Source organism: Paenibacillus sp. M-152, from assembly GCF_003856555.1.
GTDB classification, from domain to species: domain Bacteria; phylum Bacillota; class Bacilli; order Paenibacillales; family Paenibacillaceae; genus Paenibacillus; species Paenibacillus polymyxa_C.
Genome location: NZ_CP034141.1, coordinates 670,515 through 785,857 on the forward strand (window position 1 = coordinate 670,515; position 115,343 = coordinate 785,857).

106 protein-coding genes, 1 rRNA gene and 2 pseudogenes (1 of these 109 only partly in view) are annotated in these 115,343 nt (G+C 45.8%); 74 read left to right on the forward strand and 35 right to left on the reverse strand.

All coding sequences use genetic code 11. The features are described 5' to 3' along the window. Both EGM68_RS03055 and EGM68_RS03060 read left to right on the forward strand, forming a co-directional pair. Positions 1 to 110, forward strand: partial view of a homocysteine synthase gene (locus EGM68_RS03055; RefSeq protein WP_129548625.1) — the 3' end only. It extends 1,183 nt beyond the left edge of the window; the window shows 110 of its 1,293 coding nt (coding positions 1,184–1,293); its start codon lies off the left edge, out of view; it ends in the stop codon at positions 108 to 110. A gap of 196 nt (positions 111 to 306) precedes the next feature. Next, positions 307 to 1,971: a CoA-disulfide reductase gene (locus tag EGM68_RS03060; protein ID WP_129548626.1), complete on the forward strand. Its 1,665-nt coding sequence runs from the start codon at positions 307 to 309 to the stop codon at positions 1,969 to 1,971. Here the strand turns inward: EGM68_RS03060 and EGM68_RS03065 are convergent. Then, positions 1,956 to 2,324 carry a VOC family protein gene (locus EGM68_RS03065; RefSeq protein WP_025676223.1) on the reverse strand — a complete coding sequence of 123 codons (369 nt, stop codon included), beginning with the start codon at positions 2,322 to 2,324 and terminating at the stop codon, positions 1,956 to 1,958. The genes EGM68_RS03060 and EGM68_RS03065 overlap by 16 nt on opposite strands. A 142-nt stretch (positions 2,325 to 2,466) precedes the next feature. Here EGM68_RS03065 and EGM68_RS03070 point away from each other — a divergent pair, with 142 nt between their 5' ends. From EGM68_RS03070 to EGM68_RS03100, 8 genes are all read left to right on the forward strand, one after another. Further along, the gene (locus EGM68_RS03070; RefSeq protein WP_013369166.1) at positions 2,467 to 2,799 is read left to right on the forward strand and encodes a hypothetical protein; all 333 of its coding nucleotides are present in this window, start codon (positions 2,467 to 2,469) and stop codon (positions 2,797 to 2,799) included. Between the two features lie 339 nt (positions 2,800 to 3,138). Beyond that, complete coding sequence (locus EGM68_RS26355) at positions 3,139 to 3,261, forward strand: hypothetical protein (protein WP_255305280.1); 123 nt, start codon at positions 3,139 to 3,141, stop codon at positions 3,259 to 3,261. Between the two features lie 99 nt (positions 3,262 to 3,360). Further along, a complete protein-coding gene (locus EGM68_RS03075) occupies positions 3,361 to 3,669 on the forward strand; it encodes a LexA family transcriptional regulator (protein ID WP_013369168.1) in 309 nt (102 codons plus the stop codon). A gap of 720 nt (positions 3,670 to 4,389) precedes the next feature. Continuing rightward, positions 4,390 to 4,845, forward strand: a complete 456-nt coding sequence (locus EGM68_RS03080; protein ID WP_129548627.1) for a MarR family winged helix-turn-helix transcriptional regulator — start codon at positions 4,390 to 4,392, stop codon at positions 4,843 to 4,845. A 153-nt stretch (positions 4,846 to 4,998) separates the two neighbouring features. Further along, entirely contained in the window at positions 4,999 to 5,877 is an 879-nt protein-coding gene (locus EGM68_RS03085) for a (Fe-S)-binding protein (RefSeq protein WP_025676221.1), read from the forward strand. Between the two features lie 121 nt (positions 5,878 to 5,998). Beyond that, entirely contained in the window at positions 5,999 to 7,501 is a 1,503-nt protein-coding gene (locus tag EGM68_RS03090) for an HD-GYP domain-containing protein (RefSeq protein WP_025676220.1), read from the forward strand. Between the two features lie 174 nt (positions 7,502 to 7,675). After that, positions 7,676 to 9,121: an ATP-binding protein gene (locus tag EGM68_RS03095; protein WP_129548628.1), complete on the forward strand. Its 1,446-nt coding sequence runs from the start codon at positions 7,676 to 7,678 to the stop codon at positions 9,119 to 9,121. A 37-nt stretch (positions 9,122 to 9,158) separates the two neighbouring features. Continuing rightward, on the forward strand, positions 9,159 to 9,878 hold the full coding sequence (locus EGM68_RS03100; protein WP_129548629.1) for an NAD(P)H-binding protein: 720 nt from the start codon (positions 9,159 to 9,161) through the stop codon (positions 9,876 to 9,878). Between the two features lie 78 nt (positions 9,879 to 9,956). Here EGM68_RS03100 and EGM68_RS03105 read toward each other — a convergent pair whose 3' ends face one another. Continuing rightward, a complete protein-coding gene (locus tag EGM68_RS03105; RefSeq protein ID WP_129548630.1) occupies positions 9,957 to 11,222 on the reverse strand; it encodes a DUF4179 domain-containing protein in 1,266 nt (421 codons plus the stop codon). Next, positions 11,219 to 11,746, reverse strand: a complete 528-nt coding sequence (locus EGM68_RS03110; protein WP_129548631.1) for an RNA polymerase sigma factor — start codon at positions 11,744 to 11,746, stop codon at positions 11,219 to 11,221. Before EGM68_RS03110 ends, EGM68_RS03105 begins: the two co-directional genes overlap by 4 nt. 240 nt (positions 11,747 to 11,986) lie before the next feature. Here EGM68_RS03110 and EGM68_RS03115 point away from each other — a divergent pair, with 240 nt between their 5' ends. Further along, on the forward strand, positions 11,987 to 12,367 hold the full coding sequence (locus EGM68_RS03115) for a RidA family protein (RefSeq protein ID WP_013308546.1): 381 nt from the start codon (positions 11,987 to 11,989) through the stop codon (positions 12,365 to 12,367). 243 nt (positions 12,368 to 12,610) lie between these two features. Here EGM68_RS03115 and EGM68_RS03120 read toward each other — a convergent pair whose 3' ends face one another. After that, positions 12,611 to 13,366 carry a TspO-related membrane protein gene (locus EGM68_RS03120; protein ID WP_129548632.1) on the reverse strand — a complete coding sequence of 252 codons (756 nt, stop codon included), beginning with the start codon at positions 13,364 to 13,366 and terminating at the stop codon, positions 12,611 to 12,613. A 297-nt stretch (positions 13,367 to 13,663) separates the two neighbouring features. Here EGM68_RS03120 and EGM68_RS03125 point away from each other — a divergent pair, with 297 nt between their 5' ends. The 3 genes from EGM68_RS03125 (at position 13,664) to EGM68_RS03135 (ending at position 16,691) form a co-directional block, all read left to right on the forward strand. After that, positions 13,664 to 14,614, forward strand: a complete 951-nt coding sequence (locus EGM68_RS03125; protein ID WP_013369180.1) for a bile acid:sodium symporter family protein — start codon at positions 13,664 to 13,666, stop codon at positions 14,612 to 14,614. Between the two features lie 255 nt (positions 14,615 to 14,869). Next, positions 14,870 to 15,994 (forward strand): NADH-dependent flavin oxidoreductase, encoded by a 1,125-nt coding sequence (locus EGM68_RS03130; RefSeq protein ID WP_129548633.1) that lies wholly within the window; start codon positions 14,870 to 14,872, stop codon positions 15,992 to 15,994. Positions 15,995 to 16,103: 109 nt separating this feature from the next. Next, the gene (locus EGM68_RS03135; RefSeq protein ID WP_129548634.1) at positions 16,104 to 16,691 is read left to right on the forward strand and encodes a GNAT family N-acetyltransferase; all 588 of its coding nucleotides are present in this window, start codon (positions 16,104 to 16,106) and stop codon (positions 16,689 to 16,691) included. Here the strand turns inward: EGM68_RS03135 and EGM68_RS03140 are convergent. Both EGM68_RS03140 and EGM68_RS03145 read right to left on the reverse strand, forming a co-directional pair. Further along, positions 16,621 to 18,273, reverse strand: a complete 1,653-nt coding sequence (locus tag EGM68_RS03140; RefSeq protein WP_129548635.1) for a response regulator — start codon at positions 18,271 to 18,273, stop codon at positions 16,621 to 16,623. The two genes, EGM68_RS03135 and EGM68_RS03140, sit on opposite strands and share 71 nt — an antisense overlap. Before the next feature lie 7 nt (positions 18,274 to 18,280). After that, the gene (locus EGM68_RS03145; protein WP_129548636.1) at positions 18,281 to 20,095 is read right to left on the reverse strand and encodes a sensor histidine kinase; all 1,815 of its coding nucleotides are present in this window, start codon (positions 20,093 to 20,095) and stop codon (positions 18,281 to 18,283) included. Between the two features lie 207 nt (positions 20,096 to 20,302). Here EGM68_RS03145 and EGM68_RS03150 point away from each other — a divergent pair, with 207 nt between their 5' ends. The 3 genes from EGM68_RS03150 (at position 20,303) to EGM68_RS03160 (ending at position 23,404) form a co-directional block, all read left to right on the forward strand. After that, a complete protein-coding gene (locus EGM68_RS03150; RefSeq protein ID WP_013369185.1) occupies positions 20,303 to 21,184 on the forward strand; it encodes a carbohydrate ABC transporter permease in 882 nt (293 codons plus the stop codon). Next, on the forward strand, positions 21,185 to 22,021 hold the full coding sequence (locus EGM68_RS03155; protein WP_013369186.1) for a carbohydrate ABC transporter permease: 837 nt from the start codon (positions 21,185 to 21,187) through the stop codon (positions 22,019 to 22,021). 87 nt (positions 22,022 to 22,108) lie between these two features. Continuing rightward, a complete protein-coding gene (locus tag EGM68_RS03160) occupies positions 22,109 to 23,404 on the forward strand; it encodes an ABC transporter substrate-binding protein (protein ID WP_129548637.1) in 1,296 nt (431 codons plus the stop codon). An 83-nt stretch (positions 23,405 to 23,487) separates the two neighbouring features. Here EGM68_RS03160 and EGM68_RS03165 read toward each other — a convergent pair whose 3' ends face one another. Beyond that, the gene (locus tag EGM68_RS03165) at positions 23,488 to 24,027 is read right to left on the reverse strand and encodes a dihydrofolate reductase family protein (protein WP_129548638.1); all 540 of its coding nucleotides are present in this window, start codon (positions 24,025 to 24,027) and stop codon (positions 23,488 to 23,490) included. Between the two features lie 103 nt (positions 24,028 to 24,130). On the opposite strand from EGM68_RS03165, the gene EGM68_RS03170 reads away from it, so the two are divergent. From EGM68_RS03170 to EGM68_RS03210, 9 genes are all read left to right on the forward strand, one after another. Beyond that, positions 24,131 to 25,063: a helix-turn-helix transcriptional regulator gene (locus tag EGM68_RS03170; RefSeq protein WP_129548639.1), complete on the forward strand. Its 933-nt coding sequence runs from the start codon at positions 24,131 to 24,133 to the stop codon at positions 25,061 to 25,063. A gap of 145 nt (positions 25,064 to 25,208) precedes the next feature. Next, positions 25,209 to 28,334 carry a DEAD/DEAH box helicase gene (locus EGM68_RS03175; RefSeq protein ID WP_129548640.1) on the forward strand — a complete coding sequence of 1,042 codons (3,126 nt, stop codon included), beginning with the start codon at positions 25,209 to 25,211 and terminating at the stop codon, positions 28,332 to 28,334. Between the two features lie 20 nt (positions 28,335 to 28,354). After that, positions 28,355 to 29,080, forward strand: a complete 726-nt coding sequence (locus EGM68_RS03180) for a phosphoribosylglycinamide synthetase (RefSeq protein WP_129548641.1) — start codon at positions 28,355 to 28,357, stop codon at positions 29,078 to 29,080. Positions 29,081 to 29,231: 151 nt separating this feature from the next. Further along, positions 29,232 to 30,137, forward strand: coding sequence for a M15 family metallopeptidase (locus tag EGM68_RS03185; protein WP_013369192.1), 906 nt, complete (start codon positions 29,232 to 29,234; stop codon positions 30,135 to 30,137). Between the two features lie 352 nt (positions 30,138 to 30,489). Further along, a complete protein-coding gene (locus EGM68_RS03190; RefSeq protein WP_235329958.1) occupies positions 30,490 to 30,783 on the forward strand; it encodes a hypothetical protein in 294 nt (97 codons plus the stop codon). Further along, positions 30,783 to 31,121, forward strand: coding sequence for a hypothetical protein (locus EGM68_RS03195; RefSeq protein WP_013369194.1), 339 nt, complete (start codon positions 30,783 to 30,785; stop codon positions 31,119 to 31,121). Before EGM68_RS03190 ends, EGM68_RS03195 begins: the two co-directional genes overlap by 1 nt. Before the next feature lies 1 nt (position 31,122). Then, complete coding sequence (locus EGM68_RS03200) at positions 31,123 to 32,556, forward strand: glutathionylspermidine synthase family protein (RefSeq protein WP_129548642.1); 1,434 nt, start codon at positions 31,123 to 31,125, stop codon at positions 32,554 to 32,556. Between the two features lie 71 nt (positions 32,557 to 32,627). Further along, on the forward strand, positions 32,628 to 33,041 hold the full coding sequence (locus EGM68_RS03205) for a DUF350 domain-containing protein (RefSeq protein WP_016819503.1): 414 nt from the start codon (positions 32,628 to 32,630) through the stop codon (positions 33,039 to 33,041). Between the two features lie 237 nt (positions 33,042 to 33,278). After that, on the forward strand, positions 33,279 to 34,355 hold the full coding sequence (locus tag EGM68_RS03210) for a Gfo/Idh/MocA family protein (protein WP_064964291.1): 1,077 nt from the start codon (positions 33,279 to 33,281) through the stop codon (positions 34,353 to 34,355). Between the two features lie 49 nt (positions 34,356 to 34,404). Here EGM68_RS03210 and EGM68_RS03215 read toward each other — a convergent pair whose 3' ends face one another. Next, positions 34,405 to 35,874, reverse strand: a complete 1,470-nt coding sequence (locus tag EGM68_RS03215; RefSeq protein ID WP_129550283.1) for an MFS transporter — start codon at positions 35,872 to 35,874, stop codon at positions 34,405 to 34,407. Between the two features lie 164 nt (positions 35,875 to 36,038). On the opposite strand from EGM68_RS03215, the gene EGM68_RS03220 reads away from it, so the two are divergent. Beyond that, the gene (locus EGM68_RS03220) at positions 36,039 to 36,461 is read left to right on the forward strand and encodes a MarR family winged helix-turn-helix transcriptional regulator (protein WP_013369200.1); all 423 of its coding nucleotides are present in this window, start codon (positions 36,039 to 36,041) and stop codon (positions 36,459 to 36,461) included. A 119-nt stretch (positions 36,462 to 36,580) separates the two neighbouring features. Here the strand turns inward: EGM68_RS03220 and EGM68_RS03225 are convergent, their stop codons facing one another. Continuing rightward, positions 36,581 to 37,159, reverse strand: a complete 579-nt coding sequence (locus EGM68_RS03225; RefSeq protein ID WP_129548643.1) for a TetR/AcrR family transcriptional regulator — start codon at positions 37,157 to 37,159, stop codon at positions 36,581 to 36,583. A gap of 188 nt (positions 37,160 to 37,347) precedes the next feature. On the opposite strand from EGM68_RS03225, the gene EGM68_RS03230 reads away from it, so the two are divergent. Next, entirely contained in the window at positions 37,348 to 38,571 is a 1,224-nt protein-coding gene (locus tag EGM68_RS03230) for an MFS transporter (RefSeq protein ID WP_129548644.1), read from the forward strand. A gap of 14 nt (positions 38,572 to 38,585) precedes the next feature. Here the strand turns inward: EGM68_RS03230 and EGM68_RS03235 are convergent, their stop codons facing one another. Next, the gene (locus EGM68_RS03235) at positions 38,586 to 39,014 is read right to left on the reverse strand and encodes a DUF3995 domain-containing protein (RefSeq protein WP_013369203.1); all 429 of its coding nucleotides are present in this window, start codon (positions 39,012 to 39,014) and stop codon (positions 38,586 to 38,588) included. Between the two features lie 12 nt (positions 39,015 to 39,026). After that, positions 39,027 to 39,581: a TetR/AcrR family transcriptional regulator gene (locus tag EGM68_RS03240; protein WP_129548645.1), complete on the reverse strand. Its 555-nt coding sequence runs from the start codon at positions 39,579 to 39,581 to the stop codon at positions 39,027 to 39,029. Positions 39,582 to 40,127: 546 nt separating this feature from the next. Here EGM68_RS03240 and thrS point away from each other — a divergent pair. After that, positions 40,128 to 42,041 (forward strand): threonine--tRNA ligase, encoded by a 1,914-nt coding sequence (gene thrS, locus EGM68_RS03245; protein ID WP_025675680.1) that lies wholly within the window; start codon positions 40,128 to 40,130, stop codon positions 42,039 to 42,041. 159 nt (positions 42,042 to 42,200) lie between these two features. Here thrS and EGM68_RS03250 read toward each other — a convergent pair whose 3' ends face one another. Beyond that, positions 42,201 to 43,001, reverse strand: a complete 801-nt coding sequence (locus EGM68_RS03250) for a GTP pyrophosphokinase (RefSeq protein WP_102163370.1) — start codon at positions 42,999 to 43,001, stop codon at positions 42,201 to 42,203. Positions 43,002 to 43,278: 277 nt separating this feature from the next. Between EGM68_RS03250 and EGM68_RS03255 the strand changes: the two genes are divergently transcribed. From EGM68_RS03255 to EGM68_RS03265, 3 genes are read left to right on the forward strand one after another with little or no spacing between them, the layout of a single operon-like run. Next, a complete protein-coding gene (locus tag EGM68_RS03255; protein WP_013369209.1) occupies positions 43,279 to 43,740 on the forward strand; it encodes an S-ribosylhomocysteine lyase in 462 nt (153 codons plus the stop codon). 5 nt (positions 43,741 to 43,745) lie between these two features. Beyond that, positions 43,746 to 44,516: an SDR family NAD(P)-dependent oxidoreductase gene (locus EGM68_RS03260; protein ID WP_013369210.1), complete on the forward strand. Its 771-nt coding sequence runs from the start codon at positions 43,746 to 43,748 to the stop codon at positions 44,514 to 44,516. 29 nt (positions 44,517 to 44,545) lie between these two features. Beyond that, entirely contained in the window at positions 44,546 to 45,427 is an 882-nt protein-coding gene (locus EGM68_RS03265; RefSeq protein WP_013369211.1) for a MetQ/NlpA family ABC transporter substrate-binding protein, read from the forward strand. A 65-nt stretch (positions 45,428 to 45,492) separates the two neighbouring features. On the opposite strand, the gene EGM68_RS03270 is transcribed toward EGM68_RS03265, so the two are convergent. Beyond that, positions 45,493 to 46,332, reverse strand: a complete 840-nt coding sequence (locus EGM68_RS03270; protein ID WP_129548646.1) for an AraC family transcriptional regulator — start codon at positions 46,330 to 46,332, stop codon at positions 45,493 to 45,495. Between the two features lie 240 nt (positions 46,333 to 46,572). On the opposite strand from EGM68_RS03270, the gene EGM68_RS03275 reads away from it, so the two are divergent. The 6 genes from EGM68_RS03275 (at position 46,573) to EGM68_RS03300 (ending at position 55,926) form a co-directional block, all read left to right on the forward strand. Then, positions 46,573 to 48,756: an alpha-galactosidase gene (locus EGM68_RS03275; protein WP_129548647.1), complete on the forward strand. Its 2,184-nt coding sequence runs from the start codon at positions 46,573 to 46,575 to the stop codon at positions 48,754 to 48,756. A gap of 128 nt (positions 48,757 to 48,884) precedes the next feature. After that, entirely contained in the window at positions 48,885 to 50,666 is a 1,782-nt protein-coding gene (locus EGM68_RS03280; RefSeq protein WP_129548648.1) for a sensor histidine kinase, read from the forward strand. Beyond that, entirely contained in the window at positions 50,663 to 52,213 is a 1,551-nt protein-coding gene (locus EGM68_RS03285; protein WP_129548649.1) for a response regulator transcription factor, read from the forward strand. The genes EGM68_RS03280 and EGM68_RS03285 overlap by 4 nt, the downstream gene beginning before the upstream one ends. An 85-nt stretch (positions 52,214 to 52,298) precedes the next feature. Further along, the gene (locus EGM68_RS03290; RefSeq protein ID WP_040102229.1) at positions 52,299 to 53,255 is read left to right on the forward strand and encodes an ABC transporter permease; all 957 of its coding nucleotides are present in this window, start codon (positions 52,299 to 52,301) and stop codon (positions 53,253 to 53,255) included. Between the two features lie 14 nt (positions 53,256 to 53,269). Further along, on the forward strand, positions 53,270 to 54,208 hold the full coding sequence (locus EGM68_RS03295; RefSeq protein ID WP_013369217.1) for a carbohydrate ABC transporter permease: 939 nt from the start codon (positions 53,270 to 53,272) through the stop codon (positions 54,206 to 54,208). A gap of 38 nt (positions 54,209 to 54,246) precedes the next feature. Then, the gene (locus tag EGM68_RS03300; RefSeq protein WP_129548650.1) at positions 54,247 to 55,926 is read left to right on the forward strand and encodes an ABC transporter substrate-binding protein; all 1,680 of its coding nucleotides are present in this window, start codon (positions 54,247 to 54,249) and stop codon (positions 55,924 to 55,926) included. A gap of 219 nt (positions 55,927 to 56,145) precedes the next feature. Here EGM68_RS03300 and EGM68_RS03305 read toward each other — a convergent pair whose 3' ends face one another. Continuing rightward, positions 56,146 to 58,116, reverse strand: coding sequence for a glycosyl hydrolase (locus EGM68_RS03305; RefSeq protein ID WP_129548651.1), 1,971 nt, complete (start codon positions 58,114 to 58,116; stop codon positions 56,146 to 56,148). 435 nt (positions 58,117 to 58,551) lie between these two features. Between EGM68_RS03305 and EGM68_RS03310 the strand changes: the two genes are divergently transcribed. The 3 genes from EGM68_RS03310 to EGM68_RS03320 all read left to right on the forward strand — a co-directional run bounded on the left by EGM68_RS03310 (position 58,552) and on the right by EGM68_RS03320 (position 61,101). Next, positions 58,552 to 59,346, forward strand: coding sequence for a GNAT family N-acetyltransferase (locus EGM68_RS03310; protein ID WP_129548652.1), 795 nt, complete (start codon positions 58,552 to 58,554; stop codon positions 59,344 to 59,346). Between the two features lie 21 nt (positions 59,347 to 59,367). Beyond that, the gene (locus EGM68_RS03315; protein ID WP_129548653.1) at positions 59,368 to 59,634 is read left to right on the forward strand and encodes a hypothetical protein; all 267 of its coding nucleotides are present in this window, start codon (positions 59,368 to 59,370) and stop codon (positions 59,632 to 59,634) included. 132 nt (positions 59,635 to 59,766) lie between these two features. Continuing rightward, positions 59,767 to 61,101 carry an SMI1/KNR4 family protein gene (locus tag EGM68_RS03320; RefSeq protein WP_129548654.1) on the forward strand — a complete coding sequence of 445 codons (1,335 nt, stop codon included), beginning with the start codon at positions 59,767 to 59,769 and terminating at the stop codon, positions 61,099 to 61,101. A gap of 112 nt (positions 61,102 to 61,213) precedes the next feature. Here the strand turns inward: EGM68_RS03320 and EGM68_RS03325 are convergent, their stop codons facing one another. Both EGM68_RS03325 and EGM68_RS03330 read right to left on the reverse strand, forming a co-directional pair. Beyond that, positions 61,214 to 61,975: an SDR family oxidoreductase gene (locus tag EGM68_RS03325; protein ID WP_064964304.1), complete on the reverse strand. Its 762-nt coding sequence runs from the start codon at positions 61,973 to 61,975 to the stop codon at positions 61,214 to 61,216. A gap of 288 nt (positions 61,976 to 62,263) precedes the next feature. Beyond that, positions 62,264 to 64,699, reverse strand: a complete 2,436-nt coding sequence (locus EGM68_RS03330) for a UvrD-helicase domain-containing protein (protein ID WP_129548655.1) — start codon at positions 64,697 to 64,699, stop codon at positions 62,264 to 62,266. Between the two features lie 310 nt (positions 64,700 to 65,009). Between EGM68_RS03330 and EGM68_RS03335 the strand changes: the two genes are divergently transcribed. Further along, positions 65,010 to 65,855, forward strand: coding sequence for a zinc ribbon domain-containing protein (locus EGM68_RS03335; protein WP_019686039.1), 846 nt, complete (start codon positions 65,010 to 65,012; stop codon positions 65,853 to 65,855). Positions 65,856 to 65,920: 65 nt separating this feature from the next. Continuing rightward, entirely contained in the window at positions 65,921 to 66,709 is a 789-nt protein-coding gene (locus EGM68_RS03340) for a TrmB family transcriptional regulator (protein ID WP_040103795.1), read from the forward strand. A gap of 8 nt (positions 66,710 to 66,717) precedes the next feature. Here EGM68_RS03340 and EGM68_RS03345 read toward each other — a convergent pair whose 3' ends face one another. Further along, positions 66,718 to 67,350: an NUDIX hydrolase gene (locus tag EGM68_RS03345; RefSeq protein ID WP_025677106.1), complete on the reverse strand. Its 633-nt coding sequence runs from the start codon at positions 67,348 to 67,350 to the stop codon at positions 66,718 to 66,720. A 172-nt stretch (positions 67,351 to 67,522) separates the two neighbouring features. On the opposite strand from EGM68_RS03345, the gene EGM68_RS03350 reads away from it, so the two are divergent. Beyond that, a complete protein-coding gene (locus EGM68_RS03350) occupies positions 67,523 to 67,816 on the forward strand; it encodes a hypothetical protein (RefSeq protein ID WP_013308601.1) in 294 nt (97 codons plus the stop codon). 72 nt (positions 67,817 to 67,888) lie between these two features. Then, on the forward strand, positions 67,889 to 68,590 hold the full coding sequence (locus EGM68_RS03355; protein WP_013369230.1) for a histidine phosphatase family protein: 702 nt from the start codon (positions 67,889 to 67,891) through the stop codon (positions 68,588 to 68,590). 84 nt (positions 68,591 to 68,674) lie between these two features. Here EGM68_RS03355 and mscL read toward each other — a convergent pair whose 3' ends face one another. Beyond that, entirely contained in the window at positions 68,675 to 69,169 is a 495-nt protein-coding gene (gene mscL, locus EGM68_RS03360) for a large conductance mechanosensitive channel protein MscL (RefSeq protein ID WP_013369231.1), read from the reverse strand. Positions 69,170 to 69,320: 151 nt separating this feature from the next. On the opposite strand from mscL, the gene EGM68_RS03365 reads away from it, so the two are divergent. Both EGM68_RS03365 and EGM68_RS03370 read left to right on the forward strand, forming a co-directional pair. Beyond that, a complete protein-coding gene (locus EGM68_RS03365) occupies positions 69,321 to 69,764 on the forward strand; it encodes a carboxymuconolactone decarboxylase family protein (RefSeq protein WP_129548656.1) in 444 nt (147 codons plus the stop codon). 18 nt (positions 69,765 to 69,782) lie between these two features. Continuing rightward, positions 69,783 to 70,746, forward strand: a pseudogene (locus tag EGM68_RS03370) (sigma-70 family RNA polymerase sigma factor). Between the two features lie 58 nt (positions 70,747 to 70,804). Here the strand turns inward: EGM68_RS03370 and EGM68_RS03375 are convergent. From EGM68_RS03375 to EGM68_RS03395, 5 genes are all read right to left on the reverse strand, one after another. Continuing rightward, a complete protein-coding gene (locus tag EGM68_RS03375) occupies positions 70,805 to 71,143 on the reverse strand; it encodes a DUF4870 domain-containing protein (protein ID WP_040102217.1) in 339 nt (112 codons plus the stop codon). A gap of 143 nt (positions 71,144 to 71,286) precedes the next feature. Further along, entirely contained in the window at positions 71,287 to 71,970 is a 684-nt protein-coding gene (locus EGM68_RS03380) for an MOSC domain-containing protein (protein ID WP_043886083.1), read from the reverse strand. 459 nt (positions 71,971 to 72,429) lie between these two features. Continuing rightward, positions 72,430 to 72,711, reverse strand: coding sequence for a hypothetical protein (locus EGM68_RS03385; RefSeq protein WP_013369236.1), 282 nt, complete (start codon positions 72,709 to 72,711; stop codon positions 72,430 to 72,432). 30 nt (positions 72,712 to 72,741) lie between these two features. Then, positions 72,742 to 73,893, reverse strand: a complete 1,152-nt coding sequence (locus tag EGM68_RS03390) for an MGDG synthase family glycosyltransferase (protein WP_129548657.1) — start codon at positions 73,891 to 73,893, stop codon at positions 72,742 to 72,744. Positions 73,894 to 73,936: 43 nt separating this feature from the next. Beyond that, on the reverse strand, positions 73,937 to 74,974 hold the full coding sequence (locus tag EGM68_RS03395; protein WP_058710949.1) for a serine hydrolase domain-containing protein: 1,038 nt from the start codon (positions 74,972 to 74,974) through the stop codon (positions 73,937 to 73,939). 363 nt (positions 74,975 to 75,337) lie between these two features. On the opposite strand from EGM68_RS03395, the gene EGM68_RS03400 reads away from it, so the two are divergent. The 3 genes from EGM68_RS03400 (at position 75,338) to EGM68_RS03410 (ending at position 77,106) form a co-directional block, all read left to right on the forward strand. Continuing rightward, positions 75,338 to 75,526 (forward strand): hypothetical protein, encoded by a 189-nt coding sequence (locus tag EGM68_RS03400; protein ID WP_007428354.1) that lies wholly within the window; start codon positions 75,338 to 75,340, stop codon positions 75,524 to 75,526. A 101-nt stretch (positions 75,527 to 75,627) separates the two neighbouring features. Beyond that, complete coding sequence (gene map / locus EGM68_RS03405; protein WP_013369239.1) at positions 75,628 to 76,410, forward strand: type I methionyl aminopeptidase; 783 nt, start codon at positions 75,628 to 75,630, stop codon at positions 76,408 to 76,410. A 183-nt stretch (positions 76,411 to 76,593) separates the two neighbouring features. Beyond that, on the forward strand, positions 76,594 to 77,106 hold the full coding sequence (locus EGM68_RS03410) for a GNAT family N-acetyltransferase (protein ID WP_129548658.1): 513 nt from the start codon (positions 76,594 to 76,596) through the stop codon (positions 77,104 to 77,106). Here EGM68_RS03410 and EGM68_RS03415 read toward each other — a convergent pair. Beyond that, positions 77,095 to 78,354 carry a DUF438 domain-containing protein gene (locus tag EGM68_RS03415; RefSeq protein ID WP_058710947.1) on the reverse strand — a complete coding sequence of 420 codons (1,260 nt, stop codon included), beginning with the start codon at positions 78,352 to 78,354 and terminating at the stop codon, positions 77,095 to 77,097. The genes EGM68_RS03410 and EGM68_RS03415 overlap by 12 nt on opposite strands. Positions 78,355 to 78,368: 14 nt before the next feature. Further along, a complete protein-coding gene (locus EGM68_RS03420) occupies positions 78,369 to 78,596 on the reverse strand; it encodes a DUF1858 domain-containing protein (RefSeq protein WP_025675801.1) in 228 nt (75 codons plus the stop codon). A gap of 237 nt (positions 78,597 to 78,833) precedes the next feature. On the opposite strand from EGM68_RS03420, the gene EGM68_RS03425 reads away from it, so the two are divergent. Genes EGM68_RS03425 through EGM68_RS03445 form a run of 5 tightly spaced genes read left to right on the forward strand, consistent with a single transcriptional unit; the run spans position 78,834 to position 83,178 of the window. Continuing rightward, positions 78,834 to 79,553: a hypothetical protein gene (locus EGM68_RS03425; protein WP_025675800.1), complete on the forward strand. Its 720-nt coding sequence runs from the start codon at positions 78,834 to 78,836 to the stop codon at positions 79,551 to 79,553. A 41-nt stretch (positions 79,554 to 79,594) separates the two neighbouring features. After that, positions 79,595 to 79,996 (forward strand): GntR family transcriptional regulator, encoded by a 402-nt coding sequence (locus EGM68_RS03430; protein WP_013369244.1) that lies wholly within the window; start codon positions 79,595 to 79,597, stop codon positions 79,994 to 79,996. Positions 79,997 to 80,001: 5 nt separating this feature from the next. Then, positions 80,002 to 80,967 (forward strand): ABC transporter ATP-binding protein, encoded by a 966-nt coding sequence (locus EGM68_RS03435; RefSeq protein ID WP_013369245.1) that lies wholly within the window; start codon positions 80,002 to 80,004, stop codon positions 80,965 to 80,967. Next, positions 80,964 to 81,866 carry an ABC transporter ATP-binding protein gene (locus tag EGM68_RS03440; protein ID WP_025675799.1) on the forward strand — a complete coding sequence of 301 codons (903 nt, stop codon included), beginning with the start codon at positions 80,964 to 80,966 and terminating at the stop codon, positions 81,864 to 81,866. The genes EGM68_RS03435 and EGM68_RS03440 overlap by 4 nt, the downstream gene beginning before the upstream one ends. After that, positions 81,859 to 83,178 carry an ABC transporter permease gene (locus EGM68_RS03445; protein ID WP_129548659.1) on the forward strand — a complete coding sequence of 440 codons (1,320 nt, stop codon included), beginning with the start codon at positions 81,859 to 81,861 and terminating at the stop codon, positions 83,176 to 83,178. The genes EGM68_RS03440 and EGM68_RS03445 overlap by 8 nt, the downstream gene beginning before the upstream one ends. A 171-nt stretch (positions 83,179 to 83,349) precedes the next feature. Here the strand turns inward: EGM68_RS03445 and EGM68_RS03450 are convergent, their stop codons facing one another. From EGM68_RS03450 to EGM68_RS25960, 3 genes are all read right to left on the reverse strand, one after another. Next, positions 83,350 to 83,931, reverse strand: a complete 582-nt coding sequence (locus tag EGM68_RS03450; protein ID WP_013369248.1) for a TetR/AcrR family transcriptional regulator — start codon at positions 83,929 to 83,931, stop codon at positions 83,350 to 83,352. Positions 83,932 to 84,024: 93 nt separating this feature from the next. After that, the gene (locus tag EGM68_RS25955; protein ID WP_346427889.1) at positions 84,025 to 84,612 is read right to left on the reverse strand and encodes a fumarylacetoacetate hydrolase family protein; all 588 of its coding nucleotides are present in this window, start codon (positions 84,610 to 84,612) and stop codon (positions 84,025 to 84,027) included. 27 nt (positions 84,613 to 84,639) lie between these two features. After that, complete coding sequence (locus tag EGM68_RS25960) at positions 84,640 to 85,035, reverse strand: hypothetical protein (protein WP_240664121.1); 396 nt, start codon at positions 85,033 to 85,035, stop codon at positions 84,640 to 84,642. A gap of 165 nt (positions 85,036 to 85,200) precedes the next feature. On the opposite strand from EGM68_RS25960, the gene EGM68_RS03460 reads away from it, so the two are divergent. From EGM68_RS03460 to EGM68_RS25970, 3 genes are all read left to right on the forward strand, one after another. Further along, the gene (locus tag EGM68_RS03460) at positions 85,201 to 86,223 is read left to right on the forward strand and encodes an MBL fold metallo-hydrolase (protein WP_013369250.1); all 1,023 of its coding nucleotides are present in this window, start codon (positions 85,201 to 85,203) and stop codon (positions 86,221 to 86,223) included. Positions 86,224 to 86,943: 720 nt separating this feature from the next. Continuing rightward, the gene (locus tag EGM68_RS03465; protein WP_129548660.1) at positions 86,944 to 87,189 is read left to right on the forward strand and encodes a hypothetical protein; all 246 of its coding nucleotides are present in this window, start codon (positions 86,944 to 86,946) and stop codon (positions 87,187 to 87,189) included. 263 nt (positions 87,190 to 87,452) lie between these two features. Next, positions 87,453 to 87,710, forward strand: a complete 258-nt coding sequence (locus EGM68_RS25970; protein WP_014599442.1) for a hypothetical protein — start codon at positions 87,453 to 87,455, stop codon at positions 87,708 to 87,710. Positions 87,711 to 88,189: 479 nt separating this feature from the next. Here EGM68_RS25970 and EGM68_RS03480 read toward each other — a convergent pair. From EGM68_RS03480 to EGM68_RS03490, 3 genes and pseudogenes are all read right to left on the reverse strand, one after another. Continuing rightward, positions 88,190 to 88,473 (reverse strand): annotated as a pseudogene (locus tag EGM68_RS03480) (Tn3 family transposase); the annotation flags it as partial. A 137-nt stretch (positions 88,474 to 88,610) separates the two neighbouring features. Next, entirely contained in the window at positions 88,611 to 89,462 is an 852-nt protein-coding gene (locus EGM68_RS03485; protein ID WP_013369255.1) for an SPL family radical SAM protein, read from the reverse strand. 120 nt (positions 89,463 to 89,582) lie between these two features. After that, on the reverse strand, positions 89,583 to 90,023 hold the full coding sequence (locus EGM68_RS03490) for a YybH family protein (RefSeq protein WP_013369256.1): 441 nt from the start codon (positions 90,021 to 90,023) through the stop codon (positions 89,583 to 89,585). Positions 90,024 to 90,161: 138 nt separating this feature from the next. On the opposite strand from EGM68_RS03490, the gene EGM68_RS03495 reads away from it, so the two are divergent. From EGM68_RS03495 to EGM68_RS03510, 4 genes are all read left to right on the forward strand, one after another. Then, positions 90,162 to 91,055: a helix-turn-helix domain-containing protein gene (locus EGM68_RS03495; protein WP_013369257.1), complete on the forward strand. Its 894-nt coding sequence runs from the start codon at positions 90,162 to 90,164 to the stop codon at positions 91,053 to 91,055. A gap of 123 nt (positions 91,056 to 91,178) precedes the next feature. Then, positions 91,179 to 92,507: a replication-associated recombination protein A gene (locus EGM68_RS03500; RefSeq protein WP_013369258.1), complete on the forward strand. Its 1,329-nt coding sequence runs from the start codon at positions 91,179 to 91,181 to the stop codon at positions 92,505 to 92,507. Between the two features lie 47 nt (positions 92,508 to 92,554). Beyond that, positions 92,555 to 92,902 carry an MmcQ/YjbR family DNA-binding protein gene (locus tag EGM68_RS03505; protein WP_129548661.1) on the forward strand — a complete coding sequence of 116 codons (348 nt, stop codon included), beginning with the start codon at positions 92,555 to 92,557 and terminating at the stop codon, positions 92,900 to 92,902. A gap of 74 nt (positions 92,903 to 92,976) precedes the next feature. Continuing rightward, positions 92,977 to 93,402 (forward strand): MaoC family dehydratase, encoded by a 426-nt coding sequence (locus tag EGM68_RS03510; RefSeq protein WP_129548662.1) that lies wholly within the window; start codon positions 92,977 to 92,979, stop codon positions 93,400 to 93,402. A gap of 385 nt (positions 93,403 to 93,787) precedes the next feature. Here EGM68_RS03510 and EGM68_RS03515 read toward each other — a convergent pair. Then, a protein-coding gene (locus EGM68_RS03515; protein WP_206099025.1) for an IS5 family transposase occupies positions 93,788 to 94,551 on the reverse strand; the annotation gives its coding sequence in 2 pieces (ribosomal slippage) (positions 93,788 to 94,215 and positions 94,215 to 94,551; 765 coding nt in all). 449 nt (positions 94,552 to 95,000) lie between these two features. On the opposite strand from EGM68_RS03515, the gene EGM68_RS03520 reads away from it, so the two are divergent. From EGM68_RS03520 to EGM68_RS03535, 4 genes are all read left to right on the forward strand, one after another. Next, positions 95,001 to 95,219, forward strand: a complete 219-nt coding sequence (locus EGM68_RS03520) for a hypothetical protein (RefSeq protein ID WP_129548663.1) — start codon at positions 95,001 to 95,003, stop codon at positions 95,217 to 95,219. 8 nt (positions 95,220 to 95,227) lie between these two features. Further along, complete coding sequence (locus EGM68_RS03525; protein WP_129548664.1) at positions 95,228 to 95,737, forward strand: hypothetical protein; 510 nt, start codon at positions 95,228 to 95,230, stop codon at positions 95,735 to 95,737. Between the two features lie 492 nt (positions 95,738 to 96,229). Beyond that, entirely contained in the window at positions 96,230 to 97,192 is a 963-nt protein-coding gene (locus tag EGM68_RS03530; protein WP_129548665.1) for an ABC transporter substrate-binding protein, read from the forward strand. A gap of 159 nt (positions 97,193 to 97,351) precedes the next feature. After that, positions 97,352 to 99,019 (forward strand): AraC family transcriptional regulator, encoded by a 1,668-nt coding sequence (locus EGM68_RS03535; protein WP_129548666.1) that lies wholly within the window; start codon positions 97,352 to 97,354, stop codon positions 99,017 to 99,019. 288 nt (positions 99,020 to 99,307) lie between these two features. Here the strand turns inward: EGM68_RS03535 and EGM68_RS03540 are convergent, their stop codons facing one another. After that, positions 99,308 to 100,282: a bile acid:sodium symporter family protein gene (locus tag EGM68_RS03540; protein WP_129548667.1), complete on the reverse strand. Its 975-nt coding sequence runs from the start codon at positions 100,280 to 100,282 to the stop codon at positions 99,308 to 99,310. An 84-nt stretch (positions 100,283 to 100,366) separates the two neighbouring features. Beyond that, complete coding sequence (locus EGM68_RS03545; RefSeq protein WP_025675582.1) at positions 100,367 to 101,248, reverse strand: AraC family transcriptional regulator; 882 nt, start codon at positions 101,246 to 101,248, stop codon at positions 100,367 to 100,369. Between the two features lie 250 nt (positions 101,249 to 101,498). Between EGM68_RS03545 and EGM68_RS03550 the strand changes: the two genes are divergently transcribed. After that, entirely contained in the window at positions 101,499 to 102,785 is a 1,287-nt protein-coding gene (locus tag EGM68_RS03550; protein ID WP_129548668.1) for a cellulase-like family protein, read from the forward strand. A gap of 78 nt (positions 102,786 to 102,863) precedes the next feature. Then, complete coding sequence (locus EGM68_RS03555) at positions 102,864 to 105,221, forward strand: beta-galactosidase (protein ID WP_129548669.1); 2,358 nt, start codon at positions 102,864 to 102,866, stop codon at positions 105,219 to 105,221. Between the two features lie 111 nt (positions 105,222 to 105,332). Here EGM68_RS03555 and EGM68_RS03560 read toward each other — a convergent pair whose 3' ends face one another. Further along, positions 105,333 to 106,316 carry a glycoside hydrolase family 5 protein gene (locus EGM68_RS03560; protein WP_129548670.1) on the reverse strand — a complete coding sequence of 328 codons (984 nt, stop codon included), beginning with the start codon at positions 106,314 to 106,316 and terminating at the stop codon, positions 105,333 to 105,335. A 494-nt stretch (positions 106,317 to 106,810) separates the two neighbouring features. Here EGM68_RS03560 and EGM68_RS03565 point away from each other — a divergent pair, with 494 nt between their 5' ends. The 6 genes from EGM68_RS03565 to EGM68_RS03590 all read left to right on the forward strand — a co-directional run bounded on the left by EGM68_RS03565 (position 106,811) and on the right by EGM68_RS03590 (position 115,053). Continuing rightward, on the forward strand, positions 106,811 to 107,374 hold the full coding sequence (locus tag EGM68_RS03565; RefSeq protein ID WP_129550284.1) for a 5' nucleotidase, NT5C type: 564 nt from the start codon (positions 106,811 to 106,813) through the stop codon (positions 107,372 to 107,374). A gap of 127 nt (positions 107,375 to 107,501) precedes the next feature. Further along, positions 107,502 to 108,296, forward strand: a complete 795-nt coding sequence (locus EGM68_RS03570) for a Nif3-like dinuclear metal center hexameric protein (RefSeq protein ID WP_040102195.1) — start codon at positions 107,502 to 107,504, stop codon at positions 108,294 to 108,296. 78 nt (positions 108,297 to 108,374) lie between these two features. Next, positions 108,375 to 110,717 (forward strand): glycoside hydrolase family 2 TIM barrel-domain containing protein, encoded by a 2,343-nt coding sequence (locus EGM68_RS03575; RefSeq protein ID WP_129548671.1) that lies wholly within the window; start codon positions 108,375 to 108,377, stop codon positions 110,715 to 110,717. Positions 110,718 to 110,867: 150 nt separating this feature from the next. Continuing rightward, the gene (locus EGM68_RS03580) at positions 110,868 to 111,533 is read left to right on the forward strand and encodes an ArsR/SmtB family transcription factor (protein WP_013369284.1); all 666 of its coding nucleotides are present in this window, start codon (positions 110,868 to 110,870) and stop codon (positions 111,531 to 111,533) included. Between the two features lie 77 nt (positions 111,534 to 111,610). Then, positions 111,611 to 112,894, forward strand: a complete 1,284-nt coding sequence (locus tag EGM68_RS03585) for an MFS transporter (protein WP_129548672.1) — start codon at positions 111,611 to 111,613, stop codon at positions 112,892 to 112,894. 605 nt (positions 112,895 to 113,499) lie between these two features. Beyond that, positions 113,500 to 115,053 (forward strand): 16S ribosomal RNA (locus EGM68_RS03590). Positions 115,054 to 115,343 lie beyond the last annotated feature (290 nt).

Here is a 115,343-nt window from a genome sequence, read left to right on the forward strand (position 1 = left end):
AGGTGGCTGCCGGAGTCAAACCGGAGCTGTTACGTTTATCTGTTGGGACCGAAGCGATAGACGATATTTTGTATGATCTGGAGCAGGCAATCACGGCCAGTCAACAATAACAAACAGTAGTTGGCGTCTTGTTAGGCCCAGTGAGATAGGGAAGTTTTGTAGCATTCGCAAGTGATTTTTGATTCCGATCGGTTTTCATTCAGAGTTTGATCAGGCGGGGGGCAACCTTCGCCTTTTTTGTATGTTGACAACATACCCCCATAGGTATATATTATACCCCATATGGTATATAAGGAGGGGAAGAAATTGGGAAGGAAAATAATTATTATTGGCGGGGTAGCAGGTGGAGCTTCTGCTGCGGCAAGATTGCGTAGATGGAGTGAGGAAGACGAGATTATTCTATTTGAACGCGGTGAGCATGTTTCTTTTGCAAACTGTGGCCTTCCCTACTATATTGGGGGGACAATCCAGGCGCGGGAGAAGCTGTTTCTCCAGACGCCTCAAGGCATTAGAGACCGTTTTAATATAGATGTACGGGTACAAAAAGAAGTAATACAAATAGACCGCGAGCATAAGCTTGTCCATTACCGCGATATGATCACAGGAGAGACGGATGAGCAGCCATACGATATTGTGGTATTATCGCCGGGAGCCAAACCGATGATACCGGATATTCCCGGATTATATGAAGCTACAAATGTATTTACGTTAAGAAACATTCATGACACCGACCTTATTAAGGCATATGTAGATGAAAGGCATCCCAAGCATGCCACGGTAATCGGGGCCGGATTTGTTGGGCTGGAGATGGCTGAAAATTTGCGGGAGCGTGGACTTGCAGTAACCATCATGGATAAGGGACAACAATTGTTGAATCCGCTTGACCCCGAAATGGCTAAACTGGTGGAACAGCATGTGAAGCTGAACGGGGTGGAGGTGCGTTTAGAGGAAGGAGTCGCAGCTCTTGAAGAACAGGGTACACAGCTCCGTTTGACTTCCGGGGAGATGCTTCAGACGGACCTGGTTATTCTGGCGATTGGTGTTGTGCCTGAAAATGAGCTGGCCAAGCAATGCGGATTGGAACTAGGTTTTCGCGGTGCCATTCAGGTGAATGCTCAGCTGCAAACCAGTGATCCGTCCATTTATGCGGTAGGGGATGCCATCCAGGTCAAAGACCGCTATCATGGGTTTGCAACGATGGTATCGCTGGCCTGGGGAGCCAATCGGCAGGGGCGTTTGGCCGCAGATCATATTAATGGTCAGGCGATTTCCTATGATGGTGCGCTCGGAACATCCGTAATTAAGACCTTTGCATTGACCGCAGCTTCTACAGGCAACAATGAAAAAACATTGCAGCGACTGGCTGTTCCTTATCAGGCTATTCATATTCATCCCGGTTCACATGCCGGTTATTATCCTGGCGCGTCACCCATTTCGATGAAGCTGCTCTTTCATCCGGAGACTGGGATGATCTACGGGGCGCAGGCTGTTGGGGCTGATGGCGCGGACAAAAGGATTGATGTTATTGCGACGGCGATTCGCGGTCATTTGAATGTCCGTGAATTGGCAGATATCGAACTTGCTTATGCACCTCCTTATTCTTCAGCTAAAGATCCTGTGAATATGGCGGGTTACGTGGCTTCGAATATCATGGATGGACTGGTCCAGACGATACAATGGCATGAAGTTGACGATTTCCACCGCAATGGTGGTCTTGTAATTGATGTCCGGGATGCGGTGGAGCTACAGGGAGGAACCGTTCCAGGTTCCATGCATATTCCTCTGGCCGAGATCAGAGAGCGGATGTCGGAAATTCCTCGTGATCTGGAGATCGCGGTATCCTGCCAAGTCGGGCTGCGTGGCTATCTAGCGGCCAGAATTCTGACCCAATCGGGCTATCGGGTAAGGAACGTTGATGGTGGCTACAAAACGTATTCAGTTATGGCTCAACGTGATCATCTTTTAAAATAGTTCATCACCCATCCAATCTGATTAAGATGATCCGTTACTTCGCCGTGCAGCGCACCAAAGAAGGTATCTTGTAACTCTACGGTGATGGTACCTTTTTCTGATAGTGAATAGTAAGCCTGTTTAAGCTCATCCTCACTCTCACAGTCGAGAATGATTTGGACATGCTGTGCTTTCAGCGGTTTACCGTAGGAATCGGAAAAATGGATATGACTGCTACCTAGGTGCAGTTCGGCATGTAAAAGCTTGCCTTCTTGCTTGTTCAGTACTTTGATTTTCCCGCCTAAAACAGATTGGTAGTAGTCAACCGATTGCTGCACATCGTTTACAATGACAAAAGGACTTGCACTTCTCATGGGATCCAATCCTCTCATTTCTTCTATGTAGGGCTGTCTGCTAACATACATTATTTACATTGTCGGCAGGGTTTACCCCTTTTCTGATTAAATTTATGGCTTGGTTCACTGTGTGACGTCTGTTACAATAGAAGAGGCATATATGATGGATAGAAAAGAGGTCGAACAGGTGGGCACTTCAGCGATTTGGGAAGCAGTTATCTATTGGGTGATCTTGGTGATTTCTGCTCTGTGTGTGATTGCAGTATCTGGTAGTCGTAAGACCGCAAGCACGATTATTTTGGCACCTATTGTTTTGTTCTGTACCATATTTATGATGCAGGGCTCGGTGTTTACTGCTATGAAGCACCCGACCATGGGGGCTAATGTCGGTCTGGGTATGGCGTTTCTGACCACATGGGTAGTCAGCGGAATATTGTTTGCTGTAGCGCTTGTGATTGCTTTTATTAAATATAGCAAAAGGAACAAGGCGTAGTTCAGCCTTAACCTCAGATGAACAAAGGCTTTCGGTGATGTACCGAAAGCCCTTTTTGTATTCTTAGTTAACGATACAGGATGTTTTCGTTCATCTACGTCTTCTCATGAGCAAAACAACGATTAGCACAATGATGATCACGATCAATAGAAACTTCATATTCGATAACCTCCTTGATCTGTCTCCTATTTGATATTAACCATTTTTAATAAGTGTGCACCGATGCATCCCAAGCAAGTATGTATTGTCAAATGTTTGGCGAAAATGTGATTGTGAAGTCAAAAAGAGGTTTACAGGCTTAGCTGGAAAGTGTATACATAAAGTGAGGAGGCGATTGCCATGAGTGATCGTGCATTTCATTTGTTTTATATTATTTTCTTGACGGTTCTGGCACTTGGAAGTGTTGGAGGAATCTCTTGGTGGTTGCGCTCTATCGGTCGTCAGGAGAAGGAAAAAAACTAAATTCAGCATGGGCATACAAGCCCGTATGCATCTTCCAGTAGGAGGGTGCATTTTTATATGTTATAATGGGAACATATGTTCTTTACAGGAGGGATAATGATGTTGCCGGATTTGGAACGGAAGCTACTGCGTATTTTGTATAATTATTTTGCCCAGCATCGCCACATGCCTACAATGGCTGAATTGTCAGCAAAAACGGGTAGGCGAGATTCTGAAATTACAGCCGCATTGCGGCATATGGAACAAGAGCGCTATATCACATGGGAAAATAACACAGGTACCCAGCATATTGTGTTACTGGAAGGATGGGAGCGTCCTTCCACCTACAAGCCTGCCCAAGTGGAAGCTGGACGCCCTACTACCCAAACGATACAGTCTGGTAGTACGGAATATTGGACGAATTATTAGCAGCGATATATAGCTGGAAAATTAATGAGTTTTTAAGGTGCATATCATTTAGTTTTAAGAAAGCAAGACTATAATGACCCTATTAACCCCTTTTTGATCAAGCTATAGGCCCTGTCGATGTATCGGCAGGGTCACTTTTTTGTTCATAGATACGTTTTCCGTATATAAAAAATCCCCCGGGGATCATCCGGAGGATGTGTGCAGCTTGCGTATACTGCACGGCCTGCTCAAACTTCATCGTTTGACGGCATAATATATATTTAACCCCTGCTACCTTGCATTATATGGTCAGCATGTTCATAAGGGGCAGTCTGATTCCTCTGTTCATTTTCCAAACGACAAAAGCCCTACCTCTCTTTCGTCCTTGCGGCTCCGATGACCGCGCCAGTGTGAATGTGAAAATCTTCGGCAAAAGCTCAAAATTCTACATTAGGGTTATACATAAAATTTGGAGAAGCTCCATGCGGTATTAGGAGTATAGCTTCTTGCGTGGAATCCTATGGGGTTAATACATACTTTATTAGTATAACAAGCTTAATTCTAAAACGCAAGGTATTTATGGTTTTTTTTTGATTGTAGACTGGAAATAATGCACTTTCTGCAATGAATTAGACTCATTTGCATTTGCAGAGAATGGAGACTGTGATAAATTGCTCTGACAAAGCACCCGAATTTTGAAATAGTGTAGTTACACGAAAAGATGGAAGGAAATTAAGAACTATGACTGCCTCAAGGAAAGACAAAAAAACATCACAGAATAACTCGCCCTCAGTCTGCACATGCATTAATCTGCGTCGTGCCTCGATGGCTGTAACAGGGCTGTATGACCAGTATCTGGCTCCAAGCGGACTCAATATCAGCCAGTTTTCGCTGCTCAAGCATTTAACGGTACTGGGACCGGTAAGCGTAAGCGAATTAGCATTGGAGATGCGACTCGACCGAACCACGCTTGTGCGCAATTTGAAGGCACTGGAGCAAAGCGGGTATGTGGAGGATACATCCGCCGAGGGAAGCCGGAACCGCTGCCTTACCCTGACGGAGAGTGGAAAAGAACTATATAACGATGCAGCAGAGCTCTGGGAGGAGGCGCAGTTATTTTTACAGGAGTCACTGGGAAGTGCCGATTTGCAGATATTGACCACACTGTTATCTAAAATTGAAAAATTGCGACTGTGATTAGCTTTTGCCTAATAAGGGAGGTATGCCGACTTATTCGTGTATATACACGAAAAGGGTTCGGATGTGTAACGCAGCCATTCATCGGTCAACAGGTATCCGCCAGGAAGTCGAGAGAATTCACAATAACTTAAGAAGAGGGATGTGGACAGGATGGTAACGCCCGTACCGGACATGAAAGAACTTATCGCAGCCGAGATGAAAGCCTATGTGAGTGAAGACAAGGGCAATTTCTGCGAAGAATTACAGAGCCCGTACTACGAGGAACCGATTATTCAATTTGCAGAGGCCAATGATCCTTTGTTTGAGCAGTATAAAACAGTGGTGGGCTCCGACCATGCTACGCCACAGGAAGCCTTCGAACGGACCTTCGGCACAGGAAGTTTTGGTGGAGGCACCGTTGTCAGTGTTGTGCTGCCGATCAGTGAGACGATCCGCAAGGCCAATCGTGCGCAAAAAGCAAGAGCCTCCAGAGAGTGGGCGCTGCTACGGACCTTTGGCGATGAATATTTTGTGCGTTCGGCAAGGCAGCATTTGGCGGGATATCTGATCGGGCTTGGTTACCGAGCAGTGGCGCCGCTGGATACGGATTGGTACAGCATCCACGGTGCCGCAGGTGGTCCGGTCTCTAACTGGTCGGAACGGCATATCGCGTATGCAGCCGGTCTTGGCACCTTCAGTATCAACGATGGCTTTATCACCGAGAAAGGAATTGCCATCCGTCTGCTGTCTGTAGTAACGGATCTGCAGGTGCCGCCTGATGTCAGAGTGTCCTCGAACCTGAGCCATACCGGAAACTGCCTGCTGTGCAGCAAAGGCATTTGCGGTGTGTGCATTACTCGCTGCCCTGTGCAGGCTATCAGCAAGGAAGGTGGTCATGACAAAATCGCCTGCATGAAATTTGTGTATGGTGAGGAATCCCGAAAGTGGGCCGTGTTAAACGGCGGTGAGGCTAAATCGGGTGCCGGCTGCGGACTTTGCCAGACCAAGGTGCCCTGCGAAAGCCGCAATCCGATGCGGACCGCTCGCTAGTGTTATTTTCCTAAGATCTATGCAAATTGCTCAAGCAAGAAGGTTAACTTTTGACGGCTGGACTCCGATATTGAATACAAAGATATCTTATGAGCGTACGGATGAAAAGAGGGGTAGCATTTTGCCGATCTATAAGCGCTTTATTCAGCATGTTATCCTGAACTATATTATAGGTTCATTTATTGCTGTACTACTGGTATGTATGATTTTTGTATTTTCCACGTTAAATGTAGCCCACTATGAGCTTCTGGGTCTTGTCAAAATTGTTGCATTTTCCAGCGTCATTATGATTGTTTGTGAAACCATAGTGTTTCGAATGCATTTAAGACCTGTTCATCGTTTTTTTCAAGGAAACCAGGAGACGCTCAAGGATGTAGAAGCGGTGTACATTCGGGTTCACCATCTGCCTAATTTGTCAGTTTTGCGTATTGTTGGGCCGCATTTGTTAGGCTTCTCTATCCCGGCAGCCGTTATTGCATTATGGATGATACATACTGGACAACTTACCTTTCCCTTTTATTATGTAGGAATCGCCTGTATAGGAGCTTGTCTGGTCGCTTCCATGCATGCACTGGTTGAATTTTTTCTGACCATGAGAGCAATCAAACCGCTACTGGAGGAAATTCGGGATCGGACCTACCAGCAATATGGATTGAGCTTGTCCCTGCGAGGTCGAGTTCTGCTATCACTGCGGCATAAATTTCAGTTAAGTGCAACGTTAATTGGTGCTTTTCCTCTGTTTCTGTTTTGTTTAGCTACACAGATTCGGCTGGAACGTTTGGAAGCGACGGATTCCGGCTCCTATTGGGCATGGGCGGGTACGATTTTAATATTTGGTGTAGCTTTTGCTTATCTAGGGGGAAGATTGCTGACCCGTGAGATCGAACAGCCCATCCATCACTTGTTGGAAAAAATGAATGAAGTGAAGGAAGGCCGCCTGAACAGTAACGCCAGTGACTTGTATTCAGACGAATTTGCGGAGCTGGTCGAAGGATTTAACATGATGATCGAGGGCCTGAAGGAACGAGAGGAAAAGAACGGTCAGCTATTAGACAGTTATTTTGCCACTTTGGCTGCAGCGCTGGATGCGCGGGATGCCTATACCGCAGGACATTCGTTGCGCGTGGCTGAATACTCTGTACTCATTGGGCGAAAGGGCGGTTTGAGCGAGACGGACCTTGACTTGCTGCGTAAAACAGCCTTGCTGCATGATATCGGTAAAATCGGTGTGGCTGACGCTGTGCTGTTTAAGGATGGCAAGCTGACGGACGAGGAGTTTGACCAGATTAAAATGCATCCGGTTATGGGGGAGAGTATTCTTCGGCAAGTGGAGCCGGCTTATGCTATGGCCCCTTATCTGCCTGGGGTGCGCTCTCATCATGAGCGTTACGATGGCAAGGGATACCCTGATCAGCTCTCCGGGGAAGATATTCCCCTATTTGGGCGAATCATAGCCGTAGCAGATGCCTATGATGCGATGACGTCGGATCGCCCTTATCGGAAAGGGATGAAGGAAGAGAAGGCGGTTATGATATTGGAAGAGGGTAAAGGAACCCAGTGGGACCCTTACTTTGCCGAATTATTTGTCAAGGAGTGGCGCCGGAACAAAGGCATTCTAAGCTGACTCTATAGATACTCCCACTAGGGCGAGCCGTTGCGGTTCGCTTTTTTTATACACACACGCAAGCCTCTTTGGATATGTCGAAAGATGGGGCTTCATGTTATGATGTACGAGTAAGGCAAAATCGGCTAGCATAGGCCTGGCATCCAATTTCTTGCGCAATGGGAGTGTGAATCCATGCAATTTTCAATGATGTTTCTAATGAATTTGGGGATGCTGATTGCTGTTGCCTATGTGGCGAACGTGATTTATAAATATGGTTTGAGTCGTACGTCTACGCGGTTCAAATATATCAGTTCGGTGTTGCTGGTGGTATTTGGCGGATGGGTCAGCTCTTGCTTTGGTTTTAACTTCAATGAAACCGTTATTTTTGATCTGCGTTTTGTTCCGCTAATTATCGCAGCGTTGGTGTATCCCCGTTCCTACACGCTGATTATTATTGGGGTAGCGATCGGTCTTATAAGATTTACTTTCGGTCTGAATATGGCGGCGTGGGTCGGGTTTCTGAATATGAGCATTTTGGGTGTATTGTGTGCCGGATTGAATTACTGGATGCGCCGCTCCACCTGGCGCTTGATTATTAAGGCATCCGTAACCATTTTAGCGGTTAATATTGTAAATACGTTAAATATTGCTTTCCTGGGCGTCATTCCCTGGCGCTATTATGTAGCAGAGGTTGTTCCTCTTACACTGCCTATCGGCGTGATCCTCAGCTTTTTATTTGCACTGATATTACGCGATTTTCAGATGGAGCAGCAGCGAAACTATCAGATTCAGCAGGCGAATGAGTTATTGTCAGAGCAGCGTGATAAGTTGCAGAAGGCAAAGGTTATTTTAGAGGAACGCGCCAAGCAGCTCATGATGGCTTCCCAGTATAAATCGGATTTTATGGCAACGATGTCGCATGAGTTACGTACACCACTTAACAGCATTATTAACCTGGCACAGATTATCAACGAGCAGGGAAAAGAGCTGGATGAGGACGAGCTATACCAGTACAGTGATCTAATCTATGCCTCGGGGCATGATTTGCTCCAACTGATCAATGACATTCTGGACTTATCCAAGGTCGAGGCTGGGCACATGGAAATCGTAAGTGAGCCAGTCAGTGTGCGTGAGATTGCGCAGGGGATGATGATGCATTTTGAAGTCACAGCGAAGGATAAAAACCTGGAATTCAACTTGAAAGTGCATGAACATATACCGGATGAAATCCGATCCGATTCCAAACGAGTACAGCAAATTTTACGCAATCTATTGTCCAATGCCTTTAAGTTTACTCATAAAGGACGTGTATTGCTGGAAATCAGCACACAGCATTTGGATCGAAAAGGCCAGGAGGGAGATTGGGTTGTATTTGCTGTAAAAGATACAGGCATCGGTATATCCAAGCTTCAGCAACATGTTATTTTTGAGGCATTCCAGCAGGCGAACGGTTCGATTAATCGTAAATATGGTGGAACCGGGCTGGGGTTGTCCATCAGCCGTGACTTTTCCCGCTTGTTAGGCGGGTTTATCCGTCTGGAGAGTGAAGAGGGCAAGGGAAGTACTTTTTCCCTGTACCTGCCTATGTGTCCGTCCGACAGCAAGGAGGCGGACGAACAGCCGTTTAAATTAACCTGATCGCAATCATGGGAACAAGGAGCGTTAGGAGGTATATATGGAACGTAAAGCGGTCGTTGTGGGTGGCACAGGGCTTGTCGGGGGTTATGTTGTACGTGAGCTGCTGGTGCAAAAAGAATACACCCGCGTCATGGTTATGGGCAGGCGCCCACTGGATATCAAACATCCTAAGCTGGAGCAGGCGTTAATCGACTGGGAACAACCACAGAAGTCGACCTTCGCCCTCGAAGGGGTAGATGATGTGTTTTGCTGCCTTGGGACAACGATGAAAAAGGCGGGATCCAAGGAGCGATTTCGACAGGTGGATCTGGACTATCCCGTTCTGACAGCCCAGTTGGGCAAAGAAGCTGGAGCGGTACAAATGCTTGCAATCTCTGCGATGGGCGCTAATCCGGATTCACGTGTGTTTTATAACCGCACCAAGGGTGAAGCTGAAGAGGCGCTTGCCGCGATCGGGCTGCCTGCACTGCATTTGTTCCGTCCATCGCTCATTTTGGGAGCGAGGCCTGAACGGCGTTTTGGTGAAGCCGCCGCCACGGTTGTCATGAAGGCGCTAGACGGCCTGATGACAGGCAGGCTCGCTTCCTACCGCGCTATCCCCGCTTCGTTCATCGCACGAGCTATGGTCCGAATTGCTCTCGCGCAGGCGAGCGGCGTACATATTTACCCGAACGACATCATTCGGGTCATCGGTGCGGAACTAACCTCCGATGATGAGGAAGCTGGTACAGGAACGACTCCTGATGACAATGTATAAAACCATGCTTAGGATTAGAAAATGACAATAACGCCGCTGTTGCCCAATGACTCGGGTAGCAGCGGCGTTATTCGTGTTTTATGGGTGGTTTGTATTTTGCGGCACATCGATCGTAATCTCTAATTCATCCATGTAATGGCGTGGCCAGTTGCCATTAGCATCGAGTAGGGCACTACCTCCTGGTTGGGTTGGCAAGATATACGGCTTGAAGATGATCTTCTGGGGAGTGTCCACAAAAGGAGTAAACAGTGTGATCATTTTGCTGTCACGTTCTTGGGTATGGGGAACTCCAGAACCGCTCAGCAATTGAAGTTCTCTTCCCTGCTCGTCGAATACAGCATAATCGAGTATATCCAATTCCCTTTTGGTGTACTGGATCGTGTGTCCGTTCTTCATGTTATTGTACTCACGCTCTACAGTGTACTCATCTGGCATATGTGCAATATCGGTCAGCATTTTGAATGACGTTGTGATCTTGGTTGTGATGGGGGTAATTTCTAACTTTTCTACCGTAAATGCAAGATACGGATTAGATTTGCTCATTTGCGGCTGAAGTATCTTGTTATTTATTTTAGTTTTGTGAACCGTGGTTTGTATGCGGAACGGCTCGGGTACACCTTTTAACTTTGCATATACCTCTAGCTCAAACTGATCTGGTAAGGCGGATTTACCACTGGCAGGGTCACGCATATACGCAATCAGCATAGAATTATTGTCTTTGCCCGGACGACCATACATGAGATTGAAGGCGCTACTGTTGCTGTTGACCGACGTCCCATTGATGAACAGGTCTATTTTCTCCACCATATCCTCTTCCTGTCCTTGCGTATTGGTAGTTGGATACAGGGGTTCATGTGGTGAATCCCCACCACTCTTTTCCAACGCCACGACCAAGCGTGTCCCGTCAAATATGATTTGAGGTACCTTCAATGTAATACCGCTATGGGTAACACTAAGGTTTACGGAAGTGGCCAACCCTTTCTGGTCAGCGGTTTGCAGCCCAAGATCCCCAGCTAGCTTGAACACACTATCAACAAGAGGGACCTGTTTCAATGACTCCGCCATTGTAGGCGAAACAAAGGCGCTACCAATGATCATAACGCCAATGAGCGCTGCAGAAGCAGCGGTAATTGCAGTTCCCCGAAAAAACCTTTTAACGGATAGATGGGAGGATGGGCGGTTGGGTAGCAGTTCCAGATCCGATTCCATTTGTGCATAAAATGCATCTAGGCGTTGCCTTACCAAATCAGGGATTACTACCATTTCTGCCTCCAAGTTTTCCCTTTCCAATTGTAATTTCTCATCCAGCTCTTGATCCTGGTTTTCAAACCCTGAAGGATTCATTGAATGGTCACCTTCCTTTCTCCGCGATTTTGTAGCAGGTCCATTAATGTTCTGCGAGCACGGTGCAATCGTGTTTTGACGGCACCCTCTGATAGATCCAGTAACTCTGATATTTCCCTGATCGGCATATCGCGCAAATAGTGCAGGGAAATCACGGTTCGCATGGATTCCTCCAAATGGTCGATGGCCTCGCGCAGTTCGATTTTTTCGTATCCGCCCGAGGTGGACGGTTCCTTTATAAATTCCGCGACGGGTACAACCCGTTTTTGCTTGCGGATAATGAGATGGCATTCATTAATGAGAATACGAAGCAGCCATGTTTTAAAATAGCGAGGTTCACGTAGCTCACCCAGAGACTTGTATGCTTTGAGCATTGCTTCTTGCATTGCGTCCGCGCAATCCTCATTGCTGCGAAGAATGGAACGCGCCATGCCATACATATCGGATTCCATATGTTTCATCAAGGCGACGAACGCCTTGCGGTCCCCATTCCTTGCTTGGTGTAAAATTGTTTCGAGATTCAAAGGATGGTACTCCTTTCCCGTCTATACTACTAGCTATAATCATTGTACTTGTACCTGTATTTGATTTTGTACAATCTATTGTGTAGCAGGTTACAGGAATTAGATGTTACATGGGCGTTAAAGGTTACAGCGGAAATAAAAAAATGTAGCACCATTGCAAACCGTCACACGGAATAGTGGCTTTGGACTTCACATGCTATAATACGGTGAACCAGTATCAGGAAGGAGAATCCAACCCTTATGAAAAAAACAATTGCTACTGAAAAAGCACCCGGTGCGATCGGACCCTATAGTCAAGCGGTAGAGGCAGGCGGGTTTATTTACACCTCAGGACAGCTTGGGCTGAATCCGGCAACAGGTGAGTTTGGCAAGGATGTACAGGAGCAGGCTCGCCTGTCCTTGAGCAATGTACAAGCCATTCTGGAAGCAGCAGGCAGCAACATGAACCAGGTTGTGAAAGCGACTGTATTCCTGAAGGACATGAACGATTTTGTCAGCGTCAATGAGGTGTACAGTTCTTTCTTTGAGCAACCGTATCCAGCGCGCAGTGCGGTCGAGGTAGCTCGTCTACCTAAGGATGCACTGGTGGAGATTGAAGTCATTGCACTGAAGGGCGAATAAGTTACCCAGAGTTCGTTTATTTAATAAAGAAATTCTGTAAAGAACCGGGTGTCACTATATAGTGGCATCCGGTTGTTAAATGCATTGAGTGTTGTCCATTTGTATACAAAATGGAGGTGGAGATGTTGAATAAAAAAAGTCTACGCCTGATCATATTAAATAAAAAACGAAGCAAGCGAGCTTGGGCTAAATAATTCAGACCCATGCTCGCTTGTGCTTGTTAGGAGATTATATTCGTTGACTTTAATCCCGGTCTCGATTACGGGCAAAAAATAGCCATAGCGCGTATACCAGGATGATTGCCGACAAGATCCATGCAGCCAGCCGTACATTTTCATTGTTCGGATGCTCGATGGCGATAGCGACATAGGCCCATACAAATACAAGCGGGTAGATGCTGTCACGATAAGGAAAGCTGACCAAGATGGCTAATGCGGCGCCAATAAGCAGGATGATGATCGCCCATATCGTATCGCTGAGCCCCCAGCCACTCCATTCATTCTTTTCCAGTGCTACTGCAATGTTGATGAGGGTAGCAACGGATACCCAACCGAGGTTCAGACTGAAAGGCATCTTGACGAACCACATTTCTCCGCGAGTTGGTTGCGGTGTACGGGTACGTGTATATACGACGAATAGGGAGAGCAAGTATAGAATAATGACGATCACGCACAGCTCTACGTATACATACTGCCATAGGAAAATCCAGATGATGTTGAAGAGACAGCTCAAAATAAAGAAAATACCGATAGACTGAACGCTTGTCTTGGATTGCCCTGTAGATGTAGCTTGGTACACGGCAAAACAGGCGAGCAGCACGTAGATGACCGACCAGATGGAAAAAGCGTAACCTGCTGGCGTAATTAAGGTAGGATACATGTTGGATACAGCAGCAGTGCTTCTTCCGCCAATAGGAAGTGTAGAAGCCAGAATGTTAACGAGAACGACAGCGATGAATGCGATAATATTCCACCATTTATACGGATGGCTTCGTGACATAGGAATAACTCCTCCTCAACGAATGATGTTCAAAATGACCGACTGGTCACTATCTTCTACTATGAATATACCCACTTTGCTTTCAAATATGTCCGAACGGGAAAAAGTTTCTTGAACCCAATATAATCATAAAAAGTTGTATGTATATACATTCATATGTAGTACAATGGTAAAAATTTTAAGCACTATATGAGCTGAATGAAGAGTTCACATTGGGGAGCTAATACGCAGACGGAAGATGCTTCCGATGTGAATTTACTTAAATTCAGCTTATATAGAAATAAGGGGATTAGTAGAATGAGAGGATTAGAGAAAGCAGGTAAATTTGTAGGTGGGACCTTTTCCATCTGGGTGCTTTTGTTTGCATGTTTGGGATTTTTCTTTCCTACGGCGTTTACAGGGTTGAAAGGATACATACAGCTATTTCTGGGCATTGTCATGTTCGGGATGGGACTGACTTTATCTGCAGCTGACTTTCGTGAAGTATTCCGGCGTCCAGTGGATGTGGCTATAGGAGTGGTCGGGCATTATCTGATCATGCCATTTCTCGCTTTTGTATTGGCATTAGTATTACAGCTTCCACCGGATATTGCGGTGGGTGTTATTTTGGTCGGCTGTTGCCCGAGTGGAACTGCATCCAACGTAATGACGCTCTTATCCAAAGGCGACGTGGCGCTTGGCGTATCGATTGCCTCAGTGTCGACGCTGATTGCTCCACTGGCGACCCCGGCGATGATTAGTCTGCTTGCCGGACGCTGGATGAATATTGATGCAAAGTCGCTGATCATGGATATTCTCATCGTGGTTATTGTCCCGATTGTGCTGGGTGTAATCGTCAAGTCGCTATTTCGCAAACAGGCGGAAGCGAGTGTTAAGGCGCTGCCGCTCATTTCAACATTGGCAATTGTACTCATTGTGGCTATTGTGGTTGCAGGCAGCAAAGGCAAGATTTTGGAGACAGGCCCGATTATTTTTGCTGTGGTTATTTTGCATAACGGTATCGGCTTTCTGCTCGGATATTGGTTTGCCAAGCTGTTTGGCATGAATCTTTCCAAACGTAAGGCCGTTACGCTGGAAACGGGAATGCAGAATTCCGGGCTGGGCGCTGCGTTGGCGGCAGCTCATTTTAATCCGATTGCTGCTGTACCGAGTGCGATTTTTAGCGTGTGGCATAATATTTCCGGCTCGTTGCTGGCGACCTGGTTCTCCCGCCGAGAGGAGAAAGATAGCATAGCCGGAGGCAAATAAGCGACTGTCAATAGCTGATGACAAGTGGCTGAAATTCGGGTTTTTCGGACAGTTTAAGGGAGATCAGAAAGGATAGATTTGACTTTGTAGGGGCGGATCATTATACTGTGGTTATTATAACCACTGTATTTAAGTAAGCACGGTAGATAGGCTTTGTCATGGAAGAAAAATGATATCGAATTCGTATTCGCAATCGTTTCATGCTCAAAAGCCTTATATGATCTGTTCTGACTTAAACTGAAGGAGAGAGAACGAATGAATCCGAAATATAATCCTTTATTTGAAGCTTTTACCCTGCCATCCGGTGTTACATTGAAGAACCGCATTACGATGGCCCCTATGACTAACTTTGCTTCCCACGAAAATGGCGAAGTCAGTGATGAGGAACTGGCATACTACCGTGAACGCTCCGGTGGTGTGGGAGCGGTTATTACCGCTTGTGTGTATGTAACTCCAGATGGTAAAGGATTTGTTAATGAGTTTGGTGCGGACAAGGATGAGATGATTCCTAGCCTACGTCGTCTGGCAGATACGATTCATCAGGAGGGCGCGAAAGCGATCCTGCAAATTTATCATGGTGGCCGTCTGTGTCCGCCGGATCAGATTCCAGACGGACAACCAATTAGTGCAAGCGCAGTAGCCGAGGAAAAAGAAGGCGCACCTGTGCCGCGTGAAATGACACCTGACGATATCCACCGTGTCATCCGTGCCTATGGCGAAGCAACTCGCCGCGCGATTGAAGCAGGCTATGATGGTGTAGAGCTTCACGGAGCGAATGGTTACCTGGTGCAGCAGTTCTTCTCTCCGCATTCCAACATTCGTACGGATGAATGGGGAGGAAGCCTTGAAAAACGGTTGACTTTTCCGCTGGCGGTTGTTCACGAAGTGAAGAAAGTGATCGCAGAACATGCGAAGCGTCCGTTCATCTTCGGATACCGCTTGTCTCCTGAGGAAGGACACACGCCAGGCATCACGCTGGATGATACGATGGTGCTTGTAGACCGCCTGGCGGATGAAGGGCTGGATTACCTGCACATTTCCGTAAATCATTTCTTCGGCGGTTCGTTCCGTGACCGCAGTGACGAACGGTCACGTACGGTTCTCATCCATGAGAAGGTTGGGAACCGTGTGCCAGTCATGGGGGTTGGTTCGCTGAATACTCCGGATGACGCGCTCGCAGCACTGGAGACAGGTGTACCGCTTGTTTCACTGGGACGTCCGTTGCTGATGGAGCCGCAATGGGTTCAGAAAGTGCAAAACGGCACAGAAGATACTATTCGCACGACATTATCCAAGCAAGCCCAGCAGGAGCTGGTTATTCCTGACTACTTGTGGGGTGCGCTGACGACTATTCCTGGCTGGATGCCTGTAACCGAATAAATTCTAAATAACAATACCCTAGGCTGCGTTCATGCGCCTGGGGTATTTTCTTGTCTCATGACCGTGAATTACAATTACATAGGAATAACACAGAGAGAAGGTAATGATAATGTTCTATGAAACGAATGGTGTGATTTCGATGAGGTCCACCCATCCGGGGTTACAGATTCGATTGTTACAAGTAAGTGATGCTGAACATTTATTGGAGATCAGACGTGAAAATTTTGATTTCTTCAAGCCGTACGAGCCAGAACGACCTGAAATTTATTTTACGCTGGAAGAACAGGCGCGCCTGATTTCCAACGGTTTAGAAGCGGCACAAGCCGGACAGGGACATACGTTTGGACTTTTTTTGGTGGAAAATAATAAGCTGATTGGCAGAATGGAGCTGTCTGGTGTCGCTAGAGGGCCCTTTCAAAACGCTAATCTGGGCTATTTCGTAGATCCTGCATATCACGGACAAGGCTATGCTACATCTGCAGTGAAGGATATCGTCCGCTACGCCTTGAATGAGTTGGAATTACACCGTATTCAAGCCGGAGTCATGCCAAGAAATACGCCCTCCCATCGAGTGATGGAAAAGGCGGGATTTCGCCGCGAAGGGCTGGCTCTCAACTATTTGAAGATTAATGGTGTGTGGGAAGATCATGTGTTATATGCGATGACGGCTGAGGATTTGCAGAATGGCGCCTTCTGAATTCGCCAGGCGTGACTCCCTCAAGCTTTTTGAACACCTTGCCAAAGTATTTCTCATCCTGATATCCGACCATACCGGCAATATGATGAAGCCGCAGCTTGTCATTCAGCAGTAGTAGCTTTGCCTTGCCCATCCTGATCTGGCACAAATAATCGGATAGATTGACCCCGTACTCCTGCTTGAACTTACGAGAAATATATTCTCGGCTGAGGTAAAAGCGGCTCGCTATATCCTGTAGAGAAATGTCCTCGTCGTAGTGAGCATCCAGATAGCGGGCAATATCACGGATCGTCGGGTTGTTTGGGCTATGGCTTGGTGTAAGTGCCTGACCAGCTGCCAGCAATCGATTTTCGATTTGTTTTTTCCACAAAGGCAGGGAAAGCATGCCACGATTGTCGACCGGCAAGGCAGGAATGGTGCTCGACTCATCCGTCAGTTCCTCGCCTTCGGTATCTCCAGGTCTGTCATTCAGCCAGCGAGCCAGCATCCAATCCAGCTCTTGATTCCAGCCGGCTAGCTGCTCTGCTGTAACCGAAGGCAGTACGGCTACGGCTTCCATCCAGCTGCTTACCGCCATAGATATGCGACTGGCATTACAGCTGAGCGCACTAAGCCGTAGTTCTTCTTCCATTTCAGACAACTGGGGAAGACGAACGGTTTGCCGGGCCGGAAAACTTTCGTGCATCCAGTTGGTGGCCTGTAGCACATCCCGTTTCCACAGTGCTTGCCGTGCTTCTTGGTAGGCTGTGGCTGCCTCCACGGGAAAGGTTCCGAAAGAACCAATCCCGATGTGCATGTAGCATCGCAGCGCCGTTCTAATCCCTGCGTGAATGTCCTGCAAGAGCACTGGCCAACGAGCCGGCTCCCCCCAATATAGCAGAATAATTTCGTCCGTACGCTCCAGATGACGGAATGCAACTCCGGTCTGAGAGGTACCCAGAAATTCGTTGCAGATGTTCATGAGGGAAAAGCCTAGAAGCGCGCGACGCGTTTTATATTTGTCGAGTATATCGGCATCCAGTTGAGTGGTACTCATCACTGCCGCATTACATACCTGAATAGCTGGCGGGAGACGCAGCTCCTCACGTAAAGGCGTGATGGAGAGCGATGTACCGGAAATGAGCTCGGTCAGGAGTTTATCAGCATAGTGCGGCCTCATCCGGTTGACCTCCATAGCCTGCATGGTCTGCCTGTTCCGGTCTTGCTCCGCTGTCCGCCAAGCTTGAGTAGCTCTACTGAGCGCCTCATTGATCTCTACCGGATCTACAGGCTTAAGAATATAGTCCATACCTCCCCGGCGAATGGCCTGCCGAACCAACTCAAAATCATCATAGCCACTGACCACCACGACTCTGGTAGCTGGAGAATTCGCCTGAATCCACTCCATCAAGGCTACTCCATCTCTACCAGGCATTCGCATATCTGTGAGTACCACGGGCGGGGAAAGTGCGGTAATGACCTCAATCGCCTGATCGCCCGATTCAGCCTCAATCACCTCGGTCACACCGTAAGCTTCCCAATGTACAAGCATCCGAATGGCGTGACGTACATGCTTTTCATCATCCACAATCAGGACCTTCATTGACAGATCACTCTCCCTTAATATGAATTTCTGTATGGGGCTCAGTGCGAATTTCAAGTGTGAAACGAACGCCATGAGGCAGAATATTGTCTACACACAGGGTATTAGAACCATCCTCCGAGTGAAGTTGGATACGTAATAGAACATTACGAAGACCAATGGAGTTCTGCTCGCTAGGGTCTGATTCTTCATGGGCTTTCAGCGGACGTTTCAGCATTTGCTGGAGCTGCTCCAATTCGGTTGGTGGAATCGACGCGCCGTTATTTTCCACTTCAATCCTCACAATGCCTTCCCGGATTCGGAAGGCTGTAATACGAATCTTACCAGGCCCCAGCCGGGGATCGGCACCGTGTTTAAAGTAGTTTTCCACCAATGGCTGGAGAATCATTTTAGGCACTCGATCATTCAGAACTTGATCATCCCATTGATAGGTGACTTCTAATTGCTCACCGAAGCGTTCTTTTTGCAAATCAAGATATTGTTTTACATGCTCAGCTTCTTCCTTGAGTGTTACAACTGTGTGATCCCGCATATTGTAGCGCAGCATTTTGGCAAGGGAAGAAAGCAGAGAATAGATTCGCGGCACCTCATGCTGTAGAGCCAGTGTTCCAATAGACTGTAGCGTATTATATAAAAAATGAGGATTAATCTGTGCCTGAAGCGCTTTCAATTGGTGTGTCTTGTTAGCCAGTTCCAGCTTGTATTCCCGCAAAATGAGGTTATTGATGGTATCCATCATCTGTCTGAAACGACGCGACAGCACTCCAATCTCATCGTTGCTCATGGCCCGGATGTCTACATCCAGCTGACCGGACTGAATCTGGTTTATGTAGCGAGTCAGCCGTTTAATAGGTTCCGTAATTTTTATTGAAATCCATAACGTGGCAACAATAACGAGCAGCAACGCTGCGCCTGTAATGACCGCATTGATCTGGGTCAGTTGGGTAGCCCGCAAATAAAGCGTCCGATGAGGGATTTTCTTGACGAGCGTCCAGCCTGACAGATTGGCATCCAGTTTGCCATATACGTGCAGTGCTGTATCATCTTCAATTACACCGTGCTCGTCTTCTTTAGAAATTCGCTTGAGTAGGCCAGATTCCTTCCAGTGTGTTCCAATGAATGATTCTTTTCCGCTATATACGATCGTTCCGTTCCGATCAATTAAAAATAGCTCCTCTGTATCTGCATCATACAACTGACGGCAAATACTGCGCAGCGGCTCCAGATCCACATCTATAGCCAGTACCCCAAGCGTTTCTGAAGACGGAATGTTCCGAATCGCCCGGTGGAGTGTAAATACCTGCCGCTTTGTATTCTGCTCAGCATAGGAAACTGCTGAAAAGCCGTACAAATGCTTTATGTGCGAGGGTTGCATGAACAGCCCGGAAGGGCCGTAATGAATAGAACCGGTGAAGGGCTCCAGCCGGAACTCCCGTAGAGGGACCGTGCTGGTAATCAGTGTAGATTGCCCAGCCTCAAACGAATGCAAGTACACCTGGTCAATGCCTGAGGAAGCATTCATCATCGTTTGCAGCGTGGTGTAAATCTCGGCAACGGCCCGGTAATCATCCGGAATTTTAGCCAGGTTGCGCAGAAAATGAGGGTCATTATAGACTCCGATCGATGCACGATTTAATCCCTGTAAATAGTTATCCAGATTCGTAATTCCCTGAAAAATAAGCCGTTCGTTTTCCTGGGTGGCCTGTTCCCGTAAGGATTGCTTGGTGAGGATGAAGGTCATGGTCATTGAAAGCAGCAACGGAAGAGTAACCGCAATGAGTAGAAACCAGATTAGACGAGAACGAATGCTATGAAATTTCATGCAGGTAGCTCCTTTCACAATTCAAGGCAAGCCAGAGGTCAATATTTTCTCCCCTAATGGTTCACGATCTTGCGTGTTCTCCAGAGCGCTTATTCGACATAATGAACATGTGAATCGCATATCCATACGGATTCAACGTCCACACTGCTTGCAAGGATGCCGTAGAGGAGCGTTCCAGACACCAAAGAGAACAAAGGGGGGATCGGTTTGAATCGCGCCAAGTCGTCGCAATGGCTCCAGCAATGGATTTTTGTAGGGCCATCGACGTTATTTTTCGTTATCATTATTGTAATCCCTTTCATGCTAGGAATGTACTATTCTTTTACAGAGTGGAATGGGGTAGCCAATCAGGCAAAGTGGGTCGGGCTGGATAATTTCAGTCACATTTTATTTAATGATGACAAATTCGGGACAGCGTTCTGGTTTACCGTCCGTTTTACGGTGATTGGAGTGGTAGCTGCCAATATTTTTGGTTTTCTGCTGGCGTATTTTCTAACCAAGCCGCTAAAAACAAAAAATGTGCTTCGAACTATTTTTTTCATGCCTAATGTGATCGGAGGTCTGTTGCTCGGTTTTATCTGGCAGTTTATTTTCGTCAAGGGATTTGCAGCGATCGGCGAGAGTACGGGGTTATCCTTCTTCAACCTGTCCTGGCTGGGAGATGAGATTACGGCCTTTTGGGGCATTGTGATCGTGTTTATCTGGCAAACAGCCGGATATTTAATGGTGATTTATATCTCTTCCCTTACCAATGTGCCCCGGGATATGCTGGAGGCAGCCGAGATTGATGGGGCGAGTCGGATGCAAATCTTGCGGTCGATTATACTGCCTTTGATCATGCCTGCCATTACGGTATGTCTCTTCCTGGCGATATCATGGTCGTTTAAAATGTTCGATCTCAACCTGTCATTGACGAAGGGTGGTCCCTTTGGTTCTACAGAGTCAGTGGCGCTCAATATATACAATGAAGCGTTTGTCAATAATCGTTATGGGTTGGGAACGGCTAAAGCACTCATTTTCTTTATCATTGTTGCTCTCGTTACGAGCCTTCAGGTACGCCTGACGAAAAGCCGGGAGGTGGAATCGTAAATGGAAACAAACAATCGCTACCGCGTTGGGACATGGGCGACTGAGTTGGTGATGATCCTCGTCGCATTGGTATTCCTCGTCCCGTTTTACTTTTTGTTCGTGAATTCGGTCAAAAGCTTTGGTGACCTGCTCACTGACTCTGCGGCCTGGCCACAAACCTTTGTATGGAGCAACTATGCTAGAGCTTGGAGTATTACGCGTTTTCCCGAAGCGTTATGGAACTCACTCGTGGTTACGGTGGTCAGCAATCTGCTGCTCGTACTGATCAGCTCAATGGCTGCCTATCGAATGGTTCGGCGCCCAACACGTTACAATCGGGTACTGTTCAGCCTGTTCGTGGCTGCGATGGTCATTCCTTTCCAATCGGTGATGATTCCTTTGGTCAAGGTTGTAAGTACGCTGGATTTAATGAACAGTATTAGTGGTCTGGTGATCTGTTATCTGGGATTCGGGGCTCCTATGTCCATCTTTCTCTTTCACGGATTCGTCAAAGGTGTGCCTGTTGAGGTGGAAGAAGCAGCTACAGTGGACGGTTGCACGCCTTACGGGGTGTTTTTCCGGATTGTATATCCGTTGATGCTGCCCATGATGGTAACGGTTATTATTTTGAATACACTCTGGATCTGGAATGACTATCTACTGCCTTCTCTGGTACTGCAAAAGGCTGAATTGCGCACCATTCCGATTGCAACCTATGCCTTTTTCGGACAATACACGAAGCAGTGGGATTTGGCTTTGCCAGCTCTGGTGCTGGGTATTTTGCCGGTCATCGCGTTCTTTCTGGCCATGCAAAAATATATTATACAAGGTATCATGGCAGGCTCGGTCAAAGGCTGAGTGTGGGATGTACTGAAAACATGTGCACGGTGTGCCACTCCGCAAACGGAGAACACTTTGAAATTTAGAATAGAAAGGAACATAAATATGAAAACGCATACTTTTAAAAAGAAAGCCCAAGCACTGATTTTGCTTTTTGCTGCCTTTGCCCTGGTTTTAGCTGGCTGTAACAGCAGTGGTGGACAAAATGCAGGCAATGAGGAAGTGAAGGAAAAAACCATTCACATTTTTCAGTTTAAAGTAGAGATTGCAGAAGCGCTAAATCGTATGAAGGCGGAGTATGAAGCGACTCACCCGGGGATCAAGCTCGACATTCAGACCGTAGGCGGGGGGAGTGACTATGGGGCGGCGTTGAAGGCCAAGTTTGCCTCTGGCGAACAGCCGGATATTTTTAATGTCGGCGGCTATCGTGAGCTGGATACGTGGCTGGAATATTTGGAGGACCTGTCCGACCAGCCTTGGGTTGGTGATGTGGTCGATGTCGCCAAAGAACCGATGACCAAGGATGGCAAGCTGTACGGTCAGCCGATGAATCTGGAAGGGTACGGCTTTATTTACAATAAGGATTTGTTCAAAAAGGCTGGAATCACCGAGCCTCCTAAGACGTTGTCCGAGCTGGAGGCTGCTGCGCAAAAGCTGCAAGCCGCAGGGATCACACCTTTTTCCAATGGATACCAGGAGTTTTGGGTGCTGGGTAATCATTTGCTGAACGTGGCATTTGCCAATCAGCCAGACCCCTCGGCCTTCGTCAAGGGACTGAATGATGGTACAGCCAAAATTCCAGGCAATGCTGTATTCGCCGAATGGATTAAGTTGCTCGATCTGACGCTCAAGTATGGCAATTCGAAGCCGCTCACGACTGATTACAATACGCAGGTAACGAACTTTGCCACTGGCAAAGCTGCCATGATGCAGCAAGGGAACTGGACTCAGGTTCAAATTGATGGAATTAATCCGAAGCTGAAATTGGGTATCCTGCCTATGCCGATTGGTGAAGACGCAACAGCCGGAGATAAGCTGTTTGTAGGGGTTGCCAATAACTGGGTGGTTAATAAAAACTCGTCTGTCAAAGCTGAGGCCAAAGAGTTCTTAAACTGGATAGTGACATCTGAGCAGGGGAAAAAGTATATCACCAAGGAGTTTAAGTTCATTCCGGCGTTCAAGAGCATCAAAGGGGAAGAGGCCGATATGGGCCAACTGGGTGCCGAAGTAGTGAAATATAGTCAGGAAAATAAACTGCTGGGCTGGTTCTTTAGCCGTTATCCTGAAGGAGCACAGCAAGAATTCGGAAGTCAGATGCAAGCCTATGTGGCAGGTAAATCGGATGCCGGGAAGCTGTTCGAGGATTTCCAGAGAACATGGGATAATTTAAAGACCAAATAATGAAATGAAATACGCAGTAGAGCCTTCGTATGTCAGGGAGATTGCATGATCCTGAGCATACGAAGGTTTTTTTGTGAACATAATTATAAATGATAATGAAGTAGAACAATATCCCCGCGGCGTTCGACTTCCTGGAGTTCAAAAGTACTTGGCAGCGTTCCTTCTGGGAATAAGGGTATTCCTTGTCCCAGTACTTTGGGAATGATCGCAATGATCGCCTTTTCCAGCAGCCCAGCCTGCATGAAGGCCTGAACTAACTGACCCCCACCTACTAACCATACCAAACCTTCCGATTGTTTTTGTAGACGCGGAACCAGTTCAGACAGAGCCTCGTCCGTAAATGTAACATGTGGTGCCTGCTGTTGCTCCGTCAATGACCGGGTGAGTACATAACACGGCTTTCCGGCATAAGGAAAATCATCCGAAAGCTTTAACACTTCCTCATACGTCAGCCTGCCCATCAGCACTGTACTTACAGTATCGTAAAAATCAGCGTATCCATTGTCCCCGCCATCTCCTTTGACATCATACAGCCAGTCCACCGACCCGTCAGGCAACGCAATATACCCGTCGAGACTCATGGCGATATACAGCACTACTTCATTTGATTTCAAATCCTTCATCGTTCATCACTCCTTTCTATCTCTATGTTACAATCTATTTATGACATACTTTGTCGTAGTTAAAGGATCGTCTAAACTTTATTTTTGATTAGAGGAGTACCTTATGAACGAACGCAGAATTGCTCTTATGAGGATACTGGATTCCCGAAAAAAATATACGGCGCGTGAGTTGGCCGAACGATTTGGCGTCTCCGTCAGAACGATACAAAGAGATCTCGACTATTTGCAGCAAACCGGGTTACCCCTGTATACCGAGACGGGCCCTCATGGCGGATACCGGGCACTTCCCAATCGGCTCCTTCCTCCCCTTCATCTTGCGCGCGACGAGGCACTGGGTCTTTTTCTCATGCTGCAACTGCTGGAAGACATTCCGGATATCCCTTTTGGATCGGTTCGTGGACATTTGTCCGAGCATTATTATGCCGAGCTTCCCCAGGATGTACAGGACAGCATTGACCAATTAAAGGATTACATTTCTTTTCGTATGATACCTACTCACGCAGACTCACCCTACACCTCACTCATTTTGGAGGCTGCTCTAAACAAGCGCAGGGTGAACATGCACTACCGCTCCGCTTCCGGGGCAAAGTGGACCCAGGTATATCCGATTGGGCTTTATTTTGATCACGGATATTGGTATATGCCAGCGCATAACAAAGACCGCATCATTCTGTACCGTTCAGATCGGGTGATCACCATCACGATACTAGATGAAACCTTGGATAGCCTCCCCACCCTTCAAGCATGGTTGGCTTCAGAGGATTCCCGTGTAGGAATTCCGTCCAAAATAAAATTTACCGCGTTGGGTGCTAGGCTGGCCGAATCAGATGCCCTCTTCCACAATGTCTCACATCAGGAAGGCCTGGGTCAGGAATGGCACGGACATATCCCCGTTGAAGAGTTTAGGTATGTATCCAGACTTTTGTTAAAGTATGGGCCAGAAGCCGAGGTCGTATATCCGCAAGAACTGCGTATGCTGGTCAGGAAATTGCTGCAAGACAGCCTGAATCCTTATCTGAAGGATGATGAAGAATAAGAGGCAGTGCTTATAGTTAATCACATGAATATTTAAGGTTATTAACGTATGACTTTCCATTTATTTTTGTGATAAAGTTTTGAAATGAGCCCGTTTTCGTATATGATGAAGAGTAATAATTCAAAAGGCTGGACGGGAGACAGATATGAATCAACCGCTTTATGGAATATGGCTCGGAGATGTGTTTTTTTGCTTTTCTGGTGAGACGTCGGAACCACGTATTGATGCGTGGAGCAGTGTAATCCGCAGGCTGACGCTAAAGGGAGACCTTCGGCCGTTTCGGCAGGCTGCGTTGCGTCTTGCCGAGGTGCGGATACCTAACATTGCTCGCGTGGAAACCGCAGGCAGAGGTGGCAAGAGACGCTCCATGCTGGGGCGTACGCTGGAGGGTCTGGCACTGGAACCCCGCGAGACGATGGCTCTGCTGACTCGCATGGACGAGAAGGGCTGTGCGGCATCGGGCATTACGCTTGGCGAGGAAATGCAATATTGGCAAAAGGCTGCTTATTTTGCGCTGGAGCTGATGCAGCGGGGCGAAATCGTGCCATCACTTACAGAGGCGCGTCCATCTGGACCGCGACGGCGCGGCCCGGATGCGGCGGTAGGGGTGTGGATTCCTCGGCTTCGCGAAGAGGAGGACATCCGCCGCTTTCATGAGCTGGCAGCTGCGATGCCGGCTGTGTGTATGGCAGCTCCGGCCGTTTTTGCGGGCAAGGAGCCAGAAACACGTGAGGATGCAGCTGGAATGGTGCTGTATTCCTTCTTGTGTGCGGTCGTTCATGCAGAAACGACCGCGGTGCTGGCTGCGTCAGATCGTGAATTGGGACGATATCGAGCAGATTATCGGCGCGGAGGATCACCACTGGCGGAGCTGTGGTGGAACAGTCTGTTGACAGGTTCGCGCCAGGTTGCGATTCAGGGAACGCCTGCTGAGATGGAGGAGCTGGTTCTTCAGGCGTCCTCTCTTAAGGGAAGCACGATGCCTGTAACGGAACGGGAAGCCAAGGAACCCATTGAAGGGCAATTGCGTCTGTGCCTTCGTTTGGAGCCTTCTTTGGAAGAGAGTATCCAGGAATGGCGCATTACCTTTTGGGCAGAAAGCGATGCTGAGCCCGGATTACGACTGCCTGCTTTGGCATTGTGGGCATATCCGGAACGTGATCTGGTTCGTGGTGAAATAGTGTACCGTCAAGTACAGGCGCAACTGCTGACGAGGCTCGGACAGGCGGCTGAAGCGGCACCTATATTGCAGGAAGCATTAAACCGCCCTTATCCCGAGGGACTGACCCTGGAGCCGGAGATGTTCTTCCGCTTCCTGACGGAAGCCGTACCTTCTTTACAAAAGAACGGTATTACTGTGCAAATGCCTTCACGCTGGAGCCGGGAGGGGCGAAGACGTGCAGGCTTGCGGCTTAAAATGCGCTCGACAGAGCAGGGTGCCAAGCCAGATGGTGTGATCGCCGATACATCGTCGGTTGGCATTAACCGCATGATTTCGTTTGATGCCGAGGCTGTGCTGGGGGATACGACCTTGACGATGGAGGAATTGGAAAGCATCGTCGCGGCCAATTTGCCTTATGTACGTCTCGGAGGGGAATGGATTGAGGTAGATCCCAAGGAAATTCGTCAGGTGCTGCGGTTTATCAAGCGCGGAGAAAACGGTGAAATGAGCTTGTCCGAATGGATGCATTTGGCTGCGGAAAATGAAAGTGCAGGCGAGGCCTCGTGGAAGGGCTTGTCCATCTTTGGCGCGGAATCCGCCGGATTGCTTGCCTCGTTGGCTGAGGGCGGGGTACTCCGTTCCGTAGAGCCGCGGCCTGTGCCGGAGACGCTGCATGGTGCACTACGGCCGTATCAAGAGCGCGGCTTTCAATGGCTGGCTGCGATGCGCGGATTGGGCTTTGGTGTGTGCCTTGCGGACGACATGGGGCTGGGTAAAACGATTCAGGTTATTACCTGTTTGCTCGATGGTGGCATCGGCGCAGATGATCAGCGCCCGGCGTTAATTATCTGTCCGACGTCTTTGCTTGGCAACTGGCAGCGGGAATTGAAGCGTTTTTCACCGGATTTGTCGCTTTATATTCACCATGGCAACCAGCGACTCCACGGTGAGCTGTTTCAGGAAAATGTACGAGAGTATGATATCGTCCTCACTACCTATCATTTGGCGGGCCGGGACGGCAGCGATTTATCTGCGGTCTACTGGTCTTCCATTGTGTTGGATGAGGCGCAATATATAAAAAATGCACGCACTAAGCAGGCACAAAGCGTCATGAAGTTGTCCGCCCCGCATCGAATTGCCATGACGGGCACGCCGGTAGAGAATCGGCTAAGCGAGCTGTGGTCTATTTTTCAATTTCTGAATCCAGGGTACCTCGGTACGGCATCTTCATTCCGCCAGCGGTACAGTCTGGCAGGAGAGGAGCGGGGGTCCGCGTTGCGTGAGCTTCATCGTCTCGTCTCCCCGTTCATGCTGCGTCGGCTCAAAAGCGATCCGGATATTCGCAAGGATTTGCCAGAGAAGCTGGAGTTGAAGTCCTATTGTGTACTGACACCAGAGCAGGCCGGATTATACCGCGGTGTGGTGGATCAATTATTGGGAACACTGGATGGGCAGGTCGGTATGGCCCGCAAGGGGCTTGTTTTGTCATCGCTGACCAAGTTGAAGCAAATCTGTGACCATCCGGGTTTGATCATCCCAGGCCGTGCTGACAGCACTAAAACCGAAAACTCGGGTAAAATGGAGCGACTGCTGGAATTGGTAGAAACCATTCGCGAGAACGATGAATCGGCGCTGATTTTCACCCAATATGTGTCGATGGGAGAACTGCTGGTATCCCGTTTGGCCAAGATTTTGGGAGAAGAGCCATATTTCCTGCATGGAGGACTGGCGAAAACCAGACGGGACGAAATGGTTCACAACTTCCAGCAGGGAAAAGGACCGAATATATTCGTACTTTCCTTGCGTGCAGGTGGCGTGGGTCTGAACCTGACACGTGCCAGCCATGTCATTCACTATGATCGCTGGTGGAATCCAGCGGTGGAAAATCAGGCGACAGACCGAGTATTCCGTATTGGCCAAAGTCGCAATGTACAAGTGCACAAGCTAATTTGTCAGGGGACACTGGAGGAAAGAATCGACGAGCTGATCGAGAGCAAAAAGGCCCTTTCCGAGCAGGTTGTCGGCTCTGGAGAACATTGGCTCACCGAAATGTCTGATGATGAACTGCGTGGTCTGATTGCGTTGCAAAATGACGTATGGATCGAGTGAGCAGAGAAAGGATGAAGGCGATGACGAGACCGCAAGTGAAGCTGAAAGTAACTGACGGTCGATGGATCGTGGAATTAGACGGCAATGGGCCAGAAGGTAAATCGACGGGTGTACCTTTTGCACATCCCGTTCAATGGACTGGCCCAGTGCCTGTACTGAACCTGGAACAGCGAGGGGCATGGCTGGAGCAGTTAAAAGCAGAGCCTTTGGACATCTACCGTCTTCTGAAAGGGGAAGCTTGCCTGTCGCTGGATGAGATTGTTCAACTCGCAGCTGAGACCGCCATCTCCAGCAGAGAGAATGGGCTGGGTGCAGTCGAAGACGTGAAGAAAGCTCTTCAGGCCGGACTGGAAAACGAGCCACAACACTGTCCGGCGTTGATCGGAATGACGCAGGAAGAGCTGCTGGAATACGTGTTTAGTGCTTGGGCTGGAGAGTTATCCCATGTGCAGAGAACATCCCCCGCGCTTGAGCCTACCTCACGTGCGGAGGGAGGACGCAGCGGAACGGCAGCGATTAGCGAGTGGATTGCAGAATCTGCAGCTGAAGGAGCGTTGCATCGTCCCGGAGCAGGCTTTCATGCCATTGAAATCCGCCTACCGCAGAAACTTGCTTTCAAAAAGGAAACCGATATTACGTCCTTGCTGCCAGGGTTACCCCGTGCCGAAGAAGCATTGAAACTCATACGTGAACGGGTAGCCGAGCGAGCCCAGGCTGCAATCCCGCAAAAACGTCATAATCCGTAATAATTTGGGTATATGCTTTCTTTTTCGAGTCTGTTCACACTTATTGGATAGGATAACGGCTTCGAAGAGTGTCCAAAGTTCAGTTACAATGAGGGAACGGAAAAGTCACTGCAAGTCATGTATCAATTGCAATATTGGAGGAGATACCAGCATGAAACGACATATACAACAGACGCGCACATCTCAGCGATGGACCAAAGCGCTCATTCCGGGGCTGATCTTGCCAGGGCTATTGCTGGCAGCTTGCCAGCAAGGAGGATCAGGTGGACAGGAAAGTGAGCCATTAAAATCATCCACAACGGTACAGGAGAATGTACAGCCTTCCACCCAGACGGATGCGGGGAATGGCAGTACTAGCGCTGGACAAGCCTCTGCGGATACAGGAAGTGGACAGGCTGATCCTGTGATGGCGCTGCGAAGCCAAAGTGCACTGCAGGCCACAGTTAAGGAAGAGGATGGAACTGCGGTTGTAACCAATGCGACTTCGGATACAGTCGTGGTGAACAAAAAGCGCAGCTTGCCTGTGGGCTACGTCCCGGATGATCTGGTAGAGCCGCAGGTGCCTTTTTCCTTCGAGGGACCGCATGAGAAGCGGCATTTGCGTAAGGAAGCGGCAGAGGCACTGGAGAAGCTGTTCGACGGTGCGAAAAAGGACGGCATTGAGCTGCGTGCGGTATCGGGATACCGTTCCTATAAGCGTCAGGTGTCTATTTTCGACAACAATGTAAAGACAAAGGGGCAGGAATATGCCTCTAAAGTCAGCGCTGTACCAGGTACGAGTGAGCATCAGACGGGATTGTCCATTGACGTATCCAGCCCCAGCGTAGGCAATGTGCTGGAGCAATCGTTCGGAGCTTCCAAGGAAGGCCAATGGCTGGAACAACATGCACCGGAATACGGATTTATTATTCGTTATATGCAGGGTAAGGAAGATGTGACCGGCTATGTGTACGAGCCTTGGCATATCCGTTATGTGGGAGTAGACATTGCAGAGGATGTAGCCAAGCAAGGGTTGACGCTGGAGGAATATTTCGACGAAAACAATATCAAGCTATAGGCGCTGCAACCAAGCCGTAATCCTGGGGATTGCGGCTTTTTGTCGTATTTTTCTTCCAAATTGAACCTTTTCAAGGTAGAATCTCGTATAGTGAACGACGACAGAAGCTTGAATTTATAGTAAACCTCATGACAGAAGCGTACAGGAAGGGAAGGGAATCATCATTTATTATTCATTAACGTATCGCGAATGGTCAGAAGACACTCAAAAGGAACTGCGCAGCCTGACACGGGAATCCGTATCGGGAGATGAGCTGTTTCTGCGCAAGCTTGTAGACGCTACGCGTCTCCATGACAAACTATGGGCGCATACCTCGAATGAAAGTGAGGAGCATACGGATCATTCCGTCTATGTGACCGAATTTACAGGGGAACGTGCAAAGCCTTACGGCGCGTCGATCACGGACCTCGTGCTAGCCAGTGAGGGAGGCTATACGTCCACATTCAGCGCATTGTACTGGGTATGGCATGAGCCTGCGTTCCGTAGCATGGATCAGCGGGAAGGCTCGGTATTTACCTTAGACTTAGCCCAACGGCTATTGGATCACTATACGGTATTGGGTGGCAAAACATACGAATTTATATATTCGGTATTGGACCCTCAGTTGAAAAAGGTGCATTTGTTTGTGAAGGAGGTCGATCTGTGATGGAGCATTCTTGGGAAACCATGAAATCCAAGCCCGGCTCTCGTGCACGGATGGCGGCCTTTGCCCTGATGTTGGCTGTCCCGGCCGCTCTGACGGGTTGCGGTGATGACGAGTATTATGACTGCGACGAGCTCCCTGTATCAGAGCAAACGGCCTGTCGGGATTCAGGCAGCAGCGGGTATTATTATGGCGGATCGACCTATTATAGTGGAGGCTCCTCATATCATAGCAGCCGTTCTTCCTCCAGCTCTTATCGCAAAAGCTCGTCCTCATCTTCCAGTTCACACAGTGGTTTTGGCAGCAGTGGCTCACGCAGCGGCTTTTTTTCTGGGGGTTAAGATGAGCATGCGTACGATTCGGCAATTACCTTATGAACATGACGAGCTTTTTAAGGGTGAAATCAGCCATATGATTCCGTATCATCGCATGTACGGCAAGTCCTACTGCGTGCCGGCCTTAACGGTGTATCGGGAAAGCGAGCTGGCAGAGCTTCAGGCTGCTTCTGAGGCAGTACATCGTATTTATCGCAAGGTCCAGCAATTTATCCAGCGCTATATGCCGGATGAATACCTGGTAGAGCGTTTGGGGATTCATCAAGGCTTGCTGCGTGCTGCACGGATGGAAGCCGCGCCGGATGGGATCACCCGTCAGGACTGGATTGTGGGGGAAGCGGGGATCAAGTGCATTGAGAATAACACCGATACCCCGACCGGGATTCCCGAGGTGGCTTATCTCGAAGGAAAGCTGCTGGAGGTGCTGCATGGTGAGAGAATGTCAGGGGATGACATTGCTCTACATGGACCCTCATCTGGAATGGATGAGGCGATTCAGTCTGCCTTGACGGAGCTCATTCATTTTTATAGTCGTAAGGGTTTGGGGACAAAGGTGTATTTCACTTGCTATGAATGGCATATCGAGGATCAGACGAATACCAAATATATCATGCGTTTATGTGAACAAGCTGGGTTTGAAGTGGTTTATGCGCCATTGGAAGAACTGGAAATTATCCCGAATGAAGGATTGTATCACCGTAGAGAGCAGATTCACATCCTCTATCGCCTGTATCCGCTGGAATATCTGATTGAAGATCGGGAAGAGGACACAGGGCTTGAGGTGGGGCAGGCGTTAATGGATATGGTGGCAGACGGAAAAATAGGACTAATCAATCCGCCGCAGCATATCATTACGCAGAGCAAAGGGTTCACCGCAACCGTATGGTCGCTGTACGAGCGCAATGAACAGACACCAGCGTTCTGCGGTTTTCGTTTGTTTGACGAACGGGAGCTGGAGGTGATACGAACCTACCTGCTACCTACATATTTTGAGCCATCCGTGTTTCTGCAAAATAAAGAGCCTTATGTCGCCAAAGGCATATGGGGCCGAGAGGGTAAAGGCACGCATTTGATTGAGCAGCCTGAACCCGAGAAGAGACTGGAAGGTGTCTTGGGAGTGGCCCAAAATGCGAAGGCTGACCAGCCTGATCTGCATCATCAAGCTGATGCTCCACTAACACCTGAACAGGAGGAAGCCGCACATATTGCCGCTTATTACGAGGGACAGCCTAAGATTTATCAGCGGCTGTGGCCCATGCAGAGCGCAGAGTTGCAGACCGAGGAAGGGCTATTTCACGGCTATGTACTGACAGGCATATTCGTGATCGGGGGGCGTTTTGCGGGGGTTCTGCCGCGAATCGGTGAAAAGGTAACAGGCGATATGGCCTACTATTGCGCTGCCGCCGTTGCCAACGAACCTTCTAATTCACCCGCTGTATAAGCTGAATTGTGAAATGTAAAATATTCGAACAGATCTGTTCCTATTCACAAGTATCATAAGGAGGAAAAAAATTGGACTCTCATATCAGTTTGGGCAACGCATTGGGCAATGTAGGTATCGGCCTGCTTATCTTGTTTGCCATCTTAATCGTAGGTTATTTTGTGTTCAGCTTGCTGACACGTTATAACGATAATCAGGAAATCGCACGCGGCAATGAAGCGGCAGGCATCTATATGGGGGCAAAGCTGCTAGGTCTGTGTATCATCGTGGGAATGGTGTCGTATAGCAGCCATTCATGGCTCGATATGCTGACCTGGTCGGCCGTGGGCATTGTGGTGCTGTGCCTGGTGTATGTGATTTTTGATCTGGTGACGCCGCGCACCAAGGTGTGCGAGGAAATTGCCAAAGGTAATGTAGCTCTGGCACAGCTGTTGCGCTCAATCATCATCGGGGTATCTTTTGTCGTAGGTACATTTTTGATGTAGTCGATGTAGTCGATATAAAGAAGAAGCGTAAAGGATCTGCAAAACCGGACAACGGAGCTGCAGATCCTTTTTTTATGGGGAATTGTATTCACTGTCTGCTATCTGTCTGTGGAAGTAAAACTTACGACGATCACTTCTGATGGGGACTATTCTACGAAGGTACGGGTGATACTGCATAGCAAAAAGGAATGTGCTCCAGATATCAAACCAAATTGTAGAGAAGGGAATTCTGAACATATGAGTACCTCTACCTCCCCAACCCTACCCATTCGGATGGGTATCATCGGCTTGGGCCTGATCGCTGAATATCACATCAGATCATTACACAGCATGTCGGGGGTATCGATTGTGGCCGTTAGTGATGTAAATGCGAACCGCCTTCAAGCCATCGGAGAGCAATTGCAACTGCCTGCCTCCAAGCGGTACTCCCATTATGAAGCATTGATCCGTGACCCAGAGGTAGATGCGATTCTGTCGCTGACACCCAATGATGTGCATTTTGACATTATTCGGATTGCGCTGGAAGAACACAAAGCTGTACTGGCAGAGAAACCATTGACACTCACGTGGTCGGAGGCAGGTCAGTTGAAAAAGCTGTATACCGCGAATCCGGTGCCTTTGCTGGTTCACTACAAGCATCGCTACGGCGCGGCCTTCCAATATACCAAGCAACTGCTGGATGAGCACAAGCTGGGCAAAATCTATAATATTCAATTTCGTTATCTAATGGATGCATTTTCACCGTATCGTCAGCATCCGTATACATGGCGACACAATTTAGCCAAGGCCGGCTCTGGAGTAGTGGGGGATACGGCCTCACATATTATTGATCTGGCCCGTTTTCTGATTGGTGAATTTAAAAGCGTCGCGGCGCTGCTACATATCATTACACCTGAGCGGCCCGATCCGGTCACGGGTCTGCCTGTAAAAGTGGATGTGGAAGATCTCGCCGCCTTTCATGGCATCATTGGCGATAATACTGTGGGTACCTTCATCACTCACAAAAATGCCATCGGCAAACGTCACGATATCGAAGTGGATATCTACGGCGAACTCGGTACGCTGCACGCAAGTCTCAATAATCCGGAAAGTATTCGCATCGTGTTGCGTGACCTAGAACACCCGGATGCCGAATACGAGACTTGGGCTGTTCCTGCAATCTATAATCATACAGCCGATGGAGACTTTATTAAGCTGGCAAGAGGGGAGTTCGTAGACCGAGCTCCCTTGTTCGATGACGGATACAAGAATCAGTGGGTACTTGAGAAAATTCTGCAATCCTGGAGAGAGAACGGACGTTTAGTAGAAGTGTAAGAGGATACGTAATCCTTATTACAATAGCCTGTTTGGCTTCCTGATGATCCTATCTCTTTTCTTGCTGCACTCTTGCCCGTCTAGCCCCGATCAGCCTCCAGCCTGTTAACAATGCCGCTACAAGACAGATGGACGCAGATGTCATAAAGACTACATGCATGCCTGACAGAAAAATTTCAGGGTGACCTGGCACCAATCCAGTGACCCGATAACCAGCCTCTTTACTCATAATATAAAAGAGAATGGTTGTGGCCAGCGTGATCCCTACAACCATACCGACGTTGCGCACCAGCGAATTAACACTTCCGGCTGAGCCAAGCTGTGTACGGGGTACCTTGGACATAATCAGCGAATTGTTCGGCGATTGGAATAAACCACTGCCAATACCCAGCATGGCAATCCACAGACCGACGAGCGGGATGGAGCTGCCTGCATGCAGTTCCGCTAATCCAATTTGGGCAACGACCATAACGACCAGCCCGGCGAAGGTGAGTAGTTCAGACCCGATTTTATCGGAAAGCGCGCCGCTGAGCGGGGCCACAATAACCATAGAGATGGGGAACAACATCAGCAGAAATCCGGCATAAAAAGGCGACAAGTTCAGCATATTCTGTGCATAGAAAGGCGAAATGATGTTAAAGCAGAAGTTAGCGACAAACACCAGAAAAGCACACAAAATACTGAGTGAAAACAACGGATTTTTGAATAGAGCGAGCTGTAACAGCGGTTGTGGACGACGCAATTCCAACCAAATGAATATGGCAAAAGCAACTACGGCCACCACCAGCGAAGCAATAATACGTGGGTCTCCATACCCGACCTGCTGTCCCAGCAACAATCCGACGAATAAAGTGAGAATAAAAATAGCAAACACCAGGCTGCCAGGAATGTCGATCTTATCCTTCACCTTGATCAGATCCTTAGGCAGAAGCCTCCAGCCCAGAAAGACAGCGATCAGGCCTATCGGTACATTGACCCAGAAAATGTATTGCCAACCCAGCGAGGAGACAATAATACCGCCCAAGCTCGGCCCGGCGATACTACCCAAAGAAACGAAGGTTCCGATGAGGCCAAGCGCTTTGCCCCGTTCAGTAGACGGGAAGATATCTGTTACGATCCCTTGGCTGTTCGCCATGGTCATGGATGCTCCAATTGCCTGAATGATGCGCGAAATCAGCAATAGGGAGAGTGAAGAGCTAAGACCGCACAATAGGGAGCCAAGAATGAATATGATGGTGCCGATTTTGAATATTTTGATTTTACCGACCATATCCCCTAGCTTGCCAAAAAATAAAATAGCGGTACATATCGCCATTAAATAGGCGGTTGTCACCCATTCAATCTGTGCCACAGGTAAATGTAACGTGCGAGACAACACAGGAAGAGCAATATTAACAATACTTCCATCCAAGGTGGACATAAACGTAAACAGATTTAAAACAATTAAAATCATCCAACGTTTCTTCTGAACTTCGATATTCTCTTGATAGGTTGCAGCAGTTGTAGCAGTTGAACTCATCATTAACACCTCTTTATCGTTGACAGTTCCTCTTTAGTTGCATACGCAACTAAATGAACGGTTCTAGTTTACAGCAAATTAGTTGCGTGCGCAACAATATTATTGTAAACTTTGTTTTGGTCCCAGCTGGGGATTGCCATTTTCAAGCCAATGAGGTGTATTTAATGAGGAAAAAACCGATTGGAAAGCTAATTTCCCACCTGTACCGTCGAAATCAAAAAATACTGTCCAAAAAACTGGCTCCTTACGGAATCGGCAGTGGGGGGCAACACAGTTTTTTAAAGCTTATTTTGCAGCGACCGGGCATTACACAGGAGCAACTGACGAATGAACTTAAATTTGACAAGGCAACCACAGCCCGCTCTGTAAAACAATTAGAGGAATCAGGCTACATTGAACGTAAAACGGACCCGAATGATCGTCGTTCTCAACTTGTGTCTCCCACGGCCAAGGCATTAGAATTCGCTCCTGTCCTACAAGCAATACTGGACGAGCTCAATGCCGGTCTTGTCCACAATTTATCCGAAGAGGAAGAGGACCTTCTGATCGACTTACTGCAAAAGATTAGTATAGATCCTGACGAATAAATAAAGCAGGAGTTAGCATAGAGGATCGGCGGGTAAAAGAAAAAGGAAAAAAGAAATAAGCAGCCACCACGGAGAATACTCTGTGGTGGCTGCCAGCCCCGCTATATGGCATTCGCAATTCAGTCCAAGCTAATCCCTTCGAACGCATTCATGACTAATTGTCGTACATAGGCATCGTCTAATGGATAACCAGTTACCAGCAATCGATAAAAAATCGGCCCATAAATGAGATCGATACATAATTCAACATCGAGATGCTCCTTCAATTCCCCGCGCTCAATTCCCCGCTCAATTAGATGCCTGGCTTCAAGTCTTCGAGGATGGAAATATCGTGTTCGGTATGCCTCTGCTAATCCTGGATCAAGTTGCCCTTCACCAATTAACTCCGTAATGATTTTACCTTCTCGACTTATTAAAAACCGTACTAAATTCGTAGCATGAATGAGAATATCGTCCAATACACGACCCGTGTCGGGCACGGGCAATCTTGCCATGGTAGCTGACAGGAAACCATCCATCACTACGGCAGCTTTGTTAGGCCACCATTTATATATGGTGGCTTTGCTCACTTTTGCTCGCTCAGCAATTTTTTCTACCGTAACAGCCCCAAAGCCTTGCTCCAACAGTAGATCATAAGAGGCGGTAAGGATAGATTTTTGCGACTCGACATTACGCGGACGTCCTCTTTTACTCTGCACTGGAATGCTCACCTTCTTACATAGATATAAGAAAACATTAAAATAAACTATACGTTCAGTATATCAAATATCAGGTAAGAATAAAAAGTTGAATTTGCCTATTTACAAAACGAAACGTTCAGTATATTATTTGATTATAGAATTAAAGAACTATACGTTCAGTATTTAAATTATTGAGGAGGATTATCATGCAAAGAGAACAACAAGCCGTAGAAGGTAACCGTATTTCAAATTGGATGATGTTTCTGTTGGCAGCGGCATGCGGCCTTATTGTTGCCAACCTTTACTATGCTCAAACCCTGGTAGGACCTATTCATGTAGCGATGGGCCTTTCTTCCACAACAGCGGGCTTCATTGTCACTTTAACTCAAATCGGTTATGTTGTGGGACTGCTGTTTATCGTACCCATTAGCGACATTATTGAAAATCGACGGCTCATGGTCGTATCGCTCATCATTACAGTCTGTGCATTGCTCGTTGCTGCCTTCGCCCCCAATGCCACGTTGTTCTTGATCGCATCCTTGTTCATTGGAGTTGGATCTGTAGTAGCCCAAATACTGGTGCCGTATGCTACCTATTTAGCATCCGAAGAGCAGCGCGGCCGGGTTGTCGGGAATGTCATGAGCGGACTCTTGCTAGGGATTATGTTCGCACGTCCATTGGCAAGCTTCATAACCAGCATCTGGGGCTGGCAAGCCGTATTTATTATGTCAGCCATCGTTCTGACATTGTTGACGATTCTTCTCTCGCGGGCTCTTCCAGAGCGCAAGCCTGTACCTACGGTATCTTACAGTAAACTGATTCTCTCGCTAGGTACTCTTTTCAAACAAACGCCTGCATTGCGCCGCCGTGCCTTATATCAAGCCTGCCTATTTGGTGCTTTCAGCCTGTTTTGGACGGTTGTTCCTCTACGCTTGGCGGATGATTTCGGCATGTCCCAGCAAGGAATTGCACTGTTTGCTCTAGTAGGTGTAGGGGGCGCAATAGCAGCTCCAATTGCCGGAAGATTGGCTGATAAAGGCTGGAGCAAAGGTTTAACCGGGCTAGCTATGATCATTGCCGCCTTGTCTTTTTTGGTCATCTATATTTTTCAAAGTCATTCGACGGCTGCGCTCATCCTTCTCTTTGTTTCAGCGATTACACTGGATATGGCTGTATCGGGAAACCTGGTGCTTGGACAGCGTGTCATTTACTCCCTGGGAAGTGAAGCGAGAGGGCGTCTGAATGGATTATTCATGTCTATCTTTTTCATAGGTGGAGCGATTGGATCATCATTAGGTGGTTGGTCTTATGCGTTGGGTGGTTGGAATTTCAGCGCTCTGATTGGAGTCATTTTGCCTGTGCTGGCTTTACTGTACTATTTCACTGAGAAAGAAACTGGTGGAGACGTAAGAAAGAAACAAATCGGGTAAAGATCAGCTTTAAGCTATGCCGTACGTAAAAGCATCATCATTAAAATGGCTGTTCCCAAGAGAAAACAAAGGGGCGAATAGAGCACAGTATCCCATTTTGCAAAAACCGTTCCTTTTTTTCTCTTGAAGAACCCTACCCATTTGAAATCTCCTATAGATCGTAAAATAAATAAACATGACAACAAGCCTGCACCGTAGAAATAGAAGAAATGGAAAAACTGAATTGGTACGACTCTCCCTAACTCCAAAACGAACCAAGCGGCTAAGGCTAGTAAAATGGCAACAATCGACGTCCCTATTTTGGAGGGTTTAAAAAGCAAATCCGTTCCCGTGCTTGGGATCGCTGCCTTAGCACCTTTTTGTCCGCCGAATACCCAATATAAGTGCATACCGCTCAGTACAAATAGAATTCCGCCAACTGCCCATGTAAGTAACTCCAACATCTGATATCCCCCTTAATTTGAAATCCACTCTGTCCAAATCATATGAATATGCTGCTGGATCGCTTCTTCACTTAACGTTTCTTGCTTGTGACGCTCATACCAACCCAAGTAGTAGTGGTACAACATCCATGATCTCTGAGAGGCTTTCTCTGGCTGCATTCCCTTCTGGACTAAAAGCTCTTTCATAAACTCCATTCGCATCTGTTCGACTTCATTGAGCAAGGAACGGTAACTATCATCCTTCAATGACAGCTTGCGCAGATAAAACAGAAAATCGCCCCGTTTTGTCTTGCCAAACATCTGGGTTAGCAACTCTTGGATTCGCTCATCTATAGCAGCATGGGTGATGGACGCGGCAATAACCTGTTGTGTCGTCTGTGCCTTCCATGTCTCTACAATCTGTCGAATATAGCTGCTGCGATTGTTAAAATACCAATAAAAACTGCTTTTACTGCACCCTAAAGTAGCGGCCATTTTTTCAACAACGAGCTCATCGATTCCCCCCTGCTCAAAACGTTCCATTCCTTTTTGAATCCATTGTTCTTCTGTGACAATAATTTTAGGCATCTCTCCCGCTCTCTTTCTGTACGGTATCGTCTAGATGAAATTATCTTACAGTTTTTTTAGTAGTGTGTAAATATAGGCCTATTCGTCTCCATAGCCGGATGATAAATAAGGCATAACTTTACATAAAGGCCCACTTGAAATACCTGCGAATTTAATCTATAATGCTGTAGCATATAGTAATATTCAAGGCACTGACCAAAGACATGATTTCCTTGAAGGGCCGTTCAGAGAGAAAAGACGAGGCTGAGAGCTTTTCCGGCAACCGCATGTGAAGTTACCCCTTTGTAGCCGTGACGTTGAACGTGTAGCTGTGCAAGCTGGCAGTGACATCAGTAAGCGCCCACCGATTTATCCCCGTTAACGGATACCAATGGAGGGCCACGCAGGTCGTGCATGAGCATGTTTGGATGAACATGAATGTATGTACAGTAGCGGGCCGAACTAGGGTGGAACCACGAGCTGAACGCACTCGTCCCTTGAGGGAGAGAGGCGTTTTTTTGCGTTCAATTTTGATATAGCACACAATTTGAAATGGAGGCTTTAATCGTGAGTATTCAAGTGAAATTGCCGGATGGAGCCGTACGTGAGTACGAGCAGGGCGTAACTATCGCCGACGTGGCGGGTTCGATCAGCTCCGGGCTGAAAAAAAACGCAGTAGCAGGTAAAGTGAACGGGAAGGCTGTCGATCTGAACACCGTTTTGGATCAGAACGTTGACCTTGAAATTGTTACGCTGGACAGTGCAGATGGTCTGGAAATTTACCGTCACAGCACAGCGCATTTGCTGGCCCAGGCGCTCAAACGCATTTACGGTGAGAAAAATGTGAAGCTGGGTATTGGTCCAGTCATCGACAGCGGCTTCTATTATGACATTGATATCGAAAACCCACTGTCCGTTGACGATCTGGCGAAGATCGAAAAGGAAATGGCGAAGATCACGCAGGAAAATCTGCCGATTACACGTCGTGTGGTTAGCCGTGAGGAAGCAACTCGTATTTTTGGTGAAATGGAAGATCCATTGAAGCTGGAACTGATCCGTGATTTGCCAGAAGAAGCGGAAATTACGATTTATGATCAAGGCGAATTTTTTGACCTGTGTCGTGGCCCGCATCTGCCGTCCACTGGCCGTATCAAAGCTTTCAAACTGTTAAGTGTAGCGGGTGCATACTGGAGAGGCGATTCCAACAACAAGATGCTGCAACGTATCTACGGAACAGCATTCCCTAAAAAAGCACAACTGGATGAGCATTTGCACTTGCTGGAGGAAGCAAAAAAACGCGACCATCGCAAGCTGGGTAAAGAGCTCGAGCTGTTCATGTTCTCCGAAGAAGCACCTGGTATGCCGTTCTACCTGCCTAAAGGTATGGTTGTGCGTACTGCGTTGGAAGATTATTCCCGTGACATTCAACGTCTGCATGGCTATGAGGAAGTACGTACACCGCTGATGATGAACAACCGTCTGTGGGAACAATCGGGACACTATGAGCATTACAAGGAAAACATGTACTTCTCCGAAGTAGATGAAACTACATTTGCTCTGAAACCGATGAACTGCCCGGGGCATATGCTTGTATTTAAAAATGAACTTCATTCTTACCGTGATCTGCCGATTCGTATATCCGAATTTGGACAAGTGCATCGTCATGAGCTGTCCGGCGCGCTGAACGGTATGATGCGTGTTCGTACATTCTGTCAGGATGATGCGCATATTTTCGTTACACCAGGTCAGATTGAAAAAGAGATTACGGACGTAATCAAGCTGATTAACGAAATGTATAGTGTGTTTGGCTTTGACTTCACAGTGGAATTGTCCACACGTCCAGATGACTTTATGGGCGAGCCAGCGCTGTGGGATCAAGCGGAACAAGCTCTGCAAAACGTGCTGGATCACCTGGGCATCAACTACCGTATTAATGCGGGAGATGGAGCATTTTACGGTCCGAAAATTGACTTCCACATTCTCGATGCGCTCAAACGCAGCTGGCAGTGCGGAACGATCCAATTGGACTTCCAAATGCCTGAAAAATTCGACCTCACTTATGTGGGCGAGGATAACCAGAAGCACCGTCCGGTCGTTATTCACCGTGCTATCTACGGTTCAATTGACCGCTTCATGGGCATCCTGACTGAGCATTTTACAGGTGCATTCCCATTGTGGTTGGCTCCTGTTCATGCGAAGCTGTTGCCTGTATCCGAGAACTATATTGAGACTGCCAATGAGGTGCAGGAAGCGTTGCTAAAAGCGGGTCTGCGCGTCGAAGTGGATACTCGGAATGAGAAGCTCGGTTATAAAATCCGTGAAGCGCAATTGGAGAAGGTTCCATACATGTTCGTTATCGGGGAAAATGAAAAAACAACCGGTACTGTAGCCGTGCGCAAACGGGGTGAAGGCGATCTGGGGTCATTCAGCATTGCGGACATCGTTGAGAAAATCAGCACAGAGATTCATGAGAAGCAGTAATATTTGATTTGATTGAAAAAAAGTGTAAAAGAGCCGTCAAAACCATGATCATAGTGGTGTTGACGGCTCTTTATTTATACATTTTACATAAGTTCCTAAGTTCCAGCACGAGGGGGAACAGCCTAGAATGAATGATTTAGTTATCCTGTGGCTGTATGCCTAGCACGTCTGCGACCGAGAAGTGGCGTGATCTGCGGGGAGGGAAAGTGCCTTCAAAGCTGACTCTTCAGCTCGTTTCCCTGGAGACTCTTCCACATTCTGTTCCTCGCTAAGCGATAAAATTTCCCCGCGCAGCTTGAGCATTTTCTGATCCAGTTCGTAGGTTGCACGTGCAGCTTCGGTCAATCCGTTAACGACATGTTCGGGCACTTTCTTATCAAACTTATAGTACAAAATATGCTCCATACTGGCCCAAAAATCCATAGCCAATGTGCGCAATTGAATTTCGACCTTAATCCAGCGTGTGCCCTCAAACAGAATCAGTGGAATTTCCACAATAACATGTAGGCTCTGATAGCCGTTGGGCTTAGGATGGGCAATATAGTCCTTGACCTCCAGTATGCGAATGTCTTCCCGTGTGCGGAGGTGATCCATCAGACGATAGATATCTTTGACAAATGCGCATACCACACGCATGCCTGCGATATCATGAATTTCACGCAATATATTGTCCAGGGTGACTTCATGCCCTTTGCGCCGAACCTTTTCCACAATGCTGTGGGGTTCTTTGATCCGGGTTTTAATGTGCTCAATCGGGCTAAAACCATCTATCAGCTTCCATTCCGTCTGGATCAGCTTAATTTTGTTCTTTAATTCCTCCAGAGCTAGTTGATAAAGGACGGGGATCTTCTTCCATTCCTCTAGTTGCTTGGCGTCAACACTGTTCTGGTCCAGCTGTAGCTGAAATTCCTGCAAGGGCAAAGGGACAGCATTCAAGTGCTTCCAATCCGGTTCATTCACAGAGCATTCTCCTAAATGAGGCTTACGATGTCCTCGATCTATTTCGTAAAGATGGATTACCGTATATATTGTACACTATGTCAAAACGTACAGGCAAAGGAGAAACGGACAAAGAAATGAGAAATAAAATAATAATTATAGTGGTAAAACCGAGTAATCCGATGTATAATTGCAAAAATGCTGATTTAAAGCATTAAATTTTTAAAAAAATAGCACAAATGTTGAGTAGTCGTCATTAGACTAAAAATAAAAATTACAGAAAATGAGGATGAGAAAAATGGCAAAAGTAGAAAGCTTCCAATTAGACCACACGATTGTAAAGGCCCCTTATGTAAGAGCAGCAGGAGTAGAGCATGATGAAAAAGGAAGCACGGTACAAAAGTATGACTTGAGATTTCTGCAACCGAATGAAGACGCACTGCCAACAGCAGCTGTACATACGCTGGAGCATTTATTGGCAACGTATCTGAGAGACGAAATCAAAGGCATTATTGATATTTCTCCTATGGGCTGCAGAACGGGATTCTACTTGATTTTATGGAATGAACACGAGCCTGAGGAAATTGCACTTGCTTTGGAAAAAACCTTGAAAAGAATTCTGGAAACGACAGAAGTTCCGGCTGTTACTGCTTTGGAATGCGGGAACTATAAGGATCATTCTCTTTTTTCGGCACAGGAATATGTGAAGATTGTGTTGGAGGCTGGCATTAGCCGCGATCCTTTCAAAAGAGTATTTTAAAATCTATGATTTCAATAGACCTATCTCATCAGACAGCAGTAGTGACAGGCGGCAAGTCAGGTATAGGCAAGGGGATTGTAGAGCTGTTCATTCAGAGTGGAGCTAAAGTCATTTCTGCTGATATTTCTTATGAAGAGCCGTATAGAGTGGTCAATTCACAGCTGGTTGAAACTCAATTGGACATATCCAAACCGGATGATATCGAAAGATGGTGCAATCTGCTAATCAGCGAAACGGGAGTTCCTGACATCTTGGTGAACTGCGCAGGTACTTCTACGATGGATTATGTCATTGATAGTGAGTTGGCTGATTGGGAAAAAGTATTTTCGATCAATTCAACTGGGCTGTATGTAGCGTCCAAACGATTTGCCAAGGAAATGGTGGATGCGCGTAAACCGGGGCGAATTATCCAAATTGCTTCGCAGGCTGGTAAAAATGGATATCGGGCCATGGGCGGATATTGTGCATCCAAACATGCGGTTCTCGGCTTGACCAAGGTGATGGCCATTGAGCTTGCTCCGCATCAAATTTTGGTAAATGCGGTTTGTCCAGGTATCGTAGAAACGCCGATGAAGCATCGCGAGCGGATTGAAGGGGGCGTTATTCGCGGAATGACCGCCCAGGATATATATGAAGAAGATTGTTCGCAGGTACCTTTGGGGAGAACGGCTGAGGTAGAGGATGTCGCCAATGTGGTGTTGTTTCTGGCAAGTCCGCTCTCCGCATATATGACAGGACAAGCGATTAATGTTACAGGTGGAATGACGATGCACTAGCATACTAGCATGATCTGGGGGAAAACAACATGAAAAAATCGTTCGTTTTACTATTAGGGATTAGTTTATTACTCGTAGCCGCAGGATGCGGTAATAAAAGCACAGACAGTAATGGCTCCAGCTCCGCTTCCGGTGCGGAAACGCAAAAAGTAGTCATTGGTTCCATGGGGTCTGACGCGCAGATTTGGAAGCATATTGCCCAATCCCAGGCCGCCAAGGATGCCAAGCTGGATATTGAAGTAAAGGAAATTAACGGTGGGATCGAAACGAACAATGCGACTAGACAAGGCGATGTGGACGTGAATGCATTCCAATCATGGGCGTATCTGGTGAGCTATAACAAAGAGAGCAAAGCCGATTTGAAGGCGATAGCTACTACCTACCTGGAGCCGATGGGGATTTATTCGCAAAAGTTCAAAAGCATTGATGAAGTGACTGACGGAGCGTTGGTGGCTTTGGCGGACAACCCGGCGAATACAGCAAGAGGTTTGAAGCTGTTGGAAGCATCCGGTTTAATTAAGCTTAAAGCTGACTTTAATGATGCTTTAGGTACAGTCAATGATATTACTAGTAATCCTAAAAACCTGAAATTTGAACTAATCGACGACAAAACAGGTCCGCGCGTGATTCAGGATGTAGGCTTGGTGTTGATCGGGAACACGATTGCTTTAGAAGGCGGTCTGAACGTACTGAAGGATTCCTTGTTCCACGAAGAGATCAGTCAGGCAACAAAGAACAATATTAACGTCCTGGTTACTTCATCGGATAAGGCAAACGATAAGGGACTACAAAAATTAGCAGATCTCTATCATAACGAGGATACCCAAAAATACATTAAGGATGAATTTGGGGGCACCAAAGTAGAGGTTAAAGAACCTGTTTCTTATTTGGAAGGGCAAACCGCAAAATAAATAAAAGAGGTCAGCCAGTTTTCTGGGTGACCTCTTTTGTTCGTTAGAGGTTTCTACTTGTAATTTCAGTAGTCGTTTTGAATTTGAGCATGGGTTTCGGATCGATAATGCTTGGGAGAGAATCCCTTTACCTTTTTAAAAATTTTGGAGAAGAGCAAAGGATCATTATAGCCGACTGAACGGGAAATATCGCCTATTGAAAGTTCAGCGTTACCCATCATTTCACAAGCTTTGTTGATCCTATAGCGAATCAAATAATCTTGAATGCTTGTGTTTACTCGTTGTTTAAATAACGAACATAAATAGCTCCGATTGAGTCCGATAAAATGTGCAATATGCTCAATGGTAATTTTCTGAGCATAATTCATTTCGATAAAGTCTTTCACTTTTTCAACGTAAATTTCTGCCCGACCTTCTTTTTGGTCGGAGGACGCTGCCGGACTGAACTCTATAAGCTCCGATAACATTAAGTAAAGCAGCCCGGTCAATCTAGTTTCCCGACCCTTAGGGCATTCACTTGATACGTTCATTTGCTGCAAATACTGATAAATCAAATGGTCTCCTTCAAAGTAGAGGATTGGGGACGTCATCGTCAGGCCTGCCTGCTTGAGGAGTGTTTCTGCCAGTGTCCCATTAAAACCAAACCAGCAATAAGACCAAGAATTTACGGCATCGGCTTGATAATAAGTGATGACTTGCGGGCAGATTAGAAACCACTGTCCTTTCCGCAAGCGATAACTGAACCCGCCAACCTCGAAGGTACCCTCTCCGTCCAAAACATAATGGAGCAAATAGTGATCTCTTATAGCAGGTCCAAAAAAGTGACTGGGTATGCATTTCTCTATGCCAAACTGAGTTAGATACAATTCAGAGTGCTGTTTACTACGTGGCAAATACTCTATCACGGTAAAATCTCCTTATGTAAATTATCAAGCATTATAACATAAATAGTGAGCACCATGCCATGTACTTCATATCTAAAATTAATATATGATTTCTGTAGAACCTACTGCTATATTGTTAGATCTTATCAAGCTTTACACCATATGAACTTAGTTGACGCCTGCTACATAAAGATTCTTCTAAGTGCCTTTTTGGTGTGGATCTCTGATGATTATTATCTAAGAGAGGGGTTATTTCTCCCAATGGCTATCATTGTTCAAGAGCAACCGGGGCTGTTTCATTTGCAGTCGTCGGGCATGAGTTATATTATTCAGATTGTCGATGGATTTCCTGTGCATGTATACTGGGGAGACAGGTTGAAGCACCGTGAGCCCATGGCTGATCTTTTGCTTCACACTCCTACGACGGCTGGATTGGATCGGCTGCCGCAAGAATACCCACAGTATGGAAGTGGAGACTTCCGTACCCCGGCGTATCAAGTAGAGCTGGAGGATGGAACTCGCATCACGGAATTAAAGTACGATGGTTACCGGATTATTAAGGGAAAGCCATCTTTACCAGGTCTTCCAGCCGTATATACCGAGAATGAAGCTGAAGCGGATACGTTGGAACTGGAATTAAAAGATGCCTTTTCAGGTCTTAAAGTGGTTCTTCTTTATACTGTTTTTACGGATCGAAACGTAATCGCTCGTTCGGCTCGTCTAAGTAATGAGGGGGAACAAAGTCTTCGACTCCTCCGTGCGCTAAGTGCCAGTGTCGATTTCTCAGGGAAAAGCGATTTAGAGTTCATGTATCTTTCGGGAGCATGGGCACGGGAAGGGAATATTACCCGCAAACCGATCCTTCAAGGTGAAACCCGAATTGATAGTAAAAGGGGCATGAGCAGTCACCAACTTAATCCTTTTACTGCATTGGTCACGCAGGAGACAACTGAACGCCATGGTGAGGCATTCGGCTTTAGCCTTGTGTACAGCGGGGGCTTTGAGGCTGGAGCGGAATTAGATTCATTTGGCTCTACCCGGTTTAGCATTGGCGTAAACTCCTTTGACTTTTCATGGTTACTGAGCCCAGGAGAGAGCTTCCAGACACCAGAAGCCGTTATGGTTTACTCTGGTCAAGGACTGGGAGAAATGTCGCGTACATATCATCGCTTGTATCGAACTCGGCTTTGCCGAGGGAAATATCGGGATGAAGAACGCCCTATTCTGGTCAATAACTGGGAAGCTACCTATTTTGACTTCAATGCAGATAAGCTGGTATCGATAGCGAAGGAGGGGGCAGAGCTAGGCATCGAGCTCTTTGTCTTGGATGACGGTTGGTTCGGAAAACGGGATTCTGACAATTCGTCTCTCGGTGATTGGTACGAGGATCGTCGGAAGCTGCCAGACGGACTGGCTGATGTCGCGAAACGTATCAATCAATTGGGGCTTAAATTCGGGCTCTGGTTCGAGCCGGAGATGATCTCCCCAGACAGTGAGCTGTACCGGAAGCATCCAGATTGGTGCCTTCACGTTCCAGGACGGCGGCGCAGCGAAGCCAGATGGCAGCTGGTGCTGGACTATACTCGCAAGGAAGTACGCGATTACATCTACGATTCGCTGGCTGCCATTTTCTCCAGCGCCCCAGTCTCGTACGTGAAATGGGATATGAATCGCTGTCTGACGGAAATTGGTTCCGCTGCTCTGCCGCCGGAACGCCAATCCGAGACTGCCCATCGCTATGTTCTTGGATTGTATGAGCTGCTGGAGCGCGTCACCACCGAATTTCCGCATATTCTTTTCGAGAGCTGTTCAAGTGGCGGAGGACGCTTTGACCCAGGCATGCTTTACTACATGCCTCAAGTCTGGACTAGTGATAATACCGATGCGGTGGAACGCCTGAAGATTCAATATGGAACTAGCCTTGTCTATCCTGTAAGCGCCACCGGAGCGCATGTGTCAGCAGTTCCGAACCATCAAGTTGGACGCATAACACCCCTTGATTTTCGAGGTGATGTGGCCATGTCCGGAAACTTTGGATATGAGCTTGATCTCACGAAATTCACCGATGAGGAAAAAGAGACGGTCAAACGTCAAATCGCAGTATATAAGCAGATACGTGGCTTAGTACAGAAAGGTGACTTGTATCGCCTAAAGAGCCCGTTTGAAGATAACGAATCGGCTTGGATGTTTGTTTCTGAAGACCAAGAGGATGCCATCGTCTACTATTTCCAAGTGATGGCTGTCCCAAACGCGCCTTGGCGAGCCCTGCGCCTTGACGGACTAAATCCAGAGCTCGAATATGAGGTTCAGTCAGGAAATAGCGGGCAAAAGTCTATCCATGGGGGGGATCGGCTTATGAAGTTGGGCCTACCTCTTGTCTACAGACAGAAAGACTATGAAAGTGGATGGTTCAGGCTTCGGGCATTAAGGTCCAACAAGGCTTAAGGCTTAAAGGATCAGTACAACAGTACAATTGGCGAAAGATAGAAAACAATCGACTGAGTTATGCATGCCCCTTTTTGTATAAAGGGGCATTTTGCGCGCATCAGCGTACTGATTGGGGAGGACAAGCCATGTTTTTTATACGAATGATGAATGACATGAAACTGAGAAAGAAGATGACGCTTACATTCATTTCGGTAGCTGTTCTTCCCTTGCTGTTATGCGGCCTGTTTCTGACTGGGAAGCTTCGAGAGGCCGTCATTAAGGACGCCTTTATGCAAGCAACCAACAACGTCGAGCGGGTCCAAAATCGTACAGAAGAACTGATTAAAGTGCCGCTGGACATCTCGTATCGGCTAACCAATGACAATCGGATGAAAATGGTGGCCAGCCAAAAGTATGACAGCTACATCGAAGTCATTCAGGCTTACCGGGAGTATACAGGTATTCGTGACTACCTCCAATTGTACAAAGAGATATCCGGCATCCGTGTCTATGTCCCTAATCCTGGAGCACTTAATAATTGGGAATTTATCCAGCCGGACGAAAGAATCACAACCGCAGGTTGGTACAAGGAGGCCATAGAGCAGAAAGGATTGGCTGGCTGGAATTTAATTAAGGATGAGAGGTACAATGCCGATTATCTCAGCCTGATTCGATCATTCTCAGTAAATTCACCAGGGCGCAAAGGGGTTCTGGTCATAAATGTTAACAAGCGCCAATTAAATTCAATCCTGAATCAGGAATCGTTCCCTACCTTGATCGTGGATAACCGGAATCAGATTGTCGCGTCCAATGAAGCAGAGTTGTTTGGGAAGAATCTTTCTGAAATTCATGCCGACGAAAATATACTTTTCCAACAGGAAGGAAGTTACAACACACTCATTAACGGAAAAGCATCGAAAGTGGTGATCGCAAATCTTACTCCACAGAACAGCTGGAATGGACTTCGCATTATTTCCGTTTTTTCCGTTTCTGAAATTACCCGAGATGCTAATCAAGTGATATGGCTCGGCGGAGTCGTGATCACAGCTAGTCTAATATTTGCAGCCTTACTTATCTATGCTTCTGCTTCGCTATTATCCAGAAGGCTTCTCCGCTTGAGCAAGCATATGACCCAAGTAGGGGCGGGCTCGTGGGAAACCTATCTCCATATCGACGGAAAAGATGAAGTTGGTCTACTATCGAGGGAATTTAACGCGCTCGTCAGTAACGTAAACCATTTGGTCCAGGAGGTTCAAGAAACGAATCGTCAGAAAAACCTGGTGGAACAGAGACAGAACGAGATCAAGTTCAAAATGCTGGCAAGCCAGATCAACCCGCATTTTCTCTTCAATTCTCTAGAGTCCATTAGAATGGAGGCCCACATTCGCCAACAGGACGATATCGCTAAAGCCGTCTGGCAGTTGAGCGCGTTGTTGCGCAGCAGTCTAGAGGCCGGTAACGACAAGATTCCACTGCGTAAAGAGCTTGAGCAAGTGTGCTGTTATCTTGATCTTCAAAAATTCCGGTATGAAGACCGTTTGGAGTATCGCTTAATGGTTGATCCGGATTTGGAGGAAACACTGGTTCCACCTCTGATTATTCAACCATTGGTGGAGAATTCTATTGTACACGGTCTGGATAATCAAGCAGAAGGAGCTGTCATTGAAGTGAAAGTTAAGAAAATCCCGGAGGGGGTTCGAGTTATGGTATGTGACAACGGCGCCGGTTTCACGGACGATCGTCTCGTCCTTGTACAAGCAGAGCTTGCTGCATCTGTACATGAACAGGAGGTCCAGCGAATTGGACTACGAAACGTAAATGATCGTCTCGTCTTACTATATGGGACCTCTAGTGCCTTACATATTGAGAGCGAGCCTGGAAAAGGCACTTGTATTCAGTTTTTCATACCTGGAGGTGAAACCAAATGATTAAGGTAGTCATCGTTGACGATGAACCGAAGCTTCGTCAAGGGCTTCAAACACTGATTCCATGGGAAAGCCTCGGATGTATCGTTACAGCTACGGCAGCCAATGGAAAAGAAGCATTGGAAGTCATCGAGGAAAAAGCTCCTGATGTCGTAATTGTCGATATCCGCATGCCGGTTATGGATGGCTTACAGTTGATTGAGCACTTGAGATCCGGTGGTCATCATTTGCATTTTATAATCCTCAGTGGATATGCCGACTTCGAGTATGCCAAACAAGCGATTAAATACGGGGTGTTCGGCTATCTCCTTAAACCGGTCGACATTGATGAAATGACGTCCAGTATAAAACGGATACGCGAGCGAATCGAAGAGGAGCACCTTCAAGAGGAGTGGCGTAAGAGAGAGGTTATTAATCGCGATTTATACCTGCACAGTCTGCTCGTCCCTCAAGAGAAAACTGAAGATCCCGCCAAGTTGAGAAGTAAAGCAATAGAAGCGGATTTGTTGTGGACCAGCTACGAAGTCGTGGTCGTCTACCCGCGTGTTTCCGAAGTAGACCGTTCCGATGTCGCATACCAGCTTTCGAATGGATTAAAGGCAAAGATCGAGGGGCAGATGATGGGGCTTGTCACAGTAATCCCACCGTATACAGTCCTGTTGCTCAACGCGCCGCTGCGCGGAAGAGAACGGCGTGAATTTCTGCACAATGAAATTCGTAATGCTGCGGGTAATGTTAGGTTCGTCGCTGCAACCGGAGGGGCAGTATCTGCTCCTGAAGATATTTGTAAATCTTTTTTAAAGGCCCAGGAAGCGGTAAAACAATCCTTTTTCAGTGAGAAGAACCGACTGCTAGGTCCGCATCCTTTCTTTTCTCCTGCGCTGGATTCCCCCCGATTATCTGCTGATAAAGCTGAAGAAACGATGGAGGAATTCATCTTCCGCCTGTATTACAGTCTGGAAGTAGGGAACCAGACTGTAATACTTCCATTGTTGAACGAGGCGGCAGCATTTTTTCTCCAACAGGGGCAAGATGAGAAGTCGATCAAAGAGTCGTTCTTCTTTCTGTCCAATGCGGTCATTCACAAGCTGACCGCGGGTTTCTGTATCGAGTTGAAAGAGACGGAGGAAGTTTCCCGTTTTTTGAATGGGATATACCAGCATGATCATTTACATGATCTTTTGGAAGAGACCTACCGTTTCCTGCTAGCTTTGGCGAAAGACTCCGAACCTCGTGGAAAGGAGCAGGAATTCAAAAAAATGATCGACTTCATTCACAGTCATTATACAGACAACCTGAAGCTGGAAACGCTGGCTGGACTACTAAACTATAGTACTGCCTATTTGGGTCAGCTATTCAAGAACAAGACTGGGGAGTACTTTAACACCTATCTGGACAGAGTCCGTATCCACAAGGCAAAGGAGTTGCTGGACCAGGGAATGAAAGTTTACGAAGTCGCTGAAAGCGTCGGCTATACAAGTGTTAACTACTTTTACAGCAAGTTCAAAAGGTACGAAGGCTGTTCACCGTCGGAATATAGAAATCCATAATTTGTGGATGATTTTTCCCGAAATCCGTTGTATGGGCTCTGACTCTCCTCTGTTTTATGATGGATTTAAGAGAGGGGATGAAAAAATGAAAGCGGTAACAGCGAATTCGGAAAACGCATACAAAAAACCGAAGCGGAATGCTTGGAAGGTATTTAAAAGCCAAAGGTATCTTTATTATATGTCCATTCCGTTTGTGATCTGGGTCTTCATCTTTCAGTATTTGCCGCTATGGGGCTGGACAATGGCATTTCAGAAATACAGACCCGGTTTGAGTTTTTTTGAACAGAAGTGGGTGGGCTTGGAGCATTTTCGTACTTTGTTCCAAGATGATCATTTTTACCAAGTACTGCGGAACACGTTGGCTATGAGTCTTATGGGACTGGTCGCTGGTTTTATTGTACCGGTTGTCTTTGCTCTATTGCTCAACGAGGTCCGTATTCAGGTTGTAAAACGATTTGTTCAGACTGTATCTTATCTGCCGCACTTTGTTTCATGGGTGGTTGCTGCAGGCATTGTCACCAAAATGCTTTCAGCGGATGGCGGTGTCGTAAACGATATGCTCATGGGTCTAGGCATCATCGATCAGCCAGTCCAGTTTATGGCCCAAGGTAAATTATTTTGGTGGGTTGTAACTTTCGGAGACATCTGGAAGGAAACCGGTTGGAACGCTATTATTTATCTGGCTGCCATCGCCGGTATTGGTCCTGAATTATACGAGGCTGCACGGGTGGACGGCGCTAGCCGATTCCAGCAAATGTGGCATATTACGCTGCCGGGGATCCGGCCGACCATTATCATTCTCCTGATTATGTCTATTGGCCATCTGCTCGGTACGGGATTCGAGAAGCAATTTCTGTTGGGCAATCACCTGGTCATCGATTACTCTGAAGTACTTGATTTGTATGCGCTTAATTATGGTCTGGCGATGGGACGCTACTCTTTCGGGACGGCCATTAATATCTTCAATTCGGTGATAAGCCTGGTCCTATTGTTTGCGGCTAACGGAATCTTTAAGCGCTATACCAACGAGAGCATTATGTAAGGAGGAGAATAGACATGGAGGCTGTCAAAAGCACTACGCCGGTCAGCGGATTAAATAACAAGCTTAAGTCTAAATCACCACAAGACCGAATCCTAGAGGTAGTTGTTTATGTTTTCATGATTGTGGTAACCGTTCTGACGATCTACCCGTTCTTAAATGTGTTGGCTATCTCTTTTAACGATTCGGTGGACACCATTAGAGGGGGAATCACCATCTGGCCAAGGCAATTTACTTTGAAAAATTACGATTTGATTTTCACCTATGAGGGGTTAATCACTGGATTCAAAATCTCCTTTCTGCGGACCGTCATTGGCACCGTAGCGGGCTTGGTCAGCGGCTCGATGCTCGCTTATACGCTTGCCCGAAGTGATTTTCAAGCCAGAAGGTTCATCTCAATTTTTCTTGCTGTTACCATGTATGTTTCCGGAGGGTTAATTCCAGGTTTTATACTGATGAAGGAATTGCATTTAATTGATACATTTGCCGTCTATATTTTACCGGGCCTTGTAAGTGCGTTTAACGTCTTCATTATTCGTTCCTTCATTGATGGTCTGCCTTATGCGTTACAGGAATCAGCTAAGCTGGATGGTGCCAACGATTTCACGATCTACTGGCGCGTTATTCTTCCTCTTTGCAAACCAGCATTAGCGACCGTAGCGCTCTTCTTGGCGGTTGGACAATGGAACTCTTGGTTCGATACTTATCTGTTTAATGGGTCCAACGAATCGTTGACGACCCTGCAATATGAATTGATGAAAATTTTGCAAAGTACGACAACAAGCGCAACCAATTCCCAGGACGCTGCCAATATGGCGGAGCGTATGGCACAGGTTTCGCCGGAATCCGTCAAAATGGCAATCACCATCATTGTTACCGTACCGATTCTAATCGTCTATCCTTTTCTGCAAAAATATTTTGTTAAAGGTATGACGCTTGGAGCGGTAAAAAGCTAAAACGAGGCAACATTCATTATAAGGGGAGGTTTAGCTCCATGAAGTCAAGAAAAAATAGAATGATCGTACCTTTCGTAATGTCACTAACTTTAGTGGCGACCCTTGCAGGGTGTAGTGGTAATAATCCGTCTGAGGCTACCAAGGCCGTAACAACAGGCGACATCACGCTTACTTATTTTTCGGAAGACTCCAGTACAAATTGGAATAACATGAAGGATGAAGTCGGTAAGGTCATCGCTGAAAAAACCGGAGTAACCCTAGATGCTGAATTCGCTGTCGGAGACCCGGTCCAAAAGATTTCATTGATTGCAGCCACAGGAAACTATCCTGATTTAATCGCTGCTAAGGCGGATGTCGGCAAACTTGTCGATGCTGGTGCAATTATTGATCTGACGGATTTGATCGACAAGCATGCACCGAATATCAAAAAAATGCTGGGAGACAAGCTTGTTCGGACGAAGTACAGTTTGGATGATCAATCCATCTATGTTATTCCGACCTGGTCTGCTGTCGAAGAGGAAAAAATCAAACCCGACGTAGGATTTAAACTCCAACACCGTGTCGTCAAGGAAGCGGGATACCCGGACATTCGTACGGTACAGGATTTTGAAAAAGTCATTAAGGACTATATCACCAAGCATCCGACGGACGAAAATGGCAACAAAAATATCGGATTATCCCTAAATGCCGACGATTGGCATATGTACCAGGTCACGAATTCAGGATTTCAAACGACCGGGGGACCAGACGACGGCGAATACTTCATCGATCAAAAAACACACCAAGCGACTTATCATTTCCGCCGGCCGGAAGAAAAAGAATATTTCCGCTGGTTGAATCACATGAATGCCATTGGATTACTGGACCCAGAAAGCTTCGTACAGAAGACAGACCAGTTTAAGGCAAAAGTGGCCTCTGGCCGCGTACTGGGTCTGGCCGATCCGGAATGGGACTATGGCGACGGACAAAATGCGCTGAAGGCGGAGGGCAAATTCGATCAGACTTACGGTCATTATCCAGTCACCATGAGCAAGGAATATAAGGACACCAACTTCTGGCTTCCTGGCTTTGATGGGGGATATGGAATCTCGATCTCTAGCAAGTGTAAGGACCCGGTACGTGCCATCCAGTTCCTCGACTTTCTGGCATCGGAAGAGGGTCAAGTCCTGAATAATTGGGGGATTGAAGGCAAGCATTACACGGTTAAAGACGGCAAACGGACGATTATTCCGGCTGTACTTGAACGGATGAACAATGACAATGCGGCTTTCCAAAAAGAGTCCGGAATCGGTCTATATTGGAACTTGATGGTCCATTATGGTGATGGCATTAAGGACTCGACTGGCAACTATTTTACTCGTAGTTATCCTGAACTGCTGACAGCGACTTATAACAAGTCGGAGAAGGAAGTGCTAAAGGCCTATAAGATTGAGCACTGGAAGGATCTATTCCCGAAGGAAGATGAATTCCAACCGAGAGCATATGGAGCAGCGTATACGATGCCTCTTCCCAATGACGATCCGGCTGTTATTCTCGGAGCCAAGATGAAGGATATTACATGGAAACGGATTCCGGAAGCTGTCATGACTAAACCGGAAAACTTCGACAAGGTTTGGGATGTCTATATGGCAGAACTGGAGAAAGCCGGAGTACAAGAAATGGAACAATCCTTTACCAAACATATCCAAGACCGAATTAAGCTGTGGTCCACTAACTAACTCGTTTCGCATAAAAGAACGGGGCCGTTTCCACTTTCCAATTGGAGAGGAGACGGTCCTTTTTCATTGGTTTGCGATAGACTGCATTCATTCAGGTTATAAATCAAAAGCGGCCACCCCGGTTACTTTCTGAGGTGGCCGCTGTTCTTTAGAGACAGGCTTCTACGCTGCTTCATGGTGCTGGAGGGACGGTACAGTTATGGGCACGTTAAGAGCGCCTTACTCCGCTTCATTCTTGATGGAAGTAAAAAGGTCTTGAGGAAGCTCATCCCTCGTGATCACGTAATCGCTGTTGAACACTTTTATGAGATGATCCAGGGAGTTATATTGTCCGTTGCGAATGAAGTCGCCTGTCCATGTGGTGAAAAAGAGCCAATGCGCTGAATATGTTTGAAGTAATTCAGGATCGCCAATCGGGCCGTTTTCGGACAGACCAACCAGCTTCTTGCCTTGCACGAGATTCACCAAGCTGTCATACTTGCCGATACTTGGGCTATAATTAGCCGCCTGGTTGTAGATATCCACACTTACAATATCGACGACATCGTCTCCCGGATACCACTCGGGGCTCTCGGAGTTCCATACCCAGATCAGGTTGTTCAGGTGATGGTAGTTTGTTAGGCGGTCGTACATGATATGGTACAGTTGCTTGGCGGAGCCTGGCCCTTGGGCGCCCCACCAGAACCATTTGCCTTCCGCCTCGTGCAGCGGTCTCCACAGCACCGGAACGTGAGCGTCTTGGAGGCGTTTCAACTGAGCAGCAATAGCATCGATATCCCGTAGGATAAGCTGATACTCTTCCGACTCGGGATGAGTAAGCGCATATTGAACGTCGAATGTAGTAGCGTCCGTGTAAAACCCGCGCCACCATTCTTTGCCGGGAATATCATGCAGTCCCTTAGGAGCATTCCAGTGCCATGCGAATGTGACAATTCCACCTTCTTTGGCCCATTGAATCGCCTTTTCCACTTCAGTTGAGGTGGCGCCATGTTTGATGCGAGAGGGAGAATAATCCATCATGTCCGTTGATAATATGGCAGGATACTTTCCAGTTTGGTCTTTAATCCACTGGGCATCCTCAAGAGTGTGCTGACCGGAAAGAATGTTGCTGCCGTAACTATCGACGAGATAACCCATAAGTGCCTTGGTTTCCGCAGTCGCATTCGGGTTTACTGGCTTTTTCTCAATCTGATGCAGTTTCGGGGGGGACACTGCTGACAGCTTGACGTAGTCGATATGATATTGGTCCGAATCGACATTGAACTGTATGGTATTGTTTCCCGCACTCAGCATCAGTTTACCGCCAGATACCTCTGTGTAGCTTGCTGTTGTCGGGAGTGATGTTTCGCTGGTCTGGCCATTGACCACCAATTGGGTCTTTTTGTCTCCATTGGGATTACTGTAACCGATTGCAAGATTGTAAAGCCCGCTTGAGGCTGCGTTATAGGCAAAGGTTAACGACCCTGTGCCTTTAAAGGCTGCATAACCGGTACCGGAATAACCCGTATCAGCAGCTTCGATGCTGACCTCACCAGTAATGGCTCCGTCTTCGGCTTCCATTTTGCTTATTGCAGCTGGCAGATTGGCGAATTCAACCTTCACATACTCGATCCCGTAATATCCCCAGCCTCTTGAAAAAGTCAGCTCGTTTGTGCCAGCATTCAGCATGATCTTAGTTACCATTTTCTCGTTCACCGCCGCACCTTTCGGAGGAGCAGCCAGCGTTATGTTTTCAGCCATGGTGCCATTGACCTTGATGCTGGTATCCTTGGAGCCGGTGTCCACCGGAATGTAGTAGCCGAGGCTCAGCCTATAAAGACCTGCTGTAGGCACGTTCACTTTAAACGTAGCCGTCCCGTCAGACTTGCCGGAATTAGGGTCATAGTCATAAAAGAAGGATACATAGCCATCGCCTTTATAAAGCGTATCGCCGGTATAGGGTGTATCCCGTTTTTCTACACCGTAACCTTGAAGAATTGCATCTTTGGAGCTGACGACTATAGGAGAGGAATTGCCGTTAGTGGATAAATCTTGACTTGCATTCATCACCGTTCGGTCTTCAACACCGGTGACCAAGGGAGCTGATTCTGCTTTTGCTAAGCTTGGAATTAAACTGAGAGATACCAACAAAAAGGATAAGAGAACAAAGCTGAGAATACCGAAAGACCTTCTTTTCCATGGATCTGGCATATTATTCACTCCTTGAATTAGTAGATGTTACCGCCTCGATTGACCTGCAACGCATATTACAGAAAACGCTTTCATTAGTGTGTACATATTAAGTACACTTTGAAGTAATCGATGACAGGTGATTAAGGACCAGCTTGCATTTTTAAGCATTCTTTCTTCTTTTGTATGCGTTTTCAATATTTGTCATTAATTTTTTAGGACCTCACCTCTCTTTAATTTCATCATAAATTAGAGGCGAGGCAGGAACCATACAATGAATTTCGGAGAAAATCATCCTTAAATTATGGATTTTTATACTTCGATAGCAAACAATTTTTATATTTTTTGAAATGTATAACTCAAGAGGCTACATGGGATAAGCGGGAAGGATCGTTTCCATTTGTGGTATTATGCCAATAAGAATATTACCCACATGGGAATGAAAGGGACTAATACATGATTTCTCATCGACTGCTTAGCGACGAAACTATTTATCAATTAACGAACCAGATTCATAGAGACCAACACTTGTTATTCTATAGCTATTTAAGCCAACGTAAGGAGCAGGCTAAATTTGTTGGTCAATATGTAGATGACAAGCTGACAGGGGTCTTAGCATACTTTTGCGGGCTTTCATTCCCTGCATTTTCTTTCCACTGCATAAACCGAGAGAAACTTAACTTTTCAGCTCTTATTGCTTTTACTGAGGAACTCATTCAACTTAAGAAAAATACCGTTTGTGGTACAATCCTGTGTGATCGTGACCTACAACTTTTTCAGTCTCATGGGCTCATAACGGGTAACCCACAACGTTTCTTAACGATGAAACATATGGATCAATCGAAACTGCTTGATTCTAACTTGGCTGAGTTAGTTAAGGAAAACGAAGTTCCAGAAATAGTGGATTTATTACGAAATGGGGGCATGAAATTTTTTACGAGGAGCGAACTCGAACAATATCCTTTCCTTGGGATCAAGGAATGTGGTCATTTTATTGCCGTAGGTGGCTTTCACTTTTATGATTCTAAGCTCGTGGAGCTCGGAAACATATATACAAGCCCTGCTCACAGAGGGAAAGGGCTAGCAAAGCACTTGACGAGCCAACTTACAAAACTGGGCAGAACGCTATCATCAGATGTCTATCTGGGAGTAATGGAGGAGAACCAAGTTGCTGTACAACTTTACAAGGGTTTAGGCTATGAGGTTACGGCTGAACAGACGATTGTTGATTTTAAACTATCTATTGATTGACGAAGGAGGAGGGAGAAGGTTTTGGAACAGAATGATATTAATATTCATCAACTGACTGATGAGATATATCAAATTTTACACAAGAGAATGGATAAACTAGGTATAGCATACGGCATCGTAACTGAATTTAGTTATAATCCTGAGGAGCCACCGTCATGGATTATTAGTATCGAGAACTCTAAAATCGTGCTCACTTCGTCCATCTTATTCCAATATATGAAACAGCATCACAATTTGGAGGATACGTTAACTCATTTTATGCGCGATCACTTTTCATACTTCAATTAAACAGTATCCACCGTATTATAAAAACCTACTTAAAAAGATACATATCAATGTAAAGAGGTAAGACCCATAAAGAATGAAATTGCTGGATAAGCAAATAAAGGAAACTGGCTAAGTCAACTGGAGGGTGCAGATATGTGGTTTGGGAAGAAAGAAACGCAACTGGATCGAATAAAAGACAAACTGAATCAGGCTATGCGCAAAGACAAGGATTTCTCGGTGTTTGGAGCATCCTCACATCAGTACAGGGTTAAAGAGAAGCTTACAGCAAAAGAGCTGGCGGACTGGCAAGCCCACAATCAAGTCACCCTACCCGAGCCTTACGCGCTGTTTTTAACAAACATCGGCAACGGAGGCGCCGGACCCTATTATGGAATTTATCCGATTGAAAAGGCAACTTCCTACACCGAGCGTCAGGCACTCCTGGCAAAATCCGTTTTGCATCCCGGGATGGCCAAAGAGGAATGGAACCATCTGATTGAGCCCTTGACCAAGGATGAGGACATCCCTGATGAGGAATACGATGACGCCCGTAATAAGGTGCTGGGCGGCATGTTGTGCATAGGTACCCAAGGCTGCGAATACGACATGTATCTCGTACTTGAAGGGAAATACAGGGGGAGAATTGTGTACACCTCCGATTTTCATCCCGATCATCCCTTTTTCTTTGTCTATGAAGACAGCTTTCTGGACTGGTACGAGCGCTGGCTGGATGAAATTATTTTGGATTATGATATCGGGTGGTTTGGCAGTCGAATGCCGGGTGATGAGAATGCACTGATCCAGATGTATCAGAGCGCTCCAAACGAAGAAATCCAAGCAAAGGCGCTTGATGGAATGTTCAAGTTTAAGGAAGTTGCCCAGCCAACCCTTGGTTTTTTGAAAAACATTGCGGAGCAAAGCCCAAAAAATCGGACCACAGCTGTTTGGCTAATCTGCAAAACTTCTTTTGACACGGGGAGAAAATATCTTCTGGAATTGTTGCAATTGGACGAACATAGGGATTTTCTGCAAGCTTTAACGATTCTGCACGCTTCCAGTAAAACAGCAAATTTAACGGAATTTATTCCAGTGATTTTGCAAAGTCTTGACAGGATTCATGACCCGGAAACGTTGCGTTATGCAGGATATATTTTAGAGGATTACGGTGAGATTACGCTCCGAAATTTTGCGCCTTTCTTGTGTCACGCCGACCCGAAAATGCAGACCACTGCCATCTATGCCGCGCGTAGTTGCGAAAACAAGCAGGGAAGCTGGCAGATCATTGAACAGATGTTGATAGGGGGCGACCCGCAGGTTCTGAAAAACATGATTTTATACTGGGGCATTATTCCACATGAGAAGTTGCTGCCTTACTATAAGGCGGTATGGCCGGAATATAAAAAAAATCCGAATTTCAAAGAAAAATTTATCGGTTGTTTGCGAGAACTACATTTGCCAGATGATTATTTCGATAAAGACGAATCGTGAGAAATGAGATTTGGGAATTATGATAACGTGCCAGCAAATTCTACAAGGTAAATCAATAAAAAGCGAAATAAAGGAAAGGGCCATCCCGCAAAAGGATGGCTCATTAAGCAAGTTATTCTATTGAGTTTTTCGTTGCCTTATACATATTTTCTACGTGTTCGTCGACTTCATTTCGTGACATGCGTAGGCGAGCCACAGAAGTACCATATCCGATTTCTATTTTACCTTCTTCTAATCCTTTGAAAATTCCATCTGCGAAGTCATCTAATGGTTCTCCTTGCGTGTGCAATCCTGCTCCACCTAAATCTGTATTCACTGCCGGAGGGACAACTTCAATTACCTCTACAGACGTATCAGAAAGTTGGTGTCTTAGGCTAATTGTAAATGAATGAAGTGCCGCTTTCGTTGCTGAATAAATCGGAGCAATCACAAACGGCGTAAAAGCTAACCCAGAAGTGACATTAATGATAGTCGCCTCTTCTTTTGTTGCAAAATATGGAGCCAGCAGCATGGATAGATGGAAAGGTGCTTCAATGTTAGTTGTGATTTCTTTACTGAAATAATCCCAATTGTTTTTTGCATCCGTTTTTAGAACGTTAAAGCGTTGTTGGATACCGGCGTTGTTAACTAACACATTTACTTCTGGATAGTTGGTTGTTACCCAATCCGATAATGCTATACGCTCGGATTCAATATTCAAATCACTAACATGAGTAATAAGGCTAGGCAATTTCTCTTTCGCTTTTTGAAGTACATGTTCACGTCGTCCAGAAACAATGACTTTATTTCCAGCTTTTAAAAATCGTTCTGCAAAAGCTAATCCTATTCCAGTACTTCCACCCGTAATTAGTATTGTATTTCCTGAAAGTTTCATTATATGTTCTCTCCTTTTAGGATTCAATTTTCAACGAAATTTATCTAGAATAAATGAGGGTTAACTTAGATAAAATGATATATAAAAAACGGCAGATTAGGATTTTATTCTCACATCCTAGTCTACCGTTTTTTATTTGATTTAGTCTGTCTAAAACTTATTTTTGCAGGGTGCCGGGAAAATGTAGATTAGTGCTTTTTTGGATTCATTACAGGTCTGCACAAGCCGGACTGGAAATGACGAATGCAGTGGGAGTACAGCTCCATAGCGGCTATATACGCCTCGCACTTATCTGGCCGGGATGTTGCGCGTTCCCTCCGTCATCGGGGAGGAGCAAAGCGGACACATCGGTGGCGTGCCTGCACTAGCCGTAGTTGTGCGGCGTCCACCTACTGTGTCGCGCCGCATCCACGCTTTGCAGGCGGCGTCCGTGCATTTCCACACAGGCACATCGACGCGTGGCTCTGTCTGTGACCTAGCCGCCGCCGAGGCCGTCCGTGCTGTAGTGGCGGCTGGGGTTGACCCCGGTCTGCTGCTCACGCGGGTTGCCGTGCCAGACGCTGGCGAACCACCCCCGGCCCGGCTGCCATAACCCGAAGTACCCTTCGGTTGGCCAAAGCTGCTGCGACGCGTGTCCGGCTTGGAAGTCTCGGGGGGAGTGACCCCATATGCTTCCAGCAAGAAGCGAGACACGGCGGCAGGCTTGCCGTGATTGGAGGCGGGGGAGGTGATGTACAGCAGCTCCTTCGCCCGGGTGACGGCCACGTAAGCGAGGCGGCGCTCTTCCTCCAGCGCAGCATCGTTATCCACAGCCGTTGCGGGGGCGGCGCCTGCCCGACGGTCCTCTGGCAGCTCGCTGTGTAGAGCCGAGCTATGCGGAAGGATGCCTTCACTTGCTCCGATCCAATATACGCAAGGGAACTCCAGTCCCTTGGCACGGTGGATCGTCATGAGCCGAACAGCATCGCTGTCTTCCTCTCTGCGCAGAGATTCCATCTGGCGGTGGCGCTCTGAAAGCTCGTCCGCAAAGTTGACGAATGCCTCTACCGTGTCAAAGCGCTTGGCTGCCGTTTCAAGCTCCTCCAGACTTTCTTGCATCGTTTCCTTATAATGTGTCCACGCGCCCGTATCTCCGCTTTCCAAATACTTGTCATAAAAGACGCGCCGCATTTCTTGAATGGCATAGGCAGGCTTCATGGTAGTGAGACTGCGAATCAACCGAATGCGTTCTTTCACCTGTTCACGCTGAAAATCACGTAGTCGATCCCAGCGGCTGAGGTGGATTAGCGGGTATTTTTTAGCCTGCTGTTTCTCTTCGCGCATAATCCATTCCATCCCAGCCTCACGGGAGACATACAGCGGTCCAAGGGTACTTGGAATGGATTCCATTCGACGGGGATTCAGCGACAAGCGCAAGTGATCCATTAAGGGACGAATCAGAGACTGATCGTAAAATACGGCTCCTGCTCCGTACTGAATAAATGGGACATCCCGCATAATTAATTGCTCAAAAATAGATCGGCTTCCGCTGGCTGTCCGATGTAAAATAGCGATATCCCGATAGCGAAGACGACCTTCTTCTACCTGCCCGAGCAGATGAGTAACAATATGTCCCGCCTCTTCCTCAGGCCCAGATGGGGTGGCAAACTGTGGCGGCAAGCCCTCACGCCCGGCAGCCGCAAGACGTTTGGAGCGTCGATGAACATTTTTGGCGACGATGTTGGAGCCCAGCCCCAAAATGCGTGCATCACTGCGATAATTAATATCAAGAGTAATGACCTTTGCATCTTTATAGACCTTATCAAACTCCAGAATGGATTCCTGGCGGGCTCCATTAAAGGTATAGATCGTCTGGTCATCATCTCCGACGACCATCAGATTGCGATGCCTCGCAGCCAATCGTTGCACCATTTCGTATTGCAGGGCATTCGTATCCTGAAATTCATCGACCATGATATAGGAAAAACGTCGTTGAAGCGGCAGAAGCACATCCGGATCACGCAGGAGAACGGAGGCACGCAGCAGAATATCGTCAAAATCCATTTTGCTCCGTTCCTGTTTCCACGCTTCATAGGCGAGCATGGCACGTTTGGCATCTGCTTCCTCGCGTATGGTTTCCGGCAGCTCATCTGCGCTACGGCCTTCCGCTTTCCAGGCGGAGAGGGCGGACAGCAGGCTTTCCGGCTGGAAAGCCTCACTCAGTCCAAGCTGGCGCAGCATCATTTTCATAACGGTATGCTGGGCCTGTGTTTCACCGAACACTTCATCTTGCACACCGCGATGTCGCAGCATCGCCAAAGCGAATGAGTGGAAGGTACGCGCCTGGACTGCGCGTGCAGCGGCAGGTCGCACACCGGGTAGTCCCGCGATGCGCAGCTTCATTTCGGCAGCGGCCTTGCTGGTGAAGGTCACCAGCAGGATGGACGATGCAGGAACATCCCGCATCGCCATAAGGTAGCCTGCACGGGCCGCCAGCACCGTGGTTTTGCCGCAGCCAGCCCCTGCCAGCGTCAGAAGCGGGCCTTTACCGTGGCGTACAGCCTGAATTTGCGGGCGGTTCAGATGAATGCCCGCGTTCTCTATAGCACGGAAAAAAGTCGCGTCTTGGTCGGTGTCGGGCACCAGCGTTATACTGGTATCCATAGAAGCTCGACGTGCCTGAGGGATCGTCGTTGAATAAGGAACCCCGATGGGTCGGGGGTAAAATGCAGGATTTGGGTTCATGATCCTGAAACCCCTTTCGTTCTTAAAATCTTCCATTTTCACAAATGGGGGTAGTTTTTGGTATGATAGAGTTCTAGTCAGCTTGAGTTGATGATAAGAACAAGACTATGGACTAAAATGGTGCTGAATTCATGCGGATCTAGAGCTGGAACGTCAGAATGTTAATAGGCTGACGCCAATGCCTATAGCCTCAAACAGGCGATATGACCGCATTCCATTATACAGGAGTTCGAGGCTTGCCAACAGAAAAAAACTTTGGGATATACGGACGGTACAGTGAAATCCGGCTGGATATGGGGAGGAAATGACGATGAAGCTGATTCAACGTATAAAGGAAGGCGCTAATCGCGCAACAGAAAAGGCGCAGCATGCTGTCGAGATTAGTAAGATTAATTCGCAAATTACAACGATTCAGCAGGAAATGGATGTTCATTTCTTACGAATGGGTCAAATCTTTTACGAAGGCTACCGGGCATCCGATATGTCAGTGGCTGAAACCGAGATGACACAGTTGTCTACTGCTTGTGATGAGCTTCAGGATGAAATTGATGAGCTGCGCAGTAGAATTGCAGAATTGAAAAACGCCCATTTATGTACCTGTGGTGCAGTTGTGCCGCTGGATGCGAACTTTTGTCCCAAATGCGGACGCAAGTTAAATGGAGGGCAGGCTGCCTCCAAGCAAGTAGCGGCCGTGCGGGAAGAGGTACCAACAGACGCCTATTCTTTTGATCTGCGCAAGCCTGAGGCAGCGAAGGATGCTGTGCCTGCCTACATGGAGTATGCAGAAGATGAAGTAATCGATCGGCATGAACAGGATGAGCGGTATGAAACGCACGATCCAACGGAATCAGACCGCAATTACACGGTGTCTGATTTTACTCCGGAAGAAAAAGCGGCATTCGATGAAGAGTGGGAGCGCCGTCGTCAGGAAGAACTGGAGAAAGAACACCATCGTCTTGAAGAACTGGAACGTGAACGGGAGCGTCAGGAGGAGCTGGACGAGCGCATTCGATATTGGAAGGCCAACAATTCGGGGGCAGAGAAGCCGGCAACACCGTCAACGCAAATACGCGAAAATGTAAAATGCCAAATCTGCACAGCGGAATTACCCAAAGGCTCCAAATGGTGCCCGCGCTGTGGAGCTGAACAGATTTGACGCAGCCGAACAGGCTGCCGCAGGACACAGACATAACGCCGGGCAGCATAGGGGGAACAGAACATATGGAGCGTTTGCTGCAACATCTGCGGAATCTGGGTTTTACGGAGATGGAAGCCAAGGTGATGGTCGAGCTTTCGAGACAAAATGCGGCTTCCGGCTATGAAGTTGCTAAGCGTTTGGGGGCATCGCGCTCCAACGTGTACGCAGCTTTGCAGCGTTTGGCCGGGCAGGGATATCTCAGAGCGAGTGCGGGAGAGCCTGTACGCTACAGCATGCTGCCGCCGGGTGAGCTGACCCGGATGATCGAAGGGCAGATGCGGGAGTCCCTGCTGGCGGTGGAGAAGGAGATGCCACGAACAGAACCAGCCAAGCCGACCTTCTACAACGTGGAAGGTGACCGGAAGGTGCTGGAAAGTCTGACACGCGAGCTGGAACGGGCAGAGCATGAGATTGTGCTGGATTTGTGGCGCGAGGAAGCCGAACTGTTGCGGGAAGCGTTGAAAAAAGCCGAGAGTCGGGGTGTGCGTCTGCTATGGTCCTGCGACAACGGAGAAAGTATGTTGGGACCGTGGCTACCGCGTGCGTCTGGTACAGACGGACAGGAAACGTCAGGGCGTAAGTTTTCCTTTGTTATTGATCGGCGTTGGTGCATGCTGGGTATGCGGGGAGAGAATTGCCCGACACAGGCGCTTATTACCGAGCATCCGGTGATGACAGGTTTGCTGCTTGATCATTTTGCCCAGGATCTTATTCTGTATGAGCTGGAGCATGATATGGGCAGCGAGCTGTCGACCCGATATGGCTGGCGGTATGAAAGCATTATCGGCAAATATATGTCAGCCGGAGAATAGTATAAGGATTACTGGGAGGGAAGTTCCATCAGGGCCCGGCATACAGATGTAATATAGCCCGCTTGATGAGGCACGAATTGATCCGGTGTAATCAGGCGGCGAGTTTTTTCCGGGTTCGGCCCCGACGTAATACCTTGGGCTTCGATAAATGGAATATGGCCTTCAAACAGGGCTAGTGCTTGGTCAAGGTCTGCTTCGTACAGTCCGGCTACTTCTTCCTGCTGGAGACAATAGGCTTCCAGGGGCTGGTTGGACAGCAGTCCAAACACCGAGCTGACCTCCCGATCCCAAAAAGAGGTGCCCTGTGCGGTACCTTTACTTTCATACCGAACGGTCATCAGTGGTGTTAAGGAGGTAAAGGGAACATAAATGCCTAGTTCTTCCTCCAGCTCGCGAGCCGCCTGGGACATATCTTCGCCTGAAGTCAAATGCCCGGCGGCTGTAATATCGTAGCATCCGGGAAAGGTGTCCTTTGTATCCTGACGCTGTTGGAATAGCAAGCGGCGGCCTGTCGAGGTGTCTCGTGCCAGCCAGCAGTGAAAGGTATGATGCCAGTAGCCCTTGGCATGTGCTTCCTGTCGGGAGGCTGTGCCGAGGGGGGTGTCTTCATCGTCGTAGATATCCAGAAGCTCGCTAGTCATCGTGATTCCTCCTATCATATGCAGAAAATCAAAGTCTACTTTACAGTATAACGTGTTTTCCGTTCTGACGATATGATGGACGATGTGGAATGCGGAGTAGCTTTTGGGGTATGCTGGGAACATGGGGATTTGCGCCATAACATAGCTTTATGATTGAAAGGAGCGATTTTACATGGAATGTATTGTACATTTCCGAGTCATGCATCCAGAGGAGCCCAAGGAACTGCGTGGGCTGATTATGCTGGAAAGCGGAGGCAAGCCGGGGATTGATCAAATAACAGATATGTTCAAGAATATGGGCTATGATGTGCGTCCAGACAATCCCGAGGAATTGATTTTTAAACCCGTCGATGCCAGAGCGAACTATACATATATCCGGGTAATTGAGCTGGATACGGGTGAGGAAGTTTATCAGGAAGACAGGGATTTGCGCGCGATTTTGGAAACCTTGCTGAATAAGCATTAAAAATTAGGAAAACTCACTGTTGGAATGAGATAAAGCGATCCTGTCGCCATTCATAGGAACGGAGAACAAATAATGAGATTGTATATTATCCGACATGCAGACCCCGATTATCCTAACAACACCATCACGCCAGAGGGTCATTTGGAAGCCAAGGCATTGGCCAAACGGCTGTCCAGTCACGGACTGGACCGTATTTACGTCTCTCCTTTGGGACGGGCCTTGGATACGATGCGGTACACCGCCGACTCTCTCGGTATGACTTATGAAGTGGAGGACTGGACGCAGGAGCTGGCTCTAAAGCTGGAGGATACTCCATACGGTCGTCTTTCCCATTGGGATTTGCCTGGTGAAGTGATTCGTTCCGGGTCGCCTCTGCCGACTCATGATTCTTGGAAGGACATTTCCTATTATCAGGGGACGCAAAGTCCTGAAACCTTCGAGCGACTGAAAGTTCATTCTGATGAATTTTTGAAGCGGCAAGGCTTTGAGCGGGTGGAGGGCAGGTACCGAATTCTGAAGCACACGGAAGACAGGGTAGCCGTATTTTGTCATGGCGGCTTCGGGCTAACCTGGCTTGCACATCTGTTGGAACTACCGTTGGCTTTGGTCTGGTCCGGTTTTTGGATGCCGCCTAGCTCCGTAACCACCATCTTGTTTGATGAACGCTCCAAGGAATGGGCAGTTCCCCGTTGCATTGGCTTCGGTGATGTCTCCCATCTGTACGCAGAAGGTTTGCCAGTCAGACCTCGGGGTATTATCACCAACTTCAATTAATGATTTTTAGAGCCATGCTAAAAACGGCTTAAGACGATGCACCGTCTTAAGCCGTTTGTTGTATTCATAGGAATGTAGTTCGAGTCAGCGTGCTTCAACGAATCCCTCTAGCTTGGAAGTGCAATGTGCACAGCGGGTAGCAGCTATAGGGATTTCGGACAGGCAATGTGGACATTCCTTGATTGTTTTTTCCTGAGGAGGTTTTTCTTCCTCTTTGCGCTTCAGCATGTTAATCCCTTTGACCAGCATGAACACACAGAAGGCCACGATGAGGAAATCTAGCAGGACATTAATAAACTGACCATAGGCAAGGACCGCAATCCCTGCTTCCTTGGCTTGTGCCAAAGTCTTGCGTGTACCGTCAGCATTTAGAGGGTCGGCAGCTTGTAAAGCTACATATAAGTCTGGAAAATTCATACCGCCTAGAAGTTTACCAATCGGAGGCATAATAATATCGTTTACCACAGAAGTAACAATCTTGCCAAACGCTCCACCAATGATAACACCGACTGCGAGGTCAATCACGTTACCCCGTACAGCGAATTCTTTAAATTCTTTAATAAAACCTTTTCCACTCATGTGAGTGCACACCTTCTTTGCATAAAATCATTTATCTATAATACATGCTATGTCAATTGAGGGCAATTCCAAATTGATGTATTGCACTTTGTCACAAAATCACATGTTCATTTGTCTTCTGTATGTAAACCAATAATGGAGGCGATGTATCGTGAGTTTAAGATTTAACCACAGAGCAGTGAGTCCTAGTACATTCAAGGCAATGATGGAGATGGAAAAATATATTTCCGGTCGTTTTACAGACAAAGTATTGTACGAACTGCTGAAAATTAGAGTATCCCAAATCAATGGCTGTTCCTATTGTCTTGATATGCATGCAAAGGATTTGCTAAAACTAGGGGATTATGCTGACCACATTTTGCAGCTTGCTTTATGGCGGGAGATTCCTTTGTTCACAGAAAAAGAACGTGCTATGCTTGAATTAGCTGAAGCGGTCACTCATATTTCAGAGCAAGGGGTACCCACAGACTTGTATAATCGAGTCAGAGAACATTTTACAGAGGAAGAGTACTTAGATTTGATCACTGCCATTAATGTGATCAACAGCTGGAACCGGATTGCCATCGCGACCGGGATGTATCCAGGCAGTCTTTAATGAACAGGGGGCTACGTTTTGACTGGCAAAGAACAAGGGATTGAACAAGAATCGGGGGAATCGGTGGATGTAAGTCTGGAGGAGCTGTATCAAAAATATCGCAAATATTCTTTTGCCATTGCTTATCGCATGCTTGGAACGGTTACGGATGCCGAGGATGTCGTTCAAGACTGTTTTGTTGAGCTGGAGAATAAGCCCCTGAATGATATACAGAATCCCAAAGCCTATGTAGCCAAAATGACGATGAATCGGTGTCTGAATCTACTGAATTCTGCGCGTAAGCAAAGAGAGACATATGTAGGAGAATGGTTGCCGGAGCCGCTGGGTGAGAGTGCAGATCTCCCTGCCGATTGGTTGGAACGTAAAGATATGATTTCTTACGCATTTCTGGTTCTGCTGGAGCAGCTAAAACCGATAGAGCGAGCTGTTTTTGTGCTGAGAGAAGCTTTTCAATATGATTATAAAGAAATTGCAGAATTACTGGGCAAGACCGAGAGCAACTGTCGGCAGTTGTTCAGTCGTTCCCGTCGTATTTTATCTTCCGGAGAATCTGCTCCTGAAGCTCCAATCAGTCCTAATATAAATAACTCTTCCCGGGTAAAACTGCTGGAGCGTTTTACAACCGCTTTTCTCGCCTACGATGTGACTGCTATGCTGAACTACTGGCTGAACAACCTATATTCGTGTCAGATGGTGGAGGTAATGTGCATACAGTGATGAGGCCGATGGTTGTACGCAAAGGCGTTCTCGCCCTGTTGACCTCTCGTCGGGTATTAACCGTTTTACGAGAAAGAGATGTGGTCCACACCGTCATTAATGGTGAGGTTCAGCTGGCATTTCTGAAAGACGGTGAAGTGAGAGAAACCTTATGCCTCATACTGACACCGGACGGGGAGCATATTCAGAATTTTTATTTAATGGTTAATCCAGATAAGCTGGGACACATCCATATATGACAGAAGAAGCTAGCGTAAAAAAATGAACTGCCCAAACATAAAAAACCTTGATTCCTTGCTTAGGATCAAGGTTTTTTGCTGTTTTCATAACTGCCGAGCTTGATGAAGAGCCAGATCGCCTATCCAGGGAAGCTTGAGCCACTTTCCTTGTCCCGCACGAATTAACAAGATAATCCACAAGGCAAGGCTTGCCAGCGTTAGCAGGGAAGCGAGGAAAGGACCGAGTAGCGGAATGAATCCGACCAGCACATGTCCGATCATGAGGGCTACAAAAAGAAGTATGGATTGCAGTGCGTGAAATAATACGAATCGGCTTTTCTTTTCCAGCATGACAAAGGCCAGCGCGCCAATAAAGGCGAACAAATAGCACAGGACAGCTGCTATATTTTCATCCAATCCTGTGGAAGACTTATAGACTGACATGTCAGGCATATCCTCCTTTATAAAAGATTCAAGCTAAGTCTCCGTACTATACAAGCTATGAGGATAGGATTGAAGGATATGCCGATCTCGGTAAAAAAGTTGACTCTACACAAAACATACTAACTCATTGAACCACTTCCACCTTACGAATTGCCTGATAGTCTTTCCCGAGAATCCGTTTCGGTTCCCGCCAAACGTTTTAGAAACGTATTTCTCCAGTTTACGGACAATTCTTCCACTTCGAGAATTTGTTTAATACCCTCGATATGATCCTTCTCTTGATGCATAATTCGATTGGCAAATGAAACTGTAATTGCTTTCGGATGGCGATGGAGGAGGGATAGTCCGTCGGCTTTAGAGGCAACTCCCTCTTCCAGAACGCGGAAGTAGAATCCCGTGTAGCCTGTTTGCTGTACCTTCAAGGGCATGTCCGGTACGCCGTACTTGATGGACAACTTGTAGCAAGGCTGTCTCGGCTGGCTAACTTGAACGATAGCTTTGCCAAGCTTAAAGACGTCTCCAATGCAAACGTCGGATTCTAGCAAACCCTTTATCGTTAAATTTTCCCCGAACGCGCCGTAATCGAGCGGTCTCCGCAATTCATTTTCCCAGAACGGATAGTGCTCGTAGGGATAGACGCATACAGCTTTCTCTTTACCCCCGTGATGAACTAGATCGCCCTGCCCATCCCCTTCGAAGTTTAGATAAGATAAATACAAATATTCATCTGTGGCCGACTTGAATATCCCCGTAGAAACGTCCTTCTGATTAAACTGGATCTGCTTGGGCATGCCGACATTAAGTGAAAGGATTTTAATAGATGCCATTCGGATCACCCCTACTCTTTTTACATTTCGGTAATTCCTTCTTTTGACTCTGTTCGTCCCCGTTTCCATTTTACACTCCTCTATGCGCTATTTGCGAATTTTTGAATAGTCTCCGTTAATGGGATAGAGTCTTGTTTGGGCAACTCATCGTTCCGGGAGCGATGTTCTTGTTCGAACATACCCGATCTCGGTAAAAAAATGAATTAGAGAATGTGTATAAAAATACGAAAAAGGCTGAACGAAAAGAATTCGTTCAGCCTTTTAAACGGTTATGCACATGTTTTGCACATGTTGTATACACTTTATCCACCGCATATTAATGTTTATCCACAGAAGTAACATGATTTATACACAATTTGTGCACAATCTGTAGATAATATTACGATAATTCATACTTTGCACACAGTTTGTCCACAAACTATCAACATATTGGGTGTAATTGTGGATATGCTTCCGTAATTATCGGTCACCAGTTTTTAAATGGCGGCGTGGGTGCGTGATTTTACCCATTTTATTCTTGTCATCCTCTTTGGGGATAAGTCGTTCATCGGTACGTCCTTCGTGATGGTTATCAAAGGCATATTCGGTCATTTTCCACTCGGAAGTACCCAAAATAACATCAGCTGGAAAGTGCTGGCCTCTGTGCAAATGTTGCTCATGTCCATCCTCATCCACATAAATACCATCCACTTCTACCTTTTCACCCGTTAGTGGGAGTAAATCCTTTCCTTTGTGTTCCATTGGTATCCCCTCCGTCTGGCTTATTCTTCGTTAATTTGTCCGGACAGAGGTTCTTTTATCCACAAGCTGCAGTAAAATATCCTCGGCAATTTGGTCTGCGGGATGAGGTTTGCGAAGTAACTCAATCGCCTGCTTCATTTCCTTAGCAAGAGAGGGAGTGGAGATCAGATCCAGACAATGTTGAATCAGTTCCTCTGTTGTGCGAGCAATGCGGGCAGCTCCTTTTTGCTGCAGATACAGAGCATTATTTAGTTCCTGCCCGGGTACGGGTTTGAACACCAGGATAGGTAAACCCGATGCGATGCTTTCCGAGAGTGTGATACCACCGGGCTTTGTAATCACCAGATTGCTTGCTCGCATAAGTGCCGGGACGTAGTCCACAAATCCGTAGGTGTAGATGTCGGGGTGGTCCGCATACAGCGCATCCAATTCTGCTTTTAGCTGCTGGTTGCGTCCGCAGACGATCAGCAGTCGTAGCTGCGGAAGTCGGCTTAAATGACGACAGATATCCAGTATGCCGGATAACACACCATATGCACCTGCCATAATGAGCAACGTGGTCGTCTCAGTTTGTAACGGTGGGATTACCTGTTGCTGATCAGGGACTTCGTTGACAGATAGGTTATAAAAAGAAGCGTGAATCGGAATCCCGGTCGCGGCAATACGTTCGATAGGTATTCCTCGCTGTGCGGCTTCCTGCTGAAGATCCTCAGTGGCTACATAGTAGCGATCAATATCGGGATGCAGCCAGCGCCCATGCAGGTCAAAGTCTGTAACCACGTTGACAATAGGCAAATTCATTCCCATTTTGCGGCGTAACGCCGGGAGAGCGAGCTGCGGGAACGTATGGATTACGAGATCCGGCAACTCCTTTTTCAGTGTGAGAGCAAGTTGACGCATTCCGAATGAATGCAACACATGGCCAAAGGCCGATTTAGCTTGCATACCGCGCGTGATGTTATAGACCCAGCCGTAAAGCTGTGGAATGGTTTTGAAGCTTTGCATATATACAAATTTGGTCAGCCCATTCAACCATGGATGTGATTCAGCCATCAGGTCGAGTAGTTGTACCTCGCAGTGTCCGAGTCTTCGCAGACTATCCATGATTGCCCGGGCGGCCTGCACATGTCCTTCCCCGTAGCTGGCGTATAATATTAGAATTTTTGGTGCTGAGACTTCCATGATTGTTTAGCCCCCTATATTCAATAAGCACATGTAGCTCATTTTAGGAACGTTCCAAGTTGAGGGAGGATACGGCTGGCAAAACGAAACGTTCTAGCAGTGTTCGTGGGTTTTTCCAACGGCTTACCTTGCTGTCTGCTGTAAATACCACGACTGCATTCGCTTCCGGTATCAGATAAATTTGCTGTCCTCCATGTCCGTGTGCACAGGCATAATCAATGCCGTGGAGTCGTCCAGTCCACCATTGGAATCCGTAATCTCCGAATTCCGGATAGCCTTCAATCTGTCGCTGCGTCGCCTCATGCAGCCAATCGGCTGGAATCAATTCTCTGCCATTCCAGATGCCTTGATGAAGGCAGCAATCGCCGAATTTAGCCATGTCTCGCGATGTCAGATACAGTCCGATGTGGCCCATGGTGTAGCCCTCTGGATCTTGTGCCCAACCACTTCTCCCGAACTCTAACGGTTCGAATAAATGCTGGAGAGCATACGTATAGGCGTCAATCCCACAGCAACGGGTGAGCAGAACGGACAACAGATGTGAATCCACACTGCGATATTGGAATACGCCGATTTGATCCTCCTGTACAGGTAAGCGTAGGGCAAAGGACGGCCAGCTTTTGCTGCGATGAAAACGGTGGATAAAGGCTTCACCGAGCTTTTTGCCCGTCTGCCAATACAAGCCTGACGTCATAGTCAACAGATGACGAATTGTAATCCGTTCTAGCAGTGTTTCCTTCCGCTTGGGTAAATACTCAGGCAACAACTTATGCACAGCGGTCTCTGGTCCGGGCATATCCCCACGTGCCATAGCAATGCCGACGAGCGTGGAAGTGAAGCTTTTGGTTGCGGAACGCAAATCGTTCAGGGAGCTTGCTTCATGACCGTTGTAATAGCGTTCCCAGATCAGCTTGCCGTGGCGAAGCAGCAGAAAGCTATGCATTTTCGGAAATTTGGCTCGGATTTCGTGGTCTGCCTGATCAAGTAGGGAGGCATCGATGTCTTCCTCTTCACAAGTTCCGAGGTTCAGCGCAGACAGACGGGCAACAGGTGCAGTGAACAGTGGAGCATAACGGCTCATCCTTTTCCCCCCTTGTTATGTTTATTTATTTTACCCCAAACACATACGCTCCAAAAGCCGATAAATAAGGTATACCTCTATGCAGCAGCTAATTGAGAACTCCAAATGATATGAAGCGTAAAAGATAGGTAAAATCAATGTAAATTTACTGGAAAGCTGAAAGCTGTATCTGAATATGGTATAATGGGGTAGTGATTCAGCCAAAAGAAAATCGGTTAATAATAGTGTCAGGTACATGCCTTGCATAAGGCATTCCCGACCTAAGCTGCACAAGACATACTACTTCACTGCATAAGGACATCAATACTTTTCGGCATTCTCTTCAACGGAGCACTTATTTTCAACGTTTTGGGAGGGAGTTACATGGCAACGAAAGGTCATAATGAAGTTAAGGAAAGTCTGCGGGAAATGACTCGAATTTTCCGGCCTAAGGATCCCAAAAAATTTGTAAAGGAATATGTGCGAAAATACCGGATAACAGGAGGGTATGAGGAAGAGTTGACCATGGTGGTGGAAAACGAACTCGGCCGCATAAATTCTTCAGTATCTTAAGGGTTCGCTTACGAACAACTAGAAACACGACTTTTATAAACCGTCATCCACAGAGGAGACGGTTTTTTTGTGTCCGTCCTGCATACAATGGGATAGGTTTAGTGAATTTGTATGCTCAAAGGAGGCGGATTCCAATAGAAATAGCGATACGAACACCGGAGGAAATCGGCTACATGAGGGAGGCCGGACGTATTTTGGCAGATTGCCATCGTACGCTGGAAAGTCGTATTCTTCCGGGAATCACAACGCTTGAAATCGATGCTTGGGTGGAGCAATTTCTAAGCAAGCGTGGAGCTACGCCTGAACAAAAGGGCTATAAAGGGTTCCCTTATGCTACCTGCGCTTCGGTCAATGAGGTGGTATGTCACGGCTTTCCCTCGGAGCGGGTGCTTCATGACGGGGATATTGTGACCATCGACATTGTGGTCAACAAGGACGGGTGGCTGGCTGACCGGGGATGGACCTACGCAGTGGGTAACATCAGCCGGCCGGTAGCAAAGCTGTTGCGGCAGACCCATAAGGCGCTAATGCGAGGCATCGACGTTGCCCGCCCCGGCAGGACATTAGGGGATATCGGGCATGCGGTGGGAAAAGCGGCAGGCTGGCGGCGGTACGGTAACGTCAAATCTCTGATCGGGCATGGGATCGGCCGCCAAATGCATGAACCGCCGGACGTTCTCCACTACGGTCGTGCTAGAACAGGATTGCCACTGCGCGAAGGGATGGTGATTACCATTGAGCCGGTATTTACCCTCGGACCCGAAGGCGCGGTGCTCTGGGGGGATGATGGTTGGACCATCAGCACAGCAGACGGCAGTTGGGGCGCTCAATATGAGCACACCATTGCGATTACAAAGAACGGTCCTTATATTTTGACCTCGTAAAAGAGTATTGTGCCATAGGGAGTCCAATGTGCGGATCGTGTGCATAAGACTCTCTTGGTAAGTTTTTTAGGATGGCCTATCCACTTCACCAAACAATGAGATTCTTGTTATAGATCATAGATCGAGATTCGGATCGTCGGTATAATAGGAGGCATAATATTGGAAACTAGGAGTGGAACCCACATGATGATCAGGGAAGCGATGATATCAGATGCCGAAGACATCGCCAAGGTGCACGTAGACTGCTGGAGAACGACATACAAAGATATCATGCCTGACGAGATTCTGGAACGTCTTTCCTATGAGCAAAGAATAGAATTATGGAATGCGAATCTATCTACTGAAGACGGTCACCTCGTATATGTTGCTGAAAATGAAAAGGGGGAAATTATCGGATTTGTGAGTGGAGGTCCGGAAAAGTCAGGGGAATATCCCCCGTATGGGGGAGAGATCACGGCTATTTATGTTTTGAGTGAATACCATAGTTTAGGGCTCGGCAAAAGACTTTTTCTACGCTTGCTTCAACATTTTAATAGTATGGATATTCACTCTGTCATGGTGTGGGTGCTGGCAGATAATCCAGCGTGTACTTTTTATGAAAGACTGGGGGCCAAGCCTATAGTAGAACAGCATATTATAAATATGGGTGGCAAAAACATGAACATGGTGGCTTACGGCTGGCTGCTATTCCGATAGAATACGTTTTTGTCCTTCCAAGGCGCGAATAGGAGCGATATTTTGCGTGAATTCCAGCGTTCCCAGATAGCGTCCTTCGTTATCCCGAACGGCAAAATAACGGATGTAGACAAATTTGTCCTTGATTGGAATCCAAAAATCCTCAACATCCTTGCGGCCGGCCTTAAAATCCTCCAGCAGTTTCTCAACGACATGCACGCTTTGCGGCGGATGGCAATTTTGCACGGTACGACCAATGACGGCCTTTGTGCGGGCAAAGATCCGTTCTTTACCGTGAGAGAAATAGCGAACAACATCATTTTCATCGATAAAGGTCAGGTCCACAGGCAGATGATTCAACAGCAGTTCCAATTGTTGTACAGATACAATCCCTGTCTCAAATCGTACGAACCCTTGCGGAGTGCCAGAAGTGTCTTCTTTTTGCTCAAGGGCTTCTACAGGGTCCTCTGCCCGTTCAGGTATCCATTCACGCTCAGGAGCGGTCAGGCAGAAACCGATTTCCTCGCTTTCCCGGGCTATTTTTAGCCATTCATCCTCGGTCAGCTTACTGAGTGCCATCGGCAGCAAAATATTTTCTTCCTTGAATACCATTTCATTCACTTCGCTCATGATATGGGCAAGCGCCTTCCCGATCTGCTCACGATCTCCGTTATATTCGGTGAGCAGCTTCTTCGCATCCTTGATTGCGGCACGAATGCCGTCGTCCACTCCCCACATTACTTTGGTTGGACCAAAGATCCCATAACGTTCTAGATAAGGAAATACTAGATTTTCTTTGCGGCTATAGTGTTTGTCTACATCCATTAGCAGACTTAAATCCTCAAGCAGCTTGTAAATAACCTTGGGACTGTCTTCTTTTTGAAATTGCTCTGCATGCAATGCCAGCTTAAAGTTGACTAGCCGTTCGATCTCACGATTTTCCAGCTTAAAGGTGTGAACAGGATGTCCCGGTTGTTCCTCAGGTCCTGCAGGACGGTGAATATCCTCAATAGAGCCCTTGAATATCGACGTATGAACGGAACAGAGGCGTTGGACTTCCGACACCGGAATTCCTTCCTCAGTCATTAAGGCATGCTCCATCGCTGAAATTTCTGCCACACTTACTCCACCAACAGCCTCTGCAAAACGCGCTTTGACTTCCTCCACGCTTTTCCCAGCATGTAGTTCTTTAATAATTTCCTTCAGTGTTCGCTGACGCTCCGTTAATTCCTGTGCTGTATGTTCACGGTTGTTAATTAGCTCGCTCATGATCGTTAACCCCTTTATTTTTGAATGGTAAAACCATGTTGCATAAACGTCTGCTGCACAGTTTCCATACCTATTTTTTTCAATGCAATTCCCTTGGACAGTGTCATAAAACGTCCTGCGGTTTGGAGCATACCGGGCTTGGCAATATCGTGAAAACCTAGTTCTACCATAATGTCCTTCACTTCAGGATGACGATTAACAAGGTTAAATATGGACTCATCCCAATGCAGTATTTTATCCATTTGTTCATCCCCTCGATTGAGAACGTTTTTCATTTACAGAGTAGCATAGGTCCAAACGAGCTATTGTGATTGTACGCACAATATTGTTCAGGTGGTTGACAACTGTAAATCTTGGTTTATATACTGTGTATAAGGATATATACAGTAATAACACTGAATACTGTCGTAACACCTTCGAAATGAAGAGCGAACGAGGTCGTTATTCGCAGGCAGTGCAGAAGGGATCAGGATAAGAAAATGACGATCATGAAGCAAGCATGGATGATTACCCGTCAGGATTTTCGCAAGAATCCATATGCAGCACTATGGACGCTGCTGTTTATTGCGTATTTGGGATTTACCATGAGTTTTGCGGTAAGTGTGCAATGGGGTGAGCATGCAGCCTTGAGTCCAGTAGCTGATTTCATCATGCTGACGTTGATTCCGTTTTTAGGGTTCATTTATAACCGTCGAGCGTTCAAATATTTGCAGGAAGATTCTTATACGCACATGCTAGCCTTTTTCCGCACCTTGCCTATACCGATGAAAGCAGTAATTATGAGTCGAATTCAACAGGCGGTGTTGGCGTTTGTTGCGAATAGTGTGATATTTTTTGCTCTTTTGTTTACGTTGTCAGGTACGCTTCGGGTATATGCCAGCACAGGTTTCTTTGTATCGTTTGCTCTGACCTGGATAGGCTACGGAATGCTCATTCAAGCCATTTATATTCACTTGGAATTTTTGAAAAGAGGAAAAGAGTACTTCTGGCTATCTATTGTGATCATGCTAATGTGCGGGATGGTTACGATTATAGCTCGAGTATGTGGGGCCAATCTGGTATCGATAACGGCTTCTTACAGTAAGGAATGGTTGCTGTTGTCCCCGGTGATGTGGGGAGCATTGTTAGCAGGAGTTCTGGCTATGTCAGTGTCCTATCGGGTGACACAGCGTAAACTCATGAAACGGAACTTAACTTAGTAGTATGTGTACAAAAATAACAAAAAAGGGGGGGAAAGCAGGTGAATATTCCAGTGCAAATTGATGAGAATAGCGCGGAACCGCTGTATGCGCAGATTGAAAAGCAGCTTCGTTCACTCATAGTAACCGGACAAATTGCAGCGGGAACGCTGCTTCCCTCCATTCGTGAATTTGCGGGGACGCTTCGTTGTAGTGTAATCACCGTCCGGCGGGTCTATCAGGATTTGGAGAACGAAGGCTTGCTACGTACCCGGCAGGGAACGGGCACCTTTGTCGCTCTGGTCGAGGATGATATGCGCTCAGGTTACCGCCTTAAAGCGGTGACCGAGGCATTGGAAACGGCGATTGCCACAGGCATCGCTGTACAGATGACAGAGCAGGAATTATTGGAGCTTTTTGCAGAAATGGTGAAAAGAAGGTATGAAGTCCAGGTGAAGGAGTGACAGCTGTGAACAATCATGTGGAAGTTCCTACGCAAATACAGAGGAAAGCACCAATTATTGAGATGAGCCAGGTCTATAAAACCCGGGGTAACCGGAATATTGGGCCGATTAATTTAACGGTTGAACCAGGATATGTGGTCGCTTTGGCTGGACATAACGGATCAGGGAAAAGCACATTGATTCATTTGCTGACTCAGCTTGTTCATCCGGATTCCGGTGAGATTCGCTGGTTCGGTCAAGCATACCCCGACGGCATGCCGGCAGATACACGACAATGGGTTGGGTATATACCGGAGCAGCCGGTTCGTGAGGAGGATCGATTAACGGCAGAAGCAGCAGCGGCTTTTCGAGCATTGTGGTATCCTGGCTGGGATGAAACACGTTTTCAGCGTTTAATGGACCGCTTTCAGGTTCCATCACATACGAAATTATCGCGTATGTCCAAGGGACAGCGTCGGAAATTTGAATTGGCTGCTGCCTTGGCGCCACACCCTCGTGTGTTGCTGCTGGATGAGCCTTCATCAGGTTTAGATCCTTTTGCTTGGAAAATCATGCTAGATGAACTGCGGGATTGTATGAAGAACGGCAAAACGACGATCATTATTGCTACCCATATCATGGACGAGATCAAGCGTTTGGCGGATTATATTGTCTTGATGCACGATGGCAGGCTGCTTGGCAAACTGGAAAAAGACCATCTGCTCGAAAATGGCAAGGAAATGTGGTTTGAAGGTACACCAGAGGAGGCATCGGAGCTTCCGGGAGTTGTAGAGACAGAGAGTGATGGGAATTTACAGCGAATTATAACGCTGGCAGCCGGGGAGGCCAGTGCTATATTGGAACAAGCGGGGATTCGCCCCATCCGTGTGCGGCGTCTGGAACTGGATGATATTTTAGTATATTGGTCTGCAGGACAAATATCTGCGAATGCAGAGACATTTATGGAGAAGGAAGGGGTAAAACAATCATGAGTATGCTGCAATTGGAAAAGGTCGTGAAGCAATATGGGAACCATACGGCGGTAAATGGAATATCGCTGAATGTGAACGGCGGCGAGATTTACGGACTGCTGGGAGGCAATGGAGCAGGCAAAACGACAACGATGCGCATGGTGCTCGGTCTGATTTACCCTGACGGGGGAAGCATCCAATATGAGGGCAAGCCCTACAGCAAGGAGCTTCAGCGGACAATGGGCTATTTGCCCGAAGAGCGTGGGTTGTACCCCAAGGTGAAGGTGAGCGAGCAAATTAACTATTTGGGCAGGCTACGCGGAATGTCAGCCAAGGAGGCAGACAAAAGCCTACGCTACTGGCTGGAGCGCTTTGGAGTGCCGGAATATTATGACAAGCGGATTGAGGAGCTATCCAAGGGAAATCAGCAAAAAATGGGTTTTATTGCCGCGGTTGTGCATCGCCCAACGCTGCTCATTTTGGATGAGGCCTTCAGTGGACTAGACCCGGTGAACGTCGAATTACTTAAGGATACGGTGAAGGAATTACGGGATGATGGGGCTGCGATTTTATTCTCAACCCACCGTATGGAGCATGTGGAGGAACTGTGCCGACATATTACGATTTTGCATCGCTCAAATACTGTGGTGCAAGGAAGTGTGCAAGAGATTAAAGGCCGCTATCCACGTGAAAAAGTTCGTCTCATCACTACGGGTGAAGTGAGCGGGCTGGAACAGCTGCCAGGCGTACGCAGCATAGAGAATATGGATCGTGGCTGGATGCTGCATATTGAGCAGCCGGATGCGGCGAAGTTAATTTTGCAAACAGCGTTGGGGCAAACGGATGTGGAGCATTTTGAGATCAAGGAACCTACGCTCAACGAAATTTTCATAAGAGAGGTGGGGGATTCCCATGAATAGACTAGGTACGGTGATCGGTTTTACGTTTCGTCAGAAGGCGAGGACCAAATCTTTTATCATTACGACACTGGTACTGGCCTTGCTTATTACGATTGGCATGAATCTGCCATATTTGATTTCTTTGTTTAAAGGAGAAGGGGCCGGAGGTTCCGGTACAACGGCAGCTGAGCATCAACGCTTGGGGCTGATTGCCGGGAGCCAGACAGAAGTGGCGAATCAGCTGGAGCAGTTTACCAAGGAGCAGTCCAACCCTGCAGCCATCTGGGTACGTTATGACAGCGTACAAGCGCCAGCAATGCAGCAAGCCTTGAAAAATGGGAAGCTGCAAGGTTACGTGCGGTTTACGGAGCCTACCGCCAAGGGAGACACATTTCCCAAAGTGGAGTACGTCTCTGTAGAAAAAGAGCCATCTCCGGCTGTAATCACATTGGTGCAAACGGGACTTCAGGAAGCAAAGGTCAAGGCTATTATGGGCAATAAATCGTTGACCAGCGATCAAATTCGTGAAATCAGTACACCTGTAATGGTGGATAGCAAAGAAGTAGACAGTCCATCTGAACCAGGGGGAGCTGTAGGGACAGAGGAAAAAGAAACCTCAATGATTAACTATGGTTTGGTCTATGTATTGATGATATTATTCTTCACCTCTTCCATGATGACAGGGAATATGATTGCTGCAGAAGTAACATCGGAAAAAAGCTCACGGATCATGGAGATTCTCATCACAAGTGTTTCGCCGTTGACCCAAATGTTTGGGAAAATTATCGGCATCTTCCTGGTTGGTCTGCTGCAAATTGCTGTTTTTGCAGCCGTTGTGTGTGCCAATCTTATGCTGCCACATAATAATGTGATCCTTAGCTCTGCCGGACTGGATCTGTCGCAACTGAATATCGCGGTGCTAGGATATGGTCTCATATTTTACATCCTTGGCTACTTTCTATATGCAGTACTGTTCGCTGCGGTGGGCTCCATTGTTAGCCGTACCGAGGAGTTGGGGCAGGCCATTATGCCAATTACCGTGCTGTCACTGGCAGCCTTTTATATCGGTATCTTCAATATCGCCGCACCTGATACGATTTTCGTTAAGGTGGCTGGGTACATTCCGTTCTTTTCTCCTACCGTTATGCTGTTGCGGATTGGTCTGGAGCGGGCGAGCTTGCTGGAAATCTGGCTGTCACTTGCCATTCTGGTCGCCTCCATTTTGTTGTTCGGTTGGTTGGCCGCCAAGATCTATCGTACGGGTGTCTTAATGTACGGGAAACGACCTTCATTCAAAGAGCTAAGAAAAGCAATGAAGGCTTATAAGATTTAATGGAACTAGGAGAACATTGTGAGTAACCATTATAGTTGAGACAAAGTGGGGGCCTTGATTCATCAGAAGTACCGATGGATCAAGGCTTTTCCACTTTATATGGTGATGATTAATAATTGGTGATGTTTTGAGAGGAGAAGTTAGACTTATCATTAAATAAATCAATAAAGCTTATGACTGAGACAAGATTCCTTTAACAAACAATGAGACACTGTGCTTGTAGAACTCTTCCTCGGTGACGAGTTGGGACTGATATTGCCGGTGAATCAGCTCGCTCATCTGAAATCCGTAGCACATCGAGAGGAAAGTCATGGCGGCAAGACGCTCATCCTGTCTGGCTATAACTTTTTTCTTCTGCAGGCGTTCAAAATATTCAACCAGCAAGGAGTGCAGCTTCACCGGCGGATCGGCCAGCACTCTGTCCAATTCGGGAAGCATTCCTTTGTCACGGATGCCAATCAAAATGATGTCCGCATTTTTATGGAAAAACAAACGGTACTGCTGACTTACATTCAGCAGATCTACTTCTGGATTATCGGTCGCATCCTCTTTTAACAGCTTCTCAAATTGCGGGATATCCGAATGTCTTTCAATGATGGCTTCCAATATGCCTTGCTTGCTTCCAAATTGCCGGAAAATCGTAGATTCATTGACTTTAGCTTCCGTTGCAATGGCTTTGGTGCTTACTCCCCGATAGCCCTTCTTTTTGATGAGCCGTGTTGCGGCTTCAATGATTCTGTCTGAAGTTTGCATTGCATTTCTCCTTTTACATATGTTAAACCTATTCTACTACAAGATTTTGCATATGCAGCAGGGTCGGGGTTCATCATTTTCATAAACGTTTATTTAAGGCAAATCACTTCTTTTTTCCCAGCGGCTTGGTTCAGTAATCTTGACATGATCAGGCACAAATTGCGTGAGCGAGCCTAATTTATCAAATGTAATCTGGATTCGGTCAGAGGGCAACAGCCATTGTTCGGTCTCGATTGCGCAGCAATCCGGTATCGTCCCCATTCCTATAATCGTGCCCGGGAGCGGCGTGAAAACTTTGAGAATCTCCTCCATCACTTTTGCAGGGTGTACAGAATACTCGGATGTGCTTCCCTTCCAGTGCAGTCTCTCCCCGATCCGTACATCCACATCCAGTGCCAGCGGGTTGCCGATTTCATCCGGCGTAGCCAGAAATGGTCCTATTCCTTTGCTGCGATCAAAATCTTTGCAGCGCGTCGGTCCAGTCAGCGCCAGGAAATCAGGCCACTGCACATCGCGAACAGTACTGTCGTTAAAAATAACATAACCTGCAATGCAGTTCCCCTTCCCCGTAACAAAGGCCAGCTCCGGCTCGATATCCAGGTAGGAAGAGTACGAAGGCCAATGTATCGTATCCCCATCGCCAATTAATGCATTATGGTTACACTTGTAATAACTGAAAATTACTTTATTCGGATCTTTCTGGAATTTTTAAGCAATTTTTCGTTTAAGTTCTTCTCTTTCCGGTCCTGTGTATTCTCTTTGCAGCAGATTTACGCCAGCATTTCTCAGATGTCTTGGCGTCAGCCCGAAATCGATAAGCGCAGCCGGATGCGGAACCGGCGGCAGCAATTTTACCGCTCCAATCGGGCAGACTTCATTTTCATTGAATTGATGCGACAGTTCGACAGCATATTGCATCAATTCCTTAGCGGCATCATAACTTGCTGGCAAATAATGAAGATAGCTGTCCATACTTTCAAGACTGTCAACGAATGTCCCCTGCTTTTTCATAATTGCGGCAAAAGACAGGACAAATTTATCGTTAATTACAAACCCAAACAAAGGTTCCTGAGATGTCTTGGTTTGAAAGGTTACTAGCTTCATGTTGCAGCGCCTCCATCCATGTTGTTTGATGTTGTTCTGTTACTATCATATTGCATAAAACAAATGAATGCAAGTGCTTGCTTGCATCTATGTTTTCGATTCTCTATACTAAAGACATAATCAGTGTGCTTTACCCCAAAAACATGTACGCAAAGGAGAATTTTCATGAAGTATGGACGTATTATCCAAAAACCTCGCGTTAAATTTTTTGAAGTCGCAAATGGCGTCTTTGCCGGTATTTCGCCGTATCGCGGCATCAGTTGGGCCAATGCCGGGTTCGTCAACAAGGGCGGAGGGCTGGTGTATGACACATTCTTCGATTTGTTCCATGCGCGGGAAATGCGGGAGGCTTTTAAGGAAGTAAGCAACGGCGGCTCTCCCGCATATGTGGTGAATTCGCACTATAACAGTGACCATGCTTGGGGAAACAAAGTGTTTGAAGATGCTTGCATTATTATGCACAAGGAAGCGTCCAGAGAGCGTCTCACCGAAAATATCGCCTGGATGGATAGCGTCATCAGAAGAGGAAAGAATTCTCCGGAATCGACTTCGGGCGAGCGGTTTTTTGCAGCGGAATTTGAAGGATTCGACCTGGAAGGCGTAGAATGGGTGCTCCCGAATATTGAGATAAAGGACGATATCAACATCCGTCTTGGCGATATGGAAGTTATGATTTACAACGTAGCTCCGGCCCACTCTGACAGTGACTTGCTGCTGTGGATGCCAAAAGAAAAGGTGCTGTTCGCCGGCGATGTTGTGTTTAACGGTTGTACGGCATACAGCGAAGAGGGAACCCTCAATTGGGTTAAAGTGCTTGATCGCATTATTGATGAAATTAAACCCGAAATCGTTGTTCCAGGACATGGCGCCATCTGCGGCCTGGATTTCGTGAAGGAGCAAAGACACTACCTCCTGAACCTGATTAGCGAGTTTAACAAGCATTACAATGACGAAATTGATACCTTGTCCCTGACCAAGCAAATTGATATTTCCCGCTTCCTTCATTGGATTCAGCCAGAACGGTTGTATGTTACAGTGGATATCCTATTGAAAAGCAAACGAGGGTTACCACCCCTTCCAATTTGGAACGAGGTGCCTGCTAAGCTGGAAGACATGAAAGCTTTTTTGGCCGGAAAATATGGCGATCAGATCAAGCCATGGGACCCTATGTGTGTTTGGCAAGAATAGCAAGCTGAAGTTAGCGTACGAAAAACAAAAAACGGCCTTGTCGCAAACGATGAACTGTGACCCCAATTGAGGACACTTTGAATAAAGCCCGCTTAGGCAGCCAATAGAGAGATTCGTCATTAATTACCTCCAGGGAACAGTCGGATAATAATTTTTTTTAGTGAATTATCTTGTTGACCATTCCACGGGCAAATTTATCAAAGGCTACACTATGTTAACCCTAGGTTGGTCGGACGGGTTTAGCTTTGCTCCACTTGATTTTGTTATGCTCTCTTCCGCCAAAATCACCAATCGGTTGTGAAGAATTAGCATCTACGACTTCTTTATATACATTTCCAAAAAAAGACACCGTAAATAATGCTGTAAATAAAAGCGATATGATAAAAATATATGATTATAGAATGGTCGGAGGTACGGGGCGGTCTTATTATGATACTATCTTTCAAGCCCCAAAACAGTGGATTTGTCCATCGTCGTTTGAACGCTGGAGGAACTCCTGCACCTTAACCTCAACTGGGGAGGTAGGAGACGTGGAGGTTCCGAAACCGGTTCTCTATGCTGTCGGATTCGGGAAGAGGCCGAAAGAATGATAAAACGCTAATGACTGCTGTTGTCAGTAGCGTTTTTTATAGTACGCTCAGCATGGCGTCATCTCTAGGGTGAGAGTCCCGAACGTAGGCTGGCTAACGCTACCGTTACCAAGAGCAAGGGTGTTCAAGGGTGTTCATCGCGAGGTGGAATCTGGAGGAAGCTGGAGGCAAATGCACGAGCCAAGGTACACGAACTGGATTTGAGGCAGGGATCACAGATGAGTCACTTATGCATAACGAAATCCGAAGTCGCCAAGGGCATCCCTGTAGACTCCAGTGGTTGCGGGCAGAAAAATGGCGCTCTTATCTGGGGAGGCGTGCGAGTACAGGGGCTTGCCGCCCGTTTCTACTCAATCTGGGGTTATATCTAGAATAAATGAGGAGTGTTGTTTTCATCAGAAGTACAGCAGAAGCATTGCAGGTCTTTTGAAACGACGGTTCAACGGTATTTAGTTGAACTAGAAAACATCAATATGGAGCAACTACATGCAAAACCGTATGAGAAAGAAGGTCGATTGGGCAAATGTATATGTATTTGATACAATTCATTCATTTGCGTAATGTTGACCAAAGTTTGGCCGGAAGCGAAGCCGCATTGGGGATCATGGGAGAAAAAACAGAGAGTGGTAAGGCAAGGCAGTGTCTGAGCTTGGAAGTTTTCCACCCATTCGGATACGGGTCCCGGATTCGCCGCAGTACACACCGCAGCAGCCGAAGAGTAAGGAGCAGTTTATAGAAGGACTTCGTGGTGTAGTGGAACGGATGAAACGTACTGAAACACCTTGCGTCAGGCACCAGGATTTGAATAAAATCCTTCATCCCGGTTTCGATGCATTTAATGCTACAGAGTGGTTTTTACTAGTTAAAATGCAATACAGCATCATCTATTGCAGCTAGGGCGTTTGCAACATTTTTTAGAAAATAACGATGTATAAATTGCCAAGTAGAAGTGGTGTAACGATGTTAAATGTAAAAAAACAGCAGCAAAGTCGCGGCTGGAATGGCGTTGTATCTGCTTTGAATGTTCTATATGTTGGGTTCGCACAGCTCTGTCATGGCAAAGCCCCGCCCGAAGTGATTCTTCTAAATTCATATTTTTTACAAGAAAGCAATTCTAAAACCATGATAACATTGTCACGCTGAAAGTCGCTATTTTAAGTTGAAATTAAACATTGAAAAAGCTTGTCGCTTGCAAGCTTTTTTTGATGTCTTTTGAGCTAATAAAGATAATATGAAACCTATACAAGGTGAATGTATACTTATGCATTACAATAATGAGGATATGCTCATTAATTATGATTTTTATGGCTTACATGAGTTGGATAGCGATAATTTTCTCACTAATTATGACACCGCACAATTGCATAACAAGTCAAAATCTTTTGAATCTTTTCCTGTTGGGGAAATCCGAGCAAATGCGTTAAACCAAAGACTTGATCGGTGTAACCGGCTGTTCCGTATAATGCACCTCGATGGCCAAGTCCGTTTCATGGTGGAGCAAACCGTCGATGACGTGTACGGCATCCCAAGTGTTCGTATTGATGACTTTCGTGTAGAAAGAGGAGAATTGGTCGCTCACGAACCGATAAATCGTAGCTCCTTTTCCCGTCCCGTAATGGGGATTCGCATCTACGTGAAGCGTCGAAACTCCAATCTGGACGGTAATTCTATAATTTAAATTATTTTACATACACAAAGAGCAGCCTGTTTAGTTGCTCTTTGTGTATGTAAAACATATTGAGTTTTCATCAATTGAATCTCCTAATTAGAGAATATGACTGTCCCATTTTTTGTAGATTAATCAATTGTACATATTTTCCCCTTTAGAGGATACTCTCTACTGGAAGATAAGAATATAATCTTTTCGTCAAAATATTTATTAAAATAGTTGTTCGTTTTTAAATGAATATCAGGCTGATACCATTTAGAAAACCCATTTCGCTGAAACAACAAAGGCATACCCAATTGCTCGGATCGCTTCCCCTTTAAACCATCTCCAATGTTCAGCGAATCAATATATATTCGATCAACAATCCCCTGTAATCTTTTGGGGAAATCTGGCGTGAAAGGCAAAAGAGGAGAAATGGATGCCTGTGTAGCAATTCCTGCTGCATGGACATTTCTAAGAGCCTTTAAGCGCAGGTTGATCCCTGGAGCTAAAGGTGCAAAAAGTCGCTTTACATCTTCTCGGTCTGTTTCAATAGTCATAGAAACTAATAACCCACAACGTTGTTGTAATTCTAAAAGTATATCGAGGTCTCTAACCACCAGAGGACTTCTTGTTTGGATTTGAAGGAAATCCGGTGGAGATTCAATCATCTCCGTTAATATTTTTCTTGTGATCTCAACCTTACGCTCGATGGGTTGGTATGGATCTGTAGCAGTAGACATGAATATATTGATAGGTTTATTTCTTCGGCGGAGACTATTAATTTCTTTACTATAGTTTTGAACAGCATTTATTTTAATATCAATCCATTCTCCCCAAGGAATATCTTTATATTTTTGAATGGGCATTTCTCTAACATAGCAATAACTACATCCAAAAGCACAACCACTGAAAGGATTCAAAGAGTGAGTAAATCCAACAGTAGATGCTCCTTTGGTTTCGCTCAAAATTTTTTTTGCCATCGTATTATCAATCTGCATGTTGGATACCCCTTCATTTTAAATATTTACATAAATGAAATTCCGAATGAACAGAAACTCCCTCCATCAGTTCAACTGATAAAGGGAGTTTTAATTAATTATAGTAAAAGGTGTGTTTATTTAGAACGTATCAAGACCCGATATAATCCCAGGATGGCGGACAAAAGACCAATGGGAATGTACTGTGCGCCATTCGCCATTAATTAAACGAAAAACTTCAGTAGTATTCCAACTTTTTTGAAGTTTTTCTTGTCCATCTTCTCCTGCTACGTAATTGTATAAATTATAACTCAACACAGCCAAATCACCAGCTTGAGTGACAGCGACATCGGGATTGAGATATTCACTCCGAATAATATTAGGATTTTTATAGCGTGACAAAATATGTTCTCTCACCGCTGAATTACCTACAATAAGTTTTTCAGTCACAGGATCGAAGTATGAAATATCATCACTGTAACTATCCAGGTACCCAAAGCAGTCTCCTTGATTCCACCGTTCATTATTGGCGCGTTCTATATTCAATACAGTTTCAGCTACTTCTTTGATATTTACACTCATTTTTTTTACTCCTTTTTTTTAGATGTTGGAAATGATATGATCATTTTAGGTCATTCAACACGAACGATAAAGGCAAAACCGGGGAAATAAATGATACTTTTCGGACATTCTACATTTTTAGTATAGGAGGTTTATGTAGTGGTTCGCATATCAAAGCAGAAAAGAAATATAGAACGTCTTAAATATCAACCTGTACTACCTTATCCATACGATGTAGAAATTTTTCGAGTCTCTGATCTTAAACAACGGACACCCAAAGAAAGGATGAGTGTAACTTATAGATATGAATTCTATATGCTTATATGTGTTACTCAAGGTGAGTGTATACAATGGGTCGATTTTGAGCCGATTTCCTGTAGCACAGGAACCTTTCTTGCCATATCCCCAGGTCAAGTTCATAATTTCGGACATGATGAGAATTGGGATGGATGGATTATTTTGTTTCGTTCGGAGTTTCTTATACCTAACACATCAACATTAAATGAGCTTAAACTAGCTTTTGATTTTGGAAGGCTACCAAGCATTCTAAATTTAAATCATAATGAGTTGCGTCGTAGCATCGCTTCTATCGAACAAATGATCGAAGACTTGTTGATTGAAGGGACAGAAGAAGATATTCATATGTTGTTGCGTTACCAACTCTACGCATTTGTAACTTGGCTCAGTATTCTTCATAAATGCAAACGGATGAATGAAACAATAGATTCTCAAACATCGCTGCGTTTTATAAGCTTCCAGAAACTCGTTGAAAAATACTTCGCTAAGTTGAGCCATGTCAGTGAATACGCTACTCGCCTAAACTGCACGGAAAAAACTCTAACTCGGGCAACTATGGCAGCAGTTGGAATAAGTGCAAAGGCTTTCATTTCGGCCCGGATTAATCTTGAAGCAAAACGTCTGTTAATGCATACGGACTATTCTATTAGTGACATTGCGGAAAAACTTAACTTCAAGGAAGCAACCCACTTTAGTAAATTTTTCAAACGTGAAACAGGTTGTACGCCTGCAGAATTTCGACAGCAGCATCTTTGAAATTATTAACTTACTCGAGTGTCTACTACTATATTTCATAATTGAATAAAACACTAATTGTAGTTATATATTAATGTTATCTTATGAACTCTTTTAAAATGCGTTGTTTAAGGAAGTGATTTTATGATCCAAGGATCTTTATTTGATGACGAGTATGATCAGGGGCGGCCTTTAGCAAATCGGGTACGTCCACAAAATTTAGAAGAATTTGTAGGTCAAAAACATTTGCTTGAACCCGGAAAAGTATTACGTGAAATGATTGAGAATGATCAAGTTTCATCTATGATTTTTTGGGGGCCACCAGGAGTGGGAAAGACAACGTTAGCTAAAATAATCGCCAATCAAACCCAATCTAAATTTATTGATTTTAGCGCTGTGACTAGCGGTATCAAAGATATTCGTAGTGTCATGAAAGAAGCTGAAGGAAACAGGCAATTAGGTGAGAAAACACTTTTATTTATTGATGAAATTCATCGTTTTAACAAAGCACAGCAGGATGCCTTTCTGCCTTATGTGGAAAAAGGAAGCATTATATTGATTGGAGCAACAACCGAAAATCCATCGTTTGAAGTAAATTCAGCCTTGCTTTCTCGTAGTAAAGTGTTTGTGCTTCATCCACTCAATCATGCAGATATTTTAGAACTATTGCAAAAAGCATTAGCGAACCCAAAAGGGTTTAATAATCAATCAATCGAGATCGAAGACGGCGTTTTATCAGCGATTGCTGAATATTGCGATGGAGATGCCAGAGTAGCTTTAAACACACTAGAAATGGCTGTATTACACGGGAAAAAATCAGATGGGTCCATTGTAGTGAATAAAAACGATTTAGTACAAATGTTAAATCGCAAGTCATTGTTATATGACAAAAATGGTGAGGAACATTATAACATCATATCTGCTTTGCATAAGGCGATGAGAAATAGTGATGTTAATGCTGCAATTTACTGGTTATCGCGCATGTTGGAGTCCGGAGAAGATCCATTATTTATTGCCCGAAGATTGGTCAGATTTGCAAGTGAAGACATTGGTTTAGCAGATAACCGAGCTTTGGAGATATCAGTAGCTGTCTTCCAGGCTTGTCAGTTTATTGGTATGCCAGAGTGCGATGTACATCTAACCCAAGCTGTCATTTATCTCACCTTGGCCCCGAAGTCCAACGCAGCTTATTTGGCCTATAGAGCTGCCAAAAAAGACGCCCTGCATTCCGTAAATGAACCTGTTCCCTTGCATTTACGAAATGCTCCGACTAAGTTGATGAAAGAACTGAATTACGGGAAAGGTTATAAATATGCCCATGATACACAAGAAAAATTAACAATGATGCAGACCATGCCAGATTCTCTCATCGGACGGGAATATTACCACCCCACTATACAAGGATCTGAAATGAAATTTAAACAACGGATGGAAGAGATTTCAGCATGGTATGCAAGCCACAAAGAAACCTAATTGCGTTTAATGCATAGAAGATCCAATAGAAATCGAGGTAATTCGTCATGACAATAGAAGAAATTATTGAGCATTGCTTATCATATCCAAGTTCATATGAAGATCACCCTTTTGGAGACGGATGGACTGCGATGAGACATCAAGGGAACAAAAAAATTTTTGCCTTGATATACAATCATGATGAGCATCTTTGCGTCAACCTAAAATGCAACCCTGATCATGCTGATTTTTTGCGAAAAGCGTTTGAAGAGGTAAAGCCTGGTTATCACATGAACAAGGAACATTGGAATACAGTAATATTAGATGGTAATCTACCAGAAGATGAAGTTCACGATATGGTGCATCATAGCTTCGAATTGACCAAGCCAAAAAGCTCCAAAAAACATACTAGCTAGAGAGTAAACTCCTTGTTGACAATTAAATTTTGCGGAAGTCATTATGTAAAAGTATCCGTTTCGAGAGGTGTAATATGAAGTTTAATGAATTCTTTGTAGGGCAGCGGTTCGAGACTGATTCTATAAAAGTAACCAAAGAAAAAATTATGGAATTCGCATCTGAATTTGACCCTCAGTACATGCATTTGGATGAGAAGAAAACTCAGGAAGGCATATTTGGAGGAATTATTGCTTCAGGAATCCAAACATTAGCTCTAACATTTAAACTATGGGTAGAATGTGGTTTATACGGTGAGGATGTAGTGGCTGGTACTGCTATGGATAATATCCGATTTATGAAACCTGTATACCCTGATGATGAGTTACATGTAGTTGTTGAAGTCATTAATCTAGAAGATAACCGAAAGAATACAGGAATTGTAACTGTGAATTTATCCACTTTTAATCATACGACTCAAAAAATTTTTGAAGGGGATCTTTCTGTAATAATAAAAAAATAACGTATCTTTAAATAAATGAAATTGACGGGATATCCCTAATTTACGTATTCCAAAGCGGGGAGAAAACATAGTAGCTCCTATCGTCAGCGCAAAGGAATGCACAAAAGATAATTGTGTCCGTTCAGAGAATGGCTCCTGCAGATGCAGGAGCTGTTTTTGCCTGCACTAAACATTCAGTTGGCTGCATCATTGACACTGACCAACACCGGGAAAATCCAGTGATCTTCTGTTGTGGGAAGCAAAATTTAGGGAACTCCTTTATGAGAAGATATATCCTTTGATGACTTGAAAGAAATTTTAGGTACTACCTTTTACTGGATAGAAAAAGAGCTTAAAAAGTACGAAGATCTAGTTTTGGAACTTCTATTAGGGCGTGTCTTCAAACTTAAGCAAGCCACACTACAATGGATGCCAAGGTCAAAAACGCCTTGAACGTACACGCTAATTTATCATAGCGAGTCGCCAAACGACGGTAGTTTTTTACTTTATTAAAGAAACATTCCACTAAGTGACGTTCTTTGTAGATATCCCGATCATATTTTGGAGGCACTCGGCGGTTTTTCTTCCCCGGAATCACGGGGATGGCTCGCTGTTCTTCCAAAAAAGCCCGGATTGCATTCGTATCGTAAGCTCGGTCGGCCAAGACTTGCTTCATGGTCAGTTTCATGGCTTTAAGCATTTTGTATCCATGGACGGAATCATGCGCCTCGCCTCCGGTCAATTCAAAGCGAAGTGGGTTGCCTAACGCATCCACCACAGCATGAATTTTGGTGCTTAATCCACCACGGGAACGTCCGATCGCTTGCTTACTTTGCCCCCTTTTGCGCCTGATCCATGCTGGTGAACTCGCACAATCGTGGCATCAATCATCACGCTTTCCTCATCGGAATCCAGCGAAACGTGTTTTAACACTTCATCCCAAATCCCTGCTTTCTGCCAGCGTCGAAAGCGGGTGTAGACAGATTTCCAATTGGGAAAGATTTCGGGCATATCACGCCAAGGGGCGCCTGAACGGGCCACCCATAGCATGGCATTCAACATGATTCGATTGTCCACTGCAGGACGTCCTCCTTGTGGTTTTCGTTCAGGTGGAAAAAGATCTTGAATCTGCCGCCATTGTTGATCTTGAATTTCATATCGTGTACTCATTTAATGGTTTTAACCAATATATTCCTACTCAAACACTTTGAAGACACGCCCTAGAAAAATTGTATTCTAAAGAGATATTAGAAAATATAAAAACTGACGCACATATTAATATAAAATGAAATTAAAATAAGTACTTTAGTAATATTATTAGTACTATAAGTTTTATGAAAGAATTAGATGAGACTGAGCGGATTGTGTTCAATGAAATCAAAAAACTCTGCTTATGAGAGTGTAGAAGCGACATGGAAACGAATACGTAACTTCCATGATATAGATATTCGTCAAATAGTGGTCGATAACTTCGAAGGAAAACAAGACGTAGCAGACAAAATTGTTAACGTCATAACAGATCCAGATGCTGTATATGAAAAAAAACGATAAACAGCGCTGAACCGAATTTAGCCCAAAATTTTTTAGGTGCTCCAGTTAAAAAAGGGGATAAGGAAAGAATGAAAGAGTTTGTTTCCTCAATTGTAAATGACTCGAAAAATCTCGCTAATTCGAAACCTTTTGAATGGAGTACAAACGAGTCTGTAGACACTTTTGTTAAGAGGGATGCTGTTGTTTTAGTTAACCGACAAACAAATGAAATATTGACTTTCTTAAATAAAAAAGGAGATCGTTTATCAAGTAAGTTAAAATCTGAATTAGATTTAATTGGAGAGTGAGGACGACTATGAATAACTACATAATATCTTTTACAAAAAAGTTTGATTATTTTTTCGAGCAAAAAGAAATCTCAAATATTATTTATTTACATGATGAGGAGGATAATGAGAGATTAGACCATGTCCTTTTCCTTGAGAAAGAGAATGGCAATGTTATAGGCCTGTATATAAGAGGCATGAATCCGTTAATCTCAGTGAATAGAATTTATGATTTGGATGATTTTAATCTATTTGCAAGTTATGAAGGATTGGTTGAATCTAAGGAAAATATTAAACTCAGAATAGAGTATATAGATTTGTTTTTTAGTACTCAATACAACGAATTATTGGGTTTGTATTTGGCTAATAACGATGCGTCTAGTTCTATATTTATATTATTTTTACAAGATGAAATTTATGTAGAAAAAGATTGTAGTAAATATGAGGCTAGCAGGGCGCTTGAAAAAAGGTTTTCGACTGAAGGTTTTATAACATACGAAAAAAAATGTGAGACTGACTGGAAGAAAATAAACTTCTAACCGAAAAAAATACTTTTTATTTTAATGTATTGCTCCCTTCAGTGGAATTACTGAATAGAAATTATCTTTAATTAAAAATAAGATCTTTCGTTTGGGGAACAATTGCAACTACCACCAAAAACTCAGATGATTCTTAAGAGGTTCAATGAATTCGTCGGTGATTTTTAGAGTACGTAGCTTAAGCGAAGGCGAGGGAATGACCTTTTTATTGAACTAACGGGCAGAACAATTGAACAGCTTCTCAATGTTCTGAGGGGAGGATTACAAGGCGACCTTATCATTACGAACTATCGCTTGGCTCGTCTGCAGAGTTTATGTCCAAAGGCGGGGATGGCTGCTAGTAGTTGGGTTGAGATAATAATACGATCATTGACATTTATCCAAATAAACCTTTGTTTTTTTTTCATTGTTTCCCCTTTTCATACTACCTATAATAATGCCGTAAATGATAATCATTTTCAATTAATAGAGAGAAGGAAAGGGGTAACAAGTGTGAAGAAACAACGTGGAAAGCAAATTATACTCTGGGTAGGGAGTTTCCTCCTGTTGTTGATAATATCGGCATGCAGTACTTCTAATGCTAATAGCAGCGTGTCTGATAAACAGAAAGAGGAAAGTGAGAAAACTGTTCAATATACAACAATAACAGGTAAACAGGTTGAAATACCTGCAGATCCAAAACGAGTTGTTTATATTGGCCAGACAATTGGTGATTTCTTGGCGATGGATATTCCAATTGTTGGTAATAACCTTCCCCAAGATACTCCTAGTTACTATGAAGGTAGATTTGAAGGAATCGTTGATGTTGGAAATCCTGGTGACTTAGAGACGATTCTGAATTTAAAACCCGATCTGATTATTAATGGTTATTACAAGGCAGAAGCAGATCATAATGAGGCATTGTCGAAAATTGCTACTACTATCCCCTTTAACCCAGCTCTTCCTTATACAGAACGTGTAAAGGAGATTGGAAATATCTTCGGCAAACAGGAAGAGGCAGCTCAAATGATTGCTAAGTTTAAAGCACAGTCGAAAGAAATGTTTGATAAGTTTCAATTAGCAGACGGGGAGACAGCGACAATTTTCTACCAGTTGGGTAAAACACTTTATGTTATGGGCAATCGTAGCCTGGGTGCTATTATTTATGGGGAGAACGGTTTTGCCGTCCCACCAGCTGTACAGAAGAATATTCTTGATAAAGAAGGCGTGTCTTTCGTTAATATTTCAGAAGAAGTGCTTTCAGAATTTGCTGGTGATCATTTGTTTGTAGTTGTACAAGATGATGGTGAAAGTAAAACAGAAGCTGACCGACTGCTACAAAGACCGATATGGGCAACTTTGCCTGCAGTTCAAAAGGGAAATGTTCATGTTGTTCCCAGTGAATGGAATACAGATAATTTGTTAGCTTTGGAGCAATTGTTTAAACAGATGCCACAATGGATGGACCAACAGTAAGAACTTATTTTGGCACATTCAGTTCTTTATATCGTTAGTTTTCTAAAATATCACATACTCCAACTATTAAAAGCTGAACTATAGTTATAGTTGAAAGCAGGTCATTATATGTTACAATATCGATAATGATTCTCATTTTCAATTGTTGGAGAGTTGCTTATGAATCTAGCACCCCTGTATATTAGGCTGCAACACTATGATAGGTTTCAAGTTGACCAGGTAATTCCAGCGAACGGCCACAATGAGGGGATGAATGACAATGAAACAAATTTATGCACATTATTGATAGCACTCAGTCACGGCATACGGCTGTATGTAGACAATATTGCAATCGATCTGCGACAAGGAAGCTGCATTCTGGTTTTGCCTGTACAACGCTACACTATGGAATCAAGTAACAAAGAGGCACAGCTTGCACGCTTTACCTTTGAAACCTTTAAAGTAGAAGGAATGACTTTGAATCCGGTTGCTCATCCACCTTTGCTTTGTGGTTACCCCTATAATCTGTTGATTTCTCAAGTCAATCGAGTAATAGGAAATGAAGCATGGACAAGTAACCAATGTTGTTCCTCTCTATCCACATCAGAAATGGCTATGATGCAAGGTAGACTTCAGCTCATTCTGGGGTTGATGGCTCAGTTCGATGAGCAAGTTTCCCAGTTGCAGAACAATGAAAAGATAAACTTGGTTCAACAAACCGTACAGTATATGGAACAGCATTATGATGAGGACTTAACAGTTGAAAAACTTGCTAACATGGCTGGAATGGTCAGGTGGCAATATAGTCAAAAGTTTAAAATAGTGACCGGCAAAAAGCCAAATGATTATTTGGTCCAATTACGTATAAACCACGCAAAAAGACTTCTGTGTAATTCCACCGAGACATTGGGCAAAATATCTCGACAAATTGGGTTTAAGGATGAATACTATTTCAGCCGGTGCTTTCATAAATTAACTGGGCACACCCCGCGTGAGTATGAGAATATTCATCTTCGTACTGGGCAAAAAACAGTTATCGATTCATTTGGCAGAAAGATTCATATTCCCAAAGATACAACACGTATCGTGACTGATGGCAAATTTACGCTTGGAGAATTACTCGTTTTAGCCATGCCCCCTATAGGAGCGGCTATCTCTATCATGAAAGATAACGTGATTTATCACAATAAGTTGCGAAATATTCATAATATCGGGCATTGGGCAGATCCAGATAAAATTGCACAATTGCAGCCGGAGTTATTATTGCTTAGCTATGTTCATCCTGAACAAGATTTGCAGAAACTAGATGCGATTGCTCCTACTGTTATATTGAACAGTAAGTTTAGACTATTTGAGCGGTTACGGTATATTGCTAAACTAGTTGAACGTAGTAAAGCGGCGGAGAAGTGGATTACCAGATATGAGAACAAAGTAAGATGGGTACGCAGGCAATTAGCAGAGGCTTATGTTACTGGGGAGACAGCTACTGTTTATCTCAAGTTTGGTGCAAAACTTTATATTATGGGCCAGAGCGGATTGGCTGCCACCTTGTATGAATCTCTTGGCTTTCGTCCTTCTGCCAATGTGATGCACCTAATCGAGCAAGGGCAAGCATGGATAGAAATTCAGCAGCATCAAATGAATCACTATGCGGGAGACCGTAATTTCGTCTTGGCTTCTCGCCAGGAATTGCAAACCGTTGCTCACTGTTCACATATCGCGGCTTTAGCCGATCTAAGTAGCAGTAAGACTCATTTTGTGGATAGTATATGGAATTATGATGATCCCATTACACGCGGACAGTTACTAGAGGTGCTGCCGTATATTTTTAATAAGAAAATTAAGTGATCAGCGCAGAGCCGTGAGTTGGCAAATGTCTTAGAATTATAGCGGGAGCACCGGCGGATTGTGTACCTGCAAATAACTGACGCTGGTGACGAAATGCTAAATAAAGCGCAGGAAGAAGGACGAAAGCTTAGAAGAAACTATTTGAAAACCTAACCGAAGAAGAAAGAGAGTCCTTATTGTCTGTTTATGAAAAACTAAATAAGGTAATGAGTGAGGATTGATACAGGTAATCATAAAGAAGCCGCCATATTGGCGGCATTTTTATTGATAATTAGAACCGCTTCGATTTTAAGAAGCAGAGACCGTACTGCGCTTATTCTTAGCGTTGACGCGGTCGCGGCGACTCAGCAGAAATCCGACCAGAGATGCCGTGGACTGCTGGAAAATCATCCCGAGTACAACGGGCAGCGCTACCGGAGCCGGGAAGTAGGTAATGGCAAGCACAGCCCCCGCGCTAATATTGCGCATGCCGCCGTTAAAGACAAGCGCCGTACGGTCTGCATTATTCCAGCGCATCAGCCCTGAGATGAGATAACCAATTGCATATCCAGTAGAGGCAAGGATAATGATGGAGAGGCATACTCCAACAAGCTTGAGATTAAAATCGACCAGGTAAGGTGCGATGACAGATCCGTTAATCATGACGACAAGAGCCATGGCGAGCTTGGAGAACGGGCCCAGCCGAGGTCCCCACACCTGCTTAATCTTTCCTTTGGTCCATTCGTTCAACACCATGCCAACTAGTGAAGGAACGACAATCATCCAGAACAGGCTCTGCATCATCGCCCAGGTATCAAGCTGCACATTCGCTCCGATCAACAGAGACATGATGCCGGGTACGGCGAACGGGGCCAAAATTGTATCAATAAGAATGATCGCCAATGTCAGCGCTGTATTGCCTTTGTAGATACTGACCCACACAAAGCTGGAAATGCCGGTAGGGATAGCCGCGCCAAGAATCAGTCCAGTAATCGTATAAGGATCATCATTGAAAGCCAGATGCCCAAGCATCATGGCGAGAAACGGCATGGCTAGGTGAAGAATAAACAGACAGGCAATCAGCGGACCAGGATGCTTGATCACATGGATAAAATCCTTGAACCCCATACCGACACTGCCCGCGAAGGTCATGAATGCAAACAGCCAGGGAGAAAGCTCGGTATATTGGGACAACGGCGTACCGATGAGGACGCCGATTAGAATGCTGATGGGTGTAATTAGCGGCATAGCTGCATTTAGTCTTCGATTCAACGTTAGGAGCATACAAAACTTCCTTTTTTGAACTTAAGTATAGACCTTGCTCTTTGATCCGTAAATGATCTGTGTAGGGAGGAGATCATCTATGAATCAACCCTTTAAATTATGTCGGTAATCCAGAGGAGAGCAGCCCATTATTTTTTTGAATAGTCTGGAGAAGTAATAAGGGTCCCTAAAACCGAGTTGTATGCTAATTTCTTTAATAGAAGCATTCGTTAAATCCAAGAGCTGACTGGCCCTCTGAATTTTCATTCTTAAATAGTAATCGACAGGAGAGTAGCCGGTTGATTGCTTGAATATCAAGTTTAAATGCTGCTTGGATACCTGAACATGCCGGCTCAGCTCATCAAGTGAAACGGTAGATTCCAATTGTTCTCCCATATAACGTGTGGCCTTATCGACATGGCTCTGGTATGTGCTGTCTTCCTTGCGAGAAGCAACGGATACAACAAAACTTAGCAGATAACGGATAGTTTGCGACACTTGAACTAAATGTATCATGGAGTATGATTTGTTCAGTAAAAGGTCGTAACACTGATGAAATAGCTCCAGCAGTTTGATTTCATCACTGGCGGCCATTGAAATATACATTTTAAACGGCTCAAACAACGCCATAAAATCATCCATTTGATCCCCTTGAAGATGAAACCAGTAAATTGTCCATGGATCTTCATCGTCAGCCCCATAAGCATGCGGCATGTCCCTGGGAATGTAAGCAAAGCTTCGCTCTTTCAGGAAAATGGTTAGGTTATCCTCGGTTCGCACCCAGCCTTTTCCACTCGCACAGTAAATGAATATATGAGAGTTACAGCCGTGTGTTCTTTCGCGAAAATGATGGCGGGCATGGCTGAAGCAGCCTATATCCGTAATATATAAATTTTTTGTAAGCGGATTCGTTTTTAATTTATTCAGCATATAGGGTGGAAGGACATATACCTTTTTACGCTCAAATTCATCGGATTTCTTATTCATAATTTATTTATCTCCCAGCCGTAGGCGGCTCTAATGATGAAATACGTATATAGTCCATCATAAACAGTGGATTGTCAATTGTCTGTAATATCGCTTACTTGTAAGCTTTTGTATAAGAGTGACTATGAGGGAGTGATGAGTTGAGCATGAAGAGGATTGTACAGATTGAACAGGCTGTAGAAGGGCTGCGGAAGGCTAGTGAATTAAAGAGCATTGAACCCTATAGACTGGGGCTGGGAGGGGAGTTCACATGAGTAGTCTGATGAGAAATGTACCGCACAAACTGACGATTACGATGTGGGACTTCTCTTGGTACACCATGACCCAGGAGGGGGAGCCCTACAGCGATCTGGAAGCTCGTTTTCAGGAAGCAGTCGAAAGAGGCTACAATACGATCCGAATATGCGCCATGCCCTTCATGTTGTTTACGGCGGATGGCAAACGTACTGGCTCCTTGGAGTTTGCGAGCCTTGGGAAAGTGGGCCAGCGTACGCGCTGGTATAACTGTCGGGGCGGCGCAGTGTTGGATGGGCATGCTCATTTGCTCGAGCTGTTTAGACAGGCAAAGGCACATAACTGTTACATTATATTATCCTCTTGGGAATATCAGCAGAGTCCGACCTTTCTGGCTCATACTGAGCTTAGAGATGAATTAGCTGCGATCCCTCCTAAGGAAAGATTCATGACCATTGCCAAATCAATGGATCAGTTGATTCGCTTTGTTACAGCAGAAGGCTATAGGGATCGGATTGTCTATACAGAGTTGCATAACGAAGTGGAATTTGGGCAGTTAAACGCTGTCGGAACGTCTGTGGGCATAGCGGAAACGAACATACCAGCGCTTGTTGAAGCAATGCAGCCCTATGTAGAAGAAGCGATTGAATATCTTCGCCAATGCCATCCAGATATGATGATGACAGCCAGCTATACGTTAAATGAAGCCTACCCCAAAGCTTACGTGGCGCGCAATATGCAGGTGGCCCATTTTCATCTTTATATTAAAGGGGTGCTGAATGAGCTTATGGAAGCGGCAGGGCTTGATGATGAGCTGGCTCCGTTCCCCAATCCATTCGTCCAATCCCTATTGAGGGAAGATGCCCCTCCATTTGCAGAATGGATTCTACCTCCAGAGCAGAATTGGCGGATGGAAGGCAACCCCGTTGGCATGAGGCTTATTTATTTGCACGACTGGGTAGATCCGGATCAATGGGATTTATTTTTGTACGATCGGTATGGGGATCATAAAATGGCCATGTTGCAGAAGGCCGACTCCCGATTGGAAGAGATTCATGAATGGACCCGTCATTCCGGTATTCCAATTGTCATAGGAGAAGGTTATGTAGGCTATACGCCGCTGTATGCCCAATTTGAAGAAGGTCCAGTTGGTAAATATATAGCCGAATATGTATTGCGAAAAGGAATGGCACTGGGGTTCTGGGGAATGACCCTCTGCTCCAACTGTGCTCCGCATCATCCATTCTGGAATGATATAGCCTGGCAGCGCAAGTGGAACCAATTTATCCTAAATTCGGATTAGAGCTTCTTTCTTAGACAACCTGTTGTCTCCGAGATAGCTGGTGTCATTCAATATGAATGAGTGAGGGGAGTGAACTTCATGAGAAACTATCGAATTACAGTCCAAGATGATCACAAGCAGATTGTGAAAGGACATCTTAAACTTGGCGGCACCAATCCAAAGGGAGAACAAATCGGATTCACCAACTATTTTATGGAGAAGGATGGAGAGCCTTTTTTCGGGATTTGTGGTGAATTCCATTATACACGCTATGATGAACGCTATTGGGAAAACGAAATTATTAAAATAAAAATGGGTGGCGTCAATATCATTGCTACTTATATTTTTTGGAATCTACATGAAGAAGTTGAAGGTATTTTTAATTGGAGCAGGAATAAAAACCTCCGCTATTTCATTGAGTTGTGCGGCAAACATCAGCTATATGTCATTATCCGGATCGGACCCTTCAATCATGGCGAAATCCGAAACGGCGGTATACCGGATTGGCTATTCGGCCGCCCATTTGAGGTTCGTTCTAATGATGAGGGGTATCTGTTCTATACAAGAAGAATGTATAACGAAATCGGTATTCAGGTTAAAGGGCTGTTATATAAGGAGGGTGGGCCGATCATCGGCACTCAAATCGAAAACGAGCATCATCATTCCTCTGCTCAGTGGGGATTGACTGTAGGGATTAATGATACGTGGTTAAACTCTGGGAGTGACGGTAATTCACATATGTTAAAACTTAAAGAAATAGCCTTGGAAGCAGGGATTGATACTCCGATCTATACATGCACAGGCTGGGGAGGAGCGACAACGCCTGTTCCTGATATGCTGCCATTATGGGGCGGGTATGCTTACTGGCCGTGGATCTATTACGAAGAGGGACGTTTGGAGGGGAAGGACGAGCATCCTGCGACACCGGAATACATTTTCCGAGACAAGCATAATAACAAGATTCCGAAGAGCTACAATTTTGAGCCCCTATACGCCCCGGAAGACTATCCGTACGCTTGCTGCGAAATGGGTGGCGGCATGGTTCAGTTTTATAAATACCGGTTTGCATTTCCTTATCGTAGTGTTCCAGCGATGACAGTCATGAAGGTTGCAGAAGGCTGTAACCTGATCGGATACTATATGTATCATGGGGGTTCCAATCCTCGAGGTAAGGTTAACCCGTTCACAAACGATCTGGCTACACCTAAAATATCCTATGATTTCAATGCCATGATCGGAGAATTTGGTCAGATCAGGGAGTCATACCGAAGAACAAAGCTGCAGCATTATTTTCTTTCAACATTCCAAAAGCAATTCTCTCTGACGAAGACTATACTGCCAGAGGACACGTCCCGAATGGACCCTTATGATGTGGATACCTTACGATATGCGGTGCGCTCCAGTGCCGGGTCGGGCTATCTGTTTCTAAATAATTTCCAGGACCATGTTGAAAATCATGACCTGTGCGATTTTAATGTAAGCATCGAGCTGCCTGAGGGAACGATTGTAATCCCTAGTCAAGGTGAACTAACGTTAGGACGTGATAGCTTCGCTATATTGCCATTTAACCTCAATTTGGATGGAATAAAGCTCAAATATGCAACAGCACAGCTGATAACAAGGATAGAAGAGGAAGGAGAAATATATTATTTTTTCTTTGTACCGGACGGGATGAAAGGAACGTATGCATTGGAGTCAAAAGATATCATCAGTGCCACAATCGACAAAGGTTCGATAGAACAATTGGATGGGAATACGATCATTCAGATTGCTGAAGAGGAAGAGAGTCTTATCCGCCTGGTATTTGAAAGTGGCTTAAAAGTCGCCATCTACACGATGACTGATGAACAAAGCTTGGAGTTTTGGAAGGTTAACCTGCAAGGTCGGGACAGAGTTATCTTGACGAGTGCCAATTTACTTGTATCCGAAGATGAGATAAGACTGGAATCAACAGATCAGGAGATTGTAGCACTGAGTGTATTCCCGGATTTTGACGACTTAATCACATCTATATCTGGTGGAGAGTTGTTTGCAACAACAGAAAGTGAATTATTTACAACGTATCTGTTAAGGGTTCCTAAGAAAGAAATACAATTTAATCTGAAAAGGGTGAACCATGATAAATTCGTTCTTGATTTCGAAATAAATGCCCTCAATGGGATCAAAGAGGCTCTGTTGCGTATCGATTATACGGGAGACATTGGTTATGCATTTATTGACGGTGAACTGATTCACGATAATTTCTGTAACCACACAACCTGGGAAATAGGTTTGAAATCATATGAACATCGGCTTATCGAGCGAGGGATGTACGTATACGTTGCTCCAATTCGAAAGGGCAAGGTTCTAAACAGCAATACGACCATGGCTGGCTGGAAAGAGACTGCGGAGGAACGAATCGCGGATATTGGCACGGTCAGCATCGTACCTGTGTATGAAATTAAAATCACCATGTAAATCAGGGAGTGCAAGATCAGAAGCGCTCAGCGAATACTTTAGTACAAAGTATTAAAAATAAATAGCTCATGGTCGTTCAACCATGAGCCTTTTTATATTCTTATTGTCTTTTTAGAAGATACCCGCTTTTTTCGATGTTTCTTTGATCCCGTTGGCTCCCTCTACCACGGTGCGACCCCAATCGGTCAGATTGCCGTTAGGTCCTGTCACAAGATCAAGATAATTAAGGTTGGAGCTATTGCCATACCAGGACCAGGCTAACCAGCCTACGCTTTTAGATTGGCCGTATCTCATGATTTCTGTCTCGTCGACGTCTGCTCCCTGATGGTAACCGCCAAATTCACCAATAATCAAAGGGAGCCCTTGATTCAGAACGTTATCAATATTGGTTCGAACCGTTTGAACATCTTTGCCAGCAAATTCATACATATGAATGGAGAAAACGGTATTTTTCAAAGAATCAGCTGCAAACACAGATTTACCAAAGTCATTGATAGACTGAGGGTATTGTCCCCATCCAGCACAATCGACGATGAGCGTATTTTTGATGCCTGCGTTTCTCAGCTTGGGAATCGCTTGCTTATACCCATCTGCCCAACCGCCTCCATTCCAAGAGCCATACCATTCGTTCGCAATGTTCACGATAACCCGATCTTCCTTGCCGATCAGAGCATCTTTTATACTAATCCAGTAATTCACTGCTGCATCCAAAGACGCATAGTCGTCTTTACCTGTAGCGTCATGAACTTCAAGTACAGCAATCATTTTATGGTTGGAGACGAGAGAGATAATATTTTTCACGGAATTAATGTCATCCTTGGTGTACTGGTTTCCGTTAGAAAGGACAATTCGGACTGTATTAGCACCTGTTTTAGCAATTGCTGGGATAGCAGTATAAAGATCGTTTTTGTACCAAGTGTGAGCATGATTGACGCCTCTCATAACGAACGGCTTGCCTGTAGAGTCATACAGTTTGGTATCGCTTACATGAAATCCTGAAGCAGCTTGCGCCTTGGAGAAGAATCCCCCCAAACCAATCATGATAAGCAGACCAGCGAGTCCAGACAATAATGCTTTTCTTAACAATGCGTTCACTTTTATTCCTCCCTAAAATATATTATTCAACTTCCTGCTATATAGAGGTGGAGTAGGTATGTAAGTATGTAAATAGCAGTAAGCTAAACACATAATAAAGCGCTTTCATTTTTTAAGAAGTTATTTTTCGTTATTCTATCATTTGTGAATTTGTTATTCAATTGATTTTTTTAATTTATTTTTGTTTTGGAGTATATCTGTATGGAATTCTTATTAAAGTGTGACTTTTAAAGGTTTTATTATGGATTTTTTCTCTATTATGATGTGTTTTCTTGATTTTTTACGTTGGTGATTTAGCTAAAAACATTAAAATAAAACCTAACTAATTTTCATGATTGCTTTGTTGAATATAAACTAGCCTAACAATATGTTTGGTTAGCTATCAGGAGTCATCTGAGGAACCGACAGTATAGCCCATGCCAAGCTTCACCCCGGTATTAAATTGTTGTATGATATTCTCGTAATACTTTTACCAGAATAGATAGGGGCAGATGATGAGAAAACCAATCATAGCAGTCGATATGGACGATACGATCTGTCATCTCGTCAAACGGGCTATATACCATAACAATAGTGAATTTCCCACTCATCCGCTTCGTTATGAAGAAATGTTAGATTGGAACACCGATCATCTACGTCATCCCAAAAGCACACATGATGTATTTTATGGACGACCGGGTTTGTTTGAGGAACTTGAACTGTATGACGAGTATGTTGTAGAAGAAATGGAGAAGCTTTGCAATGCTTTTGATGTTATTATTGTGACAGCGGCAGAACCAAAAACCGTCGTGGAGAAATGGAATTGGCTTCAAAGGCATATGCCATTCATTCCGATGGAGAACTTTTTCCCATGTAAACGAAAGCATCTGATTAACTATGATCTCCTGATTGATGATGGTCCCCATAATCTAGTGCCTGCGCTGGAGGACGGGAAGAAGGTGCTTTGTATTCCTCATCCATGGAATTTGAGAGCAAGAGAGCAATATGCATTCCCGGTCATGGCATCTTGGCAAGGAGCAAAAGAACGAATCGACTCCATTTTGGGAGTTCTGAAATAAAAAAATATATGCATTCGCAAAAACAGCTAGCTCCCTTGGAGCTGGCTGTTTTGCTAGAAATAATAGGCCCCATGATAGAATAAAATGGTACAATTGATACATATTTTTCATGGGGAGGGATACATGTATGATCATGACTATGGGGCAGATGGTGATTCATCTGACAAAGGGAATAGACATACCCAATACGACCGTAGATTTGCTTGATCCAGAGCTTAGGGATACTGAGATTCAAGGAGTTGTAACCGCTTTCTGCGCATCACAATATGTAATAGAACAAGCTATTTCGCTTGGCGCGAATTTTATTATTACGCATGAAGGTATGTATTATAGCCATCACGGTATCCAGGAATGTTTACTACATGATCCTGTCTATTTGCACAAATCTCGCCTGGTCGCCGACTCAGGCGTAGGGATTTATCGTTTTCATGACACCATACACCGTTATCAGCCAGATGGAGTGATGGTTGGACTTCTTCAGGTGCTTGATTGGCACCCTTACGTTGTGAAACAGCAGCCCTCTTCCGCCATTTTGGCTATTCCGGCTATGGAAGTTAAGGAGATCGCTGAATATATGAAAGCCAAACTTCATATTCGTTATGTACGAGTAGCTGGTGAGGTATCCATGCCGTGTGAACGAGTGGGAATCTTAGTCGGATATAGGGGAGGTGGTGAACTAGCCATACCATTATTTCTACATGAAAATGTAGACCTGGTCATTGCTGGTGAAGGGCCCGAATGGGAAACACCAGAATATGTGAAAGACGCTGTCTATCAAGGGCAAAATAAAGCACTTATCATGCTGGGACATGCTGAGAGTGAAGCGCCTGGTATGAAGTATCTTGCTGATACACTTTCCCTCCAATTTCCAACGCTCCCCGTCTACTTTGTCGAGGATCGCCCCGTGTTTGAAATATTGTAAGCGAGACCATACCTATGATGATCATCCCACATTGTTGTTTATATCCGTTCATCTACTTTATGAAATGGAGGCAAGATAATGGGAAGCAGAGTGATTATGCCGTTCAGAACAGATTGGACATTCGTAGAGGGCAACTACACAGGTGCTGAGAAGACAGATTATAACGATGGGCATTGGCGGGACCTTCATCTCCCTCATGATTGGAGTATTGAAAAATCGTTTGATCCACATATGCCGTATGGCGGCAATCAAGCCTATTTGCCCAGGTGGTCCGTCGGGTGGTACAGAAAACATTTTAATGTGGAGCCCTCCTCTCCAAAACAGCGCGTATACATACAATTCGATGGCATTCACAGTAATAGTGAGGTTTGGCTCAATGGGCATTTTGTGGGCAAGCGGCCCTATGGATATGTTAGCTTTCAGTATGATTTGACTCCATATATTCGGTGGGATGAGGAGAACGTAATTGCCGTCAAAGTGGACAATACGCTTCTTCCACCTGACAGATGGTATTCAGGGGCCGGTATTTATCGTAATGTCTGGCTGATTTATACGGATTATCTTCACATAACCGAATGGGGCACTTATATTACCACACCTGAAATTTCACCAGATGAAGCCAAGGTGAGTGCCAGAATCCAGGTAAGTAATTATTATGCGCATGCCGTAGAGTGTACGATTATGACTAAAATATTGGATTCACAGGGCCAACTAAAAGGGAGAATTGAAAACCGAGTAACCCTTGCAGGCTTAGAATCAGAGGAAATTGAGCAGAAAACACAAGTTTTAGAGCCGGAATTATGGTCACCGGACCATCCAGTGCTCTATGAAGCCCAAACGACGATCTATTGCGACAATACTGAGGTGGATCGTTATCGTACCCCTTTTGGTATAAGAAAAGTGATCCTCGATTCTCAAAAAGGATTATTGTTGAATGGAAGCAGCTTGAAGCTGAAGGGAGTGTGCATTCACCATGATTTAGGCTGCCTGGGAGCTGCTTATCATGATACAGCAATGAAGAGAAGGCTGGAGAAGCTGAAGGAAATGGGCTGTAACTCAATCCGTTTTGCTCATAATCCTATGGCGCCCGAACTATTAGACTTATGTGATCAGATGGGTTTTTTGGTGGTTGATGAGGCTTTTGATAAATGGAAATCTCTTTCCTATGAGCATTTATATGATGAATGGTGGGAAAAGGATCTGGAGGCCATGCTTGTTAGAGACAGGAATCATCCTAGTGTTTTGATGTGGAGTGTTGGTAATGAAGTGGAGAACCAAGGTCAACCGTCCATGCTAAGCATGCTGGAGCAACTCGTTGCCTTTTGCCATAAAAAAGACCCAACCCGGCCTGTTACCTGTGCGCTTGAGCCGCATAATACACCAATCAACTTGCGTGATGGTCCGATTGAATCCAAGGTGGAGCATACCAAGCTGCTGGCACAACGAGTGGATGTGCTAGGGCTGAACTATCAGGAACAGTGGTATGAGCACTATAGAGCAGCCATGCCGGATACGCTTATCCTCGGAACAGAGACATTTCCATACTATCGGGGTAAAGATAACCGGGTTAAAGGTTATTTACCCCTGAATCCCTGGTTTGATGTTGCTAATCATGATTATGTGATCGGTCAATTTGTTTGGAGTGGAATAGACTATTTGGGAGAAACAAGCTACCCCTCTAAAGGATGGTCCTCCGGACTGATCGACACATGTGGGTTCCGCAAACCTGTATCTTATCTCCAACAAAGTCTATGGTCTGATCAGCCAGTTGTGCACATAGCCGTATTTAACGATCATATGAAATCGGAATATAATCCCACATGGACAATGCACTGGAAATCGCCGACTATGGAAGATCACTGGACATTTCCTGAATACGCAGGAAAACTGATACGATTGGTTACCTTTACCAATTGTGAGAGCGTAGAATTGATCGTGAACGAGGAATCATACGGTGAGAGAAAGTTGACCGATTACCCTAATCATTTAATCCTATGGGAACTTCCCTATACACTAGGCAAAATCCGAGCTATAGGCCGTAATGGGAATCAGCAAATTTGTGAGCATGAACTGACCACCGCTGGGCTTCCTTATGCACTAAAATTGGAGGCTGATCGGGCGATTCTCCCTGCTGATGGGCATGAAATATCTCATGTGGAAGTAACCGTTATAGATCAACATGGGATTGTTGTACCCAACCAGGATGTTGATTTGAGCTTTGAACTGCATGGTGATGGTCGTATCCTTGGAATAGACAATGGAGATCTCACCAGTGATGAACCCTACAAGGGGAAAGAGAGACGAACACACAGAGGAAGATGTCTTGTGATTGTACAATCCGGGGATGTGGCTGGTGAGCTGTTGCTTCAAGCCTCAGCGGATGGGGGGTTACAGGGAGAAGTCAGTCTGAAAGTGGAATAAAGGGGAAAATGGATATTTGCCAGCTCATGCAGCTGGCTTTTTTTGCGTGAAAACTGAATATATTTTAGAATTGACACGAAAAAAAGGAAGATTTATAATTTCTTAATTAAAGAAGTTAATTGAATAGTTTAATTAATGGGGTGTTTGATAGTGAACGAACGAGATTTCAAAGATGGTCTTTTCACCGAATACGCACGGATCGGAAAATGCTTGTCCAGCCCGAAAAGGTTGGAAATTCTTGATATTCTCATACAAGGACCCAAATCAGTTGAAGTTCTATCTAAAATGACTTCGATGTCCGTTGCCAATGTTTCTCAGCATTTACAAACTCTATATCAGGCTAAGTTGGTTCAATCCAAAAAGCAGGGGAACTTTGTGTATTATGAACTTTCTGATTCATCTGTTTTGCACTTTTTAAATTCACTGTATGACCTGTCTGAAAAGCAGTTAATTGAAGTTCAGCACATTAAGGAGCAATTTTTGGGTCAATTCTCAGATGTTGAAGGAGTCACAATGGAAGAATTGGCAATGCGGATGGAAAAAGGGGAAGTCACACTTCTTGATGTACGGCCGCGAGATGAATATGAAACTGCGCATATACCGGGAGCTGTTTCCGTTCCAATTGAAGAATTAGCGGAGCAGTTATCCTTGTTGCCAGCCGACTCGAAGATTGTGGCTTATTGCAGAGGCCCGTATTGCTTAATGGCGGTTAGAGCTATTGAATTGTTGCAAGCTCATGGTTTCGAAGCTAGACACTTGGATAAGAGTGTTCACGATTGGAACGACTTTATTCTTAACGAAGTGACAGGCTCATGAAGATTGGAATGCTTGTCACTTTTTGATGAAAAACAGATAACTGTTTTGAAGGGAATCAGGGGAGGATGTTAGCCTTAATGAATTTGACGAATGCTTCGCGGAAGAAGCAAGCGCTTATCAATTCCTATGTGGAATCTTCAGATAAGCAAAAAAAACTGTATCGTCGTACGCTTATCACCGTTATTTTCTCTCAAATTTTTGGAGGCGCCGGACTGGCTGCCGGAGTAACCGTGGGTGCGTTATTGGCGCAAGATATGCTGGGTACGGATAAGTTCACGGGGGTTCCTACAGCACTATTTACACTTGGATCAGCGGTTGCAGCGCTCCTCGTTGGTCGGTTTTCCCAAAGATTTGGCCGACGGATGGGGTTGGGACTCGGTTTTATTGCAGGGGGAGTTGGGGCGATCGGTGTCGTTGTTGCAGCTCTTATGAATAGTATTACCCTGCTTTTGGTCTCCCTTCTTATTTATGGATCGGGAACGGCTACAAACCTGCAGGCTCGTTATGCCGGTACAGATCTCGCGAATTCAAAGCAGAGAGCAACAGCTGCGAGTATGGCTATGGTCTTTACAACGATCGGAGCGGTAGCCGGTCCCAACTTAGTTAACGTTACGGGAGAGTTTGCGTTATCCATTGGAGTCCCCAGTTTAGCGGGACCTTTTCTTTTAGCGGCTGTAGCCTATACACTAGCAGGCATAATATTATTGCTACTTCTTCATCCAGATCCTTTATTGGTAGCCAAAGCGGTTGCGAATCAGGCGGCACAAGGAAGCCAGTCGTCTTCTGATCTTGAAGCTACTCGTGATGGCAAAAAAGGAATTACTCTTGGCGCTTTAATTATGATAATAACTCAAATTGTCATGGTTGCGATTATGACGATGACTCCCGTACATATGAAGCATCATGGACATGGACTTGGCGAAGTAGGATTAGTCATCGGTTTTCATATTGGCGCTATGTATCTTCCGTCTCTGATTACAGGTATTCTTGTCGATAAGATTGGTCGTATAGCGATGGCGCTGGCTTCGGCTGTAACGTTACTTCTCGCTGGCGTAGTAGCTGCGTTGGCTCCCACTGATTCCATGGTTATGCTTATTGTGGCGCTTTCTCTTTTAGGGATAGGGTGGAATTTTGGACTGATTAGCGGAACCGCTTTGATCGTAGATTCGACGACAACATCTAATCAAGCTAAGGTACAGGGGGCGGTGGATGTACTTATTGCTTTGGCAGGAGCGTCGGGAGGAGCACTGTCTGGGATGATTGTAGCAAATTCAAGCTATTCCATACTTTCTTATGCGGGAGGAATTCTGGCGCTGGCGTTACTTCCTATTATGTTATGGATGCGTCCAAAGAGAGCATAGACTAGAAAAAAACGACCTTAAGGTCGTTTTTTTGTGTGTTTATTTAACTGTCAGGGGGGAGGAGTTTGCATGAAACCGAATAGAGAAGTCCTAATTTCAAATTTGCACCGGTCCTTATCCTAAAACTAAACGATTTCATTGCTCTTAGCATCAACCAAACTAGGTCAGGTCTGGCGATCTATCTTGATGCCCAAAAACACAATAGGTATAAACCGAAATGCTATCGTTATATATAATTAATTGTATAATTTACCTGTGGTAATTAGCAAAGCTAAATGGTATATTATTTGAGCTGACAACAAAACAGCCGTTTCGAAAGAGAATCCACAGGGTGAAATGATCTTCAGAAAAAAAGAAGAAAATAACCCTTGCATTTTTGAAATGAACATGGTATGCTATTATAGCTGCTGAAAAACGCAGCGAAAAAGAATTTGATCTTTGAAAACTGAACAACGAGTGAGTACGGATTTTGTTTACAAAATCCAACGTTGAAATTTTGGTACATGCCATCTGGCTGTATGAAATGGAAACGAAAATGAGATATTTTATCTCGTCAGTTTCAAAATGAGCTAATCGCTCTTTCTATAACCAACTTCGGTTGGTCTTTAATGGAGAGTTTGATCCTGGCTCAGGACGAACGCTGGCGGCGTGCCTAATACATGCAAGTCGAGCGAGGTTGTTTAGAAGCTTGCTTCTAAACAACCTAGCGGCGGACGGGTGAGTAACACGTAGGCAACCTGCCCACAAGACAGGGATAACTACCGGAAACGGTAGCTAATACCCGATACATCCTTTTCCTGCATGGGAGAAGGAGGAAAGACGGAGTAATCTGTCACTTGTGGATGGGCCTGCGGCGCATTAGCTTGTTGGTGGGGTAAAGGCCTACCAAGGCGACGATGCGTAGCCGACCTGAGAGGGTGATCGGCCACACTGGGACTGAGACACGGCCCAGACTCCTACGGGAGGCAGCAGTAGGGAATCTTCCGCAATGGGCGAAAGCCTGACGGAGCAACGCCGCGTGAGTGATGAAGGTTTTCGGATCGTAAAGCTCTGTTGCCAGGGAAGAACGTCTTGTAGAGTAACTGCTACAAGAGTGACGGTACCTGAGAAGAAAGCCCCGGCTAACTACGTGCCAGCAGCCGCGGTAATACGTAGGGGGCAAGCGTTGTCCGGAATTATTGGGCGTAAAGCGCGCGCAGGCGGCTCTTTAAGTCTGGTGTTTAATCCCGAGGCTCAACTTCGGGTCGCACTGGAAACTGGAGAGCTTGAGTGCAGAAGAGGAGAGTGGAATTCCACGTGTAGCGGTGAAATGCGTAGAGATGTGGAGGAACACCAGTGGCGAAGGCGACTCTCTGGGCTGTAACTGACGCTGAGGCGCGAAAGCGTGGGGAGCAAACAGGATTAGATACCCTGGTAGTCCACGCCGTAAACGATGAATGCTAGGTGTTAGGGGTTTCGATACCCTTGGTGCCGAAGTTAACACATTAAGCATTCCGCCTGGGGAGTACGGTCGCAAGACTGAAACTCAAAGGAATTGACGGGGACCCGCACAAGCAGTGGAGTATGTGGTTTAATTCGAAGCAACGCGAAGAACCTTACCAGGTCTTGACATCCCTCTGACCGGTCTAGAGATAGGCCTTTCCTTCGGGACAGAGGAGACAGGTGGTGCATGGTTGTCGTCAGCTCGTGTCGTGAGATGTTGGGTTAAGTCCCGCAACGAGCGCAACCCTTATGCTTAGTTGCCAGCAGGTCAAGCTGGGCACTCTAAGCAGACTGCCGGTGACAAACCGGAGGAAGGTGGGGATGACGTCAAATCATCATGCCCCTTATGACCTGGGCTACACACGTACTACAATGGCCGGTACAACGGGAAGCGAAGCCGCGAGGTGAAGCCAATCCTAGAAAAGCCGGTCTCAGTTCGGATTGTAGGCTGCAACTCGCCTACATGAAGTCGGAATTGCTAGTAATCGCGGATCAGCATGCCGCGGTGAATACGTTCCCGGGTCTTGTACACACCGCCCGTCACACCACGAGAGTTTACAACACCCGAAGTCGGTGAGGTAACCGCAAGGAGCCAGCCGCCGAAGGTGGGGTAGATGATTGGGGTGAAGTCGTAACAAGGTAGCCGTATCGGAAGGTGCGGCTGGATCACCTCCTTTCTATGGAGAATCGTTTCCTGCAATGGAAACATTCAAATATGAAGCATAAGCTTCAAATTCAGGTTTAGGCCTGTTACTCACTCGTTGCTCAGTTTTGAGAGTTCAAGCTCTCAAAAAGGTATATCAATTTCCAACACTTACTTGTAGTCAGGTTAGTGGGAATGAGATATGCTATTTATCCGGCCTTAAAACCGGAAAAACGTGCACCTTGAAAACTGGATACCGAAACGAAATTGCGTTTTAGAATATTCCTTTAAGCTGATCTTGTGTAAACAAGTGAAATAAAGGTA

What these genes read in the sequence shown, in the direction of transcription:
- EGM68_RS03065 (WP_025676223.1), bottom strand. Translation starts at nt 2,324, where the DNA reads ATGAGAAGTGCAAGTCCTTTTGTCATTGTAAACGATGTGCAGCAATCG.
- EGM68_RS03070 (WP_013369166.1), top strand. Translation starts at nt 2,467, where the DNA reads ATGATGGATAGAAAAGAGGTCGAACAGGTGGGCACTTCAGCGATTTGG.
- EGM68_RS26355 (WP_255305280.1), top strand. Translation starts at nt 3,139, where the DNA reads ATGAGTGATCGTGCATTTCATTTGTTTTATATTATTTTCTTGACGGTT.
- EGM68_RS03075 (WP_013369168.1), top strand. Translation starts at nt 3,361, where the DNA reads ATGTTGCCGGATTTGGAACGGAAGCTACTGCGTATTTTGTATAATTAT.
- EGM68_RS03080 (WP_129548627.1), top strand. Translation starts at nt 4,390, where the DNA reads ATGACTGCCTCAAGGAAAGACAAAAAAACATCACAGAATAACTCGCCC.
- EGM68_RS03085 (WP_025676221.1), top strand. Translation starts at nt 4,999, where the DNA reads ATGGTAACGCCCGTACCGGACATGAAAGAACTTATCGCAGCCGAGATG.
- EGM68_RS03095 (WP_129548628.1), top strand. Translation starts at nt 7,676, where the DNA reads ATGCAATTTTCAATGATGTTTCTAATGAATTTGGGGATGCTGATTGCT.
- EGM68_RS03100 (WP_129548629.1), top strand. Translation starts at nt 9,159, where the DNA reads ATGGAACGTAAAGCGGTCGTTGTGGGTGGCACAGGGCTTGTCGGGGGT.
- EGM68_RS03105 (WP_129548630.1), bottom strand. Translation starts at nt 11,222, where the DNA reads ATGAATCCTTCAGGGTTTGAAAACCAGGATCAAGAGCTGGATGAGAAA.
- EGM68_RS03115 (WP_013308546.1), top strand. Translation starts at nt 11,987, where the DNA reads ATGAAAAAAACAATTGCTACTGAAAAAGCACCCGGTGCGATCGGACCC.
- EGM68_RS03120 (WP_129548632.1), bottom strand. Translation starts at nt 13,366, where the DNA reads ATGTCACGAAGCCATCCGTATAAATGGTGGAATATTATCGCATTCATC.
- EGM68_RS03125 (WP_013369180.1), top strand. Translation starts at nt 13,664, where the DNA reads ATGAGAGGATTAGAGAAAGCAGGTAAATTTGTAGGTGGGACCTTTTCC.
- EGM68_RS03130 (WP_129548633.1), top strand. Translation starts at nt 14,870, where the DNA reads ATGAATCCGAAATATAATCCTTTATTTGAAGCTTTTACCCTGCCATCC.
- EGM68_RS03135 (WP_129548634.1), top strand. Translation starts at nt 16,104, where the DNA reads ATGTTCTATGAAACGAATGGTGTGATTTCGATGAGGTCCACCCATCCG.
- EGM68_RS03140 (WP_129548635.1), bottom strand. Translation starts at nt 18,273, where the DNA reads ATGAAGGTCCTGATTGTGGATGATGAAAAGCATGTACGTCACGCCATT.
- EGM68_RS03145 (WP_129548636.1), bottom strand. Translation starts at nt 20,095, where the DNA reads ATGAAATTTCATAGCATTCGTTCTCGTCTAATCTGGTTTCTACTCATT.
- EGM68_RS03155 (WP_013369186.1), top strand. Translation starts at nt 21,185, where the DNA reads ATGGAAACAAACAATCGCTACCGCGTTGGGACATGGGCGACTGAGTTG.
- EGM68_RS03160 (WP_129548637.1), top strand. Translation starts at nt 22,109, where the DNA reads ATGAAAACGCATACTTTTAAAAAGAAAGCCCAAGCACTGATTTTGCTT.
- EGM68_RS03165 (WP_129548638.1), bottom strand. Translation starts at nt 24,027, where the DNA reads ATGAAGGATTTGAAATCAAATGAAGTAGTGCTGTATATCGCCATGAGT.
- EGM68_RS03170 (WP_129548639.1), top strand. Translation starts at nt 24,131, where the DNA reads ATGAACGAACGCAGAATTGCTCTTATGAGGATACTGGATTCCCGAAAA.
- EGM68_RS03175 (WP_129548640.1), top strand. Translation starts at nt 25,209, where the DNA reads ATGAATCAACCGCTTTATGGAATATGGCTCGGAGATGTGTTTTTTTGC.
- EGM68_RS03180 (WP_129548641.1), top strand. Translation starts at nt 28,355, where the DNA reads ATGACGAGACCGCAAGTGAAGCTGAAAGTAACTGACGGTCGATGGATC.
- EGM68_RS03185 (WP_013369192.1), top strand. Translation starts at nt 29,232, where the DNA reads ATGAAACGACATATACAACAGACGCGCACATCTCAGCGATGGACCAAA.
- EGM68_RS03195 (WP_013369194.1), top strand. Translation starts at nt 30,783, where the DNA reads ATGGAGCATTCTTGGGAAACCATGAAATCCAAGCCCGGCTCTCGTGCA.
- EGM68_RS03200 (WP_129548642.1), top strand. Translation starts at nt 31,123, where the DNA reads ATGAGCATGCGTACGATTCGGCAATTACCTTATGAACATGACGAGCTT.
- EGM68_RS03210 (WP_064964291.1), top strand. Translation starts at nt 33,279, where the DNA reads ATGAGTACCTCTACCTCCCCAACCCTACCCATTCGGATGGGTATCATC.
- EGM68_RS03215 (WP_129550283.1), bottom strand. Translation starts at nt 35,874, where the DNA reads ATGAGTTCAACTGCTACAACTGCTGCAACCTATCAAGAGAATATCGAA.
- EGM68_RS03220 (WP_013369200.1), top strand. Translation starts at nt 36,039, where the DNA reads ATGAGGAAAAAACCGATTGGAAAGCTAATTTCCCACCTGTACCGTCGA.
- EGM68_RS03230 (WP_129548644.1), top strand. Translation starts at nt 37,348, where the DNA reads ATGCAAAGAGAACAACAAGCCGTAGAAGGTAACCGTATTTCAAATTGG.
- EGM68_RS03235 (WP_013369203.1), bottom strand. Translation starts at nt 39,014, where the DNA reads ATGTTGGAGTTACTTACATGGGCAGTTGGCGGAATTCTATTTGTACTG.
- EGM68_RS03240 (WP_129548645.1), bottom strand. Translation starts at nt 39,581, where the DNA reads ATGCCTAAAATTATTGTCACAGAAGAACAATGGATTCAAAAAGGAATG.
- EGM68_RS03255 (WP_013369209.1), top strand. Translation starts at nt 43,279, where the DNA reads ATGGCAAAAGTAGAAAGCTTCCAATTAGACCACACGATTGTAAAGGCC.
- EGM68_RS03260 (WP_013369210.1), top strand. Translation starts at nt 43,746, where the DNA reads ATGATTTCAATAGACCTATCTCATCAGACAGCAGTAGTGACAGGCGGC.
- EGM68_RS03265 (WP_013369211.1), top strand. Translation starts at nt 44,546, where the DNA reads ATGAAAAAATCGTTCGTTTTACTATTAGGGATTAGTTTATTACTCGTA.
- EGM68_RS03275 (WP_129548647.1), top strand. Translation starts at nt 46,573, where the DNA reads ATGGCTATCATTGTTCAAGAGCAACCGGGGCTGTTTCATTTGCAGTCG.
- EGM68_RS03280 (WP_129548648.1), top strand. Translation starts at nt 48,885, where the DNA reads ATGTTTTTTATACGAATGATGAATGACATGAAACTGAGAAAGAAGATG.
- EGM68_RS03285 (WP_129548649.1), top strand. Translation starts at nt 50,663, where the DNA reads ATGATTAAGGTAGTCATCGTTGACGATGAACCGAAGCTTCGTCAAGGG.
- EGM68_RS03290 (WP_040102229.1), top strand. Translation starts at nt 52,299, where the DNA reads ATGAAAGCGGTAACAGCGAATTCGGAAAACGCATACAAAAAACCGAAG.
- EGM68_RS03295 (WP_013369217.1), top strand. Translation starts at nt 53,270, where the DNA reads ATGGAGGCTGTCAAAAGCACTACGCCGGTCAGCGGATTAAATAACAAG.
- EGM68_RS03300 (WP_129548650.1), top strand. Translation starts at nt 54,247, where the DNA reads ATGAAGTCAAGAAAAAATAGAATGATCGTACCTTTCGTAATGTCACTA.
- EGM68_RS03305 (WP_129548651.1), bottom strand. Translation starts at nt 58,116, where the DNA reads ATGCCAGATCCATGGAAAAGAAGGTCTTTCGGTATTCTCAGCTTTGTT.
- EGM68_RS03310 (WP_129548652.1), top strand. Translation starts at nt 58,552, where the DNA reads ATGATTTCTCATCGACTGCTTAGCGACGAAACTATTTATCAATTAACG.
- EGM68_RS03320 (WP_129548654.1), top strand. Translation starts at nt 59,767, where the DNA reads ATGTGGTTTGGGAAGAAAGAAACGCAACTGGATCGAATAAAAGACAAA.
- EGM68_RS03325 (WP_064964304.1), bottom strand. Translation starts at nt 61,975, where the DNA reads ATGAAACTTTCAGGAAATACAATACTAATTACGGGTGGAAGTACTGGA.
- EGM68_RS03330 (WP_129548655.1), bottom strand. Translation starts at nt 64,699, where the DNA reads ATGAACCCAAATCCTGCATTTTACCCCCGACCCATCGGGGTTCCTTAT.
- EGM68_RS03335 (WP_019686039.1), top strand. Translation starts at nt 65,010, where the DNA reads ATGAAGCTGATTCAACGTATAAAGGAAGGCGCTAATCGCGCAACAGAA.
- EGM68_RS03340 (WP_040103795.1), top strand. Translation starts at nt 65,921, where the DNA reads ATGGAGCGTTTGCTGCAACATCTGCGGAATCTGGGTTTTACGGAGATG.
- EGM68_RS03345 (WP_025677106.1), bottom strand. Translation starts at nt 67,350, where the DNA reads ATGACTAGCGAGCTTCTGGATATCTACGACGATGAAGACACCCCCCTC.
- EGM68_RS03350 (WP_013308601.1), top strand. Translation starts at nt 67,523, where the DNA reads ATGGAATGTATTGTACATTTCCGAGTCATGCATCCAGAGGAGCCCAAG.
- EGM68_RS03355 (WP_013369230.1), top strand. Translation starts at nt 67,889, where the DNA reads ATGAGATTGTATATTATCCGACATGCAGACCCCGATTATCCTAACAAC.
- mscL (WP_013369231.1), bottom strand. Translation starts at nt 69,169, where the DNA reads ATGAGTGGAAAAGGTTTTATTAAAGAATTTAAAGAATTCGCTGTACGG.
- EGM68_RS03375 (WP_040102217.1), bottom strand. Translation starts at nt 71,143, where the DNA reads ATGTCAGTCTATAAGTCTTCCACAGGATTGGATGAAAATATAGCAGCT.
- EGM68_RS03380 (WP_043886083.1), bottom strand. Translation starts at nt 71,970, where the DNA reads ATGGCATCTATTAAAATCCTTTCACTTAATGTCGGCATGCCCAAGCAG.
- EGM68_RS03385 (WP_013369236.1), bottom strand. Translation starts at nt 72,711, where the DNA reads ATGGAACACAAAGGAAAGGATTTACTCCCACTAACGGGTGAAAAGGTA.
- EGM68_RS03390 (WP_129548657.1), bottom strand. Translation starts at nt 73,893, where the DNA reads ATGGAAGTCTCAGCACCAAAAATTCTAATATTATACGCCAGCTACGGG.
- EGM68_RS03395 (WP_058710949.1), bottom strand. Translation starts at nt 74,974, where the DNA reads ATGAGCCGTTATGCTCCACTGTTCACTGCACCTGTTGCCCGTCTGTCT.
- EGM68_RS03400 (WP_007428354.1), top strand. Translation starts at nt 75,338, where the DNA reads ATGGCAACGAAAGGTCATAATGAAGTTAAGGAAAGTCTGCGGGAAATG.
- EGM68_RS03410 (WP_129548658.1), top strand. Translation starts at nt 76,594, where the DNA reads ATGATGATCAGGGAAGCGATGATATCAGATGCCGAAGACATCGCCAAG.
- EGM68_RS03415 (WP_058710947.1), bottom strand. Translation starts at nt 78,354, where the DNA reads ATGAGCGAGCTAATTAACAACCGTGAACATACAGCACAGGAATTAACG.
- EGM68_RS03420 (WP_025675801.1), bottom strand. Translation starts at nt 78,596, where the DNA reads ATGGATAAAATACTGCATTGGGATGAGTCCATATTTAACCTTGTTAAT.
- EGM68_RS03425 (WP_025675800.1), top strand. Translation starts at nt 78,834, where the DNA reads ATGACGATCATGAAGCAAGCATGGATGATTACCCGTCAGGATTTTCGC.
- EGM68_RS03440 (WP_025675799.1), top strand. Translation starts at nt 80,964, where the DNA reads ATGAGTATGCTGCAATTGGAAAAGGTCGTGAAGCAATATGGGAACCAT.
- EGM68_RS03445 (WP_129548659.1), top strand. Translation starts at nt 81,859, where the DNA reads ATGAATAGACTAGGTACGGTGATCGGTTTTACGTTTCGTCAGAAGGCG.
- EGM68_RS03450 (WP_013369248.1), bottom strand. Translation starts at nt 83,931, where the DNA reads ATGCAAACTTCAGACAGAATCATTGAAGCCGCAACACGGCTCATCAAA.
- EGM68_RS25960 (WP_240664121.1), bottom strand. Translation starts at nt 85,035, where the DNA reads ATGAAGCTAGTAACCTTTCAAACCAAGACATCTCAGGAACCTTTGTTT.
- EGM68_RS03460 (WP_013369250.1), top strand. Translation starts at nt 85,201, where the DNA reads ATGAAGTATGGACGTATTATCCAAAAACCTCGCGTTAAATTTTTTGAA.
- EGM68_RS03485 (WP_013369255.1), bottom strand. Translation starts at nt 89,462, where the DNA reads ATGCAGATTGATAATACGATGGCAAAAAAAATTTTGAGCGAAACCAAA.
- EGM68_RS03490 (WP_013369256.1), bottom strand. Translation starts at nt 90,023, where the DNA reads ATGAGTGTAAATATCAAAGAAGTAGCTGAAACTGTATTGAATATAGAA.
- EGM68_RS03500 (WP_013369258.1), top strand. Translation starts at nt 91,179, where the DNA reads ATGATCCAAGGATCTTTATTTGATGACGAGTATGATCAGGGGCGGCCT.
- EGM68_RS03505 (WP_129548661.1), top strand. Translation starts at nt 92,555, where the DNA reads ATGACAATAGAAGAAATTATTGAGCATTGCTTATCATATCCAAGTTCA.
- EGM68_RS03510 (WP_129548662.1), top strand. Translation starts at nt 92,977, where the DNA reads ATGAAGTTTAATGAATTCTTTGTAGGGCAGCGGTTCGAGACTGATTCT.
- EGM68_RS03520 (WP_129548663.1), top strand. Translation starts at nt 95,001, where the DNA reads ATGAAAGAGTTTGTTTCCTCAATTGTAAATGACTCGAAAAATCTCGCT.
- EGM68_RS03525 (WP_129548664.1), top strand. Translation starts at nt 95,228, where the DNA reads ATGAATAACTACATAATATCTTTTACAAAAAAGTTTGATTATTTTTTC.
- EGM68_RS03535 (WP_129548666.1), top strand. Translation starts at nt 97,352, where the DNA reads ATGAATCTAGCACCCCTGTATATTAGGCTGCAACACTATGATAGGTTT.
- EGM68_RS03540 (WP_129548667.1), bottom strand. Translation starts at nt 100,282, where the DNA reads ATGCTCCTAACGTTGAATCGAAGACTAAATGCAGCTATGCCGCTAATT.
- EGM68_RS03545 (WP_025675582.1), bottom strand. Translation starts at nt 101,248, where the DNA reads ATGAATAAGAAATCCGATGAATTTGAGCGTAAAAAGGTATATGTCCTT.
- EGM68_RS03550 (WP_129548668.1), top strand. Translation starts at nt 101,499, where the DNA reads ATGAGTAGTCTGATGAGAAATGTACCGCACAAACTGACGATTACGATG.
- EGM68_RS03555 (WP_129548669.1), top strand. Translation starts at nt 102,864, where the DNA reads ATGAGAAACTATCGAATTACAGTCCAAGATGATCACAAGCAGATTGTG.
- EGM68_RS03565 (WP_129550284.1), top strand. Translation starts at nt 106,811, where the DNA reads ATGAGAAAACCAATCATAGCAGTCGATATGGACGATACGATCTGTCAT.
- EGM68_RS03570 (WP_040102195.1), top strand. Translation starts at nt 107,502, where the DNA reads ATGATCATGACTATGGGGCAGATGGTGATTCATCTGACAAAGGGAATA.
- EGM68_RS03575 (WP_129548671.1), top strand. Translation starts at nt 108,375, where the DNA reads ATGGGAAGCAGAGTGATTATGCCGTTCAGAACAGATTGGACATTCGTA.
- EGM68_RS03585 (WP_129548672.1), top strand. Translation starts at nt 111,611, where the DNA reads ATGAATTTGACGAATGCTTCGCGGAAGAAGCAAGCGCTTATCAATTCC.